Here is a 115,343-nt window from a genome sequence, read left to right on the forward strand (position 1 = left end):
TTTTCTACATCGCTAAGAATCTTCGAAAGTCCTCTTGTCACCTGTTCTTTTTTAGTTTTACAACTCAATTTTGTGATAAAATAGTATTCTATTAAACTAATAATTAAAAGGAAATGAGCTATCATGATTAGACGTATAAAATTACCTGGTTGGATTGTTATTATCTTGCTGCTTGCTGGAATTATTTTTGGAATAAATCAAGTCGTTGCCAAGGTTTTGGCGGAATCACCTGAACCAAATGAACCGAATGAAAAAATTGTAGATTCCAGTGTTTATCCAGGTTTGAACATCAAAACGAAGACCAAAGAAACAGACCTTTATACATTATCAGTAAGTCAGCCTTATACAGATAATGAACAGATTAATAAATCCATTAATGAATGGGTAGATAAACAGAAAAAAGAATTTACATCAAGTATAAAAGAATCGAAAAACATGCTTGAGGAAAATGATTTTCGTGCGCACTTAAATATACAAGCAGAAACGGAAAAAATAGCCGATAAAATCTATACGCTCGAATTCGAGGCATATCAAATAACAGGCGGGGCTAACGGGATGACAAAAATGAAATCATTTGTCATTGATTTGAATCAAAACAAACTGTTACAACTTGATGATGTTTTTCAGTTGAATGAAGAGTCGATAAAAAACATTCAAAAGCTTATTATGAAGGAACTACACAGCAATCAGAAAATCAGCTTCTATATCTTTGATGATTTGGCCAAGGAAGCTTTAAAAGATCCTGATAAATGGAAGTGGTCTGTCGGCCGAGATAAAGTGACATTTTACTTTGATGAATATGAAATATCAGCAGGTGCGGCGGGTGCGATAAAAGCGAAAATTCCAATGGAGAAAATCAAACCGTATCTGAATGAAAAATTTGCAAAAAAAATAGATGTGAAGATCCCTGAAAAAGAAAACAGTAAGGAAGAAGAACAGCATTCAGAGGACAAGGTGAAACTTGATCCGGATGGAAAATATGTCGCGTTGACCTTTGATGATGGTCCACATCCTGATGTGACGCTACGAATTTTGGAAACACTGAAAAAGCATGATGCCAAAGCAACATTCTTCATGCTTGGAAGTCAGGTGGAGTATTACCCTTCCCTTGCCAATAAGGTGGAAGAGGCAGGCCATGAAATTGGGAACCATACGACGAACCACCAGGATTTATCCATTTTAGGGTTAAATAAAATTAAAGGAGAAGTGCAAAAGTCCAGCCGTATTATTGAGAAAGCTACTGGACAAAAACCAACATTACTGCGTCCGCCGTACGGTGCGTGGAACGATAGTGTGAAGCAGGTTGCCAAGCAGATGGGCGTACCAATGGTTATGTGGTCTGTTGACTCACTTGATTGGAAAAGTCGAAATGCGGCAGCTGTTAATGAAAAAGTGATGTCCAACGTTGCACCAGGGTCGATTGTGTTATTGCATGATATTCATCCTTCAACCGCTGATGCATTGCCGCAACTGTTGACCTCACTGGAGAAGCAGGGTTATCAGATGGTAACCGTTTCACAACTGCTTGAACTGTGGGATGGAAAAGGGGCCGGGCCATTTTATGGTAAAATAGGTTAGGAAGGAGCGTCCAGCAGTAATAGAGGAAAAAGTACTATTTCATTCTTAGTTCTGTACTGATTATAATCTGTATTGGAGTTGCCATAATTCCTTGGATTTCACATAAAAAACGATGAAAAACCGCAGAATTAAATTAATTTGATATATTATACACTCTTCAATTAACGGGCGCATTTCTGGATTAAGGAACTGCGCCTTTTTCATGATAAGGGCAATTATGGAATAAAAATTGTTATCCGTTTCACATATGGATGCTACTAAGGGGAACACTTTATCAAAAATTACACAGATAAATAAAGTAGATTCATATACAATAATATTGTTTATAATTTTAGAATTAGAAAGGTGAATTTTATGATAAAAGGTGAAAATATACATTTACGGATATTTAATAACGATGACGCCCAAGCTATGCTGAATTTACAAAAAGAAAACCGTGATTTCTTCGAGGAATTTGCAATGACTCGTAGTAGTAACTTCTATACAATCGAAGGGCAACTAGAAAGGATAAAAAAGGCTACCGAAAATATTAAACAAGATGAGGACTATTATCTTGGGATTTTTGAAAATGGTGAGAACAAGCTAGTAGGTACTATCAATCTTTTTCATATTCTCCGTGAATCATCCCAAAGTGCTGTTATCGGCTACTTCTTAGATAAAAAATATAATGGTAAAGGTTTTATGACTGAAGCCACAAGGTTGATTGTAAAATTTGCTTTTGATGAATTGAAACTACATCGTATAGAAGCTGGGGTACAACCTCACAATATAGGCTCTATACGGGTTTTGGAGAAATCAGGATTTCATCAAGAAGGCATTGCTAAAAAAAACACAAAGATAAACGGAAAGTGGGAAGATCATCAGGTTTTAGCCATCATTAATCCTAATGATTAACTTACACAGACACTTTGTATAATGCCGTAAACTCGGTAATTTAGAAGCAATTCCTTTATTCACCAAACGGGCGCGAATCTCTAATAAGAGTAATTTAAATGAAGGAACAAAATCAACTTGGCAAAAGAATCTAATTAGACCTAGGCAAACAAAGAGAGAAGGTTTTATATGAAATCTATATTAATAATCGGACAATCGAATATGGCTGGAAGAGGGTTTATTAAGGATGTACCGCCGATTTATAATGAGCACATAAATATGTTGAGAAATGGTAGATGGCAAATGATGGCGGAACCGCTTAATTTTGATCGTCATGTATCTGGTATTGGACCAGCAGCTTCCTTTGCTCAGGTCTGGACAGAAGATCACCAAGGTCAGTCCATTGGAATAATACCATGTGCCGAGGGAGGAAGCTCGATTGATGAGTGGGCAATTGATGGACTATTAACAAGACATGCGATTTCTGAAGCAAAATTTGCTATGGAGACGAGTAAAATAATAGGAATCTTGTGGCATCAGGGAGAAAGCGACAGTTACGGAGAACGTTATAGGACGTATGAAGATAAATTGCTTTCATTATTTAATCACTTGAGAGAAGAATTGAATGCACCGGATATTCCGATTATTATTGGCGAATTAGGACATTATCTTGGAGAGGCAGGATTTGGGAAAAACGCTGTAGAATACAATCAAATAAACAAGATTTTATCTAAAGTTGCTCATAACGAAAAAAACTGCTATTTTGTAACATCAAAAGGCTTAACAGCTAATCCGGATGGCATTCATATTGATGCTATCTCCCAAAGGAAGTTTGGATTAAGGTACTATGAGGCTTTTTCAAAACAAAAACATGTTTTAAATGTTATGGACACAGAGCAAGAATGGATTGAAAAGGAAGCAAAACGCGAACTAACTAAAAATGAAACTATTTATGTTCAAAGTATGAAGTTTGCCTTAGGACAATTGAGTTTTGAGGAGTTTTCCATTAATGTCTCCAAAATAAATGAAAATAAGCCGTAATTTTCTCATTAATAATTGTCAAAAGTTCATATCCATATGAATGGTAATGATAAGTTATAATCAAATATAGGAAGGGTGTATGAAATATGTCTATCAGTATTATTACTTTAGCATCCGTAATTATATGGATTGCAGCGTATTATGAGCTAATTAAACCTTCAAAAGAGCAAAATAACAGAAAAGTCATCACTCTAACATCTTTCGGTACTTTATCAACAGCAGTTATCACTATTTCTCTTTTTCAAAACTTTCTCCTATAAAAATAGAGGAACTATGTTAGAAATTTATAATCTGCAAACGGGGGCGTTTGTTGAATATCTCGTGGAGAAATAATCCGTATTATTTCCTAATATCCCTCGAATTGTTTTTATTGGACCAAAGAAGGGTGATAAACCTATTTTCGCAAAAGTTTTTCTCGCTTTAATACGGATTTCAAATTTTTCTACCCATACTTATATATATGAAATTTCAGCTTATACGCTTTAGGTACAGTAGCTAAGTTTGTTAAAATGATAACCTTGACTAAAAAGTACAAAACTATCTTAACAAAACGAAGATTAACCTGTTATTTTTGGTATAATAGAGTAACAATAGATTAATTTTCACATGAGGGTTAGGCGCACTTTCACTTTTTAGGATACTTCCTGAAAAGGAGGTGTTGCTTATGGATATTGATAAAGTATTAACGCTGATGATTTCATTCGGCATGTTAATTACGTTTATCATGTCCGATAAAAACCATAAAAAATAATCCCTCATGTGATTTGGATGTCAGTTGAGGGATTACTCTCTGTGCCGCGCCTTCCCCTCTTGATGGGGATAGTCTATTGTACCGTTCCATGTTGGTCGCATGGGGCGGTTTTTTTATTGTATGATTTTCTATTTATAGTATACCTTATCTTGACTATATGTTAAACATTTTTATTCTTATAATTATTCGACAAAAAATCTGGCATTCTAAAAGCCTAACAAGTAATTTTGGGTGTTCAACCTTTGTAGAGTAGTGATAAAAAATATCTTATCTTGCAGCCAAATATCGATAGAAAGTAGACCTACTAATATCTGTTGCATTTAGAATTTCTGTAATGCTATTATATTCTTCACTATCATACATCCGAAAAGCCATATTTAGCCTAGACTGGTCTTTCTTTGGTCTGCCACCATTTCATTTCTTCCTCTGGCTTTTGCAGCCACCAGACCAGACTTCGTTCGCTCAGATATAATATCCCGTTCAAACTGCGCCAGTCCACAAAAGATTGTAACAACTAATTTTCCCATCGCTGTGGTGGTATCAATATTTTCATTAATCGATACAAAGTTAATATCTTTTTCCTCGAATTCACTAATGAGATCCACTAGATGTTTCGTACTTCTTCCAATCCGATCTAATTTGTACACGACAACTGTATCGCCTTCACGTAAAGGGCCAGTTTGTGGAAGAAAGTAAAGAATTTCTTGCGGGATTTAATTAGGGTTAAACAATAAAGAAAATAAAATATATGAGTTGATTAGCTAGGGTGTAGTGTAAAAGCAACACCATAAAAGGTGTTTTTTTATTCACCTATAATGTAATGTTGACATTACATTATAGGTGGTTTATTATAATGGTAAATGTAACGTATACATTACAATTTTTAGAGGAGTAAACCTGATGAAACAAGGCGTCAAAAATTGCGTAAAGGATTTCCGGAAGCGTAAAGGAATTACACAAGATCAACTGGCCGAAGCGATACAGGTAACACGACAAACAATTATAGCTATAGAAAAACAACGATATGAGCCTAACATTGGTACGGCAATTAAATTAGCTAAAACGCTGGATTGTGAAATGAAAGACTTATTTTGGATAGAAGGGGATTTTTAGTATGGGGAATGTTAAATATCGGACAGATTTTATTTTCAAATGTTTAATTAATATTGGGCTTTTCATTTACTTTTTGATATTTTCACGTGATCCAATATTGCTGTTACTAGTCATATTGAATGCGATTTACGTAATTTCTATTGGGATTAAAATCCATAAAGAAAAAGGTTGGAATCGTGTGTACAGAAAGCATGATCAACGGACAAAATCTAATACTCATTTTGCAGGGTATATTTCTATGTGGATTATGTTGGTAGCTTTAATTGTAGGTGGTCTATCAATAAAATATAATTTATTACCTATAGACAGTTTAAAATTGATTTCTGGAGTTTTCTTGGCGGGACTTCTTGTCTGGTTGGTTATCCGTGATTATTTAAATGTTGATGAGATTTGATAATGTATAAAAGCGTTTATTAATCTCACTAAAATTCTAATGGTTTCAATAGGATTCCAAAAGGGGGAATGAAAATGATTTATATATTGAGACGTGAATTTGTTGATGCATTTAAAAGTGTTCGTTCGGTATTAATCATTTTGTTTTTAACACTCATTGCTTATTTTTCTGCCAGGTTTTTAAAAAATCACCAAGATTTGATTAATGAGATTGTCACAAGCGGCGAAAGTATAAGTGTTGATGCAGTATATACTGGTGCTGTTTCAGCCGTCATTTTAGTATTTGGCTATTTATTTGTATTTGCAATATCCCATGACATAATTAATAGTGAAATTGAAATGAAAACCATAAGACTGCTCGTGACAAAAGCATCGAGATTTCAAATTATGCTTGGTAAATTATTGGGTGCTTTTTTATTCTGGATTGCGACAATATCAGTTACATATGGTGTGATTTTCATTATTTCAGGATCTTGGTCTTTAAAAGATTACATACAGACCATCTGTTTTTTGTTCTATATAGTTACGTTCGTGCATCTTATTTCGACAATTATTCCAAAGACTAAATTGTCCATGTTTCTCGGTATTTTGCTTGCAATTGTATTGCCAATCGTTAATCTAATTTCACTTTTGGTAGATAGGTGGTATTTTATACCGTTTAAGTTTACTTTGCCATTTTACTATCTAAATAATTCCTATATTTTTATGATCTTTCCATTAATGATCGGAGCTGCTTTCTTTGTTGTTTCAATTTTAATTATGGAAAGAAGGGACTTATAAATGACAAAAAAGGTTATTGTAGCGGAAAATTTGATGAAAAGTTATGGTGAATCAAAAGTACTAAAAGGCATTAGTTTATCCGTGTACAAAGGGGAAGTCTTCGGATTTGTAGGACACAATGGTGCAGGAAAATCAACGTTGATTCATACACTAACTGGTATTATTAACAAAACTTCGGGAACTTTTCATATATTGGGTACATCAGGAGATCAACTGAATAAGGTAAAAAAAAGAATTGGTGTAATGCCAGATATTACTAATCTGTATCACGATATGAGGGGAATTAACTTTTTGAAATATATGGGAAGTATCGTTGGAGATAAGTGTACAAGAGATGAATATAAAAACCTTTTACATAGTGTGGGGCTAGAAGATGCAGGTATGAAAAAAATTAAAAACTATTCTTTCGGCATGAAAAAGAAAATCAGTATTGCACAGGCATTGTTAGGAGACCCGGAAATTATATTTCTTGATGAACCTACTTCAGGACTCGATCCTGAATCAGCCATTCATATTCGCGAAATGATAACAAAGCTGCAAAAAAGCGGGAAAACCATTTTTCTTACGTCTCATAATCTGGATGAAATTGAAAGAATAAGTGACAGGGTAGGAATTATTAGTGATGGAGTGATTAAGAAATTAGGGACACCACGTGAGTTGAAAACAGAAACAGCTAAAGGGATTGGGATATCCGTCCGAACAAAACCTATTCTAACAGCTTCCAAAACTTTTGAGCTTTCGAATGATCTGGGTATGAATTTGACTTTTGTTGATACAAAAAAAGACTATGCATTATTGAATGTTACTTCTGATGAAGAAATTCCTAAACTTTCCAAAGGATTAATTGAGTCTGGAGTCCAATTGTATGAATTAAAAGTAGTGGAATCGACTTTGGAAGAAGTGTTCATAAATGCCTGAAATTTAAGGAGTTACTATTTATTCCTTAAACGGGCGCCTATCTGGAATAAGGATGGGGGTCCTGACTTGCGGATATGGGCCAGTTTTGTAGAATCAAGGGAGCTGTTTTATAAAATTAATAACAACTTAAGGTGAGGGGAGAAAGCAAATGAACCTAGAACTGATGGATATTTTCCGCATGGAATATGACTTTAGTTGGGATACTGAGACCTGGTTTTTGCCTTTAGAATCTGCTCTTAAGGGTTTAAATTCCAAAGATGCAAGCTGGCAACCTCCTGGAGGAGGGAATACAATTTGGCAAACTGTGAACCATTTAAACTATTACAACACTCTGCTTGTTAGACAAATCAATGGCATAACGCCTAGGAAAAAGGCATCTAATAGCAAGGATACATATGGAGATATAGGGGAACCAGAGTCTGAAGAATGGAAGGAAATCTTGGCAGAAGATACATTTGGAAATGTCGGGGATCCAGCAGACTCTGAAAAATGGAAGGCAGCCTTAGCAGAAACTCGCCTAATTTGTGGGGATTTGCGTAAATCACTAGCACAAGTTAATGACAGTAGGCTGGAAGAGGAACATGTTGGGAGGATGGCTCGTCAGATTTTACATAACGTATACCATATAGGGCAAATAGTATTAATTCGCAAACAACAAGGATCCTGGCCGAAGGAGCGATAGCAATTTGTATATTCTCCAAACGGGCGCTTTTCCTAATAAGGAGAAGCGCCCATCTTGCGTATTAGGGCCAGATTGTTGAATAAAAAAATAACCACGATATTATTAATCGCGGCGTTTTACCTCTTCTACAAGTAGCGCAATAAAATCTTGGTTTAGATTTAATTTCTTAGCTTTATCGTTGGCCTCAAGAAGTAGTTCATAGGAAACGATATTCATTTTTCACCTAATTTCTTTGTCTAGTATGTTATTCACTTTCCCGATAATGCTCTTCAACTAACCAGGTAATAAATTCTTTTTTATCACTTGGTGGCTCTCGGTTCAGGCTTTCTTCAAATTCATTTTGATTTTGCAATTTTACTCATTTGATAAGATAGTACAAATATAATATACATAGCAACAAACGAGTAAAAATAATGCCAATCAATCATATAGAAAACACCTATTATTTTTAATAGTGGAAGTCCGATAAATGAAACGAATAAAGAAAGAATAACCCCTTTTAAATACACATTGAATTTGTAAAATAATTGGATTGTGAACATTATTAAGACAGGAATGATAAAAAAGTTCCATGGTATGTAATTCGAGGCTATAGGTAAAAATTCATAGTGATAATCATACATTCCAAAGAAAATAAATGTAGTATCCAGAAATACAGATAAAACTACTGAGGTCAGCCCTGCTAGTAATAATTTTACTGTCAAATTTTTATTATGATATTTTATCCATAAGGTAATAGGAATAATAGAAAATAAGACAGCAAACCACCAATGCCAGTCAAATAAAACATATTCTTTCCAAATGTCTAGCTTATATTGATGAACATTTAATAATTGATCTTCCAATTTCTTTGTTGAATCCAAATATCGATCCATAGTTATCATCCTTTCTGATACCTATTATTTGACTTAACAAATGTTTTATACGAGGGAAAGTTCAGAGTTGCATTTATACATACACCAGCGGTATCATTTTGGTTTTTGGTCGGATTGTTTCTTTCATAGATGGAAAATGATTATTAAGCAAAAGGGGCTCGAAAGCTGAATAAGCATGTGCCACTATCGGGCGCCATTCTTGAATAAGGATTGGTGTAAGTTTCGTATATAGGGCCAGATTGTTAAATAAGAGATTTTACTTTGTTTCAAAATGAAAAATAAAATTGTTGTAATGCATTAACTATGTAACTCCTGATAGTGTAAAATAAAATGCGAAATGTCAATCGTGTATGATGTGTAAGGTGGGGCTTAGAAAAGTAATTTGAAAAACTATGAGAAGAGGAGCGTGTTTTTGCGATGACAGCTAATTTTGAACCTATGGAGTTTGAGATGGAAACCGATCGACTGTCACTGAGTATGTGGAGGGAATCAGATGCATCCTGGTATAGGGAACTTGTTGCCGAACGTGGCCAGGATATGCCTACTCCCGATGTTGCTCGTAACAAAGTCATCAGTTTACGTAATAAAGCATTGGAAAATGGTATCGCTCCACTCACCATTCGTCGCCGAGATGAAGGAGATTATATTGGGTACTGCGGATTGATTATTGGTCGCTCTACGCTGGAAGAGCCGGAGATCGCCTACGAGCTGTTCCGTAGGGTACACGGTAATGGCTATGCAACTGAAGCAGCATCCGCAGTCTTGGATGGTGCAATAGCCACCGGGCGCCGCCGGCTCTGGTCAACAGTGGGATCCTGGAATGTTGCATCTTTTCGAGTGCTTGAAAAAATAGGATTTAAACGAGACCACAGCACGTGGGATGAACATGGTGAAATTGTTTGGAATGTTCGCGATCTCTAGATGGTTTAGGCAGCAATTTGTGCTTGCACAGACTGGCATAATCATTTCTGATGTATGGATTTTATTGCATACGCAAATACTGGGTTACGCTAAAGCTGCAAAACAATAGGGCGCGCTTGTCGAACAAGGCGTACGTCTGAATTGGGCCATTTAACGGAATTAGAAAAAGGATTATTCTTAAGTGAATCGAATTAATAGTAAGAGGTTATAACATTGAAAATGAAAGGAAAATTAATACATGAGAATGTTACAATCTATTCCGGCATTGCCAGTGAGGAATATTAAACAAAGCATGGGTTTTTATTGCGATAAACTTGGTTTTACCTTGGTCCACCATGAGGTCGGTTTCGCTATCCTTATGTGTAATGAGGTTCGGATTCATCTTTGGGAAGCAAGTGATGAAAGCTGGCGCGCTCGTGGTAATTCTTCACCAGTCTGTTCAGGTGCCGAGTCGTTTATTGCTGGTACTGCCAGTTGCCGCATTGAAGTGGAAGGGATTGATGAACTATATCAACGTATTAAGCCTTTGGGTATTTTGAACCCCAAAGCACCATTAAGAGATCAGTGGTGGGAAGAACGAGACTTTGCAGTAACTGATCCCGACAACAATCTGGTTAGCTTTTTTCAACAAGTCAAAAGCGATGATCATATTTAGCTGTTCCGCAAAAGGGCGCTTTTCAGGAATAAAGATTAGCGATCATTCATTTAAATGGCGAGATAATTGAATAACCAAACCTCTATATAATGTTCAATAATTTAAATCAGGAGATATAATGGAAACTGCTGAATAAAGGGGGATTCAAATGGATAGGCCAACGGAAGAGGTACTCGTTCATCCAGACGGAACAACAATTACTTTTTTAGATCGAGGCACTGATAAAAAAGGGGAATTTTTAATTGTTGAACATCTCGTATTGAAACGGGGTGCTATGAACGGCCCTCATTGGCATCCAATTCTGACGGAATCATTTACGGTTAAGGAAGGGAAGATGCGCTTTATAGTAGATGGCGAGGAGCAGCTTCTTGGACCTGGTCAACATATTAAGGTTCTTCCCAAACAGGTGCATCAATTCTGGAACGAGAGTAAAGATCGGTTGATAGCTATTCATGAAATCCGACCACCGGGAAATCATTGGAACATGTTCAGACTTATTCATAAATTAACCAAACAAAACAAATTAAATTCCAAAGGCATACCTTGGAATCCGTTATGGCTGGGGATGGCGTGGGAGTGTATAGACGGATATATAGTAGGACCTCCTATCTTCTTACAAAGGGTTGTATTCGGGGGATTGGCACGACTGGCACGTGCAATCGGATTTCAAATTTAAGCCTTGTACAATCATAGATGAGTTGCTCAATTATAGGGCGCCATTCTTGAATAAAGCTGCGTCCGATATTTCTTTAAAGGGCCATTTTGTAGAATAAAGCCTTACAGTCTGTTATATTTATGGCGAACGCATATTCTTGTAAATATCTAATTGAATTTGGGGGATAAAAAATGCCTTTCTGTAAAGTTAAAAACGCTAATATTTACTACGAAGACATTGGGACAGGAAAACCGATTATAATGATACATGGGTTTTCGCCCGACCAGAGACTGATGAGTGGTTGTATGGAGCCTATTTTTAAAGAAAGAGAAGGATGGAGACGTATTTACGTTGATCTACCAGGAATGGGTCAAACTAGTGATTATGAACAAATAAGTAATTCTGATGAAATGTTAGAGTCATTAATAAATTTTATTGAAACTTTAATACCAAATCAAACCTACCTAATTGCAGGTGAATCCTATGGTGGTTATCTATCGAGAGGAATCATCAAGATGCAGAAAGAACAGATATTGGGTGCTGCATTTATTTGTCCCATGATTTTACCTGAGAAAGACGATAGAACGCTTCCAGAACATACTATTGTATATTCAGATAATGAATTTTTGTCTAAATTAACAAAAGAGGAAGCAGATGATTTCAGCTCAAATCAAGTTGTTCTAGACGAATATAACTGGATGAGGTACATCAGTGAAGTTATGGCCGGTTGTAAGATAGCAGATGAGGAATTCTTAGCCAAAGTACAAAAAAGATATGGATTTTCTTTCAATTTGGACGGAGTCGGGTTTGTTAAACCCAGTGTATTCTTGCTTGGGAAACAGGATTCTATAGTTGGATATAAGGATGCATTTGAAGTTTTGAATCAATTCCCAAGGGGAACATTTTCTGTTTTGGATAGAGCTGGTCACAACTTGCAAATTGAGCAACCAGAATTGTTTAATTCACTTATTAACGAATGGCTAGATAGAGTAGTAGAGGAATTCAATGATTGAAGAATTTTTTAGGAAAAGTTCTTTAATTAAATTATAGGGCGCGATTGTTGAAGATCACGGCTATGAAACGATCAAACCTTTTTATGAAAAAAGTACACTAATTCACAATGGACAATAAAAGACAACTTGATTAGGTAGTCCAGCAATAACCTTTAAAAACATGTGACATATGATGATTTTATAAACTATATGCCATGAGAGGAATGAATAAATATGTATCGTTACCCATATCCTTACTACCCTTACCCGTATCCTTATTATGCTAATCCACCAATGCGTGACTGTTACAAGATTCCTGATTACCGGGGTATGTCAAATGAATCCGGTTATGCAAACCAATATTGGCCACATACAAACACTCAAAGCTATGCAGGCACCGTAATGAAAGATTATGGAAAAGAACCATTTGTCGTGAATATAAACCAAGCTGCTAAGCAAAACAATACATTTCGTACAGCTATATGGACAGGAAATTATATGCAAGTTACTTTGATGAGTATTAACGTTGGAGGAGATATAGGTTTAGAAGTTCATCCCACAGTTGATCAATTCTTACGTATTGAAGAAGGCGAAGGTATTGTTCAAATGGGGGAAACGAAAGATCATTTATACTTTCAAGAAAGAGTTTATGATGATTATGCGGTCATGGTACCTGCCGGTGTATGGCACAATATCATTAATACAGGTCATAAACCAATTAAACTTTACACAATCTATGCCCCGCCTGAACACCCATTTGGAACTGTTCATGAAACGGAATCAGATGCAATATCTGCCGAAGAAAACCATAAATACTAATTGGGGTGAAAAATGTTTACTGGTTTTTAGTCTTCAATTAAAGGGCGCATATCCTTAATAAGGAGAAGGACTCATCTTGCATATAAGGCCCAGTATAGAATAGGACAAAGTCCAATCAGGATACTTGCTACAAATTAGTAAACAGCATTATAGTAAATCATTGTTGTCGTTCTGGTTATAACGGGGAGCAACTAAAATGAGGGGTATCGCCAATTAAATATCACTAAATTCGCGTTAAGCCATTTCCTTATAAAACACACTTTAAAGATACCAGTAGAAGGAGAAACAGACCTATGCCAGAACATAATGAAGATTCATTTTATAATATGAATATAAAAGGTAAGACAGTAACAGTGGCCGGAATAGCGCTTCTCATTATCCTGGTGCTCGGCTTTGTCTTAGGTCTTTATTTCTTTGGATTGGTAGGGGCTTTTGAACTACTCGGCGTTCAATATAAATCTATCTGGTCATTGATTGTTTTTGTTGTCAGTTTCTTTATTCTCGGCGTCATTGTCGAATTATTTTCCAAAGCAATTTTCAAACTGTCCATCCAAAATATAACAGGAAAAATAAAGTCGTTTTTTGTCCGAATCAGTTTTGAAGGCACATCGAACTGGCTAGTACTGTATACAGTGGACGAGTTTATGAAAAGTATTACACTTTCCTTGAAAGCAGAGATCATTATTGCACTGCTGATTGCTGTATTAGAAATTGTTTTTGATGATAAGGATTAAGTTCCCAATATTGGTTTTTAGTGAGAGAGGTAAAATTTTTAGAGAAAAAGGATGAAAGTAAAATTATTCAATAATCGGGCGCATTTCCAGAGTAAGGATCTACGCCTATTAAGCAGAATGGAATAGGAAGTGCCCCTTTTCCTAAGCACAGATCAGACCGACATAATCATTCAGGTTGCATATATCTTTTTTGCAATTAGTTTATTAATTTTTAGATTTGTTTAGTCATTGTTGTATCCTGTTACACTGCCGCAAACGGGGCGCAAATCTCGAATGAGACTTGCGCTCTTTCTTTCTGAAGCGGAACAGATAGTGAAGTAATACTTTAATCACTAAAGTTAGTCTGATCATAGATGAAAAATTAATTTTTACTAACATACATTCTGTTTGTATGTTAAAATAATCTTAACTTATGATGAGGGAGTGAAGAAATTGAGACTTAGCAGTTTTTACCCAGTATTGATGACAAAGAAAGTAAAGGAAACAAGTGCATTCTACCAACAGTATTTTGGATTATCCATTGTTTTTGATGCGGATTGGTACATGAGTTTGAAGCAAGAAGAGACTGGTGATGAGTTGGCAATCCTTCAGGCTACTCATGAAACAGTGCCATCTTCTTTTGGAAAGTCTGTCCAGGGATTAATTCTTAATTTTGAAGTAGAAAATGTAGATGAAGTGTATCAACAATTGATTAAAGAAAAACAGCTTCCCTTACATCTTGATTTACGTGACGAGGCGTTTGGTCAAAGGCATTTTATTACTAGTGACCCTAATGGGGTATTAATTGATGTCATTACGGTTATTCCGCCTGATGAGTCCTTTCAAGATCAATATAAAGAAGAAGTGTGGAAGGACGAGTCATAATGAGTGAGTATGTACCTCTGAAATCTTACTTTGATGGGAGATTGGCAGTTCAATTAGCAGATTTAATTCATTCGCATTATCCTCGTTTTACCAAAAAGTCTTTTGTAAAGTCTGTAGCTAGCGAAGTAGAAAATAAAGAATTGAAGGCTCGCGTTGAGGTGATAGCGGACACATTAAAACAACATCTTCCAACTGATTATGAAGAAGCTTTAGCTATCTTATTAAAGATTTTAGGACCAGAAAATAAAACAGAAGAAGGCATGTTTACCAAAGGCTATTTTCTAATGCCAGTCGCCTACTTTGTCGAAAGGTATGGACTGGATCACTTTGATTTATCTCTAAATGCGATGTATGAAATTACAAAACGACATACATCAGAATATGCTATCCGTCCTTATTTAATAGCAGATACCGATTGCTGTATGGCTTATTTTCGAGATTGGATAAATGATCCTAATTCACATGTTAGGCGATTAGTAAGTGAAGGAACTCGACCAAGACTTCCATGGGCTAAAAAGATCCCTCCATTAAAGGATAATGTACAAAACAATTTGCGTTTGCTGGAGAATTTAATGCATGACAGTTCCCGCTATGTTCAAAAGTCTGTAGCCAACCATATTAATGATTTAACAAAAGAAAATCCCGAAGTAGTCCTCACTTGGATACATCAGTATATATCAGAAAATGATGATATGAACCCTAAAATCATTATAAATGGATTAAGAACTTTGGTAAAATTAAAGGATGAACATGCATTGGAGATAGTGCGTCAAGTGGAGTGAGGAGTGTAAGCAGCATGAAGAAAAATAAAACGGAAACAGAGCGAACGATACAAAGCTTAACAGAAATTGCACGACATCATTTTACAGCGTATGGATATGCGAACGTTGCCTTAGAAGAGATCGTAAAAGAAGCAGAATTAACGAGGGGTGCTTTATATCATCATTTTAAAAATAAAAAAGGGCTTTTTCTTGCCGTATTTGAAGCGGTTCAAAAAGAGGTAGGGGGGCATGTGGAAGCGGAGGCAGCAAAAAGTAATGATAGCTGGCAGCAATTAATCAACGGGTGCCGAGCTTTTCTGGAAGGGGCAGTACAATCGCATAATCAACGTATCCTTTTGATTGATGGACCGGCCGTATTAGGCTGGGATACCTTTCGAAAAATGGACGAAAAATATTCGATGAATTCACTGAAGGAACAATTACAGTTGATGCGGGAGCAGGATCTAATAAAGCCTATTTCCGTAGAGGCAATGACGCATTGTCTTTCTGGAGCAATGAATGAAGCAATATTATGGATTGCAGATCACCATGATCAGAAAGATGTAATAGAAGAAGCGATGATTGTTTTACAGAACTTGTTAGAAGGTTTGGGAAAATAAGCGAGTCTAAAATATTTGAGAGAACGATATCGAAGAATTTAAGAATAATCCACGATCGGGCGCAATTCTTGAAAATCGAAAGCCTAATTTCTCATTAAAAATACTGAGGAATTAGGCTTTTTTATCTTTCAAATTCCTTAACGTTGTAATATTAATTTCCTGACTCTACCCAATAACCTCTAATTAGAATGCGGTCCCTCTATCCGCGTGTATTTAACAAAAGATTCTTTGATGTGGGGGTTTGCCACAAAAAAGCTCAGAAGATTAGATATACAAACCGCTGTAGGCTTACTGATATGGTGCTCGATTCTTTCAACTTCTCTAAAAATCCACCGCTCTAACAAACCCTTTTTCTTCCATTAACAGGTGAATCTTTTCCAAGTAATCCTCCATCGTGGAGTTAGCAATCTGATCACCACCTTTTAATAAAATTATTTTTAACTATGATACCAAATGAAAACAAAGGATAATTTGGCATATAGAGCCAAATTGTGAATTTTTCCATGTGTAAATGTCCCCCATGTAGTTATAAAGAGTAAGTGTCCAAAAAGAGGTAAGTCACAACATTTCAATGATAGGGTAACACTTTCTCTATACTCCGCTGTCGGTATGTGGATATGGGGGCTTTGAATCAATTGCCGCTTTTTTTCTTGTAGACAATTCGCGATAACCATACACTACACTCATATAAAGCAATTAACGGGAGACTAACGAGAATATTGCTAATTATCTCCGGAGGGGTTACCATACCTGCAATTAATACAAGAATAAGATAGGCAACCTTTCGGAACTTTGTTAGATGTGCTGGCTTCAAAACACCTAAATAAGTGAAAAACAGGATGACGACCGGTAATTCAAAAAGAAGACCGATTGGAAACACAATATTAATTAGGAATCGAAAATATTGACGTATACCGTATGATTCCTGGGTTCCCAACTTTTCTGACATCATTGACATAAAGTCCACAAGGTACGGAAACACAAAATAGTAAGCAAAAAGAAGACCAATAACAAACAATCCTGCCGCTGCTGGAATAAATGATAAGGTTACTTTTCTTTCCTCTCGGCTTAATCCTGGACTAACATATTTCCAAAGCTGGAATAAGCAAAATGGAAATGTAAACACCATGGAAATAATAAATGCAAACTGTAAATAAACACTAAGGGCATCGGTTAATCCAAAAACGTTCCATGGAATATCTTGAGCTGCCGGATCGTTCTTTAAATGTTCAATTAAGGGGGTAGCCGTAAAAAAACCTATTACCAACGTAAAAATAAAAACAAAGATCACCCATATGATTTTAATGCGCAGTTCCTTGATATGTTCTTCTAATAACATTTCTTTATCCTTCATAGTCGTACACTCCTCCATTTCCAATCAAATATTAATCTCTTTGTTTTACTACTATTATGTATTTTAACAATAAAAGTTGCATTAGGTAAACTAATTTATACATATTCAATATATTTTACTTTACAACAACATTATGTGCGCATATAATTTAAATAACCTAGGTGAAATAATGTGTATCAATGAAAGAATGAGGGCATATGTATAAATTAGCTCAAAACATCTGATTAGGAGGGATTTATAATGACAGATCGACAATTTGAAGATGAAAAGGACCAAACAATTACCGGTAAGAAAAAGGCATACACACGCCGTTCAATTTTAAAAGTGGGAGGATTAGGAGCGTTAGCTTTTGCTGCCTCGAGTTATCTTCCTCAAAGTTTTCAATTTGAAGCTGCGGCAAAAGAACATAAGAAAAATGGTTCAACCCATGGTCAACACGGTTCGGATCGTAAAAACCCAGTCGTTATGAGACATGGATTTAATCCGATGAAGTTCTTAACCCATTTTGATTATGGAAAGAAAACAAGACTTTCGAACGGCCAAGTTCAAAGGGAATATGAAATAGTGGCAGAGGATAAAGAAATTGAAGTAGCCCCAGGCGTCTATTACCCGGCGTGGACGTATAACGGTGCTGTACCGGGTCCAACGATTCGTTGTACGGAAGGGGATCATTTAAAAATCAATTTTATTAATAAGAGCAGTCATCCGCATACGATTCATTTCCACGGCATTCATACTGGAAAAATGGACGGTGTATTCGAAATTGTTCCTCCGGGCTCATCTTTTCTCTATGAAATTGACGCGGCTCCTTTCGGGTTGCATGTGTATCATTGCCACACCTCACCCTTGAAGAAACACATTGAAAAGGGGTTGTACGGCACGTTTATAATCGATCCGAAACAGCCCAGGCCGAAAGCCAAAGAAATGGTAATGGTTATGAACGGATTTGACACGAATTTTGACGCTTCTAATGAATTTTATACGGTAAATGGTGTTTCTAACTACTATCGTGATCACCCGATTTCGTTGAAGGTTGGTGAATCGGTTCGCATTTATTTGTCTAATTTGACGGAATTTGATTTGATTAATTCGTTTCATTTACACGGGGACGTCTTCCGTTATTACCCAACAGGGACGAATCTAGAACAATATGAATTGACGGACACTGTTATGCAGTGCCAAGGCCAAAGAGGCATTTTGGAGTTTTCCTTTAACCACCCGGGACGGTTTATGTTCCACGCTCATCAATCGGAATTTGCTGAGTTAGGATGGATGGGTTTATTCGATGTCAAAGAATAGAATCATAGTTTTTAACAAGAAGGAGGAGATTGGATGGCGGAGTATTCGGATACTTCAATGAAGAAAAAGGACAGTAGGTCTAGACTTTGGTTCATGGGACTGATTCCTGTTATTTTACTTGCCGCAATAATCTATATCGTTGTCACTGTTGGGCTTCCCTTTTTTGGAGCAGGCGGTCCACCAGTAGAAGAGCTAACATTTAATAATATTAAATTGAATAAAGGGCAGATTACCGCCGAAGTTCGCAATACTGGTCAAGAGGATCTAACCATTGCCCAACTAGCGGTGAATGAGAAGTATGTAAGTTTTACTATGGAACCCGATCGTACGATTTCACGATTAGAATCAGCGACTATTACAATTCCCTATCATTGGGTAGAAGCAGAACCTGTAGAAATTATGGCTGTTTCATCAGTTGGAACGACATTTGTAGGAGGGGTTGATGTTGCTACTTTGAGCCCGGAATCTACTATTGGCACGTTCTGGATGTTTACAATAATTGGTTTGTTTGTCGGGGTTATACCAGTTTCACTAGGCTTATTGTGGAAACCGTTCCTTGCTAAAGTCAACGACCGCTTGTATAAATTCTTCCTGTGCCTGACAGTTGGCTTACTTGTTTTCCTAGTCGTTGATACATTGAAAGAAGCATTGGAAATTGCATTTGGGCTTTCGGGGGCACTGCAAGGTGTTGCATTGATTGCCATAGGGATTTTATCAAGTATGTATTTACTGGTTGGTATCAGCCGGAAATTAACGATTTCAACAAGTCATTCTAAGGAAAGTTCCAAAGGCTTGACGCTCGCATATATGATTGCCATTGGTATTGGATTGCATAATCTGGGTGAAGGGCTATCTATAGGTGCCGCATATAATCTCGGTGAAGTCTCTTTAGGGGCATTTTTAATCCTCGGATTTATGATTCACAACCTTACGGAGGGATTAGCAATTGTATCCCCCATTGCACGTAAAGGAAAAAGTCCTAAGAACTTGATTGTACATTTGCTCGTTCTTGGTTTAATAGCCGGTGGTCCAGCCATTTTCGGAATATGGATTGGTGGATTTGTATATTCCAATGTATGGGCGTTAGTGTTTCTGTCTGTTGGTATTGGAGCCATCTTGCAGGTGGTTTACGAAATCATCAAAATGGTGTCTGTGAAAGGTCAAACAACTTTTGGAGATTTACCTGGAGGACTTGGTATTATTTCCGGAATGTTGATTATGTATGTCACCGGTTTATTGGTGATAGGTTAAACGTTTTTCATTAATTTTAAGGAGAGGATTGCAATGTTTGGAACGTTAGGAATGCCCGGATTGATATTAATTCTTGTTTTGGCGTTGATTTTATTTGGGCCTAATAAATTACCGGAACTCGGTCGTGCTATTGGAACAACCTTGAAAGAATTCAAAAAGTCAACAAAGGAATTGACATCAGATGTGGACTTTGAAAGCGATCAATCGAGCAAAAAGAAAGTGAGTGCAAACAAAACAGAAAGGGAAGATATTTAATCAGTTTACTGTTGTGAAAAGACATGGTTGTCTATGAGATCATGTCTTTTCCTTTTTATTAACTAGGGGTACCGCCACATGCCAATTAAGCTAACGATTAAGAAAATGAGCCTACCGTAGGTTTTAATAACTTTCTGAAATAGTAGACAGTAAATAAGGAATTTGAGCGTACTTCTCTTAGGTTAAATAACTTTTGTTATTTTTACACTTTTTTATATTTCATTGTTTAACAGCACCAAGATTTTGTGTATCATTGTAAGCAACGCCCAGGATGTCAAACACGGTTTTCTCTAGATCCAGCCTAGGGAGGGAAGAGATCCATGATCTTTACTTGGAAAAACAAAAAACACCCCCCCATCCGCCACCGGTCTTACTCAATCGGGTGCGTTAATTGAATAACATAAACAAAAATGATCAAACTTTTTTACAAAAATTCCTAATTGGATTTGGTTCCTTGTTGATTACCTTAATTGCGTTGGTCATAACTTTAATCAATGAAAAATAGACCTCCCTATTTACCCGGAAAAGTTTTGTGGGAGGTCTATCCGCTTAGAGTAGTCGGACTCCTTTGGAGAACCGCTTATCTCTAAACCATTGTTAATATGGTGGTCTTACATATATAGTCAGGTAGTATGTCATTTATATCACTTATTAAAAATGAAATACTATTGTCGGTACGAAGTGGTAAGATTAAAAGTATAAGCAACAAGGGAACCTGAGCAAACAGTTTCAAGTCTAAACTGAGAAGTCCCAGATTCCTTTTAAACATTAACAGAGTATGTGTTTTAAGGTAATAGTTTCTATACAGATGAAATCCAGTATTTGGTGTTTAGATATAATTGAATTAAAGTAATAACTTCAATTATTTAGTGAGTCTTACCGAAGGGCGTAATTATTGAAGATCATAATTAGAAAATGATTAAACCTTTTTTAAAAACCAAATATGCTGAAAAAATCCATTTTGATCAATCTTTTTTTCAAAATGGATTCTTTTATTTGCCATAAAATACGGTTTCGGTGATATTTTTGATCAAAGTATATTCCAAGGCAACAGCAATAAATGGACTTATACAATCAAATAATCTTTTTGCATATACTTTCCTTAAAGCTTGCCAATTCATTGGATAAAGATTTTATTAAACTAAGTTTTCCTTCGCGATACAATTATTTCCAATCCTCACCTACTGGTTAGACACAATGTTTTTCTTCTTTCTATTGGAGTAACCCTCTGCCTAAAGCATTAATTCAAACACGATTCCTTTTGGACACTTATTCTAATATTGTTTTTAAACGAGTGTTCTCACTGTATATATATATTTATGAAAACAAACCATAAGGACACGATAAAGGTGATATGAATGAAATCATGAAATAGATGAAAAATACAGCCAAATGAGTCTCTTAAATGGGCAACTGTATTTTGGGATAGTTAAACGGAAAATTCGAATAATCAAGGACTAAAAAGTTGTTCATTTTGGCTTATAGCAAGACGGTTGAAAAGGGAGCTGAATTGATCCATGGAAAGCGTTATATTGTGGGCATTTTTCATTATCGGTATTGCTTTACTGTGTTATAGCTTAAAAAAGCTACCGTTCAAAGAATGGATTTTAGTATATTTATTGACTTCTTATTTTTCAATCGTTATTGGAGTCCTTGTTGTAGAGGAAAATATGCTTTATTATCCTGTGAAATTTTTGAATGAACATTTCGAATCTAACCTACTTTTTGAGTACCTTTGGTTTCCGATAATTACTATTTATTTTTATCGAACCACTTATCATTCCAGATATTTTGGTATTCTACTGCAAGGAGTATTATATATTTCTGTTTTAACATTCTTTGAAATGCTATTTGAGAAATATACCGATATCATTGAATATCACACATGGACATGGATGCACACGTTTGCAAGCGCCCTTTTTCTGATAATATTTATTCGAACCTTTGTGAAACTATATAGTCATCTGAATTCGTAACCCGAATAGATGTAATTTGTAAATCGTTGAGGAGATACTCCCACAAACCGAACTCCTGACAAGAAATTAAATAGATAAGTAGTGAGATAATATGAAAAATAACTAACTGTCGGAGTGTGAAATTATGGAATATATTCTTAGTTCAATCTTTCTTCAAGTGGTTCAGCCTATAATTTTCATTATAGTAGCCTTTTTCTGGAGTGACTGGAAAAATTGGAAGCTTTACTATCCAACCATATTATTTATGATCTGTTTGAACCTTTTTAGTAGCATTCTAATGTACAACTATTCACTTTGGAGGTTCGAGGAATCGTTTGTATTACCAAATCATACATTGACTGAGTTTTTAATTGTTTTTTTCATGTTTCCACCTATTATATTGATTTTTCTTTCCAATTACCCAAAAAGGTGGGTGGTGCAAATAGCTTACATAACATTTTGGGTCTTCATGTTTAGTTGGACTGAATATATTGCCATTCGATTTGGTTTGACGACTTATCATAATGATTGGGATTTCTATTGGTCCCTTCTGTTTAACTGTGTCATGTTCCCTATATTACGTCTTCACCACAGTCGGCCATTGTGGGCATGGTTGTTAGGTATTCCGATTACAGCCTTTATTTTGGTATATTTTAATTTCTCATTAGAAAATATGAAGTAATGTCTTGGTTAACCTGATCCCATAACAACAAAGAGTAGGCTAAGCGTATTAAAGTAAATTTCTACAAGCATAACTCCGACTCCTTTAACAAAAGTCTGTAATAGTTATCAGTAATATACATGTGATTTATCTAACCATTTGTTATCTATGGTGAAAAGTATTTTTGAAACTCTTAGCCGATAATACCTTTTTAAACAATCGATTTTATTAATGATTTTGAAACTGAACCTTCATGTGATGCTCATTAATAAAACTTTTAAGCCGGGGTATGTTAGAGATGACAACTACTTAAATTTAGGGGGTAAATAAAAACATGAAAAGTGAACATGACCATATATCTGCATCCGAATTAGGGAATTTGTGGCAGGCGTACATGGAAAAAACAATGATACTGCGAGTACTAGAATATTTCCTTGAACAAAGAAATGATGATGAGGGCAGGGCTGTTTTACAAAACCAATACAACAAAGAAACCCTGAATGTCGATGCCATTAAAAACGTTTTTGATATGGAAGGTGCTGTAATTCCTGAGGGATATACTGAAAAAGACGTAAACAAAAAAGCCCCTCGATTATATGACGGTGATTTTGATTTATTGTACATACGCCTGTTGACCGAGGTGTTGATGCCACTGTATACGTTGCACCTAGGTATGTCTTACCGGAAAGATATACGAGAATTATATAATCATTTTATCGATGATATGCAAGATATCTCCAATCAGGTTACGGAACTGCTTTTAAGTAAAGGGGTTCTGGTACACCCTCCAATTGTTCCTCTACCTAAAGAAATTGAGTATGTAAACGAAGTTAGCTACATGGGTGGGATGAATATTATAAAGCCAAATCGGGTTCTGAATACGGTAGAAATTGGTTTGTTATATCAATCCCTTGAAATTAACACAATTGGAATACAGTTGATGACAAGCTTTGCACAAGTTGCCGAGAATGATGAAGTAAAAAAATACTTTATTAAAGGGAAGGAACTTGCAAAGGAGGTCGCGGATACTATGCACAAACTATTAGTAGACAGCGATATTCAACCACCTTCTATTTGGGCGGGGGAGACAACAGAATCGACCCTTTCGCCATTTTCCGACAAGTTGATGATGTATAGCTCAAATATGCTATCTGTTTTTGGTCTTAGTGGCAATACTTTCGGTACTTCTTTTAGCTTGCGGAATGACTTATCTTTAAAAATAGGTCAAATCCTGACAAAAACCTTCAATTTTGCTAAGGATGGTGGGAAGATCATAATAAAGCACGGGTGGATGGAGGAACCCCCTAAAGCAGCGGATAGGAAAATGTTATCAAAAGAATAGGTGAAAAACAGGAGTATTGCTTTCTCAAAATTAAATTAGAATAATTCAAGTATAGAATAATCTGAATGAACATATTTCGATTAAATGGATGGGTCATATGAATAGAAATAATAAGTACGAAAAATTATTGTGGTGCATTGCTTTACCTGGGTTTGGTCAATTATTGAATGAAAAATATATCAAGGGAATTGTATTCATTTTGTTAGAGTTTTTGATCAATGTACAGGGGAATTTAAACGAAGTCATTATTTTAAGTTTTTACGGAAAAATACAAGAAGCAGTAGACGCAACGAATTACCAATGGCTTATGTTTTACCCTTGTTTGTACATGTTTGCAATGTGGGATGCTTATAAGGATGCAGGAGGCGGGGAAAGACCATTCTCATTTATGCCATTTGTTTTTTCCGCATATTTCGTAACTGTTGGACTAATCTATTCTCCAGATTTAAGAATAATGGGGACGTTATTAGGTCCTGTTTGGTTACCCATATTGTCCGTGATACCCGGGGTAGTAATCGGTTTGTTATTAAAAAGGCTCATAAACCAAAGATCTCGCCAATCTAATTTTTAACAATTTGCTTCATAAATCCGAATATCCGGAAAATCAATAACTTTTAGTAACTAACTTTATCTCGGGAGCAAATACTGGTTTTATGGCATAGAGGTGCTTTAATAACTAGGTAAAATTGCCGTTTCATAATTGAATAGATGGAATATGCTATAGTAGCGGGGCCATGTGCATAACCTGTAGTTCCCCCCCCCAATTATAATTTAGTATAAGCGCTAAATCCTTTTCTTCTTAATAACTAACGCGATTTCTATTTAGTCAATGGGTAGGCGCATATAGGGGAAATTCCGTTATCGCGTTAGTTATTTGGGAGAACCCTGATAAAAAACAGCTAGCATTTTTGGAATCAGCTAATAGATTTAAAAAGATATTTGACATTATCAGATAATTCGCTGATTACTGCCAAGGAAGTAACTTTCCGAGGTATTGGTTCCTTTCAAAAAATGGATAAAGGAATTGTTGGAGCATGAGTAACGCAACTAAACTTCAAAACGTTACATTACAATCGGAACAGGATGCCGTTCAACTTGCAAATGAAACCAATCGTTTGGATGCTGCCTTAAAGCAGATGAAAGAGGAATTGAAATCCTATGTGAATGAACATGGCGGCTGTGGATACGGGAGAAGAAGTGTGGAACTTCTTTGAATCTGTTTCATGGAAATTTGATAGTAAGCATTTAAAAAAACTAGAGACCTCAAATTTTTTCGGGGTCTATTTTTAATACCATTAAAATAATCTAAAAAGGTAAAGATTATTTTGTTATTTTTGGTATAATAGAAGCAACAATAGGTTAGTTTCGCATGAGGGGTTAGGCGCACTTTTTTACCTTTTAGGATACTCCTAAAAAGGGGGTGTTGCTTATGGATATGGAAAATGTATTAACGCTGATGATTTCATTCGGCATGTTGATTGCGTTTATCATGTCCAACAAGAACGATAAAAAATAACCCCTCATGTGATTTGGCAGTCAGTTGAGGGATTATTTATCTCTACTTGCGCCTTCCCCCTCTTGATGGGGTTAGCTTATTGTACCGTTCCATGTATCTAGCATGGGACGGTTTTTTATAATATATGTCTTTCTATTTGTAGTATACCTCATTTCATCGATACGGTAAACATTTTATCGTTTTTTAACCAGTACGTTTTGCCTTAGAAAGTTTGGGAAATCGAGGCATTTGATACCTAATGTTTAAAATCCTTCATAATTTTTGCCTCCGTCATTTCATTGCTATCCATTAGCTCATTCTTAAGTTCATTTTCTAGAATAATATTTTCTACTTTTTCGCGCAGCTATAGTGACAGCTATCGTAAAAATAACTGTCTGGATAATTCCTGTTGTCTTGTTAGTTATTAAGTACGAAAAAAGAGATCCAATTTTGTATTTGGGATTGAAGTCCAACTTAAAAAAAGGCTTGAAATGGGCAATATGGATAACACTTGCAATGGCGTTATACTTTATCATTTCAGGTATAGCAATGGATTTAGAGTTTAATTAAGTTTAGGATTGGATTTTTGGCTATACTTTTATTTTTGTTGGACTGACTGAGGAGATTGTCTTTAGGGGATACATACTTAAAAAGTTAATGACAGGGTGTAAGTTTTGAAAAGCAAATGCGGTTACATCTTTACTATTTGTATCTATACATTTTCCTATTTGGATTTATTTATAAAAAAACAGACTCCCTTTGGTCAGTAATTATTATACATTCGATGTATGATTTGTTAGTATCCATGTTCAATTAACGGGCGCAAGAATCGAACAACGATAGACTGTTTCGGCTAGTTTAAGGGAAGTAAAAGTAATAAAAATAAAGCCTATAAAGCTTACGTAAAGTCCTTTTTACGCCCCCTAGTGAATATATATGTAAAAATAATTTTATATGGGGGATGTATGGAGATACAAAAGAAGGCAAATTTAAGTGTTGGTTGGGTAACTTTGTTTCTAATGGGTACTGACTTATTTGTGGTGTCGCCGTTATTACCGTTCATTTCGGAAGCATATAAGGTTAGTCCAGAGAAGACTGGATGGATGGTAACTGTTTTTGCGGTTACCTATGCTTTTTCGGCTCCATTCTTTGGTTGGCTCTCAGATAAAAAGGGACGGAGAACAATTATTACGTTTGGTTTATTAGTGTTCGCTATCTCTAACGTACTAACTGCTTTTGCTCCTACATTTATATGGCTAATTGTTAGCCGTATTATAGCTGGTTTGTCCGTTGCTTCAATCACTCCGTTGATATACGCAATCATTGGAGATATTGCGCCACCAAATCGAAGAGGAACATGGCTTTCGATTGTTGTTTCGGGACACTTAACGGCTCTTTGGGCAGGAGCACCTTTCGGTATGGTATTAGAGTATTTTCTTGGTTGGCGTTCAGTATTTGTTGTAATGGCGATTATAGGAACCATATTGGCGGCAGTGAATTTCAAAACATGGGAATCTATTCCTAAAAGTGATTTAACAAAAAATCTATTAGAAGGAAATCTGCTAAGAATACTTGGTTCCGTAAGTGTTACCACCATTTGGGCAATTTCTATGTATGCCCTTTATGTTTATTTAGGTGCAGCTCTTTACTCCGAAAATAGATTCTCATCATCAGAAATCGCATTAGCTGTTACTTTTTATGGTGTCGGTGCTGTTTTAGGAAGTCTTACAAGTGGGAAATTAACAGATAAGTTCGGAGAAAGGAAGGTTTCGAAGGTTACTCTAATTTTCTTAACTTTAATACTCGTTTGTTTAGGAATATTTTTTTCATCTGGTGATTGGGTTTATTTTCTTCTGTTTATATGGGCTTTGGTTGGGTACGCAGGATTTACATCATACCAAGCACGATTAGTGGTGGAATATCCAAAAGAGCGAGGGATTGTTATGGCCTGGAATAATACGGCTCTGTATATTGGCATCACCATTGGTTCAATGATTGGAGGCTATGTCATATCTAATTGGGGATATTCTTTACTCCCATATTTTTGTAGTATTGCAGCAGTTGCTAGCTTTGTGTTTAGTACTCAAAAGGTGAAGAATCAAAAAAAGAATCAGCTTTTTCAGTAGATAATTGACCTCAGAACAAGATTTTTTGTTTTGTATCAGGTGCTGCTTTAATGGAAGATCCCTTTTAGATTTTAAACAATCGTTTCCTAATATCGATTCAAGAAAAGTGCGCGCTTCTCTAATAAAGAATTGCGCTGATATCGCATATTAGGGCCAGATAATTGAACAACACCTTTTGTATTTCGCAATTGAAATTTGAGCCATTTCGCAATTATTTTTAACCACCTTAAAATTAGAGGGATTCACAAACTTGGAGAATAAATTTTTTATTACTGCGTAGGATTGTCATGGAGCTTCTATGCTATATTGATTTATATGTGAAGGCATAAATAAAAATACAAATCTACAGGACGAAAAGAGGCGATAATTACTGTATTAACCATCTTCGTTACTTTTTTCAATTATCCTGAACATACGAATGTTTCTCTCATATAATATAAAAAATTATTTTTGACATTTTCTACGAGAGGATAAATTATGTTCCCTTATAAAGAAAAGGAAACCTACACAGTTTACCATGGAACCAATTTATTTGCCGCAAAAGTCATTCAATATCATAGTATAAGACTCGATGTACAAAGACAGCTTACCGATTTTGGTAAGGGTTTTTATGTTACATTCAATCTTTCACAGGCAAAAAGCTGGGGACAGGTCAGAGCGCGACATTCACAGGTTTCCGTGAAGATTTTGCAGAAATTAGGAATCAGTAAAGCTCAGTACTTTCATCATCCGGATACAAGAACACCGGCTTATATAGCATTTCACCTTAACTTAAAAAAATTAAAATATTTGCATGGAATGCTATTTCCTTTACCCCATGAGCCTGAATGGCATCATTATGAACGGTTATGGAAAGAGTTTGTTCAATCATGCCGCAATGGAAAAAAGCATTCATACGATTATGTTTACGGTGCCGTTGGTAGCGGTCATATAACGAATCCCAATCTAATAAAATTCTCTTCCATGAAAGAACAATTGTCGTTGAATACGCCAAAAGCAATTGACTGCTTAATGGATACACAAGTTATGACTTTTAAACCCGGGAACAAAGTATTAACCAACCCCTTTCATGAGCCAATAAATAATGTATGGCGCACGAACAAAGAGACATTATTTTTGTCCGAAATACGCGAAAAAGTCATGACCATTGGTCGTTTAAGTCGAAAAGAAGCGGATCAAATAGTTAATAGATCCCATTTTATCCCCAGCTTTACCCCCATTATGATGCATGAACCGCCTTCCTATTGGGCATTTTCCATTTTGTATGGTTCAAGTGAGTTATGGCACGAGAATTATGAATTAAACCGAGGGCGTATATGAGGATGTTCAAAATCATTTTATTCCGCCCTTTTTTAAAAACTCATCATATAGTTTGGCGTGCACGTAATCATTGGAAGCAATAAGTTTTAACTTGGTTTCGTTATTGTATACGTGATAACTATCAGCTGAATCCTTTATCGCTAAAAACGTTCTTGGCACAAGTTTATGGGTGTTCTCAATGATGTGGGCAGGAATTGTTCTCCCCGTATGTTTCGCCCGTTTTTTGGTGCGTTTTTTGGCCTCTTTTAAAGGAACATCTACAACATGGACGTGAACCTCATAATCGTACCGATGTAGTTTGTCGATGATTTTCTTACACTTATGGGTTTTTGCCAACGTCGATTCATAAATTAAGTCTTTCTGTTCTTTAATCAATCGTTTCAACAACAAATCACTAATATCACGGGATTCTTTATGAACCAAGGCGGCAGCATAAGTGGGATGAGTATTTTTCAGTGAGTCATATTCTGGAATGTATTCCTTGATATGATCAGGATCAACTGTTACCGCAAAAATGCTCTTTATAACGAGTTCTTTTTCAACGATGTTTTCTCGTAACATTGTTTTTCCTGTGCCACTTCCCCCTCCAATTAAAATGGCTGTCGGCTCCATTTTGCTCATTGAGTTTTTGTTTTTTTTAATGATATCGTTAAGGATTTCCATATGCAATTGCTGACGTTCCTTGGTGTATTGATCCCCTAAGGAATAGATACTCTTTGTCTCCTCTAGCTTTTTCCTTTTTTTCTTTCCTGCCGATCGTCTTTTCCAACCAATGATCGATTTTTTACTATGCCAGATCTCTTTTTTGAAAAGTTTCCCCACAACGATCACCACCTTGTGATAACATATGCTGAATTTTCAAATTACGTTGCCGTGGTTACAGTGAAAGAGTGGCTGGAAGGTGTACCTAAACTTGAAATACCCCGACAGTCTTGGGTTGTGTTTAATGCAACTGAAGAAATGTCAGATGTATTTAACTACATGTGAGCGAGTTGAACTGCACCCCAAAAGAATTAGTGTATTGAAGTTAATAATATCACTTTTTTGTTATTAAACTAAAAACACGTTATCTTAAGAACCTTGATTTGACTATGCAGTAATCGGGCGCGATCCTTGAATAAGGATGGGCGTCATTTCTTATGAAACGGGCCATTTAATTGAATAACTCATTTAAAAATAAATGGATATTTATGTTAAAATAGATGTAGATTGTGAAGGAATATACCTGTGTATTAAGGGTTATATCAGTAGAGGGATTTTTAAACAAAAAAATCGAAGTAATTAGCTTGGGGGATTTATCAATGAGAAAGAGTAGACGGTATATAGTACCTTTCATATTTTTAGGTTCCATATTTGTTTCTGGTGGAATGTTATTAAAAGACGCTTTTGAATATTCACCAACCGTTGGATGGTTTGGAGGATTTGTTTTCTTTTTACTTGCTTCATATTTAGCTACAAAAGCTAACAGAGATAGTAAAGAGTCAACTTAATGCCTTTGATCAACTGTGGAGGACCTAATTTTATTTTTGAGGGGGAGATGCTGGTGAAAATACTTAGAATAACTTCGGCGATTGTTGTAGTAGCCTTATCCAGTTATGGTTTGATAACTGGTACAACTGGAATAATATTACCTTATGTTTTGTTGTTAATGGGGCTAATGCTTCTTGTTGTGGGAGGTACCGAGTTTCAAAAACGAAAACCAACTGCTTTTACAATATTTCTTGCTGCTGGATTTAGTCTTTTCGTTGGAATTTACACCTTATAAAGCAATCGGGCGCTTTCGCGGAATAAAGAAAGCGCCTACTATTGCTTTCTAAGGCCATATTGAGAATATTGCGTTGGCGATAAGAAAACAGAATGAGTAACGTTAGGAAATTAATGTTATTTACACTTTGCTACGGGGGTACTTATGAAAACTCACTATTATTTAGGCTGGTTTAGCAATTTTTTTCCAGAGAATCTGGGCAAGGTTTTACAGGAGGATATAACTGATAGAAAATCGCTTGTTATGATTAGCTCGAATCCATTTTTTTATGAAGATGATGGTGCTACTGAACGCTCGTGGCTTGACCAGGCCGGCATTATGTTTGATGAATATCATTTAATTAATTATCGCGTACAGAAGGAAGATGCCCAAACGTTAATTCAAAATGCTTCAGTCATTTTCCTGTTGGGTGGAAATATTCTTAAACAAAATGGTTTTTTGATGGAATATGAATTGTCGGATTTGATTAAAAAAAGCAGAGCCGTTGTGATGGGAGCAAGCGCTGGTGCGATCAATATGTCCGCTAAATGGTTATGCTCGAAAAACTTTGGAGATGAAGTTGAAATAAGCTCTGTTTACGACGGAATCGGCCTTGACGATTTTTCCGTCCTGTCTCATTTTGATCTTGAAAATAACATTGCGCTGGTTCAAAGCGAACTGTCTCCCTTATCGGAAGAAATGAATATTTATGCGTCGAACAAAGATTGCGCTGTACGCGTAAAGGGAGACAAAATCGACATTTTTGGCAATGTATATTTAATTTCCCACTCAAAGATTCAGAAATTGGATGAGACGCTCTAGTTGTGGTGAGTGGCTATGGCTTTAATACCTATAATCGGGTAAAGGTTGAAGATTGGTCTGCTCTTATTGACACCATGGGCGCTAAGGTGTTCATCACAGCATTTCTTCTCATCGTTACTATTACTCTAAATGTAATTACTCTCGCTGTGTATTGAAATAGAACGGTAAAGCAGGAAGATTGTGAAAGGCGGGCGCACTAATTTAATAAGAGGTCGTCCTCCTGAAAAGGGTCATTTTGTTTATGAATAGTATTAACCTTGGGAATGCCGATATAAAGAAGTTAGGAGCTGTTTTTGTGAGCACTTTAAATCAGACAGTAGAATTACAACAGTATAAACCAGAGTTCATAAAGATCTTAAAGGGATTCAAGTTGCCCGATGAAAAGGCACAATATACTGCTTTTCCAACCGATATACTAGAAAACTTAATTGACGGTCAATATCCAATTGTAATTTTAAGCAACAATGAACCAATTGGTTTTTTCTTATTACATTCAACTGACAGGGTAAAGGAATATACAGATAATCCGAACGCCTTGTTATTAACTGCACTGTCAATAAACCATTCTAAGCAAGGAAAGGGGCTTGCAAAAAAAGGAATGAGTCTACTTAATAATTTTGTTAATCAGGAATTCCCCGAATTTAACGAGATCATATTAGCAGTTAATCATAAAAATATCCCAGCTCAAAAGCTATATGAAAAAGTTGGATTCAGTGATACTGGTAGAAGGAAAACGGGTAAGATAGGAGAGCAATTAATTTTTAATACTTTTATCTAGTTTAACTGAATTGGCTGTGTTAGAAGATATTATAAAAAATATACCGCATCGGGCGCAAATCCAGAATAAAGGATAGCGCCCAAAGTCATATTATTGGACCAATTTGCTGTATAAGGGAGAGAACAATATGGAAGTAGTATATTTTGCAGGTGGATGTTTATGGGGAGTACAAGCTTTTATAAAAACTTTACCTGGGGTTAAGTTTACAGAAGCGGGAAGAGCTAATGGAACAAGTCATACACTTGAGGGTGATTATGATGGGTACACGGAATGTGTAAAAACAGGATTTGATACGACGGTTGTAACAATCAGGGAATTAATGGGATATTTATTTGAAATCATTGATCCACACAGTTTGAATAAACAAGGACAGGATGTTGGCGAGAAATACAGAACAGGAGTATATAGTGAAAAGCCAGAACACTTAAAAGAGGCGAAGGCATTTCTTGGTGAGAGAAATGATTATGACCTTATAGTTGTTGAAGTATTACCTCTTACAAACTATGTGAGAAGTGCAGAAGAACATCAAGATAGGTTAGATAGATGTCCGAATGATTATTGTCATATTCCAGAAGAAATATTAAGTAGATATAAGTAAGGAAGAATATTAAAAGATGGTTTATGGACTCTATAGTTTTTAGAAGTGCTTTACTATTATAATAAGGGGAACAGAATCGTTTAATCATTTTCAACAATCGGGCGCGCGCGACAAGTTCCGCTATAAACGCTTTGAAGCGTGAACATGCGGGGAATTTAACATAAATTCCAACTTTACAACGGAGGATGGGAATGAAGGAACCATGTTTCCTGAAACCATCCTGTCAACAAATCCTGCATGCGTCAAGGCTGACAGGCTTTGGGGTATGATGCACAGGTGATTCGGCAGAACAAAGGCTGGAGCCATTCCAAAGGAAAAGGTAACCAACGGATATGCCGCACGGCTGAAAAACTAGATATGGTGAGAATGTTCTCACGAAAGGGAACTGACAATACTTCCGAATGTACGGGTCTAAAGATTGAACATAGGGAAACTTATGGGTCATCCATAGGATATGACTTATTCAAAAAGGCATTTATCAAGTGATTAACTTGGTAAACGCCTTTTGAAATGTCCGGTGTCTTAGAAGAAAGAAATATCAAAAAGTAATGATGTGTTCCCTCTACCAACTAAAATTCAAACAAAGGAATTTTTAACAGGAAAATTGAATATGTAATAAGAGTAGCATTTCACAAGGCTTGTCCAGAAAAACTACTTCTAATATCTTATTTACCCGTTCCACCTTTGTCGAATGTATCATGGATAATGTCTATAACATCTTCTTTGTCATTATGATTAATCAATTTTATCATCCTTTCAACTATAACCATTTCCAAAAGTGAGGTAATTTATACATGAAAAAGATAACGATTGAACTAAGCGAAGAGGCATATGATCAACTAAAGGAAATAACAGATCTGGAAAATTTGATTAACCGACATCGGGATAAAAATAGACGTGATAATTATAAAATTGAGGAATTTGTAATTGGTTGTATTGTGGATAAAATAGAACAAATAAAACATTTTGAATTAGTTAACCCATTCATAGAAAATAATGCTCAACCTGTTATTAAGAATCGATTTAAAGAAATTGCTAAAGATAAAAATATTTATATAAAAGATATTGCTGATCAATTGAACATGCTGTCGCCAAATATAAGTAAAATATTTAACAATGCCTCCCAACCACGATTAGAGCTATTCATTAAAATCTGGATTGTGCTTGGCTGCCCACCATTACATAAATGTATTTACCTGGAAGAAGATGAAGGTTAGAAACTTTGTCTTCTTTTTTTTGCGTTTTTTTAAATAAATGTAATAGGACAAGTGTTCCCGCCCATATCATTAAATATAATAAACTTAATAAAAATGTATCAATAACATTATGAAGACTTTTTAACGGAATGATGACCCTTAGAAAGGGGGTGATCCGGGATGACAGTATTTGAAACGCTTGTTCTCATGATTTCATTTGGAACATTAATGGTTGCAGTATTGTCAGACCATAAAAAATAACCACCTGGCTCTGACAAGCAAGTAGGTGGTTATTTTTCAGTGACCTTGAATATTTAGCTGATCGTTGGTGTATCAGCACCAGCGGTCTCTTTTTAGTTTATGCAACGTGCTCTAGTTATATTATATACAAAAATTATGAGATTGAAACCAATTGATAAATTATTTCTAGTTTGTTTTGACATTCCGCCGTTTATTAAGTTTGCAAACTATTCCTATTCTGCTACCTCGAAATCTTTTTCGTTCTCATAATGGTGGGTGAGCCGATAGGTTTTGTGAAAATCAGCTTTTAGGTAAATGTTATTTTCTTGAGAAGCTTGCCGCACGGGTATACCACCTTATTGATTGAATTCAGCTTAAATAATAGGGACAGGGCGCCTGTCCCTAATGTCCCTTCAAAAGGCATCAGGTACAACGAATACAAGGAGAACTTTCAAAATGAAAGTTCTCCTTGTATATGCTAAAAGATTTTTTCAGTTTCCTTATAAAGGTTGATACTATCGAGGTATTTTTCAACCACAACATACTCATCGGGTTGATGGCTGAAACATTTATTTTGACATTATTCCATATTTTCAAAGAAGCGTTCATTATAAGCTATGGTCGAATCATTTGGAAGGTATTGTTTTGCTGAATCATTGTGCCTCTTAGCCTTATCTACACTCCCTATATTCCAATAGCAAATACACAATTGCATATGCGGATACCAGGTATGAAATCCTATTATGTTAAAGCCAATGTCATTAGCAATCCCGACTTCGATTGCTAATTCATACCAAAAGATTGCCTTGTTAACTTCTCCTTTTGACAGATATAAATCTCCAATACGGCAGCATGTCTCGGGTCTAGGTACATCATGAGCAAATGTCTTTACTAATGCATCCATCTCCTTCTCCGGTTCTGACAAAAGTCGGTAGCAATCAGCCATATAGATGTATGCACGAATAATATCCTCTATCCAGCCTTTATTTGTTTGCAAAAACGTTTTATAATTCGTAATAGCATCTTTGTAATTGTTATGATCTTTTAATTCGTTGGCATAATAGAATAAATCCCTTGGTGAAAGTTCTTCCCCTTTTCTCAACCTATTTTGGTATATTTGTAAATTCCGGTCACTTACAGTATTATCTATCGTTTTCTTATCCTTCCGATGTTCAACTGCAATATCAGCATAGGAAATATTTCCGTGTACATCTAAATATTCGTGAACAGGTCCAATCCATTGAAACTGCCTATTTCTATTAATAAGACGATTTCTTCTAAATGAAAAGGAAGGATTACCATATTCATCAAAATCAATATGATATAGCATGGATACAGCATCAATATCTAATTTTAGTTCCTTTTTTAATGTTGCAAGTTTAACTTGATTTTCCTTTGACAGTACATCATCGGCATCTAGCCATAAAATGAAATCCTTTGTAGCCTTTTCAAAGGAGAAATTCCTTGCTGCGGAAAAGTCATCGACCCATTTGAAATGATAAATGTTATTAGTAAATTGTTTTATTATATCTATTGTTCCATCCGTTGATCCTGTATCAACAATAATAATTTCATCACAAAGATAAGCAATACTGCTTAAACATCGTCTAAGTACTTCTTCTTCATCTTTGACGATCATACATAAACTTATTTGCATCATTTTTTCAACTCCCTCAAACGTGAGATTTATACTAGTGTATGTTTATTGGAATAACTTGCAACGGATGATAGTCCCATGGAAAATCATACGTTTCTTCCGTTTTATCCCATCCATATGGATAAATACAAAAAAAGAAGGCTCCCAATATTGTGAGAGTCTTCTCAAAAAATAGTTGTAGGTGTCCCATATAATAAGGAGAAAGCTACAACGACATCTTATTTATTATGCATCTGTTATTTTATGAATAGACCAGACGGTTCCGGACGGATCAGTTCCGCCAATGTTTAAATCAATTGTTAGCCCATCGGATAAATATAACAGACCAACTTGATCACCTGCATTTAATTCTACATCACCAACTAACGTGACTGTTCCATTACCTAATATTACCCTAAGCTGTAGTAGTGCCAATATATCCACATTTAGGACCGGGAATAAACCAGAGATTAAATCAGTTCCCGATGATAAATTACGTACGACAAATGATGGATCTATCCCCTCACCAATTGCAGCTGTAAGCGCAGCAGTAGTAGTATAACTAATTACCGTTTTTATTGCATACCTTCCACTTGATGGAACAGTATAGGTCCCAGTTATCGGATCAAATCCAGTGCCAGTATAGTATGGATCTGTCACTGTCCAGTTGTCTAATTGTTGGTCGGCAGAAAGAGTTGTAGCTGCCCTTGAAGCGGAAAATCCTACATCCGCAACAACAGGTCCGGTTGGCCCAGTTGGTCCAGTTGGCCCTAGTGGCCCCTGTGGCCCCAGTGGTCCCCGTAGTCCCCTTGGTCCAGGTGGTCCAGTTGGTCCTCTTGGTCCTGGTGGACTAACACATGTGCAGTTGAAATTGCAATTACATGCCATAAAAATACACCTCCCTTCACTTTAAGATAGTTTATCTTACGCGGGTATTTGGATTGAATGTAGTGCATGTACCATGCTATTGCAGCAAATGTGCGCGAATACCAGGGGAAGAAACCAAGGTACTAATTCTTTTGTTTTCAGATTTAGCTTGTTCAATTATAGGATTGGGCACGATTGTATAATTGAACAAGGCGTCCTTCTGAATCGGGGCAGTTTGTTGAATAAAGAAATTTAGCAATTAAGAAGAAATTATTGACGGTTATGTGTGCTAGACTTGACTCTGATAATAACGTTAATAATTCCATCTAAAGGAGGATTAAACATGTATTTAGAAATTTATCTTTATCCAGTACTGGAAGAAAACAAAGAACAATTTTTAAAAATTAATCGAGAAGCTGAACGTATTTACAAAGAGTATGGTGCGATCGAGAGCGAAACATTTACTGCTGCATCTATTCAGCCGGAATATGGTTGTTCTGGAATGGTATCGGCAGTTGAACTACAAGAAAGCGAGATACTTATGTTAGAAATTAACCGCTATCATAATAAGGATCACCATAGTCAGGTTTTGGAGAAAGTTGATAACGATGAACAGATTGAAAAGTTATATAATCAAATGACAAAGGTAATCGATGTGAGTCGAACTGTCCGTGGTGAATTCGAATAGCCATAACAAAGAAAAGGAATTGCCGTAATAGGGCGCTTTTCTGGAATAAAGATCAGCGCTCATTTTTCATTTACGAAGGGCCATTTTGTTGATACTGAGTAAGGTAAAAGTTTTGATACCATTTAATTTTTTAAAAAGGATTCTAAGAATGAATGTTGAATTTATATTAGGATAGAAAAACATTAGGAGGGATAGCTTTGTTAGACTTTAAAACTACTGATTTATGCGACGACCATTCAGATTCACTACAAATTAGCAATCTTGCATTCCGTTCTTTTGGAAAAAAGACACGTTTTTCAGGGAAAATTGAAACTGTAAATGTGTATGAGGATAACGTGCTCATCGTGGAAGCACTTGAAAATGTACCAGAAGGCACCGTCATCGTTGTAAACGGTGGTGGTTCTAATCGATGCGCACTTCTTGGTGATCGTTTAGCAGGCATCGCGCAATCAAGAAAGCTATCAGGTATTATTATAAACGGTTATGTTAGAGACTCTGTTGATCTTGCTAAAATAGATGTTGGCATTCTTGCATTGGGAACACATCCGCTAAAAAGTAAAAAAAATGGCACTGGCGAACGTGATAGCATTCTTCACTTCGGAGGAGTCGACTGGAGGCCAGAAGAATATGTTTACGCGGATGAAGACGGGGTTATTATTTCTAAACAACCTCTTTTAACGGATAATTCATAGGACTAAACGGGGAAAATGATTTTGGTATTAAATCGGTAACAATCTTAGAATTTTCGGATTGTGAATGTATTTTGCACTGTCTTTGATCGAAGGGTTTGATGTCAATTTGTAAGTTCTCATTCAACTAATGTGCGCGAATCTTTAATAAAAGGTTCGCAAATTTCTTATTGAAGTAAAAAGGCAGAATAATTCAGCCATTTAACAGAACAAGGATTTTTATTTTTTATCAAGAAATATAATAATGAGATGGAAATAGATGTGTTTAAAAGGTATTCAAGGATATTGTGAATTAAACGATTAGAAATGTTGGATTTCTAAAATTAAAGGAAGGGGGTGTTTTTAACATGAGTGATCTGAAATTGATTGAAACTTATAATAAATTTTTACACGATTATTCATTGGAGCAACTAAAGCGTATACCTGAGCATGGGGTTTGGTCAATCGGTCAAATGTATGACCATCTAATTGTCGTAGCTCATGAGTATCTTGATAGTGTTGAATCTTGTGCAAAAACTGGTGGAGAGCAAAAGCTCGGAAAGACGGAGTTTGGAGAATATTTATTTAATATTGGTGGATTCCCGCCAATTAAAATTAAAATTCCGGACGATACCCCTCCCGACAATTCAAAAAGTAAAGATGACATTATGCTTGAGCTCAATCATCTGATAAAAAGAATGAGAGAATTGGAAATGAAAGTAGATGATATAAACCCAAATTACAAAGTTAAACATGGGGGTTTTGGATTGCTGAATGCACAGGAGTGGTTTTCTCTTGTCGGGATGCATTTTCGTCATCATCTGCGTCAAAAGTATGAACTGGATCAAAAACTTGGGATTAAACAAATATTTAGTTAGGGATCTTGTAGTTAAAAAATGGAAGTTATATAGAGTCGAAGTAAGTAGGTCGACTTTAACTCATATATATTCTAAGGAAGAAATAATTTGAAGCTTTCACATGTACGATTAACAGTACTAAATATTCGAGAATGTTTTTTATTTTACCGGGAAGCGCTTGAAGTTCTATATGGAAAAGTGAACCCTATGACTCTAAAGCAATCGGGCGAAATTCCGGAATAAAGGACAGTGTACGAATTGCCATAGTAGGGCCATTTAATTGAATAAGAAGGAATTTATGAAAGATTGTCGAAGGAGTAATAAGGTGCGAATTGATTCCCATAATATTTAAAAAGGGGAGGTGTATGTATGTGTCATTCAAAAGATGTTTTGTCCGATCAATTGTCAGCCAATGCTAATGAGAAAAGTTGGTATGTACCATTTTCGCTATCAGTTAAAAATTTGACAGAGGAAGAAGCTTTTTGGAAGGCAAATGAAGAGAATAATAGTATTGCCGAAATTGTACAGCATTTGATTTACTGGAATAAAACATGGCAAACAAGGTATAAAGAATCGAGAGTTCATGCTGTTCCGACAGTAAGAAATAATGATAGTACGTTTATGATATCAAAAAATAATACATTTGATGAATTACATAAACAACTCTTAGAAATACTTTTATATTGGCAGGAATTATTACAGGAAATACAACTAGAAAGTGATGTTCAAGGTATCCCCGATAGCAAATGGTGGGAAATATTAGCGAGTGTAACGACACATAACGCTTATCATATTGGCCAAATTATTTATATTAGGAAGATGCAAAAGAGCTGGAATCACAATTATTAAATATAATAGATTTAACTAAAATTGGAGGGAATAGAAAATGGAGGTAAAGACACTTTTGTTACAACAATGGGCAAGCTGCTTAGATGAAGAAGACTGGTTTCCACCACTTGAAAAAGTGCTAGAGGATATTACTTTTGAACAGGCAATTTGGAAACCAGCTGATGGGGCAATGAATTCCATTTGGGAATTAGTTTGTCATTTACGTTTCTATGAAAAGAGATTTCTGATGCGATTTCTTGGTGAAACAGCGAATGAACCACAGGCAGAAAATAATGACTCTACATTTCGATTACCAACTGAGACGTTAGAAAATTGGAAGGAAACAAAAAAAGAATACTTTTATGTTCATCGTGAACTTGGAAAAATACTAGCAAAATCAGAACATGAAGATTTGTATAGACAGATCCCAGGAGAAGATAATTCATTAGTGCTTGAACTGAAGAGTTTAGCATTGCATGACGCATATCATATTGGGCAAATTGTATTCCTAAGTAAAATGCAAGGAGCTTGGCCAGAGAAACGCAGCTTTTAAAAAAGCTTCATTGGCTTTAAAGTTATTCCATTATAGGGGGCTTATCTGCAATAAAGCCGATGCAAATCAGTCTAAGAACGATTGGGCGCTTTTCCGGAATAGGATACGCGCTTTTTTTTATGAAAAGGGCCAGTTAATTAAATAACTCCTTGTGCAAGTAACAGAGATTTGAAATAATTGTTCTTAAGATAAAGCACAAATTAATAAAATAAGGGTATTTATTATCAGAGGAGAATTTGTATAAAGGTATTATTTGTATGAAATTAATTGGGGGAGAATGTTATGCAGGAAAACGAATTGGAAATGGAAGATAATAACGAGACCGGGGGTTGGAAGTCAAAACTTAAAACTGCTTTCTCAGTAGCTTGTGTTTTGGGTTTTATTTTTGGATGGATTGGAATTATAAGGCACATTATGAAGACTATACACACTGACGAGAGTGTTGTCTATTTTAGTCTTCCAGTAGGTGGAGCAATGACTGTTATATTTGTTTCAATGGGATTAGGGATTCTTACACTGATATTTTTCATTTTACTTAAAAATACACTTTTAAGAAAGTATTCATTTGCTGAAATAAAAAAATATTCATTTGAATTATTAATAGGTTTTATAGCTTATGTAATTGTTTCATCCCCATTTTTGTTTTTTGCAATCGACAATTATATTTACGTTACAAAAGACGAGGTTGGATACTCCGGATTTTGGGCGATAGGTGATGGTAAATATAGTTGGGATGAAGGTGTTAAAAACATTACTTTAGATTATAGTTATGCTGATATGGGTGATACTTCTGACAACTTTAGTGGTAAGTATACTTTTCATTTATCTGATGATAAACATGTTGAAATCTGGGAAAATTCATTGGACGGCAATTTTGAAAGTATAGAAAAAATCAATGATATAGCTTTAATGCATGATGTAACTTATAACGTGATTTCTGCACCTTCTGATGAGAATATTGAAAAATGGATTCCGGAAAAACATCAGGAATTTGTAAAAGAGTTGTTTTCCAAATAAAGAATATGGAAGGTTTGGGAATGTACCTAATGTAGCAATGGGACCAAATCTCGCAACAAGCAATAGCGGGCAGTAGAAGACCCGTACTTTTTAAAAGCACTAGGTCTTCTACTGCCAATGAGTTATATCTGGTTCGTATATTAATCGATGTTGCGAAGTGAATGAAAAAGTTCCCAAACGAGGTCTAATTTCCTTTTCTATTGATTAACCTTTTTAAAATTAAGTAAATCGGAACGTAGATTACCAAGAAAATACTGAAATCAGCTAATAGCAATAGTAAATCAAATTTATCTGTAAACCAGTTATAATCAAGACCAACAAGAGAATGTATCCAATCAGAAACAATTTCAGATATAAAGAGACTAATAAAAATTATTATGAGTTCCTTCAAAGAACATCACCACCTTGTAAAAGTTAGCTTCAATTCTTCATTCATTATAATTTTATCAGAAAATTCACAGTTTGCAAATATATTTATTTTTTAAATGAGATGAATCTGAGTAACTGATTCTATGCGATCTACGGTGGAATAACAAGTTATTCTAATGGGGGTGTATCATTCTGTGAATTTAAATATGCGAGGGGGATTATACGGATTGAAAAAAAACAGTGAATGAGATATCTATTTGAGACAAAATAGTACAATTTGTCTTATGAGAAGGAGACTTTTTATGAAAGAATGGTTTGGAGCATCAGGTATCTGTATAAATGAAAACAATGAATTGTTAATGGTGTTACAAGGTAAGCCTGAAGAAGAAAAAACATGGTCTATCCCCTCAGGAGGGCAAGAAAAAATGAAACCTATGCCGAATGCTGTTTAAGAGAAATTGAAGAAGAATTAGGCTATGTTGTAAAATAGTTGATGAGGTAAAAGTGAAAAAAGGGAAACATGAAGAACTTAATATATCTTTTGAAGATCATTATTTTTTAGTTAGGCTTGTAGTAGGTGAAAGAAAAATCCAAGATCCCGATAATTTAATTTATGATATAGCTTGGAAATCAGCGAGTCAATTAAAGGATTTAGATTTAACATATCCAGAAGATAGGGAATTCTTAACACAATACACTAAAGAATTTGGGAGTGAATTTAACTAACAGAATACCTGCTAATACAAGTTCCGCGATATGCCATAATACGAACGGGCACATTCCTGAAATAAAGACCAGCGCTCATTTTTACGAAGGGCCATTTAATGGAGTAAGGTTACTTGCGCTCAATATTAAATTTACTGCCATCTTTTGTTTACTTGTGGTATAATTAGATTAGTTAATAAGGGGAGTAGCTTTTACAGTATTGTCGTCATTACAGAGTGTGCAGGTCACTCTCGGCATTACTGGCAACTTACGGTGTTGTTAGCAAGACCTTTACCATAAATGGTAAAGGTCTGATTTTATTTATAGAGACTTTTACCATAATTGGTAAAGGTCTCTTTTTTTATACGTAGGTAAAGTATAAATGTTATGAGCAAATGCCAGTATAAGAAAGGCTATGCAACTTGTTATCAAGGGAAGGCAACTGGCAAGTTTACCAGATGTCAAATGAGAGGGGTAATAATTATGGAATCAATTTGGCTCGAATACGGATGGACTTTAATAATATTAATAGGTCTTGAAGGGATATTGTCTGCTGATAATGCACTTGTTCTTGCCGTAATGGCAAAACATTTACCTGAAAAACAAAAAAAGAAGGCGATCAACTATGGTATTTTAATGGCGTTTTTCTTTCGGTTTGTTTCTATTTTTCTTATATCTTTTTTGGCAGGTGTATGGCAGGTACAAGCAATTGGTGCAGCCTATCTTATCTACTTGAGTTTGAAATACGTTTACAGTAACTTTATTAGTAAGAAAAACGAAAATGATGAAGAGAAGGCCAAAAAGGCTGGTTCAGGATTTTGGCCAACCGTAGGAAAGATTGGAATTGCGGATGTTGCCTTTGCAGTTGATTCCGTACTTGCAGCTTTTGCACTTGCGATAACACTTCCGAAAACACCACTTCCTCAATTTGGTGGTATGGATGGTGGTCAGTTTGCTGTAATCGTCGCTGGAACGATTGCTGGTTTAGTTTTAATAAAGTTTGCTGCTTCTTGGTTTGTAAAGCTTTTGGACAAACGACCTGGTCTTGAAACAGTGGCTTATTTAATTGTCGGGTGGGTCGGTGTTAAGCTTTCTGTCATTACACTTGCTCACAAAGATGTTGGTGTACTACCTCAGGACTTCTCGCACTCTACTGGTTGGACGATTGTTTTCTGGGGTGTATTAATTGCACTTGCTGTAGGTGGATGGTTCCTTTCTGGTAGAAATGCTAAGAAAAGCTCAAAATAAAAGCAATCCAATTAGTGAAAATAGACTATATAACAAAAGGGTTCTGGAATAAAGACCAGCGCTCATTTTCCATTTAATACGAAGGGCCATATTCTAGAATAAGGAAGGAAATTAAATGGTGCTTCTTGAATTGTAAGTTAAGCCAGAAAAAGGGGAGGATTATTTAAGAAAGATAACATAGTTTTAATTATTAACTTATAATATTAAATTGTAATGGATGGAGGGAGGGATTTAAATGGATTTGTATTACGAAATTAATGGTAATGGTCATCCTGTGGTTCTCCTCACTGGTGGTGCTGATGTACGGAACTGGACATTTGTCGCATCTCTTTTAGCGGAACACTACAAGGTTGTTGCTTTTGACGGACGTGGGACGGGTAAATCACCATCCCCATTAGAAGATATCGACCATGTTGAAGATTTGCTGTCGCTGCTTGATCATCTAGATATTAAACAGGCGACACTCATTGGTCACTCAATGGGTGGCCAAATTGCCACTGAATTCGCTCTGAATTATCCTGAAAGGGTTTCAAAACTTGTTTTGCTTGCGCCTGGATTATCTGGGTTTAGCTATTCAAAGGAATTTGAAGAGAATATGAAGAGGATTCATGAAGCCGCCCCCGATATCGATAAAATGGTTGAGCTTTTGCTCAGTGATCCATCGTATCGTGTTGTAACGGCTAGTCTCCACCGTGATTTAATGGTTCAAATGCTCCGGCACCATATGAACCGAATGTTTGAATGGCCTTCAATTGAAATGATTTGGCCGCAACCGCCGGCCATCGAAAGATTAGGAGAATTGAAGGCCAAAACATTATTGATAATCGGTAAGGAGGATTCACCCGATAACCTTCGTGTTGCCAATTACTTTCAAAAGCACTCAGATGCTCGAATCATAGAAATTCCAGGTGCTGACCATATGGTCAATCTTACCCATCCAGAGAAGTTGTATCGTCAAATTACTGAGTTTTTGAAGGAATAAAATTTATTATACCATGGATTCGGGTAAGTCATTCGTCAGTTTGTAACTTATCTAACTTATAAAACGGGCTCACGTTCATGATTACACTTTGCAATATAAGGTTCCACGATGAAAGTTTAAATGAATAGTAATTCAATATAAGGGCGCATTTCCTGATAAGGATTTGCGTCATTTTTTATGGGTTATGGTTCATTTTGAAATAAGTCTATACCACCAACAACAATATTAAAATGCGGTAAATATGGTAATTATCGTGTTGACTATTCAGACTATCCTATACAAAACCTTTGAGCTCGCAGTTAAAGTGATCAATTGTTAGTGAAACTTCAATCAGAAATTAGATTGAATTATGAGCTATCCAATGTGATAAAAGCGCCTATGAACCCCATAATAACGTGCTTTTTGAAGAAAAAATTTATGCTTGACAAGTGACGCTACTCTGCGTTACTATATACCGGTAGTTAGTAACACTTAATACATGTTATACAGAGTACTGAAAAAATATAATGAAATACAAATGGGTGATCAATTTGGAAAATATCACAGAAATGCTCAAAGGGGTACTCGAGGGTTGTGTGCTTGAAATCATCAGTCGTGGCGAAACTTACGGCTATGAAATCACACAGCAGCTGCGAGAACTTGGTTTCACTGATGTGGTTGAAGGCACAGTTTATACGATTACCATCCGGCTTGAGAAAAACAATCTGGTGGACATAGAGAAAAAGCGATCCACTGTGGGGCCGCCGAGAAAATTTTACAAACTAAACGCAGCAGGTCAAAAGCAACTTGAAACTTTTTGGGGAAAATGGGATTTCATCTCAAGTAAAATGAACGAACTCAAAACTAAAGAAATCAAAAGGAGAATGTAAAATGAGTTTAATTGAAAAAATTATCGGAAGTCTGGATGACAAGCGGGAATGGAAGGCGATGGAGGTGCGTGCGAAGGCACTTCCAAGTGAGTACCATAACGCTTACAAAGCTATCCAAAAATATATGTGGACTGCTGGTGGCCTCACTGACTGGAAGGACATGAGCCGTATTTTTGGCGGCATTCTCGACCTTTTTGAGGAGGGTGCAGCGGAAGACAAGAAAGTCACTGACCTTATGGGTGAGGACGTGGCCTCTTTCTGCGAAGAACTAGTGAAGGACGCGAAGACTTGGAAGGACAAATATCGCGAGAAGTTGAACGATACGATTGGTCGTGACTAATGGCGAACTTTTTGCTGGGTATTATGAGTAATAGAATTAGGGTATCTTATATCAATTGAAAGAAAGAAGTAAATTCAATAGATCATTCCGACTGAATAGCTGGCTACAAATGAGAATTGTCATTTTCACTATTCAGTTCAATTTTAATTTAGTAGTAAGTAATACAGAGTATCAGTCAGACTAAGTAGATGGATATAGACAATTTAGATGCACAAGAAGTTCGACCAGATCATGACTACGCTTTGTTTGAAGGCAAACAACTCGCTCACTTATCAGACAAAGCACCTAATTTCCGGATCTAGCAAGTGTCCTTGCTACGCTTATTATAAGGAGGAAAAAGTATGAGCAATACAGCGATTTCTGTAAAAGGGTTAAAGAAATCCTTTAAAGACAAGGAAGTTTTAATGGGGTTGGATTTTGAGGTGCAGCGTGGCGAAATTTTCGCACTTCTGGGCTCAAACGGAGCAGGCAAGACCACGGCGGTCAACATCCTTTCGACGCTGATGAAGCCAGATGGTGGGGAAGTAAGTATTTGCGGTCTTGACGTTCAGCGTCAACCGGAATATGTTCGCCAAAGCATTAGCCTGACAGGACAGTTTGCAGCTTTAGATGGCATGCAAACAGGGCGGGAAAATCTGATGATGATTGCCAAGCTGCGGGGAGTTTCTAATCCCGTTCAAGCCACCGACAATCTGCTTGCAAGATTCAACTTTTTGACCGATGCGGCCAACCGCCGTGCTGATAAGTATTCTGGCGGGATGAAGCGCAGGCTTGACATCGCCATGAGTCTGATCGGAACTCCAGCAGTCATTTTTCTCGACGAACCCACCACAGGGCTTGACCCTGAAGCACGGATTGAAGTCTGGGATACCGTCAAGGAGCTTTCCGAGGGTGGCACGAGCATATTGCTTACGACCCAGTACCTGGAGGAAGCCGAACAACTTGCGGACCGTATTGCCATCCTGCATGGCGGAAAAATCATAACAACCGGCACCCTTACCGAACTCAAGGAGATGTTCCCGCCAACGAAAGTGGAATACATCGAGAAGCAGCCGACATTGGAGGAAATTTTCCTCGCGATCATCGGCAAAAAGGAGGAGAAGTAAATGAAAAGTAAAACAGGGGTGTTACTAGGGCGTTTAATGCGCAATATCATGCGCAGTCCGGATACGATAATAACGGTGGCGATTACGCCGATTATGATGATGTTGCTTTTTGTCTACGTATTTGGTGGCGCTATAGAAACCGGAACGGACAATTACGTCAATTATTTATTACCGGGAATTCTGCTGATCACTATCGCATCCGGCGTTGCATACACTTCCTTGCGGCTATTTACGGATGTAAAGAGCGGGCTGATGGCGCGTTTCATTACCATGCCCATCAAGCGCTCGTCGGTATTGTGGGCTCACGTGTTGACCTCGCTTGTTTCCAATGCGCTTACTGTCGTTGTGGTTATCCTCGTCGCGCTCTTGATGGGATTCCGATCTAACGCTAATATCCTGGATTGGCTCGCGGTAGTTGGGATACTCGGGCTGTTTACGCTGGCGCTGACATGGCTGGCGGTCATTCCCGGATTGACAGCAGGGTCTATGGAAGGGGCGACAGCATACTCGTATCCGCTGATTTTCCTGCCGTTTATCAGTTCGGCCTTTGTCCCCACCGAAACCATGCCTAAAATTGTTCGTGTGTTCGCTGAGAACCAGCCCGTGACTTCAATCGTGAATTCGATTCGTGCCCTCTTGTATGAAGGGACTGTCGGCAATGGTATCTGGACCGCGCTCGCCTGGTGTGTGGGGATTATGGTCATCGCTTACTTGATCGCCACTAAAGCATTTAAACGCCAGTTAGGGTAAGAATACCAGAGAATGTGGAAATTGTTTAAAGCTAAACATAAAGACATGTACCTGTTAATAAAGAGGAATTTACTATGTTTTTTGGTAAGAACCGATATTTTCTTGCCCGACCTTCATCATGCATAGCCGATATGATGGATCGGTTCCTTTGGGAACATGCCCATTATGCCCACCAACAAATCCCAAGTTCCGAATTATATTTACTTGATTCATGGGGCTGATGATGTAAATGGAAGGTTTATAGAATTTCTTACACATTTTTCATAAAGCAAAACGTTTGTTAATGATGGATGTGTAACTGTCCGCAATACGAACGGACGCTTTCTGGAATAAAGATCAGCGCTCATTTAAAGGGCCTTTTTGTTGAAGACCCTTCTCAAAGGCAGTTGGTTATTTATGTTAAAATAGATACAGAAGACGCAGTAGAGTTGAAATGTCCTTGTTAAGCTTATAGGGGAGGAGTGAATGAAATGTTAATCGGTCATATGAAGGAAATTGTTCGTCATCCAGTAAAATCTTTTTCCGGAGAAAGTGTGCAAAAATCTAAAATAATGGGATATGGTTTATATGGAGACCGCAGCCACGCTTATTTAGATGAATCAAAAAAAGAAGATTTCTTAACAATAACAAAATTCCCAGAAATGGTTCGATATAAAGCAAGATTTGTAGGAGAAGAATTGATGGAGGAATATCCGAAAGTGGAAGTCATGACTCCTGAGGGGAAGGTTTTTGGTTGGGAAGACGCGGAATTAATTAAAGAAATGGAAAACAAATCGAACCGAAAAATTGCTACTATTGAATATACCCCTTCACACGTGCCTATTGGACCAATTGCAGTAGAACACATTCAACTTGTAACAGATGCTTCAGTAGATAATTTGGAAGAAATGTGGGGGAAAGACGAGGTTGATTTTCGGCGTTTTCGCCCTAATTTATTTATTTCATTAAAAGAAAAAATACCGTTTATTGAAGAAGAATGGATTGGCAGACGAATAAAAATAGGAAGTGAAGTAGAAATTCAATTAGTAGGACATTGTAAAAGGTGTATGATTATTACTGTAAATCCTGATAATGCTGAACGAGATTCAAGTTTGCATAAAACGGTTATAAAAGAAAGAAAAAATAATTTTGGCGTTTATGCTTCTGTGATAAATACAGGTGATATTCATGTAGATGATGAAGTTCATCTTGTTGATTAATTTTAGTTAAAAGGAACATTATTTATTTAAAGCAAACAATGAATTTTGGACATAGCATATCGTTTAGTATAACTATTAAGTTTGCTTACTCTGCCTACCGTAAATAACCATAATTTTATTCAACTAAGACACTCCTTTATCCATTTCAGTAAATGAATTTAAAACAAGTTCAACAAATGCTTCAACGGCTGGAGACAACCATCTTTTCTTTTTGATTAGCATATGGGAATAAATTGGGTCAAATTTTTCAGAATGACTTAGGATTTTCAGCTTGCCACTATCAACTTCTTCTTTCACTGTAATATAAGGTAATACAGCAAATCCAAGTCCACTCATCACCGTTTGTTTGATTGCTTCTATACTCCATAACTCCATGGTTTGAAAGTTGTGAATGCTATGCTTTAAGAGGTACCTTTCAAACATTAATCGGTAACTACATCCTTCTTCGTTTGTTATAAAAAAGTATTGAAGATTATCTTTTTTATATTCATCAAAATGATCCGGACCATCATTACTGCTCACAAGGACGATTTTCTCCTCACCTAAGGAATAATGAATGCACTTTTCGAGATTTAATTCTGGATATACCATTAAAGCAATGTCTACCCGTCCGCTTACTAAGTCAGCTTGATTTTGTCCACAGGTACCATTGGTTAGCGTGAGCTTCACTTGAGGGTATCTTAAGGAATATTCCCTAATGATTGGGCCTAATCGAGAGATGGTTAAAGATTCTGGCGCAGCCACCCTTAATCCTCCCTTAACTTCGGGGCCGCTTTGCATGTCCTTTATCTGATCATGGGTAGAAAGTAAATCCTCCGCTAAAGGTATTAATTCTCTACTTAAATGAGTTAGCTGTAATTTCCTATTTTCAAAAGTGAAAAGCTCGCCACCAATGTCGTGTTCAAGTGCTTGAATGTGAGAGGTTATGGTAGATTGAGTGTAACCCAACTTCGAAGCAGCCCCTGTATAACTTCCTACTTCCACAATGGTTTGAAACGTTATCAGGTGTCTAATTTCCATATTAATTCTCCTTAATTAAAAGATGTATCGAAAAAAATGATAATGATTTTATAAATTTCAATTTTATTTATAGATAACATTATCATACAATAAAAGCAGTCCATTAACAAATTAGTAATGAAGGTGAACAAATGAGTATAATAGCATTTCTTTCATATGTAATAATTACATCAATTACGCCTGGTCCAAGTAACATCTTAATGATGAATGAAGCACGAAAATGTGGCATTGTAGGGGCATGGCAGTTTAGCAGCGGAATCTTGGTAGGATTTGCTGTACTTGGAATTATGAGTGGGGTACTCACAACAAGTCTATACAATTTAATTCCTATTGTAGAGCCATATTTTAAATTCGCTGGTTCAGCATATCTACTGTACTTGGCTTGGCAAATTGGTTTTCCAAAAGGTTCAAAGAAAGGGGATAAGAATAAGCAATCCTCCTTTTTATCAGGTTTTATCTTTCAGGTTATTAACATAAAAAGTATTTTGTTCTTTTTAACAGTGATGAGCGCTTTTATTCTGCCATTTCATCATTCTATTAAACCCATCGTATTTTATTTAACTTTAGCCATTTTTCTAGGGTGGTTAGCACTGCTCGTATGGTCAGGATTTGGTTCTATCTTTAAAAATTTATTCATAAAATATGACAAGTCCTTTCGAGTTATTATGTGTATGTTGTTGATGTATTCTGCGGTAACTATTTATCTTTAAACTAAACAGATGAGCAGTCCATGCTTCTTGTGCTCGTACTTATATTTAAGATATATTGAACCGAAATATTAAGCTCAAGGTTGATGATTATTCTAAAGCAAACGGACGCACTTCCTGAGTAAGGAACTGCGCCTTTTTTGCATGAAAGGGTTATTTTCTTGGTGATTCTGAGCTAAAGAATGAAAATAAGCGCCCCTTGAGATACCAGCTCATAAAGGGCGCTTATATCTATTCCTCTTCTAAAATGGCATCAAATGCCTCGGATACTTTGTTAAATTCCTCATCAGACTCAATAGCTGATAAGTCACGTTCACCGTCGATTTTGAGGAAAAAGATATCAATATCATCTTCACTTTCTTCTTGTAAATCTTGTGAAAAGCTGACAGCAACATAGTCAGTTCCCCCTAATGTAACCTTTGCCAACACTTCAACTGGTTGTTCATCTTCCGTTTCATCACTAATTGTAAAAACTTCGCCAACTTCGATTTCTGCCATATTAATTTTCCCTCCTCTTACTTGTCCATATCTATTTTTTCCCTTTAAGTGTGAAATTAATGCAATCTAATTAGACTTTGTTGTTTCTTTTTACCATTATTAAAAAAATATTGTTTAAATAGTCAAAATAATGTATAATGTAAATAATCATATAATACGGTGCTCGCTACACCATTTCAGCTAAGTGTCAAGCCCTTTAAAGAGGGGCTTTCATATTAGAGGATAAAGTAAAGTAACTACCCTAATTACTTACCAGGGTGGTTACTTTACTTTTAAGATTATGTTCATATCCTTAGTTTCATTAAAATAAAAAAAAATTACTTTGATTAAGATTTTAAATTTATTTAAAGGGGCGGAATACGATATATGAATACTACTTTAGAAATGAGTAAACAAACTGAACTTCAAACTGCTAAGAATTATGTGGAGCAGGTTTATCGGACTATTAAGAAACGTGATCCACATGAAGTGGAATTCCATCAAGCAGTTAAAGAAATCTTTGATTCTCTTGTTCTTGTTTTTGCAAAACATCCAGAATTCATTGGTAAGGGATTACTCGAAAGATTGGTGGAACCTGAAAGGGTTATTACGTTTAGAGTATCCTGGGTAGATGATCAGGGGAAAACACAAGTTAATCGCGGTTTCCGTGTTCAATTTAACAGTGCAATCGGGCCATATAAGGGCGGCTTACGATTCCATCCCTCTGTAAATACCAGCGTCACTAAGTTTTTAGGCTTCGAACAAATCTTCAAGAACTCGCTGACTGGCCAGCAAATTGGTGGAGGAAAAGGTGGCTCTGACTTTGATCCCAAAGGTAAATCAGACGGGGAAGTTATGCGTTTTACTCAAAGTTTCATGACTGAACTTAGCAAACACATTGGTTCTGACGTAGATGTACCGGCGGGTGATATAGGAGTTGGTTCGAGAGAAATCGGCTATTTATTTGGTCAATATAAAAGAATGCGTGGCAACTTCGAACCTGGCGTATTAACAGGAAAGGGCCTCGAATATGGCGGCAGTTTAGCGCGAACACAAGCAACTGGCTATGGTGCAATCTATTTTGTGAAAGAAATGCTGAAAAACAAAGGCCTTAGCTTAGAAGGGCAAACAGTTGTCGTATCTGGTTCTGGAAATGTTTCTATCTATGCTATCGAAAAAGCTACTGAGCTAGGTGTGAAGGTCGTTGCCTGTAGTGACTCTGACGGATACATTTATGACGAAAGTGGCATAAATCTTGATACTGTTAGACGATTGAAAGAAATAGAAAGAGCCAGAATTAGTGAGTATGTGATCGAACATCCTACTGCACAATATATAGAAGGGTGTTCTGGCATTTGGACCCTCCCATGCGACATTGCTTTACCGTGCGCAACTCAAAATGAAATTAACGAAGAAGCAGCGAAAAGGCTTGTTCTAGGTGGGGTCAAAGCTGTCGGTGAAGGAGCCAATATGCCATCCTCACTGGAAGCGATTGAGGTATTTTTAGAAAATGGTGTCCTTTTCGGTCCTGGGAAAGCTGTCAATGCAGGTGGTGTAGCTGTTTCATCTTTAGAAATGGCTCAAAACCAAAGTGGCGTATCATGGTCGTTTGAAAAAGTGGATAGAAAGTTACACAAAATCATGGAAGACATCTTCCAAAGGAGCTTAAGAGCTTCTGAAGAATATGGTCATCCAGGGAATCTTGTTATAGGAGCTAATATCGCAGGGTTTAATAAAGTTGCTAAGGCTATGTTGGCACAAGGAGTCATTTAATTTTATAAACGTATTGGGTGGGTGCTGATCCTTGTTAAAGGAAGTGCCCATTTTTTTAAAAGGAAAGAAAGTAAAAAACTTTGGCGTTAATCTGTCTAGCTCCAGCGCCTAGCCCGCCTGAGGTTTTAAGTCAAATCTCTTTGTGATAAAAATCATCACTAAGAGATTCGCCTTAAACTTGTCGGGGCTGACCAAGGCGCTTGCGCTTTTCTTAATTGTTTTGAAAAGCTTGTCTTTTATCACTTCAATTATCATAAGATAATGATGAGGTGAAGCGACGATGAATCAACTGACTTCTATATTAATTTTAGCTGCAACATATGTTGGAACAGTTGTCGGTGCTGGTTTTTCAACGGGGAAAGAAATCGTTACATTTTTTAGTTTGAATGGGGCTTTAGGAACAATTGGTATTGCTATTACTGGGTTTTTGTTTATTGTGGTCGGGTCGAAGATTATGATCATTTCAGCTCGTATTCAAGCTTATTCTTTTCAAGAGTTTAACGTATATATATTCGGCATTAAGGTTGGTAAAATTGTTAATATCCTCATTTTTATCGTCGTTGTTTGCGTCACTTCTGTTATGTTGTCGGGTGCAGGAGCAGTTTTTCATGAACAACTTGGTCTTCCTTATCAAATGGGAATTATCACAACGCTTTTTCTCTGTTATATCGTAATATTGAAAGGTTTAAAAGGAATTTTTGCAATCAACTCATACACTGTTCCATTGATGATTATTTTCAGTCTGTTTGTTGCGGTTGCGATATTTGGCAAGCAACCTCATCTGCTTTTGGAACAAGTGATTCCAGACCAGCTATCGGCTGACTTATCATGGGCTGTTTCTCCTTTTACATATGCTGCGTTTAATTTAATGACTGCACAAGTCGTGCTTGTACCACTTGGAAATGAAATTCGTGATGAGCGTATCCTTAGATGGGGAGGATTTTGGGGTGGACTAGTTCTATTTTTTATATTATTAACGAATCACTTCTCATTGTCTGTCTTTCCAGAAACGTTTTCACACGAGATACCGATGGCTGATATAGTAAAACGTTTCGGAACCTTCATTCATGTCTTATTTTTATTCGTTATTTATGGAGAAATCTTCAATTCTGTCGTCGGAAACATTTTCGGGGTAACGCGTCAATTAAAGTCAACATTTGGTCTTCGTTATCATCATGCCGTTTTGCTTATTATGCTCGTGATATTTCTGATCAGTCAGGCGGGGTATGGGAAGTTAGTTTCGGTATTGTATCCGCTTTTTGGTTACATGAGTTTGTTTGCTCTAGTAGTTTTGTTAATTAAAAAAATACCTGAGAGATAAAAAGAATGAACATTAATTTGTACATCAAAATGGGCTGTTTTTTTTCGATTTGAATTAAATGAGAATTGGTACTTTTATGGTAAATTATATAAGAGTCTGTACAGTAGTAATAAATGTTGCATTAGAAATTGAAAGACAAAACATAAATAATGGAGGCGTGACAAATGAGTGATGTTCGAACGAAGCTAGTGTTCTACGGAGCAGTAAGTGTGGATGGCTATATTGCACGAAATAATCATTCATTAGATTGGCTGTTGGGGACTGAGGGAGAAGAAGAAATTGGGTATGAGGATTTCTACGCTACCATTGATATCATTTTGATGGGCAGAAAAACCTATGATCAAATCTTGAACGATGTACCTGGAGAATTCCCCTATAAGGGCAAGCAATGCTATGTTTTTTCTCGTACAATAACTGGATCAAATAATTTAGTGGATTTCATCAATGAAGATATTGTGGAGTTCACGAAATCGTTGGAAAAACTTTCTGAGAAACGGATTTGGGTTGTTGGAGGTGGAGAAGTGTTATATCCACTTCTTCAAGAGGAACTCATAGACGAATTTATTATTCAAATCGCTCCTTCAGTCATTGGTCGTGGAATTCCGTTGTTTATTCCAGGAGAACAAGAAAACCAGTTGAAACTTCTAAATGTAAAGCGAAACAAACAATTGGCGGAATTGCATTACGAATTAAAGCGAGACATTTAAACAATCGGGCGCACTTCTTAAATAAGTAGGCGCCCTTCTTTAAAGGGTTATATTGTTGAGGATGTAGTGAGATTAAATCCTTATATGAAACATTTGGTGAACTGAAAAAGGAAACGAATATTTCAACTCCAAATTGGGACGACCTTAAAAAACAATCAAGTGTTAAGTATAGAGATGAGATTATTTGTTAGAGAAGTGATTCTCGTATATGTATAACCAAATTGCTTTTACAAATTCAATTTAACATGCAAGATGGGCGCTTTTCCTTAATAAGGAGAAGCGCCATCTTGCATATCAGGGACAGTTTGTAGAATAACCAGGATTTCTATTTTAGAATATTTGAATCAGGGGCAATAATTAAAGAATATCGTCGCATACATATTGGAAATTCTTTTTTCTAAATTAAATGACCCCAATGTTAAAATTAAATGTTACAGTTAGAAAGAATATTTTAAAAGAGAGTAGGCGAACAACATGATTGAGGTAAAAACATCTTCACTAAGTGATGGAGTATTCAACAGAGGGGTATTTGCTACAAGTGATATAAAAAAAGGAGAGCTTGTACATGAAGCACCTGTCATTTCTTATCCAAACGACCAGCACCAACACATAGAGCAAACCATACTCGGTGATTACGCTTTTGAGTATGGGATAAATCATTCTGCTATCCTTCTTGGTTTTGGAATGTTGTATAACCATTCTTATGCACCTAATGCGATTTATGAGATTAATTTTGGAAATCACACATTTGACTTCTATGCTTTCACAGATATAAAAGCAGGAGATGAGATTCTAATCAATTACAATGGCGATGTTGATGACAAAGATCCACTGTGGTTTAATCAGGACTAAAAAAAATGTATGCTATTAAGAAGAAGTGAAACTTATAAAGTTGATCAGCAATCGGGCGCATTTCCTGGATAAGGATTTGCGTCATTTCTTATGAAACGGACCTTATTGTATAAAAGGCCATTATGTTGAGAGTATATGTTAAAATCGAAGTGTTATTGGATACTAAATCAGACAACTATCGCTATGTAGTATCAAATCCAAATTTAAAAGAAGAGGTGAGGAAAGTTTCAATATTGCGTTCAATTCGAAAAGTTTATCAGTTTTTTGTAGATATACCTATTAAAGAAGGGACGGTTTTGAACGATCGCTATGAGGTTTTGAATGTTTTAGGAACTGGAAGCTATGGCATTGTTTATCTCTGCAAGGATTTGAAGTCACAAGAGAATAGAGTGGTCAAACAGCTTCGTCCAAGTAAACGTCGTAACAAAAAAGGGGTTGAGCTGTTTAAAAGTGAAACCTCTATTTTGCGTACACTGAACCACAAAAATATGCCAATTTTTTATGAAACTTTTAATGACGAATATTCTTATTATGTAATGAGTTTCATTGAAGGGGAAAATTTGGAGGACCAAATTTTTTACAGTAAGAAAAATTTTAACGAGAAAGAGTCTTTACTAATTTTGGATCAACTGCTCGAATTAGTCCATTATCTTCACAAAAAAGACATTTACCATCAGGATTTACGTATTCCAAACATGTTACTTAAAAATAATGAGCTCTTTTTAATCGATTTTGGTTTGTCTCAGCAGAGAGGATTGGTTGACCCAATCCAAGTACCATCTAGTTCTTTGCATAACCAACAAGAAGGTATCTTAGAAATGAAACAACAGGACTACTATGATTTAGGAGAAATACTTTTATATTTGCTTTATACGACTTATTCTTCCAAAAATAAAAAAGCTCTTCCTTGGACAGAAGAACTTTCTTTAGAAAAGGGAACCGTTCATTTGCTGAAAAGACTATTAGGAATCAAAGAACCTTATTCAACTATTAGTGAAATATCAGTCGATCTTCATACTGTACTTAAATCGAAAGAAAAAGAACATTAACCGCAGAAAGGAAGATTAGCTGCTGCTCCGTCCCTTCCGTTTGTAGTGTTTACTTCCACTCAGTGGAGATCGTTTATATCTTCCGTTGCTGCTACTACTGCCTCGGCGATAACCACCATGTCTTCGCTCGCTGCTGCCTTGGGATAGTTGCTTGATTTGCTTTAATACTTTTTTTAACATTTTTTACCTCTTTTCATCTTTTTTAGAGCATGATGTTCTAGTTTAGTCTAGCATAGATTAAGGACAAAACTATAAATCCTGAGCTAGACCTCTTTTTCTGGTTTGAAATTTTCCTCTATTTCATTATTCCCATCATAGTTTTCACCAAAAATCTTCTTCATTCGCTCATGTGCGTTTTGTTTTATTGAATCATCTATATGAGCTTTTATTTTATATAATGCATAAACGATCACCATTGTATCATCTGCAAATCCTACCAGCGGAATGAAGTCTGGTACAATATCTATAGGTAGAATAAGGTATCCTAGTGCACCCGCTATAGTCAATTTAGTCGACTTAGGGGTATTGGGACTTTTAAATGCATAGAATAAAAGCAGACTATAAAAGGAAATTTTGACTCCCATTTTCCTAGCATATTTAAGAAGTTTACTAACATATTTGTTTTCAGAAAAATGTTTTTCCTTTCCTTTAATTGCTTCAGTAGAATCAAAGTTCTCTAATTTTTTATCGTAATCTTTATCTTGTGACACGTTATCTTCTCCTTAATTATTCCTGAATTTATTTACTTTTAGTATAAACCTTTTAATTTCCATTACCCCCTTATAATAAAGAAAGAAGTTGGAATGAATATGTTATAAATGTGGCAAAAATGAGTAATAAATCGGGGGAGTTGGTAATTACAGAACGATGCTAACCCATTATGTTACCAGCCCTATTCAAAAGGGCGCTATCCTTGAATAAGGATCCGCGCTCGTTTTTCATTAAGGGGTTTCCGGGGATAATTGGGTATTTATGGTAAGCTATATTGAAGAAGGTACTTAGACGAAGTAGATGAGCTGAAAAGGGGAATATGAAATGAGAAATATTTATGCGTTTGAAAGTCAAGGGGATTATATAAAATATCAGGATATTATTGAAAGGTTTGGTGCGAAAATAGAAAAGTATCAAAGAATAATGGTAGAGGATTTTGAACTCATTGACCCTCCAAAAGGAATAGTATGGACAACTGAGGAATTAGCAACTACTGTTTTCTCTGATATACCTATACCAGCCTACACCAATAAAGATGTTATTTATATTTCTCCGGATTTATCAACTTGGAGAAAATTATTCATTAAACAATTAGATGGACATAGAAATCCTAAAGTTGAGAAATTCTATGAAAATATGTCTGAGAATCAGTTATTTACCATAGTTGCACATGAATTAACGCACCATTCGGACTTGTTTTTAGATGAATTCGATGATGAGAGAGAAGATAGTATTTGGTTTGAAGAAGGTATGTGCGACTATTTATCAAGAAAAATGACATTAGATGAATCCGAATTTAAAGAAATAACAGAGGTAGAGTTAGAATTAGTAGAAATGTTTAAAGGAGAGTATGGGAAACATTCGTTAGATGAGTTTGGAAGTGGTTCTTATCAAGGTAATTTAACCAGTATAATGATTGATTATTGGCGTAGTTATCTTTCCATAAAATATTTAATAGAAGTTCATGCTAATAATGACATCAAACAAATTTTTAGTGAATATCACAACTGGGATAAAGAAGGTAGGAAAGTTCCGCTAACTGAGTATTTCGAACTGAATACGGTATTAAAATAACTGGTGCATTACTTTAACAAGAGTTACTCAACTAATGGTAAAGGGGGAATCAAAACTTGAAGAAAGAACAGACTATAAAGCTTGTAAATTGGTTTGTTTTTTTCGTCTTCCTTGTTTTAGGCATTGTTACGGCTATTATGACGTTTTCCGATTTAGTTCATGCGAGTTATGCGGAGAGGATGCAGTCTCAATCTCAGATAGAGGTTGAATGGAATGAGACGAGACGAAATTTAGGAATTACTCTGCTAATCCTTTCTGTTCTGTTAATAGTATTTTGGAAGCGGTTATTTCCGTTTAATGTTCCTTTTGCAATAATTATAATGGGACTAATCTATGAATTATTTTATCTGACCTATTTCTCTGGTTGGGTGGGTGTTCAAGGGGTTGTTGGATTAGTGGTTGCCGTTCTGACAGGGATTGTAATGATAATAATATACGCCATTTTAAGGAGTAAGAGAAAGTAGAACCTGAATAAAAGGGTATCTTTAACCCGTTCGGAAAAGTTTAGGTACCCTACACTTATCTATTGTTTCCAAAACTTCCACCACTTTTTTTGTTTAGTTGCAGCAAGTTGTTTTTGTGTTTCTAAACTCTGACTCATAGCAATCATTAAGTTTTGATCTCGTTCTTCTAATCTAGTATCAATATAGCCCTGTTGTTTCTTAAGTTGTTCTAAGAGTTCTTGGTTAAAAGCATGTTGTTGTTTCTGGAAGGTTTTAAATTCATCCAATAAGTTGCTATATTCCGTGCTATATTGTTTTTTGCCTATAGCAACCCCCGAGACATCATCTCCATTTTTCCAAGCTATGACTGACTTTGTCGCCTTTTCTAACGCCATAGTGCCTTTGAAGTCAATCAATTTTCTTAAAACAATTACATCATCATCAAAAAACCCTCTGTGTCCATACTCGTTTTTATGAAATTGATACCCTTCTTTTTCTAGAAAATCACAATACTTTCTAACGGTGCTAGCATGGATCTGAAACAATTCAGCTATATTTTTAGTATCATAAATAGTTTGTTGTTCGCTCATTTTATTCACCGCCTTACAAATTATATTCGATAAAAATAAACGCTTTTCCTTCTTTTTTATCTATAAATTTTGACGGCATAAAACTTCTGAAAAAAATGCAGTAATTTAAAGAGATATTTAAGGGAAAAATACTAGCAAAATCAGAACATGAAGATTTGTATAGACAGATCCCAGGAGAAGATAATTCATTGGTGCTTGAACTGAAGAGTTTAGCAATGCACGACGCATATCATATTGGGCAAATTGTATTCCTTAGTAAAATGCAAGGAGCTTGGCCAGGGAAATGCAGCTTTTAAAAAAGCTACATTAGCTTTACAATTATTCCATTATAGGGCTCAGTAACTGAATAAGAGAGTGTATTCTTGAATCGGGCCAGATTGTAGTATATTGTTAATTCAAAAAAAAGAAAGTTAAATGTAAGCGGTCCCATTGACGCAACTTCTTATTCTATGTAAGATAATTTTAAAGATACGAACTGAAATAGGTGTTTTATAAGGAAAGTGATGGAAAAAATGCTTTATATATGGAACATTGAGCGGATAATTAAAGCAATATTGAAGGAACTCAATCTAGATATTAACTGTGAGTTTAACAATGATTTAGCTGTACCAATGAGTTATAACGTATCAACAAAGACGATAAAATTTAATTATCTCCAAGTAAATGGGTTTATCAGTAAATTATTTAAACTAAAAGAGACGGATGAAAACATTGTTAAACTAATCCTTTATCATGAACTTGGTTATTATTTGGATTTTAAGCAAAACAAACGTGATTTAAAGATACTAATGTATGGGGAAGATGATGAAAAAGAAGAGCTTCAATCGGAAATAGAAGCGAATGCTTGGGAATATGGCAGGACATTGGTACCTGAACAATTAGTAAAGTCCTATGATAAAATACGTGAATTCGAAAAGATGCGTATACAGGGAGTTACTAGTAAGCCATTTTCTTGAATTCGTTCATTAATTACCATTACTTGAAGGGCGATTGATGTGGATTTGAAATAAAGTTTAACCGTTTATAAAAAAGTTGCACCGTTTTACCCCTTTGGATATGATTTGTCCAAAGGGTATTATTATGGAAAAATAACATATTATATTCCGTAATCGGGCTTTTCCTAAATAAGGAGAGGGTAGTTATCTGTTAGAAGTCATATTATTAAAATAGTTTTATCAGACGGATAATTTCACTTTCCAGTTATTGACTTTTTAAATGACTACTATATACTATAGTTAAATTGAATATAAATAACTAGGGGAGCCCAATGAGTTGGGCTGAGAAGGAAACGCGTTGAAGTTTCTTGACTCTTTGGACCTGATCTGGATCATACCAGCGTAGGAAAGTTAGAATTATCAACACTACCTTTACATACAGATTTGCCGGGTCCATTCATTTAATATGGACCCGGCATTTTTATGTACTTCGATACACTTTTCTACTTGGTGTGCTCAGTATCTCGTCCTAATCATTAGAAAAGGGAGAGATTTATTTGACACCGTCCTCATAAAACGAAAAAACATTTCCATCATGCATGTCTAATTTTTTAGGTAGTAAAAAAAGTAATGGATTATTCGAAATTCACCGGTACGAAGGAGGCTATTGAGAAAGGGATGCAGGAGAAAGCTGAAGAATTCAAGAAATCTGGTGGGTCTATTTATCAGTAACTTTCCATGGGGGGAGTTGAGAAGCTTAAATGAAATTATCAAGTGAATCGTATGTAAAAGAGCAATTGATGACACCAGAATTGAATGTGATATCAACTGGCCGCCAACCACTGGATACATTGGTACGGAGAGCTGAAAAAATTCATCCATATATTGATGCTATTCATATTAGAGAAAAAACGTGGACAGCAAATGAAATGGTTATTGCGATTGAAATGTTACGTTCAAAAGGCGTTCCAAGAAAAAAAATAGTCGTAAATGATCGGGTGGATGTTGCACACGTAATGAACATTCGAGGCGTTCAACTAGCACACCACAGCATAGCCGTCGAGCGTGTGAGAAATGCCTATAATCATTTGGAAATCGGCTGTTCTGTGCATGATTCGCGTGGTGCGATTGCGGCAGAAAAAAATGGCGCAGATAGATTGATTTTTGGACATGTTTTTGATACTCATTCAAAACCGGGGTTGCCCCCAAAGGGAATGGAGTGTATGAAAGAGATTGTCTCCAATGTTTCCATTCCGGTCATCGCTATTGGTGGGATAACACCTGACAATGCAGCGGATGTCATTGCTGCTGGTGCAAGTGGGATAGCCGTGTTATCGGGGGTAATGTTGGCAGACGATGAAGTAAAAGCGGTTACTAACTATAGAGACGCTATACAAAGAAAGAAGGGAGATTATGACGGAAAGATTTGATGTCATTATTGTTGGTGGTGGAGTGATTGGCAGTTCCATCGCTTTTCAGTTAAGTAAACGCAACTATAAAGTGTTGATTGTTGAAAAAGATAAATTAGCTGGGAGGGCATCCAGTGCAGCGGCAGGGATGTTGGGTGCGCAATCAGAGTTAGAAAATAATAGTCCGCTTTTTGAGGTTGCCCGTCAAAGTAGAGCGATGTTTCCTGCACTTGCCGACGAATTGAAGGAACTAACCGGTATAGATATTGAACTTATGCAAAACGGTATTTTGAAAGTGGCAATGACCAATGAGGAGTGTACACATATAAAATCCATTTCTGCCTTTCAACAAGCTGTGGGCGAAAAAGCGGAATGGTTATCTTCAGAACAGGTGAAAGAAAAAGAACCATCCATTTCTGATTCTGTTTTAGGTGGTATGTTCATGCCAAACGATGGGCAAGTATCTGCACCAAAACTCTCGATTGCATTTGCACAAGCTGCAACTGTTTTGGGTGCTCAAATTTTCGAATATACAGAAGTGTGTAACTTCCTGATCGAAAAAGGTCATGTCATTGGGGTGGAAACGGTAAACGGCAAACTTTATGCCGATGAAACCATTGTGGCTGGTGGTGCATGGAGTACCCAAATCATGAAGCATACCGGAATGAAACTGGATGTATATCCTGTAAAGGGAGAATGTTTTTCTGTTCGTTTTAAAGGGAGATTACTCAAATCTAGCATTTTTTCATCCATGGGTTATATCGTGCCGAAAGCGGGAGGGAGACTGATCATCGGAGCAACGCAAAAGCCGTACACGTTTGATGAAGCTGTCCATCTTGGGAGTGTGTCTCACTTGGTGAATAATGCAAAAAAAATCATTTCCTCATTAAAGGATGCAGAATGGGATAAAGTATGGGCGGGAATCCGACCTCAAACAGAAGATGGAATGCCATATTTAGATAAACATCCTCATGTAAACGGACTCTCTATTGCAACCGGTCATTACCGAAACGGGATTTTACTTTCCGCCTATACAGGACTGCATATGGCAGACTTGCTAGAGGGAAAGGAAGTAAACACCAACTTTTGTTTGGATCGCAAAACGATCAAGGGGGTACACGCATGAACTTAAGAATTAATGGAAAGGTTGTTCAAGTGCCGGAAGAGGTGACAACCATTTCCAACTTAATTATGCATTTTAATATCAATCATTCGGTTGTTATTGCCGAACTTAATGGAAAAATTTTGGACAAAGAAAACCATCCACTATCAGTGGTTGAGGATGGTGACAAAGTCGAGTTAGTACAATTTGTAGGAGGCGGTTGAGATGTTGACGATTGGTAGAAAGCAATTTAATTCAAGATTATTGCTAGGTACGGGAAAATATCCGAATTTTGACGTGCAAAGAGAGGCTGTTTCCGTTTCTGATGCGGAGATATTGACGTTTTCGGTACGCAGGATGAATATTTTTAAACCAAGCCAACCTAATTTTCTAGAAAAATTGGATTTGGAAAACTATAGCTTGTTACCCAATACTGCAGGTGCAAAAACGGCTGAGGAAGCGGTTCGAATTGCAAAGCTTGCCAAAGCATCAGGCCTATGTGACATGATCAAAGTTGAAGTGATCGGTTGTGACAAAACATTGTTACCTGATCCAGTTGAAACATTAAAAGCCACAGAAATGTTGCTTGAGGAAGGATTTATCGTGTTGCCGTACACTTCCGATGATGTTGTCTTGGCGAAGAAACTTGAAGAATTGGGAGCACATGCCATCATGCCAGGCGCATCCCCAATCGGGTCAGGACAAGGTATTATCAATCCATTAAACTTGAGTTTTATTATCGAACAGTCCAATGTGCCAGTTATTGTTGATGCTGGAATTGGTTCACCGAAAGATGCTGTCATGGCAATGGAGATGGGGGCAGATGCCGTTCTGTTAAACACGGCTGTTTCAGCAGCAAAGGACCCAGTTAAAATGGCAGAAGCTATGAAACTAGCTATTGCGGCGGGGAGACTCAGTTACGAGGCTGGTAGAATTCAGATAAAACGCTGTGCCACAGCTAGTAGTCCAATAGAGGGACTTAGCGTGTGATGCTAGAACGTTATTCCAGGCAACTATTATTTCCGAACATCGGAGAAGATGGACAGGTACGCTTAAAAAGCAAGCACGTATTAATCGTAGGTGTAGGAGCACTCGGAACTGGAAACGCTGAAATTTTGACCCGATCTGGTATTGGAAAACTCACGATTATTGATCGAGATTATGTGGAGTGGAGTAATTTACAGCGCCAGCAGTTGTTTACAGAATATGATGCCGAAAATCGAGTGCCAAAAGCTATTGCAGCAAAACGTCAATTAGAAAAAATCAATAGTGACGTGACGATTGATGCACACATTATGGATGTAACACCTGTTGATCTGGAACACCTTCTTGAAGATGTCGATTTGATCATGGATGGAACAGATAACTTTGATATTCGGTTGATTATAAATGATGTTTCTCAAAAACAAAACAAACCTTGGATTTATGGATCGTGCGTTGGCAGCTATGGGATCAGTTATACGATCATACCAGGTGAAACACCTTGTTTGCATTGTTTAATGAAGCAGGTTCCGTTTGGTGGTCTCACTTGTGATACGGGAGGAATTATAAGCCCTGTCGTTGGAATGGTAGTTGCACATCAAACCGTAGAAGCATTGAAAATTTTAACCGGAAATTGGACTGATTTAAGAAGAAATTTAATTTCTTTTGATTTATGGAACAATCAACAATCTGCCATAAATGTTGACCAAATCAAAAATCAGGATTGCCCATCATGTGGGAAAGCACCATCATTCCCATTTTTGGATTATGAAAATCAGATGAAAGCTGCTGTCCTCTGTGGAAGAGAAACCGTTCAAATTCGACCTGTAACAAAAGGAAAACGAAATATAGAAATAATTGCTAACAATCTCTCCAAAGTAGGACCAGTGAAACATAATTCATTCTTACTTTCCTTTACAGTGGAGAATTATCGTCTCGTGATGTTTCAAGATGGACGCGTGTTAGTTCATGGAATAAATGATGTCGAAAAAGCAAAGACACTGTATCATCGGTATTTTGCCTAACGGTAACTATTTTGGCAGGTAAGAAAGTATAAAACTTTAGCGTTTATCTGTCTAGCTCCAGCGCCTAGCCCGCCTGAGGTTTTAAGTCAAATCTCTTTGTGATAAAAATCATCACTAAGAGATTCGTCTTAAACTTGTCGGGGCTGACCAAAGCGCTTGCGCTTTTGTTCTGTGGAATAATATAGCTCTATATCTCATTTAAACAGAGGAGGTAATGATGGAAGTTCTTCACTGGTTTGTTGATTTGGGAGCAAGTGTTATGCTCCCAATACTTATTTTCATATTTGCCTTAATACTGGGTACAAAGCCAAAAAAGGCATTTTATTCGGGGCTTACGGTAGGAATAGGATTTGTTGGATTGAACCTCGTGATTGCGTTATTAACAACAAGTCTAGGGCAAGCAGCAAAAGCAATGGTAGATAACTTTGGCTTTGATTTACATACGCTTGACGTAGGGTGGCCAGCAGCGGCAGCGATATCGTATGGTACCGTTTTGGGTAGTCTTGCTATACCTATTGGGCTTGGATTGAATAGTGTGCTGTTGGCATTAGGGTTGACTAAAACGTTAAATATCGATATCTGGAACTATTGGCATTGTGCATTTACTGGTGCACTTGTATATGCATTAACGAATGATTTTGCCTTGGGCTTATTTACGATTGCCGTTCATGTCCTCGTTATTTTTTTGTTGGGAGATCTTATGGCCTCTGACATGGAATCGTATTTTGGTTTTAAAAAAATGACATTTCCGCATGCAGCCTCCGCACCGTCGTATTTATTTGCTAAACCGTTAAATTGGCTATTTGATAAAATTCCAGGCTTTAATAAGTTAGAGGCTAATCCAGATACCATTCAAAAACGGTTTGGTCTGTTTGGTGATTCAACGGTAATAGGTGTGATGCTTGGCATAGTAATTGGCGTCTTAGCCGGTTATGATGTCAAAGAAACATTACAATTAGCAATGAAAACTGGTGCAGTTATGCTGTTAATGCCAAAAATGGTCGCTTTGTTAATGGAAGGTTTGAATCCCATTTCTGAAGCTGCCGGACAGATGATTAAGAAAAGGTTTCCAAAACGAAACGTATATATAGGGATGGACAGTGCATTGTGTGTTGGACATCCAGCGGTTTTGTCTGCCTCATTGCTACTAATTCCTATCACATTATTTTTGGCAGTTATATTACCTGGAAATAAGGTTTTACCCTTCGGAGATTTGGCGGCGATTCCATTTTTAGTTTGTTTAATGGTTCCAGTGTTCAAAGGAAATATTGTCCGGACAGTGGTTGCAGGAACAATCTATTTGGCGGTTGGATTATATATTGCTACATGGATCGCTCCGTTATTTACCGAAACAGCAATTAAGTCAGGTTTCGATATGGGTAATAACATAAGTATTTCCGCTCTAATTGATGGTGCCTTATGGACGACAGCTTTATTTGTTGGACTGGGTAAAATTGCTAGTTGGTATGGAATAGGAATGATTGGAATAATTGCTAGTGGTGGTTTGGTGTACATGAATAAAATTAAAAAGAACTAGTTAGGGGATTAGGGTATGAAAAATATATTAGTCGTCTGTGGAACTGGTATTGCAACTTCAACTATTGTCATTGCAAAATTGAAAGAATGGTTAACCAAAACTGATCTAAGTTATAAAGTGCAACTTCATCAAGCTGAAATCGGCAAGGCAGTCAATAGATTTGAAGAATATGACATCGTTATTTCAACAACCCTCGTTCCAGACTCAATGAAAGATAAAGTTATTGATGGTGTTCCACTATTAAGTGGGTTTGGATCTGAAGCGGTTTGTCGTCAGTTGGAAGAAGAAATTAAAAGGTAACTTTCTTAGGAGGTAGCTAGGATGAAGGCCCAAGAGATTGTCAAAGTTGTAAGTATCATTTTAAAGATGAGTACAATTATAGAAAATGTTGGAAGTGTAATAAGAAAGAATCTGTATATTACTAACGCTAAAATGAACTGTCCCAAACATGGGACAGTTCATTTTCCCTTCAATCTTAAACAATAGGAGCGATTGATGCATAAATTGATCGTCATTCTTATCCGGAAGATTATCTTGAAATCAAGTCTTCATGAAAAGTGCGCTTTTCTTTAATAAGTATTAGTGTTCGTTTTTCATCTAAAGGGCCAGATATTGGTAAGCAAAAGAAATATATCAATTGAAAACTTTATCCTGATTTCTCGCTAAAAATACTGAGGAATTAGGCTTTTTATCTCAAAATCCATAATGTTGTAAATCTGCATTTGCGGTAATACGTTAATTCAAATGGAAAGTAAAGAACATCCACTTGATGATTATTCGTTAATGTGTCAGAATGACCAATAATCTTCATCCATGATCATGAACATTAAATCAACTAAATGAAAATACCAATAAACAGCTTCCAACGAGAAGTCGATGGGGTTATTGTATACTTTAATATCACTCTTACGTTATATTTGACGACTTTCTTACAGTTAAGTGTGATAAAATACTTTATCGAATATTAATGCTATTATTGCAACTGTACCGTAAGAATATGTAATTGTTGTACTTGATAAATTTATATTGAAAGGAAGGTTATATTTTATTAGAAATTCTTATTTTCTATTAATCGCATTATTGCTGTTTAGCATACTCGCAATTAATGAAGCCAATGCACATTCTGTTTTAGAAGAAGCAAAACCGAAAGCTGGGGAGCAACTGACGGAAACCATAAACAGTATTGAATTAACTTTCAGTACAAAAATTGAAAATGGTAGTACCCTTTACCTGGTAGATGATAAAGGGAAAGAAATTGAACCAACATCTGTTGAATTAACGGATGATGTGTTAGAAGCAAATTTTCAGGATTCACTTGAGCCGGGATCATATCGGGTAAATTGGAAAGTAGTTGGAGCGGATGGTCACCTTATTGAAAACCAATATTCCTTTTCAATCGCAGTATCCGAAAATAAAGGGCCTGAAGACAATACTACTCAAACAGAAGATGACGAAATAGAAACTGAACAGCGTAACAAAGATGCTGAACAACAGAAATCATCTAATAAGCAGACAAAAATTGACAATGAGCGAACTTCTTTAGTAAGTGGAATTATTATATTTCTAATTATTGCCGGTTTAGTATTGCTATGTTGGATGTTGTTTAGCAAACGACAAAAATAGGGGGTGAATTACGATGCTTTTAATCTCATTAACTGAGTTTATACTATACATTTGTTTCTCAGTGCTTATCGGTTCCTTGATTTTATTTATGGTACCTGAAGATAAAAAACCTTCCATGTACATACCCAAAAAGGTACTTTATTTAGTTGCTGTGCTGATACCACTAGCAGCTTTTCTGCCAGTTTTCCAAGTCGCAAATATATTGGCAGGCGATAGGGACCTTTGGTTCATTCTAAAAAACGTAGTACTTACTTTCGAAATTGGGAAAGCTTGGTTATTTATTAGTTTTGTATCAGTTATTCTCATATGCGTATTATTGGCTAAGAATCTAAAGTCAAAAATACATTTAAAAACATGGGCTCTTTTTCTAACATTGTTAATGCTTTTTGGCTATACAAAATCAAGCCATGCAGCAACTATTACAGAATGGCAAGGTTTCATTTTTCATACTCTTCATTTCCTATCGGTTACAATATGGATAGGTATCCTTTTTGTAGTTAGTTGGTTTTCCAAAAATAAATCGAATTGGTTAACCTTTTTAAAATGGTTCACTCCTGTTGCTCTAACATGCCTAATTATCACCATTACAGCAGGCTATTTTACAATGGAAATTGATATTAATTCTTATGATGACCCTAAAGCTTCAATTTTTCAGGAATACCAAAATAGTCTAATCGTTAATTATGGACAAGCATTAGTGCTAAAGCATATATTTATTATTTCATTAATAGTATTCGCTTTTCTCAATGGGTTACTATTTAGGAGTAAAAATAATCAGGATTCATTTAATCCGTTAAAATGGGCAAGGCTGGAAAGTGTTTATGCTCTAATTGTGTTTGGGTTAACAGCATTTATGGGTCAATCGTGGCCACCCCATCAAATTTATAGCTTAATAATGACCGAGGGTGCTTCTCCATTGTTTGAAGCATTATATGATGGAGATTTTATAAATACAATCCAAAATGCTGATAGTACAGGCGTCTTTAACGTTACGATGTCCTTTGGTATGGAAAGTTATTTATTGTTTGGATTAGGTTTGTTGTTTATGGTGTCAACAATTTTCGCAGCTGCAAAGAAAAGGTCCGTTTTCGTTTCTACATTTTCCTCATTATTAATGGTTCTATCTGTGTATTTCGGAATAATGATGGGAATTCAGTAGCTTTGATTAAGGTGAATTAAGTTAAATAAAGAGGTGCAATTTCGTCTAACCGAATTGCACCTCTTTTATTACTAATTGTTTTTTGGTTTCCTTATAATTATCATGAATATGATAATTAAGGTGAATGCGACCATTGCTAAAAATGGTATTGTAATAAACCCAAGCCAATTAATATATTCAGCACTACATGGAACACCATTGGCACACGGTTTAATTGCTGCAAATCCCGGGACCTTTTGCTCTAAATAGTGAAAGAGCGAAATGGACCAGCCAATTACTGCAATTGGTAATACATATTTTTTAACAGACCGATCATTTTGAAATGTTGCTATTCCAAGTATCAAAGATAATGGATACATCAAAATACGCTGATACCAACAAAGTTCACATGGAACAAAACCGCGTATTTCACTAAAGTAAAGACTTCCAAGTGTTGCAACAACCGAAATTAGCCAAGCCATATAAAGTGATAACTGTGAAATATCTACTTTCTTCATATCCTAATTTTCCTCTAATGCATTTTCGATAGCATTTTTTATTGCTTCATAATCAAAAGGATCCTCTATCATTGTTTCATTTACCATAATAGTTGGTGTAAGTTGGACATCAAATTTGGTTACCAATTCTTTGTCTTTATTAACTTCGCTTATTTCAGAATTGCTTTCAATATCAGACTTTAACATATCTGTATCAATGCCCGACACTCCACTCGCTACTTCAAGAATCTTCTCCGTTGTAACCCAACTACTATCATGATTCGCACTTGGTTGTTTTTTAAAAAGCCCTTTATGAAACTCCCAATACGCATCAGGATTTTGTTTATACACAGATTCAGCAGCTAATGACGCTAATTTAGATTCTTCACCGTGAAATAAGACATTAATAAATGAGAATTTAACCTTTCCTGTATCAACATAATCACTTACTAATTTTGGGTAAATATTTTCTCCCCATGCTTTACATGATGGACACTTAAAATCACCAAATTCTACTACAGTTACAGGGGCATCTGAATCACCTAAAGTGGGTTGTCCATCAATTGGTGGTTGTTTGTCCAATGTTGTTCCTTCGTTTGATTCAGAATTATTGTTGTTGATAACGACCAAAGCAATTATTAATGCAACAATAACTAATGTGATAATCACAACAAATTTAAATGGAGAACTATTATTTTTCATCAAAACACCTACCTTCTAATGTGAATTTCATTTTACCATCAAACCTTTATTTATATGGATTAATCATGTATTGTTCAAACACTTTTCACAAATATAAGTTTGACACACATATTAGTCATTGCTAATATGATAATAACAAAACATATTAGTCGTGTCTAATATAAGGAGGATAATGCATGTTAAAAGTTGATATTGATACAAAGATGAAGTTCTTGCATGGCTTTTCACATAAAACGAGAATTCAAATAATCGAAAGTATAAAAGAAGAGGAAAAAACAGTTTCTCAAATTGTTAGTGATATAAATGGCAATCAATCAAACATTTCACAGCATTTGGCGTGCTTAAAAGGTTGTGGGCTTATTGTCGGAAGACAAGATGGAAAATATGTATACTACCGTGTACGTAATCAACTAGTACGTGATTTATTAACCATGTTTGATGTTGTACTTGAAGATGTTCAAAATGATGTTACTTGTTGTAAAAATCATATAGATTAATGGGGGGTGGAGTGAATGGCAGATAAGTGCTGCGGTCCAAAAGAAGAATTGATAACTATTGAAGATAATAAAGGCTGTTGTAATAGTAATGCCGAAAAGGCGGCTACAAAAGAAGAGGACAGCTGTTGCAGCAGTCAAAATACATTTCAGGGAATAGCAATTACTGCAACTAATTCATCTTGTTGTAGTAATCAATTTGAGAATGAAAATGATAAATCTACCGATGTTTGTTGTAGCCAAGAATCAAAGGAAGATTTAGAGATTAGGTCTTGTTGCAGTAGCAAAGAAGACGATAACACCTTAGAGACATCAAATTGTTGTAACAATGTTGAGGAAATAGCTAGCATTAACGCAACTCCTGTTAAGGGGGAGAAGGTCGAATATCGAATACATGGAATGGATTGTCCTTCTTGTGCATTAACGTTAGAAAAAGGGTTAAGTCGGTTAAATGACATTCAAGAGGCAAAGGTAAATTACAATACTGCGAAATTGCAGATTATCGGAAGCAACGCATTGTCTCTTGATAGTATAGAAAGTGAAGTCCAAAAGCTCGGCTATACTGCTGAACCAATAATACAAAACAGAAATGTAAGAACTTACGATGTTGTAGGAATGGACTGTAGTAGTTGCGCTAAAAGTGTTGAAAATCATTTAAATAAGATTCCAACAGTTAATACAGTTACTGTCAATTTTCCAACTGGAAAAATGAAAGTGGAGCATGAAAATAGCGTCGATGATATTGTTTCAGAAGTATCTAAACTTGGGTATAATGCTTCACTTATTACAAATAACAATAAATCTACAGATACTCCCAAAAACAAAGAGGGGTACGGCTTAATTACCCTTTCTGGTATTTTAATTGCACTTGGGTTTATTGGTTCTTATAATGATGTATCTCCATTAATGACCACCATTCTATATGCTGTTGCTATCGTTATAAGTGGTTATAAACCAGTAAAAAGTGCCTATTATGCTATAAAAAGTCATTCGCTTGATATGAATGTTCTAATGTCCGCAGCAGCAATTGGAGCTGCCTTAATTGGAGAATGGTTTGAAGGTGCAACCGTAGTATGGTTATTTGCATTAGGGAATGCCCTACAAAATAGATCCATTGAGCAAACTAGAAAATCTATCCGCAATCTAATGGATTTAGCACCATCAGAGGCATGGATTAAAGTAAGCTCAGAATTGGTTAAAAAGCCTGTAGAAGAAGTTTCAGTTGGTCAGATTGTTGTTATTAAACCCGGTGATCGAATTCCGTTAGATGGTGAAATTATCCAAGGTGAGACTAGTGTGAATCAGGCACCTATCACTGGTGAGTCAATCCCGGTCGATAAATTAATCGGAGATACTGTATATGCAGGAACCATAAATGAAAGTGGTTCTATTGAAATCAAAGTCACCAAGTTAGTCGAAGATACGACAATTTCGAAAATCATTCATTTGGTTGAAGAAGCACAAGAACAAAAGGCTCCTACCCAAGCATTTATAGATAAGTTTGCTAGTATCTATACACCTATTGTTTTCGTTCTAGCAATAGTTGTAATTGTTCTACCTCCACTTTTAGGCCTTGGTACTTGGGGAGAGTGGGTTTATAAAGGACTTGCATTATTAGTCGTTGCCTGTCCTTGTGCATTGGTTATATCTACTCCTGTTGCCATTGTTTCTGCTATCGGAAACGCTGCAAAGAATGGTGTTTTAATAAAGGGTGGAACATTTCTGGAAAAAGCAGGTGCTATTAATGCGATAGCGTTTGATAAAACAGGGACATTAACAGAAGGAAAACCAACAGTTTCTGATGTCGAAGCGTTAACTACTTCAGCCGATGAATTAATATCACTAGCATTAACATTAGAAGACTACTCCACACACCCAATAGCAAAAACGATTGTTGAATATGCGAAAGATAATGGAGTTCAGGTTAAAAAAGGAGAGTTATTTAAAAATATAGTTGGTAAGGGTGTTCAAGCAACAATCAATGGAGAAGTTCATTACGCTGGTAATCTAAAACTGTTTGAAGATCTGGAAATATCTTTAGATGATGTCAGGTCTAAAGTAGAAAGGATACAAAGTCAGGGGAAAACAGTAGTGATTATCGGTACAAAACAAGAAGTAATGGGGATTATCTCTGTTTCCGATACTATTCGATCAACTACTGTCAAAGCATTAAATGGATTGAAACAAGTTGGTGTAAATCAACTAGTCATGTTAACTGGTGATAATGAAGGTACTGCTAAGATGATTTCAGGGGAAACCAATGTCAATCGCTATTTTGCGGAACTATTGCCAGAAGATAAAGTGGACGCGATTAAACAACTACAAAAAGAAGGTCACAAAGTCGCTATGGTGGGTGACGGCATAAACGATGCACCAGCACTTGCTACTGCAGATTTAGGGATTGCAATGGGTGGAGCAGGAACCGATACAGCAATGGAGACTGCTGATATTGTTTTAATGGCAGATAATCTAGAAAAATTGCCACATACTGTTAAGTTAAGTAGAAAAGCATTAACGATTATTAAACAAAATATTTGGTTTTCGTTAATTGTAAAATTTATAGCATTGGTTCTTATATTTCCGGGGTGGCTTACCCTTTGGATGGCTGTGTTAAGCGATACAGGTGCAGCTATCATCGTAATTTTAAATGCCCTACGACTTTTAAAAGTTAAAGGATAAAGTATAGGTAAGCTGTTCAATTAGGAGTTGAACAGCTTACCTATTTAATATTAGGCCTATAATTTACCAATAGGATGTGAAGAAATGTACAATACGATCGTTATCGGTGCTGGACAAGCAGGTCTTGCAATAGGTTATTATTTAAAGCAGTCTGAGAAAAATTTTATACTCATTGATAAGGGAAGTGCGGTCGGAGAAAGTTGGAAAGTAAGATACGACTCTTTAATTTTATTTACCCCTAGGATTTATAGCTCTTTACCTGGTATGCCCCTTGAAGGAAAGAAGCAAGGATTTCCAACCAAAGAGGAGATTGTTTCTTATCTAAAAAAGTATGTAGTTAAATTTAAAATCCCTATTCAATTTAATGAAGAAGTTGTAAATGTCTCCAAGATAAACAGTAATTTCTTAATAAAAACAAAAAAAGATGAATATCAAGCAAAAAATGTTGTCATTGCAACTGGGCCTTTTCAAACACCAAGCATTCCTCCATTCTCAATGGGGTTATCAAATAACATCAAACAACTTCACTCATTGCAATATAAAAATCCTAACCAGTTGGTAGATGGAAATGTTCTCGTAATAGGTGGAGGCAATAGTGGTGCTCAAATTGCTGTCGAATTATCAGAAGAAAGGGAAACATATCTAGCTTGCAGCAGGAAACTAAAATACTTACCTTTGTCGTTGGGAAGAAAAAGCATCTTCTGGTGGTTTGACAAATTAGGAATTTTGAAGGCAAATGATACATCGCTACTGGGAAAGGTGCTTCAACAAAAAGGAGATCCTATTTTTGGATTCGAATTAAAAAAAGCAATAAATAATAATAAAGTGATTATAAAAAAGAGAGTAACTAGTGGCAAACAAAATCAAGTAATATTTGAAGATACATCAACCCTAGAAGTTAGCAATATCATATGGGCTACGGGATTTAAAGCTACCTTTCCTTGGTTAAAGATAGATGGGGTGTTGAATGAAGAAGGAAAAGTAGTACATTATCGAGGTGGCTCTAATATTAAAGGACTGTTTTTTATTGGTTTACCTTGGCAGTATCGACGTGGTTCTGCCTTACTACAAGGCGTTGGTTATGATGCAGAATATATCGAAAGACAAATAGTTAACACTTCTAATTAAATTATAGGATATGATTTTTAATTTGATTAATATTGTTTTGAACTATCGCGTTAGTTCAATATCCCGTTGGTAAATTCGGTGACAACAAGTGGTAATCCTTGGGAAATTGCTGGTGAAATACATGACAGAAGTGGTACATTCATATGGCTGTAATCAATTGCTACGATTTTCAGCAATCGCGCCCTTATGTCAGATGGTAAATGAAGTTAGAAAAATGACTGCCCCTCATGATATAGTTAATGAAAATATTAATGATATTTTGAAGTAGGAATTAAACGAGGAGTAGATATACTTGACAACAATTGAATCACAAGATTTTTTATTAGATGAACTAAAAAAGATTGAGGATTGGGAGGAAGACCAAAAGGGTTTGTGGTTTTGGGAAAAACTTGGAAGATTGCCTTTTGCATTGCTTGATAAGGTAACACCAAAGTTTGTTCAAGAAAAGGTAGGAACAATAATTGATGAATTAGGGAATTACATTCATACAGGTGGCGACTATTTAGTTAAAGAAGAAACAGTTTTGAAGAAGTTTAAACATAAAGAGACTGAAAAAGGACAATTAAGCCTATATGATGTTCAACATTTTCCTCTAAACGAAATGGACGATGTTGCAAACGGGATTAGAACTTCTAAAACCAAATTAGCAACAGTTCAAGGTGCTACAACTGGGATTGGTGGTATTTTTACACTTTCCATAGATATTCCATTCCTAATAGGTATATCACTTAAGGTACTTCAAGAAATTGCTATAAGTTATGGATACGATCCAAATGATAAAACCGAAAGAGTCTTTATCGTTAAGTGTCTTCAATTCACATCCTCCGACATTGTTGGAAAAAAAGCCATTCTTGAAGATCTTTCAGCTTATCAGACAGAAAAACAGAACAAACAAATGGCATCTCAACTGCAAGGTTGGCGCGAAGTTATTTATACATATCGGGACAATTTTGGGTGGAAAAAGTTGTTTCAAATGATTCCGATTGCCGGCATCATTTTCGGTGCTTTCTTAAACAGATCGACTGTAGGAGATGTAGCTGAGACAGGAATGATGTTATATCGTAAACGTCGAATCTTAGAACGAATGAATCAAAAGGATACGATTACGAATTAGTTTAAGGCAAACAGGAAAGGTATTTATTGTTGCGAAGACTGTGGTCATAAAATACGTATTGAGGCTATAAAAAATTTTTTTAGGTAGTTTTATTTAAGAGTTGTTGAACTAAAGTGATTGGATTAATTATATTCCTTAATATGAACGGGCGCTTTAATAGAAAACGAAAAAAAGCCCAATTTCTTAATGCTAATGCTAAGAAATTGGGCTTTTTAATATTGGAATTTCTTTAACGTGGTAAATCCGATAAATTCATTGATAAAAAAGAAAAACTATGGTAAATTTATATAGTTATACACCGTTAAGGTAAATTTGTATAATTATCCCTATTTTAATTATACATCATAAAACCCTTTTCAGTCAACCACTATTTTTATCTTTAATATGAACATGGAAATTCGCCAGAAGCAGGACCGAGTAGACAGTGTAAATGGTTGATCAGATGAACAAATTTTGTAATAGGATTCTTCTTGGTTTTGAGCGATAAATAGGAGGGGAAAAAATGAAACCATATGTACTAGAGTTTCAAGAGATCGATAAAACGCCACTTTTGCTCGTCGGAGGAAAAGGGTTAAATTTAGGGGAACTATCTAAGATTCATGGAATACAAGTGCCAGAAGGATTTTGTGTTACAACAGAAGCTTATCAAAAAGCCCTCGAACAAAACGAAGCCTTCCACGCATTGTTGGATCAACTAACACTGCTAGAAGTAGAGGATAGAGGTCAAATCGGTGAAATCAGCAGGAAGATTCGGAATACCATTATGGAAGTAGAGATTCCTTCCGATGTTGTGAAAGCTGTTGCGCACTATCTCTCTCGGTTTGGTGATGAACATGCTTATGCAGTGCGTTCCAGTGCAACTGCTGAAGATTTACCACATGCCTCTTTTGCCGGTCAACAAGACACTTATTTAAATATTATAGGCGAAGAAGCAATCATGCAGCATATCAGAAAATGTTGGGCTTCCCTATTTACGGATCGAGCCGTGATTTACCGTATGCAAAATGGATTTGATCACAGTCAAGTTTATTTATCCGTTATCGTTCAAAGGATGGCTTTCCCACAGGCTTCAGGGATTTTATTTACTGCCGATCCGATTACCTCCAATCGGAAGGTGCTGTCGATCGATGCTAGCTTTGGACTTGGAGAAGCACTGGTCTCTGGTTTGGTATCTGCCGATTGTTATAAAGTACAGGAAGAGGAAATCGTCGATAAGATGATAGCAACCAAGAAATTGGCTATCTATGGACTAAAAGAAGGCGGAACAGAGACCCAGCAGATCGATCCTGATCAGCAAAAGGCTCAAACTCTTACCGAACAGCAAATATTACAACTGGCACGCATCGGAAGACAGATTGAAGCATATTTTAGTTATCCACAAGATATCGAATGGTGTTTGGTTGATGATACATTTTATATCGTCCAAAGTCGGTCCATCACGACTTTATACCCGATCCCTGAAGCGAATGATCAAGAAAATCACGTTTATGTATCTGTCGGTCATCAACAAATGATGACCGACCCCATGAAACCATTGGGATTATCTTTTTGGCTGTTAACGACTCCTGCACCCATGCGTAAAGCTGGTGGAAGGTTGTTTGTTGATGTAACAACTCAATTGTCTTCACCCGAAAGTAGAGAATTTTTATTAAATGCCATGGGACAACACGATCCACTCATAAAAGACGCAATTACGACCATCGTAGAGCGAGAAGGTTTTATAAAACTGTTACAAGATGATACAAAAATAGCGAGTCCAAGTAAAAGCAATACAGATATGCCACCACAAATCGAAAACGATCCAACAATCGTTTCTGATTTGATTAAAAGCAGTCAAACATCGATAGAAGCGTTAAAACAAAATATCCAAATGAAATCAGGACCAGATTTATTTGATTTTATTCTAGAAGATATCCAACAATTAAAGAAGATCTTATTTGATCCACAGAGTTCGGGTGTGATTAATGCTGCTATGGATGCTTCATCATGGATCAATGAAAAAATGAACAAGTGGTTGGGTGAAAAAAACGTAGCAGATACGCTTTCTCAATCTGTACCAAACAATATTACTTCGGAAATGGGTCTGGCGCTAATGGATGTCGCAGATGTGATTCGTCTTTATCCGAAAGTAATTGCTTATTTACAACATGTAAAAGATGATAACTTTTTGGATGAACTGGTTAAGTTTGATGGTGGGCAGGAAAGCCAAGACGCTATCTATGATTATCTTAGCAAATACGGAATGCGATGTACCGGAGAAATCGATATTACGAAAACCCGTTGGAGCGAAAAACCAATTACACTTGTCCCTATGATTCTCAGTAATATCAAAAACCTTGAGCCTAATGACAGCAATCGGAAATTTGAACAAGGGCGACGTGTTGCTTTGAAAAAAGAACAAGAGTTATTGGGTCGATTGAAGCAATTACCGGATGGTGAACAAAAAGCCAAAGAAACTAAACGAATGATCGACCTAATCCGGAATTTCAGCGGGTTTAGGGAATATCCAAAATACGGCATGATTAATCGCTACTTCGTTTATAAGCAGGCTTTATTGGAAGAAACCGAACAACTCGTACAAGTGGGCGTATTTCATGAAAAAGAAGATATATACTATCTTACTTTTGAAGAACTTCGCGAAGTCGTACGCACAAATAAACTAGATTACCAGATCATCAGCAAACGAAAAGAAGCGTACAAATTATATGAAAAACTAACTCCCCCACGCGTTATCACGTCTGATGGTGAAATCATTGTAGGTGAGTACAAAAGAGAAAATCTCCCAGCTGAAGCTATTGTAGGTCTACCGGTTTCTTCCGGAGTTATAGAGGGCAGAGCACGCGTCATATTAAACCTGGAAGATGCTGAGCTAGAAGATGGAGATATATTAGTCACCGCCTTTACTGATCCTAGCTGGACACCGTTGTTTGTATCCATAAAAGGTCTTGTCACCGAAGTTGGTGGACTGATGACCCATGGAGCGGTTATTGCACGTGAATATGGTTTACCAGCAGTTGTCGGGGTGGAAAATGCTACGAAGCTGATCAAGGATGGACAAAGAATTAGGGTGAATGGAGCAGAAGGGTATATAGAAATATTATAGTTCATACAAATCATAAAAGAAGAGGATTCGAGTTAGTAGAATCATTGACATCATGGTGCTTTGCGATCTATGCTAATCGAGTCTTCTCAATAGTTTAATAAGTAGACTGACGTTAAAGTCGGTCTTTTCTTTTGTCTTTTAGTTTAGAAATTTTGGCATACTAATTAATATATAATGTTAACATTATATATATAGATTTGAACTAACGGAATAGTAGTATAAGATTATGGTAAAATTGAAAAGTATATAAGACTTGAAAAAGAAAATAAATTAGTTTATTTCAATTAAGTGGGTATTAATACTAAGGGAGGAAGTACAAAACTATGGATTTCGAAACAGTTATGCAAGAGCTTGAAGCCTTGGGCAAGGAACGAATGAAAAAAATGTACATATCCAATGGTGCACACGAGCCGCTTTTTGGCACGGCTACAGGTGCTATGAAACCAATCGCAAAGAAAATAAAAGTAAATCAACCTTTAGCTGAAGAGCTTTATGCTACAGGTAACTATGATGCAATGTACTTTGCAGGTATTATTGCAGATCCGAAAGCCATGACAGAGTCGGATTTTGACGCTTGGATGGATGCAGCATATTTTTATATGCTGTCCGATTATGTGGTAGCAGTAACATTATCTGAGTCAGATATTGCACAAGAGGTTGCCGATAAATGGATTGCAAGCGGTCAGGAGCTGAGAATGTCAGCGGGCTGGAGTTGTTACTGTTGGCTTTTAGGGAATCGCCCAGACAATGAATTTTCTGAAAGCAAGATTTCCAATATGCTTGATATCGTGAAAAATGAGATTCATGATTCGCCAGAACGAACGAAGTCTGCTATGAATAATTTTCTATACACCGTGGGGATTTCATATTTACCACTAAATGAAAAGGCAATTGAGACCGCAACGGAAGTAGGTACAGTAGAAGTTAAACGGGAAAAGAAAAAAACCAGTTTCCTAAACGCTTACGAAAGTATTCAAAAACAAATGGATAAAGGAAAGCTAGGTTTTAAACGCAAGTATGTAAGATGTTAAAATTAGCTTCGCATAGGGGTGTTGATCCAAGGAGGATTGACGCTCTTTTTCTTTTGAGTTAACTATCCGAAAATTAACGGTACTTGAACCGATTAAATGGGATTTTATGTTAATACAACCTATATCTGCTATGATCATAAACTCTTCAAGCAGCAGTTTACTTTAAGAAGGGGCAATAACTAATATGGCAAAAACGTCAGGCTGTTTTACTATTGTTATCAATGAAGAAGTTAGAATATTGTTAGCGAAACCAAAGGATTATCCACTCTGGGACTTACCAGGTGGAGCAGTGGAGATGGAAGAACCATTAGAAAATTGTGCTATAAGAGAAACAGAAGAGGAAACAGGGTATATTGTTTCAATCAGACGAAAAATCGGTGAATATTATCAACCTCAATACGATGATATACAATATTTATTCTTAGGGGAATTAAAAGGTGGATCACCAATTAAGTATGGTCCTGAAACAGAAAAGGTGGAGTGGTTTAGTCCTAATAAACTACCTTTACTTATAATTCCAAATAGAAGAAAACAAATTAAAAATCACTTGAAACATAGAAGTATAGTAGTAAAAGATTCAATAACAGTTTCTCATTTTAAAATCCTTTTATATAAAGGGTTTTTAAGGGTATTAAGCAAAATGTTATAAGTTAGTCAGCAGGAATAATTAATTTACTTATTTAAGTAACTGTATCTTTTCTGACAGATGCAGTCTTTTTACTCAAGCGAGCCAGAATGTTAAGTAAAATTAAACCTTTAAAGCACTGGAATAAAGGAAGGGGTGATTAAAATGAATAGAAAATTGAATGCAACACAGGGCTTGTTTACATCTGTTTTTGTTCGCAGTTAAGAAAGTATAAATCCTTTCTTACTGCATAAGTGTAACTAAGGCTTTCCCCATTAAGGCTTGGCGATAAGCCAAGTTTTCTAATATTTGCTTTGTCTATATACAGTTTTGTAATTCCTGAATTCGAATATAAATCTATATTATTTATACTCGCTGGTGGTGTAGCGGCCTATATTGGAGCAATTTTAGCAACATCGATTATGAAAGATAAGGATTAATTATATTCGTAAACGGTTAGGAAACTTAAAGAATAAGTAATACCACAGCCTTTTTACTTATTGTGCTAACATTGGAGTATCAAGTGGAAATTTTTGATACTTCTTTTTTGCATTTAATAGGTATTTTATCGCAGTTTGACAGGCAGTTGTAAAACCCTGTACATCAAAGCAAAGACTTTGACGTGTATAAATGATAAATGGAGTGCCTTTTTAAAAGACACTCCATTTATCATTTATAGTTTTATATTTTTTATTACAGATTAAGCCAGCTTTTTGTTTTTTGCAGTAGTTAAATCGGTTTGTTTCTTTTCCAAACGCAATTCAATTTGATTAATTCTTTTTTCGTCTTCTAGAAGTTCCTGTCTGTTTTGGTTGACAAGTTCTTCAAAGTTTAAATTCTTCGGACGCATATTTATACACTCCCTTTACCGTACTATTATTATTATAACCTATAATTGTAAGCATAAATCATAATTATTTGAACATTTTGTTACGATTTTATCTATGAGGGGTTAGAAGATTGGCAGAAGATGGATTGGTTATCTGTACTGCGTATTTTTGAACTACTTTTTTACTATATTCAATATGCAATTGCTCAAGTTGGTGTTCTAAATGACGTGAATGAACAAAAGCGCAAGCGCCCGTTTAGCGACGTATGGATTGGACTGAACCGTATGAGATAAAGGAAACATGCCCCTGCAAAAGGGGTATGCCGACGTTGGGCGGCAAGCCCGTTTTTAGTCGGCCTTCCCGAAAGCGAACCGATGTTGACTTATCGTAAGGAGGTAAAGGAAATCCAATAGTCGCTGGGCGCTGGAGCTGGACGTGGCTCTGCATAGTGACCAAAATATTCAATGTCACATTTTATACTTTCCTTACACATAAAAAAGGGCAATCCTGATAAAAATCAGATTGCCTTTTTCGGTATTGCTGACGGTATCCCAAAAGTATGTAAATCAAACATGAATGATATCATAAAATCATAATATTCCTGGTATATCAATCACTTGTTATCCTTAAGAAATTACTTTACAAGGAACCTACCTAAGTCCTATTTAAAACGAAGAATCAATCATTAGGTAAACTTATATCGCCGTCTCCTTGCTTCGCATTAAATTTCCACTTAAGATTGATAGAATCACCTTGATATTGATTTTGTGGTTCACCACTGTCAACAAATTCAAATTGAACGGCAAATAAGTTATCTTCGCCTGCTTTTAATCCGTCTCCTTGACCTTCAACCTCTGGATCAAGTACATTTGCTTCTACAAGACTAAGCGGGTTTTCTTTAAGTTCTGCTAATGTAGTCTCAAAGACAACTGTATAACCTTTCGAATCATTAATAAGGAAATTCAACTCAATTTGTTCGCCAAAGTCAGCTGTATTATCTCCATTTACATCAGTTACAGTATATTCCGTATTCAAGAGGATCTCGCTCATATCAAGGTTACCTATATTGCTTAGTTCAAACTCTCGAACAACTTTGTCGCCTGGCTTCATGCTATCCAAATTAATAATAGTTGCTTTGCTTGTGGAAAGATCCAAAGTCCCAGCCGCGAAGGTATTGTTGGTTACCTCCTGATCACTGAAGTATGCGTACGTTCCACCTCCTACTAACGATAAACCAAGCGTTGCTGATGCGATGCTTAAACCTAATTTCTTTTTAATGCCCATTGCTTTAAATTCCCCTTCCCCTACCTACTCTTGGAATAGGTATTATTTATTATTTTGAACCCCTCATGAGGATGTCAAGCGTCAGTTGATGATGCTTCTTCCTTTTTCTTACGCCCATCGATTTCTTTAAAGGCTTTCCAAATCGTGATGACAGAATAGATGATTAATAGAATTCCCGGTAGGACTATCAATAGTGCGGTGCCCTCTTGCGATTGAGCATAGTGCATAAAATAGCCAATAAACGGAACTGTAAATCCGGTATAAACGGCTTCAACATTCCCTGGGAGAACTGGTTCGGAATCATGACTGTCGTTGTTGTCGCCCTTTGTAATATATTTTGTTTGGCTATCAGCACCCTTGACTTCGTAGATACGGTGCGTGACGGTTGTTGTTTTGTCTATCTTATAAGTAATCACGTCACCTTTTTTTAATTTGGATGCATTTTTAACGGATTTAACCGCAATGATTGACCCAGTTTGAAAAGTCGGCTCCATCGAACCTGATAAAACTGTTTTAAATTGATAACCAAAAATGCTAGGTTCACCACCGGAAATCTTTGATGAAATAACAACAAAAACCATAAAAATTAATATGATAAATAAAAGAGTGGTCACTGCACTACTTAGCCATTTTTTAAGTGTACGGAATGTCATTTTTCACCCTCGCTTTTTTGCAACTGCTTTTTATCTTCAACTTTCTCTTCCGCAGATTGACTATTACTGTCTGGTTCATTATTAATAGACTCTTCCGCGTCACGGTCTTTTTTTATAGTTTCTTTTTCCGTGTCAGCTGTCTGATCCTTCGTTTCCACTGTTTTATCCTTATTTACTTCTTTTGTCTCTGTTTGTTCATTGTTCTCTGGCTTGTCCTCTTTATCAGTGGTTTTCTGTTTGTCTTCTTTATCAGCTGTATTTTGTTTATCCTCTTTGACTGGCTCCGTTTTCTCTTTCTCTATTTCCCATGTTCCCGCCGTAATGGTACCGGATGCCTTTTCTGTATCGGAGAAGAAGGCATTCGTTGGAGTAGTTAAATTTATGGAAGCGATCAGTGTAATAAAAAGGATAATGCCTAATTGCAGACAAAAGATGGAAGTCCAGTATTTATGTATAAAAGTTCTTACTCGCTTATTTTTAATGATGATTGATACCTCCTTTTATTGACGAAAATGGTGAATATTCGGTAATTTTTTGCCGGTATTGTTCAAATTATACGGTTAAAAGAAAAATTGCAGTATGTAATTAATTTTTATTTCTAACAAACTTTTAGTCTGTTATTTCTCGTCAAGTATTCCTATTCGTCGTTTTATTACAAATTCCTTTCTTTTATGATAAAACAGGTAAATAGTTGTGTTCTAAGGTGAGTAAATAGTAATGTTTTTTTGCGAAAAGGGGTCTTTTTTCAATTAAAGGACGCTTTAGTTGCATTAGAAATTGTGATTAGTTATACAAATTTTTATAGCACAATTCCAGTTTTGTTACCTTCATCTGCATGGTTTTGCAGAATAAGGTACAATGAGTGAGAAATCAATCTCTGTTATAAATATTATATAAAGTAACCTAGGAAAGGGGGAGCAGCATGTGGGCATATTGGATATGGCTTTTATTTAACGTTACTGCCTGGTCATTTGCGATGGTTTATTTCAACCAGAATATAGAAGAATTGACTGCACGATTGTTTGGAGTAGCCTTGTATTTTGTGATTTTCTTTATCATGCTACTTGTCGACCGAAAGCCGAAAATTCTAGTATTGCTCCTAAGTATTAATGCTGTTATCGCAACCCTTTCCTTATTTCCAGGGGAAACTGGGGCGTTTAATCCATACCTCATTCTCGTATTCTCCTTGCTAATTGGCTCAGGGTTTTATCACTTGTCATTTAGTCTTGGCATGATCACGGGGATAATCAGTGTAATAGGTTTAATAGTAGTCGTTATTAATACGAATCTTTTCCCTTTATTACAAATTTTTATCGCAATTTATATTAGCTTCCTTTTTGCAGCACTAGTACTTTATAAGAAAACGAAGGATCGTACAGAAGATCTTGATGCCAGATATGATGCACTCCTCAGTGAATATCGGGAAATAAGAAGACAACTTGTTTCAGAGGAAGAAATAACGAGACAGGAAGAGCGTATGCTAATAGGCCATGAAATCCATGATTCTGTGGGACATAAGCTTACCGCTCTTCTCATGCAGATAGAAGCATTTCGTTTAAAAACTTCCGAAAAAGACATGGAAAAGGTTCAATCCCTGAAAGAACTTGCGAGTGCAAGTTTGGAAGAAACCAGAAACGCAGTAAAGTCGCTGAAGACTGGTGAAACAGGTGGACTTCCTGGAATTTTGCGTTTAATACGTAAACTGGAAATGGAAAGCTTTATTCGTATCCATTTTTCTGTGAAACACGGTGCGTTTACAGCATTACTTACTGGCGAGCAGTCTTTCGTGATCTACCGTTCTGTACAGGAGGCATTGACAAATATCATGAAGCACAGCAATGCCAGGGAGGCTGAGATTATGTTTGAAGCACCCGGAGGGATTATTTTTCGTTTTGAAATCAGTAATCCAATAATAGATAATAGAAGGTATCAGGAAGGATTTGGGATCTCTTCCATGCGGGAGCGGTTAGAGAAATTTGGTGGCAATCTGGAAGTCTATAAAACAGAGGAGCAATTTATTGTCAGAGGCTCCATGAAAATCGTGGATACGGGGGGATGAAAATGATTCGGATACTACTGGCTGAAGACCAGGTGATGGTAAGACAAGGGTTAAAATTGATGATTGAGACAGATGAGGAATTGAAGGTTACAGGAGAAACGGATAATGGCAAGGAAGCCATTAATCTTTGTGAAAAACAGGCGTTTGATATTGTTATCCTGGACATTCGTATGCCTGTAATGGATGGACTCGAAGCAGCCAAAGTCATTCAATCCCGCTGGCCAAAAACTAAAATATTAATGTTAACAACGTTTGATGATAATCGATATGTGCTGGAGGCGTTGAAAATAGGGGTCAGTGGTTATATCCTGAAAAATGGAGATACAGATTCTTTACTCCGCTCCATTCGTAGCGCTTTTACTGGAGGATTGTCCATTGAAGACCAGGTTGCTGCTAAAGTTATGCCACTATTATTGGATCGTGGGGAAAATAAAGAACCTGATCCATCTTTAACACCAAGGGAGAGGGCAATTTTAAAGTGTATTGGAGAAGGTCTCAGCAATGACGAAATTGCAGAAAGACTTGCTTTATCCATAGGGACGGTAAAAAATAATACGAGTCAGATTTTGAATAAATTGGAATTAAGGGATAGGACACAGCTTGCTATCTATGCGATTCGCCATAATCTTGTATAAATGGAAGAAAAAATGATTAAAGTAATGGTTATAATGAAACATCGTGACTGAAGACAGTGGTGACACTGTCTCTTTTTTTGTATTCTAAATTTAATCTCATTATAAGGAGTGCGAAGTGATGCTTGAAACAATAAATCTTAGTAAAACGTTTAAAGAAAAAAAAGCTGTTGATGAAGTTGACATTTATTTAGATGAAGGTGAATCCGTTGGTTTACTAGGACCAAATGGTGCTGGTAAATCAACAACTATTTCAATGATATCTTCTTTGTTAAAACCTACATCTGGTGATGTGAAGTTAGATGGCAATAGTATGATAAAGAACCCAGCTGAAATTAGAAAAGTCCTAGGTGTTGTACCACAGGAAATAGCGTTATACGAAGAACTTTCCGCATATGAAAACCTGAAATTCTTCGGGGAAATCTATAAAGTCAAAAAGGATATGCTAGAGCAGCGCATTCAAGATATGCTTGAAATGGTAGGGTTGAAAGAACGACAAAAAGATCTTGTTAAAACATTCTCAGGCGGCATGAAAAGAAGAGTTAACATTGCAGCAGCATTGTTGCACCGACCTAAAATCCTCATTCTTGATGAACCAACTGTCGGAATTGACCCGCAATCGAGAAACCATATTTTGGAGACGGTTCGTAAATTAAATGAAGAACAAGAAACTACCATTCTTTACACGAGCCATTATATGGAAGAAGTTGAGCAATTATGTAATCGTGTCTACATTATGGATCATGGAAAAGTGATCGCTTCAGGCAGTAAATCGGAATTATTAAGTATTCTATCAAGTGAGGATACCATACAGGTACAGCTTAGTGAAACAAGTGATCAATTAATAGAAACAATTAAGTTGTTTGACAATGTACTTCAGGTGGATGAAACAAATAAAGGCATTCGTATTATTTCAAAAAAGGGTGGTAACATTCTGAGTAGATTAGTGCTTGCTGCGGAAAAAGAAGGTATTCAAGTAACACATTATCAAATGGAAACACCAAGTCTTGAAGATGTTTTCCTACACCTAACTGGTAAAACATTGAGAGATTAAGGAGGTAAAAAGATGGGCTCATTTTTTAAAAAAGATCTATTAGTATTTTGGAGAGATCGTAAAGAGATCCTTATGTCGTTGTTACTTCCTATTGTGATTATTTTTGTATTAAACATTGCTTTCTCTGGTTTATTTGATGAGGGAGCAGAATCTATGAATATAGATGTTGCAATTGTACAAGAAGATAACGAATCCATTGGGTTGGAAAAGTTTGAAGAGAAGGTAAATGATATGGATTTGCCTCCTGCTGAAAAAGAAGCACTACTTACCCAAGCAGCGCGTATTTCGCCAGCAGGTCTTATAAATGAATTCTTTAATGATCCAGAAATGAAGGAATGGGTCAGCGTGCAGGAATTAAGTAGAGAAAAAGCAACGGAATTAGTGAAAGAAGGTAAACTGGATGCGTTAATTAACATTCCAGAAGGATTCACTTACAGTGTGCTGTCCTCAATGTTGCTTGGGGAAAATATAGAAACAGCTCTATCGATAAACGTTAAAGAAGAATCAACGGAAGTTAATGCACTTCAAGATATGGTTACGAATTACGTTAACACACTTAATTTCCAGTTCGCACTCGGTAGCGCATCTGAGGCTGGAATGACCGAACCGGAATTGCCCCAAGGTGGGAGAGAAGTTGTAGAAGGGGTGGAGTCCTATACCATGGCACAGTATTTTACGTTTGCTATAGGAACCCTGTTTGCATTATTTATTGCTTCTACTGTTGCGATGAAAACAGTCACAGAAAAAAGGGAACGCGTATTTAATCGAATCATACTGACTAATAGTAAGCCATTTGACTATTTAATGGGAAAAATACTATCAACTTTTAGTATGACATGGATACAACTGTTGATCACATTGACGGTTACTCAATTGCTATTGGATGTCTTTTCAGGAATGTCATTCGAATTTTGGCTGGGAACCATTTTAGTAATAACTGCCTTTTCGATTGCTGTAGCGGGATTATCTGCCTTGTTTACACCAATCACTCTACGATTAGATGATCCGAATGCAGCGAACGGTCTTTTCCTAATGATTGTTATGGCAATGGGAGTTCTGGGAGGAAGCTTTTTTCCAATTGACTTTCTTCCTGAATGGGTTCAGAAAATTGGAGAATGGACACCTAATGGATTAACGCAGGCAACACTATTAGAGTGGATACAATATGGTTCTTCTGAGGATTTAATTGTACCGATTATTTTGCTGCTGAGCTTTTTTATCGTATGCCTCTTTATTGGTATGTTCCTATTTCCTAGAAGGGAGAGAGTATAATGTTCCCAGTGTTTAAAGCACAATTGAGAAAAGATATACGAAAACCATTTACCATCATTCTATTCATTGTTGCCAGCATCGTGGCATCACTTATATTTGGGGGTAGCACACAGCAAAGTGAGACATCTGTGGCCATTTTCAGTAGTGGACCTAATGCTGCGGAGGTAGAAGAGAAATGGGCAGGTTTACTGAATGATGGTGAGTCCGTTAACTTTGTTATTACAGATGAAGAGAAAGCACGTGAAGATGTTGTAAAAGGAAGACGTGATGTTGCCATTCATGTGATGGAAAATGATTATCGCCTGGTTACCTCTTCTTATATGCCCCAAGTACAAATGATTGAACAACAAGTTCATGAAGTGTTTACAAAAGAAGCACAGCTTGCGGCGGTAGCAGGTACACAGAATATGGATGAACTGCGAAATGAACTGGAGAGTTATATGGAAGATCCGCCATTACAAGTTCAAACCCAGTCCCTACAGGAAGAGGATCTTCAAAGACATGATATGGGCATTCAGTTATTGTTTGGTTTTACCCTTTTTATCGCCATGTTCACCATCGGATTTAAAGTCAATGGGATCACGGCGGATAAGGTGAATGGGGTATGGAATCGTATGATATTATCATCCGTTGGTAAAACAGGTATGTATTCGGGACATCTCATTTATAGTTTTTGTATTGGCTTTTTTCAGATGTTCGTTGTTTTTCTCGTATTTCAATATGTAATGGGTTATGATTTAGGGAATTTTAGCATGATATTGGCCATTGCAGGTGTTTATACGCTGAGTATGGTTAGCTTGGCTATGTTATTTACTGGAATACTCCGAACACCAGAACAATTTAATATGGTTTTCTCTTCCGTTATTCCAATGATTCCGATAGTCAGCGGTATATATATGCCACCAGGTACCATAAGTAATTCCATCTTGTTATTTATTGCAGATTTGTTCCCGTTGACCCATGGGGTTGAAGCTATGATGGATGTTGCTCTTTATGGTGCAAGCTGGATTGACATTGCTTTACCGATTGCCCTAATGCTTTTAATCGCTGTTGTATGTATGGGTGTAGGAGTTAACATGGTTGAGCGGAGGAAGGGATGAATTAATTTAAGCCATTAACAGATTTGAGATAGATGAAAAATTCAGTGGTAACAATATTACTCAAACGGGCGCATTTCCATAATAAGGATATGCGCTCTATTTGCATCTAAGGACCATTCTGTTGAAAATCCTTCTCAAGGATAGTTGGATATTTATGTTAGGCTCTTTTCGTACGCATTGTTGCTTTTTCAGCTTCATAGTTGATATAAACTGCGACATAACTTCTATCTAAGTTAGATCTGTAGTACTGATAATGGAAACAAGTTACTAAGGCAGCCGCAGCCCGTATACACTACGCTTTCCGCGGGTGGCTGGTGAGCCTCCTTGTGCTAACGCACTGCGTAGTCTCACCGATGCCTGTCCTCCCGCAGGAGTCTACGTGTATACGGGCTGCTGGTATAATAGTTGCCAATAACTAAAAGAAATGACAAAGAATGCTTACGTAAATAGCTTTACCAGTCCAGCATCGTTCCGGGCGGTGACTCCTGCGGGAACAGCACGTGTCCGAAGACCCCGCAGAGTGGTCAATGATGAGGGCCGACTAAAACCGTCCTTTGCGGACAACGTCGGCATACCCCTTGCCGGGGCAAGGAGGCTGAGGCCGTGCCCTAAGGTGCGCATCCGCCCGAAGCGATCCTGGACGGCAGCAATAGCACATGTCTTTGGAAATAAACCAGAAGTTACGTCGCAGTTTATATCTATTCTCTCGAAAGCAACAATATTTATGAAAATAGCCTTATGTTAAAATAGATGGAGATTGAATTTTCATATTTTTAATGGGATTAAGAAAGAAATTTATTATGATTAGCAAAGTAAATGTTCAGTATACTTACCATAATAATTTAAACAGTGGTTCTACCAGACTTTGGACTTGTTTACCACCGAAAACAACGAATCAATCTAAAGAGCTTATTCACTCCATACCCCCTTTTTGGCATATTAACGCTTTTTTTCTTATTAGCTTTATTATCAAGTTTAAGCAATTTGTTTTAACTATCAAAAGTCGTAATAACGAGGAGGATTTTAATGGGGGAGTCAATTTATTTTACAGATAACTTTTTTTCAGCAGGTAAAACGGAAATTTATAATGGGAATCAGGAAGAAATTGGTTCACTTGATTTGAAAAGTGCCTTTTCATCAGGTGTCGATATTTTGGATAGGGAAGGTAATATCGTAGTAAAAGGTTCTTTCCGCTTTTTATCAAGTAAGTGGAACGTAAAAGATCAAAATGAGCAGGAGATTGGGAAACTGAAAAAACGTTTATCCCTTTTTTCCAAAAAGTATGTCTATCATTCTTATCATCATGGAGATTATGAAATTAATTCAGAGGCATTTTCCAAGGAATATAACATTCTTGATCAGGATGGAAATACGGTTGCTACTTTTAAAAAGGTAAGTGGTTTCTTTCGTTCACCAGCATTTGAATTAAATAATCATTCATCTAAGCTATCCACAGAAGAGTTAGTAGCGGTTGTGATGGGAGTTAATATGATAATCAAACGTAATAATAATAATGCTGCTGGAGCAAGTGGTGGCGGTTCGTGACTTGAATTATCTACTGAAAGTAAGTATATGATGGCTGAAAATGCTTATCACAATGTGAATGCAGGTAATCCTGAAATCGTGGTAAAAGCAAAACTTTGATTGTATTTCAATCAAGGCTCTTTTCGTACGCATTGTTGCTTTTTTAGCTTCATAGTTGATATATATTGCGACGTAACTTTATGTTTATTTCCAAAGACATGTGCTATTGCTGCCGTTCAGGATCGCTTCGGGCGGATGCTTTCCGCGGGCACGGCCTCAGCCTCCTCGAGAAGACCACTCTGCGGGGTCTTCGGACACGTGCTGTTCCCGCAGGAGTCACCGCCCTCCTGGTAAAGCTATTTACGTAAGCATTCTTTGTCATTTCTTTTAACTAATGAATGCTGTTATTGGCAAATGTTATACTAGCAGCCCGTATACACGTAGACTTCTGCGGGAGGAAAGGCAGCGGTGAGACTACGCAGTACGTTAGCACAAGAAGGCTCACCAGCCGCCCGCGAAAAGCGAAGTGTATACGGGCTGCGGCTGCCTTAGTAACTTGTTTCCATTATCAGTACTACAAACAGATATCTTTTCTTTCCCGATGGAATTTGAAATAATACCTATTGCATCAAGGAAAGAGGAGGACATACATTGAGTAAAACAACTATATCTACAGAACCATTATTTCATACATTTACAAGTGATAAATTAATATTAGAGAATCGCACGGTGATGGCGCCAATGACGCGTGGTTTTTCACCAAATGGAGTACCGGGGGAAGATGTGGCAGCTTACTACCGTCGCCGGGCTGAAAATGGAGTAGGCTTAATTGTAACAGAAGGAACCGGCATTAATCATCCGGCTTCTGTTTCAGGTGCCAGTATCCCTTTATTTCATGGTGAAGAATCATTGAACGGATGGGCTGGAGTCGTAAAGGAAGTTCATCAAGCTGGCGGGAAAATTGTACCACAGCTTTGGCATGTGGGAATGACCCGTAAAGAAGGGGAGCTTCCAAATGAAGAAGCACTACCTGTTGGACCATCTGGCCTTAGCTTGTCAGGCAAAAAAATAACAGAGCCAATGACCGAAGAAGAAGTTGTAAATATGGTTGAGGCATATGCTCAAGCAGCAGCTGATGCTAAACGGATTGGTTTCGACGGAATCGAACTTCACGGAGCTCACGGTTATTTAATCGATCAATTCTTCTGGGAAAATACCAATAAGCGTACGGATCGTTATGGTGGAGATCTCGTCGATCGCACGCAATTTGCAGTCGAGATAATAGAAGCTTGCCGACGTGAAGTTGGGCCTGATTTTCCAGTTATCTTTCGTTTTTCTCAATGGAAAATGAATGACTACAAAGCTAAACTTGCTAAAACGCCGGACGAATTGGAACGTTTCCTAAAGCCACTTGTAGAAGCAGGCGTAGATATTTTCCATTGTTCTACACGTCGTTTCTGGGAACCGGAATTTGAAGGCTCTGATTTGAACTTGGCAGGATGGACCAAGAAATTAACGGGTAAACCAGTGATTTCTGTTGGGTCAGTTGGGCTTGATGGAGAATTCACGAGTTTTTCCGGTGCCAAAACAACGAGTCTCGATGGCCTGATGGAAAAGCTTCATGACGAAGAGTTTGACCTGGTAGCTATCGGACGTTCTCTCTTAATGGATCCAGAGTGGGTGAAGAAGGTTGAGGACGGCAGAGCAGATGACTTATTGCCATTTAAGAAAGAAGCACTTCAAACGTTGTATTAGATAAAAATAAAGCAGGTATTCCACGCGTTTAGTTTGTGGTATACCTGTTTTTTTAATGCCTGTATTTTCCTTGCTTTTTCAGTGTCACTTCTATTTTTTAAAAGTTAGGGTGTTTTCGTAATTCCTCCGCTAACATGGTGTCTGGAAGCAGTGCTATATAGCTCCTTTCACTATTTTGGCAGTTGATTGGAGCGAAGGACCGTTGACTCCTGCGGGAACAGCACGAGTCTGAAGACCCCGCAGCGGTGGTATTCCGCGAGGAGGCTGAAGCCGTGCCCGCGGAAAGCAACGGTCCGCAGCGGAAATCAACCAGCAGTTACGTCGCAATACATATCAACTATGAAGGTGACATAGCAAAAATGCGTACGAAAAGAGTCAAAAGTTATCACTGAATGAAAACGAACGATAAGGAAAAGATAAAATGAATCTTTCCCAGCGGGACGATTATTTTATGCAACATGTAGACGGATTAATTCCCGTAGTTCTTGGGTCAGCAGTGACAACAACACAGACAAAAGGAGGTGTAGGTAATTATGGAGACGTTAAAGAAAATCGCCTTAGCTTTAGTAATAATTGGTGCTATTAACTGGGGTTTAATTGGGTTATTCCAATTTGACTTAGTGGCAGCAATATTTGGTGGACAAGATGGAGGTTTGGCTCGCGTAATTTATACGCTTGTTGGTATTAGTGGCCTTTATTGCATAACCATGTTATTTGATCCTCTAACAGAAACTGATGAGGACCTGGACAAGGGTAAGGATCGAACCATCCGTACAAACAAGGTGAATTATGGTACAGAGTTTGGTGAAGAAAATGATGTAACAGGTATATACAATCCCACTGTACAGGATAGTGAAAAAGACCAAGATCCACTAAATAGAAAAGAATAACCAGAAACTAACTCCAAAGCCTTAATAGGGCTTTGGAGTAAATATTTACGAACAGAAGGGAAAGTGAAAGCATGGAACATCACGAAGTAACAAACAACCATTCAATTGATAAGCACTTGATTAACTACAAGGAAGGTCTTAATAAATTCACTGAGGGTATGCCTGAAGTTGTACAGACTTACAATGAATTTACGGAACATTGTTTCAGAGAAGGGGAAATTTCTCAAAAAAATAAGCAGCTTATTGCACTCGGAATAAGCGTTTATTCACAAGATGAATACTGTATGATTTATCATACGAAGGGGTGCATCGACCAGGGGTGTACGGATAAGGAAATCTTTGAGGCTATTGGTGTATCAACAGCAATTGGTGGAGGAGCAGCCATGAGTCAAGGCGTAACACTTGTACAAGAATGTATGGATCAATTTAAACAAAATAGACATTAAAAAAGATCGCCAGCCATTTTTTAATGCTGGTGATCTTTTTTACGCTAAATGGGCTCTTACGCTTTTGTTCAATTATAGATGTAGTATCTTTGGTGCTTCACCTTTTTTGTTCATTAAACTAATTTGCATTGGCTCAATTTCCAGTACGAAGTAATTCGAATCATTTGGACCATCAAAATATAGCTCCATATGCTCATTCCACAACTGCTTTTTCATCTCTTCTGAATCGTTTATGGAAACTTTTCCTTCATATTCCACATATTCATCGCCAAACCCTTCGCCTTCATATCCAAGAAGAATATGTGTGAATGGATTAGTATCTATTTCTTCCGTTTTATGGGTATTTTTGTTTGTGGCCGTATACAGTTTCAACCCATCGTTCCAAAAAGTCATATACCTTGAATGTGGTTTATTATTTTCAACTGTTGCCATCGGGCCAACATTACTGTCATTAAGTATTTTTTTTACACTCACTTCTATCTCTTTTTGACTCAACTGCATGCACTCCTTCATTATTTATAATTTTATTATTCCTCCAAGGAGCGATGTTAAACAAGATAATGATTGGACTAATTTTTTCCTAAATGGACAATCTATTTCTGACAGTAATCTAATCGTTAAAAGCCTAAAGTAGGAGAGTGCACGAAATGACTTTGGTACGTCTTGGTTATGTAGCAATGAGTGTGCATGTACAAAATGCTTCCCCGTCCAAAACGATGACATACACTAATTTTGCAAAGCATGAAGATAAGGATGCCGCTACACGAAAACTGGTAAAACTCGCTGAAACCAACCTGCATAATTGCCTTAGATTGCTACGGCATAATGTGGCACATGATATTGATTTTTTTCGACTATCGTCCAAACTTGTGCCGTTAGCTACGCATCCTGAACTCAAAGGTTGGAATTACATTCAATCCATACAACCATCGCTGGAGAAAATACGGGAGTTCCTTATAGAACACCCTGAAATCAGAGTAGACTTTCATCCTGATCATTTTGTATTGTTAAATTCGCCGGGCAAAGATGTTCTAAAGAATTCAATAAAAACACTACGCATGCATTTTGAACTTTTAGAAGGGATGGGTATTGACCATCGGCATCGCTGTGTGTTGCATGTTGGCGGGGGATATGGTGATAAGGAAAAAGCGCTTGAGCAATTTATTCAAAACTGGGCACTTGTTTCTTCTGATTTGCAGCGCATGATTATCCTTGAAAATGATGATAAGGTGTTCACCGTTTCGGAAACATTATACTTATGTGAAAAGTTAGCTATTCCCATGGTATTTGACTATCATCACCACCTCGCAAATCATGCGGAATCCGATAATTGGCATGAGGACTGGAAACGTGTGGTTAAAACTTGGAAATCGTCCAAGCTACCGGTAAAGATGCACATTTCAAGTCCCAAGTCAGAAAAACAATTTCGTGCCCATTCTGATTATGTGGATAGCGCAATGTTTATGGACTTTTTACAAAAAGTAAAAGGAAGTGTTCCACAAATAGACTGCATGATTGAAGCAAAACAAAAAGACGATGCACTATTTACGTTGATGAACGATCTACGCAAGTATCCCGAAATTGAAATAATGGATGGAGGCAGTTTTTTAATACGTTAAATTTTTTAGAGGACAAGACGGATGTCCCCTGCTGTTAATCTAATGTACCATTAATTGTTATTTTAATAGTACCTGCATTTACCATGCTAACTAGGGATAAGTAATAAGAGTAGGAAATGGATGTTTGGTTATGATGGTAAATGCTTTCATATACGATCACCCTATTTGTAGGCGTTCTACCAGATCTTCTGTATTCGTTTTTTAATGCAATCAAGTGGTCGAATGATGGCGTAACAACCATATCTATCATATAGGCATCTTGCTCACTTGATTCACCCAGGATGTTAAGCTGCCTGATCATTTCCTCCGCACTAAGGATACCTAACCCGTGACCATAATATAGATTGTCCCCTAGGAAAACGGCATTTTCCCCCTGCCACTGAGGTTTAAGATGATCAGGGTTATTAAAATAAACAATATCCCCTGGAATAGGCTCCTTTACTGTATCGTTTTTCAACCTTAGATCAGCATCTGTATTCCAACTATACAAATATAAATTTGTGAAATAGTTATTAAAGGTTTCTGTCCCCAGGTATTCAAGCGCTGCATAATAGTAAACCATAATCATTGCTGTAGCGCATTCAAATGCGTATTGATCCCCATTTTTATAAATATCACGAATCGCAGCGGAAGGTTTTACACCTTGCTTTAAACGAATTCCACCTTGTCCTGTGATTGACCAATATCGATCATTAGCCCTTGTTTCCCTAAAAACAGCAAAGCTTGCGTGGCTGTCGTTTAGCTTGCTTGCTGCTTCCATAATTAGCTCCCTAATATGGATGGTGCTCTCCAAGTCTTTAAACGATCGATAATGGTACATTTTTGAGCTGTTTTCTAGCTGCTTTAAAATATTTTTTCCTTTACCCGAAATCGAGACTTTCTCAATCAACTCATCCCAATGAAAAGCTGTACCTGAAATATTAATCATCTTGTTCACCTTTTCTATAAGAATCCTTATAGCAGTGTATACAGTTAGATTGAAACTGGTGATAGTAGTCTAGATGTAAAAAAAAGAAGCAGTGAAAGATTCCTGAGTTAAGATGGGGGGGTTGGAGGATGGGTTCTAATCTCTAAAAATACAAAATCAACAGCCGCACGTACAAGTGCGGCTGTTGATTTTACAACCAATATTATTGTTGCTAGATTATTTTTGAAATTGCTATAATTGTTCAGCGCGTTATTCATTTAGTTCTTCATTGACCATCTGGTTTAATGTGTGGTTGATACCTATTGTTTTTTCAACCTCTATAACAAAGGAAATACCTTTACCAGGTTGATTTAATTTAGCGTCTTCTTCAATGGTTTTTAATACATTGCTTGTTTTATCTCTACTGATTAATGTTAATACTACTTCTTTTTGGGGTTCAATTAGGATATTAAAAAGCTTTGCTTGTTCATGAATACCGGTGCCACGTCCATTTAGGATGGTTCCACCTTCTGCTCCTGCCTTTTTAGTAGCATCGATTACATTTTCGGAGTCACCCTTGTTTACGATTGTAATGATAATGTCATAAAGAACTTTTTCATCTTCCATTGTGATAGTAACACCATCCTTATCCATGTCTTCATTTGCCACATCTAATCCCATCATATGACAAATTCCTGTAACTTTTTTTGTATCTATAACAAAACCAATTCCTTGTCTGGGCTGGTTTAATTTAACTGAATCGACAATAGCATTCATAACGCTTGGGAAAATCTTATTTGATACAAGAGTCAATATTACTTCTCTTTCTCGATCTACTGGAATCCCTAGGACCCTCTTTTTTTCATTCAGCCTAAATCCCTTGCCAATTAATGTAGTACCACCATTTGCTCCTGCCTTTTTGGATGCATGGATGACTTTTTTGGCCTTTTCTTTCCTAACGATCGTGACTATTAGCTTTTGTCCCGGATTGATCTTCGACATTTTGACTCTTCTCCTTTCTACTGAATATAATTCCTAGCGTAAGTACAGATATTATTGGAGCCAATGCTACTAGTGCAACCATGCCAAAACCGTCGAGAAGAGGATCACGGCCTTCAATTTGCGTAGCGATTCCTACAAACATCGCTAAAATAAACGTAGCAGTCATCGGTCCGGTTGCAACTCCGCCTGAATCAAATGCAATAGATGTAAATGTTTTTGAAGAAAACTTCACCATAATCAATGCTATTATATAGCCTGGAACGATAAAATACCATAGTGAAATACCAAATATGATTCGTACCATCGATAGTGCTATAGATATTCCGACACCAATCGAAAGCGTATATAACAATACTTTTGGTTGAATATATCCACCAGATACCTTTTCAACTTGATGGATTAATACGCTAACAGCTGGTTCAGCGTATATTGCAACAAAGCCAAGGATAAACCCAATTGGTATTAACACCCACCGATACGGTAAGGCACCAAGACTTTTTCCCATTAATTCTCCAATAGGCAGGAACCCTATATGGACACCTTGTAAGAAAAAGGAGAGACCTAAAAATGTTAAAAGAAAACCAACACCAATATCTTTTAGTTTTCTAATCGGTAATTTTAAAAATATAAATTGGAATACTAAGAATAAGATTAAAAGTGGTAATAATGCCATAGCAACATCTGTCATTACCTGGTTAAACCCTTCAAATAAATGTATGTTCATCCGTAAATCACCCCTAACAGCAGTACTGATAAAATAGGTCCAATAGAAGCAAGTGCTACCAGGCCAAAGCTGTCACGTGACGATGATTTACCTCTCATAACAGAAGTTACCCCAACACCTAAGGCTAATATAAACGGTACAGTTAAGGGTCCAGTTGTTACGCCTCCTGAATCAAAGGAGATAGGAACAAAATGCGGAGGTGTAAAGGCAGCTAATAAAAAGATAACGCCATAACTAATTGCTAATATATAGACAATGTTAATGTTAAAAATAATACGTACCATTGCAAGTCCAACAAAAATACCAACCCCTAGCGCAACAGCAAGAATTAAAATACTCCTTGGAATCTCACCATTAGACACTTGATCTATTTGACGGGCAAGTACTTGGACATCAGGTTCTGCGATTGTGACCACAACACCTAATAAAAAGCCAAAAAACACAATGACCCATACTTTCTTAGTCTTTGATAATGCAGATCCAATCATTTCTCCAACAGGTAGCAATCCAACGTTAACGCCCAATAAAAAGAGTATCAGTCCGATTCCAACAAAGACAACACCGGCTAAAAATTGAAGAAAGGTTTCCATCGGTAGCCATACTAACGTGAACTGTAAAGCGGTTATAACTAACGTAATTGGTAAAATAGAATAAACAACTTCGAAAATCGTTTCTCTTATGTTATTCATGCAAACCACCTTAATTTTAGATTTTAGATTATTTTAATAAAGTGAAGGAGTGGTACTTTTATGAAAATTCAGAGTAAAAGTAATTCAAAATACTAAATGAGGATTTATTTATTCAACAAAAGCGCCGTTTTCAGAAAGAAAGATTCCATCACTTTCAGGCGTTAATGTGTTTATAGCAGTACTTGACGTGCGTACGATTGTTGAACAATTCATACTGAGGAAAATATGTGCTTTTTAGAAAGAAAAACACGCACAAGTAATTCAGAACACCTTCTTAGTTTAGAAGAAACGTAGTTTAATATATTACATCACTGTTTTTCCTCCTTTAATTGCTTGTAGTAATGGATTAAGGTTACTTAATTTCATAGGTTTACATCAATTTCTGTTCTAATTTTTTCATCTTTAGAAATTCCAAGGTATTTACGCGTTTCAGAAGGAGTTGAATGATTAAAGTGTTTCTGAAGAAGTGAGATGGCAACACCTCGTTTATAGGCATGTAGCCCAAAAGTTTTGCGCATAGAGTTAGTCCCAATGTTTCCCTCTATGTTAACGGCTTTAGCGGCATGATGAATAATACGGTAAGCTTGTTGGCGAGTGATTGGTTTTTGGCTATTAGAGGACTGAAATAAATAGTCTTCGCTGTTCAAATGACTGGATTGGATGTAGTGTAAAATGGCTTTTTTTACTTTTTGATTGAGATACACTTCCTTATTAGATTCTTTATAAGGAAGCAAGCAGAAATCCTTTATTTGGTCTTCTTTTTCCAAAACATCTCCAACCATTAAATCCAACATTTCCGTGATCTTTAAGCCAGTATTTATACCAAAGACAAAGAGGACATAGTCTCGTTCTGAACGTTTTTTTAAATATCTTTTCATAGAATTGATTTGTTTTACATCTTTTAAAGCCACTACATATTCCATATGATTGTTCTCCTTAATCTATGTTACTTAATACTATTCTAAAACCTTATTGTGTAACATGCAAATTTTTTGCTTGGATTACTGTGTATAACATTATGGTCTAGAAAATTATGATTAACCGGGAACTCATTTTTTTAGTAGTACCCAGTTTTGGAGTAATTAACTAAACCATTTGTACATCAACCCCACTTGGAGAAAATAAGTAGCTATAAATTTCATTTTTGTATTATAATAAAAAAGTAACGGAAATAGTAGAGGAGACAACTTTAATGTCTAACGAAAAGAAATTAAGTATGCAAGAGAAGATCCAGCAGCATCTGGAAAAGAAAAAACAAGCGCAAAGTAATAACAAAAATAAAACCAACATGAGTGGTTCCATGCCACACATGAAAAGTCAACAAACGAAGAAGCCTAGTAATAATCGTCGGAAAATGGGTAGCTAATCTTGGTTAATATTTTGATTCCCCAAAAAAATAACCACCCATATGCCTAACAGGCAATTGAGGTGATTATTTTTTCATTCTTTATTTTGAGTCGCCCTCTTGAAGGGCTATTGTACTCAGGCTGAATGGTGTTAGTGCACCGTTCAGTCTTTATTAATGTATTTTTGGGAATTGTTAAACATTTAGCTTAACTTTTATATTATATGTATCCGAGGATACATAGTTTACTTGTATGGGCAGAAAATAACAATGAGATAGAGAAGGTTTGTCTTGAGGTGATGGAAGACAATAAAGGGGCAATCAAGTTATATAAAGACAATGGATTTACAGAAGAAGGAAGAAAAGTAAAAGGTGTTAAGTTGAAAAATGGTTATCAGGATTTGGTTCTGATGGCTAAATTTTTTTAATTAAATAGTGTACACTTCCTCACTATTATAATCGAAATCAGACAAGCATTTGGTGGCATTTAATCCATTGTTTTTTCCAAAATTACTCCCATCATACGACACCAAACTGCCATAAAGTTACGATTTTAAAAGTAAAGAGGATTCATCAAGATTTAATTCTTCATTCATTTATAGTAAACTGTAAATTACCCAATTTACATATGCTTGGGATAGGTTGTAAGCAAAGGAGAACTAGTCATGGAAATAGGAATTGATAAAATAGGTTTCTACATACCTCATATATATGTTGATATGAATAAATTAGCAGAGAGCAGAAATATTGATCCTGAAAAATTTACAATCGGTATTGGACAGGAGAAAATGGCAGTACCTCCAATCACGCAGGATCCGGTTACGCTGGCAGCAAATGCGGCGCTTGAAATTTTAGACGAAAAAGATAAAAAGGAAATTGACTTTGTTATATTCGGAACAGAGACAGGCATCGATAGCTCCAAATCGGCAGCAGTTTACGTTCATGATTTGTTGGGGTTAAACCCATATGCTAGAGCTATTGAAGTAAAGCAGGCATGTTATGGAGCGACTGCTGGTATTCAAATGGCAAAAGGGCATGTTGCATTAAACCCGGAAAGCAAGGTATTGGTTCTGGGGTCCGATATTGCGAGATATGGCTTGAATACTTCAGGGGAAGCAACGCAAGGCGCAGGCGCGGTTGCGATTGTGATTAGTGCAGATCCTAGCATCATGGTATTGGAAGACGAAAGTGTTTATTTCACCACTGACATTATGGATTTCTGGCGTCCGGTGTATTCTGACAAAGCGTTTGTGGACGGAAAATTATCAAATGAACAATACATTGCATTCTTTTCAAAAGTCTGGGAGCAGTACAAAACGAAGACAGGTTTAGAGTTGAAAGATTTTGAAGCAATCTGCTACCACTTGCCATATACAAAGATGGGACTTAAAGCATTACGTACGGTTCTGGAAGAAGGAACGGAAGATGTGAAGGACCGGCTACAGAAAAACTATAAAATCAGTGCAAGATACAATAGAAATGTTGGGAATATTTATACCGGGTCGTTGTATTTAAGTTTCCTATCTCTACTTGCACGTAAAGAGGATATGGATGCAGGTTCACGAATTGGACTATTCAGCTATGGTTCTGGGGCAGTAGGGGAGTTCTTTACTGGTTTACTACAACCAGATTATCGGGAACATTTACACGTTGAAAATCATATCAAACTATTTTCTGCACGAAAGGAAATTACTGTTGCTGAGTATGAACAGATTTTCCAGGAAACACTTCCAACTGATGGCTCAACAGTGGAATTGGATATAGATCGTGATCCTGCAACGATTTGTTTAGCGGGTATGGCAGATAATAAACGGCAGTATGTGAATAAAGCGGAAAATATGTAGCACTTGTGAAAGGCATTGTTGATTTACTAAGTACTTCACTTATGGTAGAGAAAATATAAAATCACATTATATTTAGCGTACTAAATCGCACAAGATTTAGTACGCTATTTTTTATTGACACACCAGCTTTTAAATGAATAATTATCATTTGAAATAACACCATAAATAGCAAAATGACAATATTTATTGTCAATGCCATAAAAGTAGTGCTAAAACGATTTATAATTACTATGCCAAAATACCTGCTGATATAAAAGTCGATTTACAGTTTGTTGTACAGATAAAAGTATATTTTGAAAGAAATACAGTCTTAAATAATAACCCTTAATTAACTGGGTATTTTGAATATTTATGTTAAAATATACAGAGATTGTGAACGATTACAGATTACATTTAAACTAATGTAGCAGGATTGTGGAAGAAGGGAGGAAGATTCTTTGAAAGTATTACGAAAATTAAATTTAATTATTGCGATAGGAGTATTGAGTACAAGTTTTTACCATTTTTTTATTGATAGTATCGACTTTTCGATGAATATAATCTCTTCGTTTCTAGCTTTAATGTATTTACTATTCGGGATAGAAAAGGTTAAAGAAAAAGACGGTGACAAGAAACTCGGCTATGCCTACTTAATTGTTGCATTGGTCTTTTTTACGGGACTGATATTGGTTTTCTTCAGCTAACTTGGTGCAAAAGTTGTGGAAGAACATTGTACGAAACATCTTTTTCTTATTGTACTATCGCAGCAGGATAGTTGAATAAGGGTTGTATTAAAAGGGGGTTGGACTAGCGAAAACAATACCTAATATCATCGATAGTACCGCCGACGGAATATTTTAAAAAGGGAAATTTTGTGAAAATATGAAATATGTATGAATATTATATTTTTTTAAAACTTATTAACGTAATTCATCGTATTACTTAAAAAGGGGGATTTTATATGAAAAAACAAACGTATAAATTATTTGTAATCGCTTTATTCGCTTCACTTCTTTTATTGACATCTGGTTGCACAGGAAATCCAGAGCAGGAAACTCAGGATGAAAATATAGAGACAATTGAATCCGTATTACAGAAAGCTCTTACAGGACCAAATGATGAATTGAAGAAAATATTTAATAATGAGGAAGTGGAAGACTTAGTACAATATGATATAGACCATTTTGAAGAATATTTTGCAACTGAAACATCCTATGTGGAATTTGTAAGTCAAAATAATGGTTCTGGAATACTGATTCAAGCAATGAAATATGATTACAACTTTAAAGTAAAAAATATCGAATATGAGAAAACAGAATCTGAAGAGATAATTTATGATTTCACCGTAGAATTGCAGTACCAAAAAGAAGGAAGCGAAAAATCAGAAATTGAAACAGTAACTGGACAAGCAAATTTAAATGAAGAACATAAAATAGAAGTTATGGAAATACGTATAGGTGAATTTTTGGCTTCCTTAGTTAATTAAATGGTGCAAGAGTTGAACAAGGCGATAATCAATTTGATCGTCTTTATTAAAAATTGTTCGGAATATTATGTTAAATTAAATTAAAAGGATCTTGAGCTAACACAGCAGGTTTCTTTAAGAAGAAAAGTAGTAGGTGAATAAAATGGAAATGTGAAAGGTGTTGTGACTAAATATGAACGATAATGTAATATGTCCTGAATGCAGCAATGAGCTGAAGCAGGGGTATATTTTTTCTCCTCGCAGAATTTGTTGGTCAGAGTCGGCTGATTCAATCTTCGCTGATTTTGGAAGTGAAGAGGTATTAATAAATGATGCTTTTTTAAAAATAAGTAAAACCCCAGCTTTTAGATGTGAAAAATGTAATTTAGTTATTTTTAAACACAAATAAGTTATTAATATAAACAAAGTAGTCTTATAAATACTCAACTATTTAGACAATCGGGCGCTTTTCTTTAATAAGAAGGCTTCTTTTGGTATGAGTCAGATTCTAGAAAAATACATTTATGGGATTGGATTAAGTTAAAGTGTAAAAGAGATTGTGAAGGTTCTACTTAAACTATATGGTGCTATAGTTCAACAAGCATTCTCTAGTTTAAAGTTAACAATATTAACGTGATGTAGCGTTTATTAATGATTTAATCCCATAATTTTTTAATTTGTTATTTACGGTCTTGAAGTGTTGTAATGTGTTATTTTGTTTTAGTACTTCAAAACTGACTCTGTTAAAGTTTGATCCAGGCGTTTTATTTATACCAATATTTTTAGATAAGCACTTTTTTATTTGAATCCTTTTCCTAAACTCTTAAGAGTTAGCTTCACTATCTTGAATATTAATTTCATCTTGTGTAATTCTAAGTTGTATAAAATACAGTATAACCATTCAGTAGGATATGGTATAAAGGGAATATGATTGTGAGGATGATAACAATATGAAGCAAAACCCAAAGTCGCTAAAACCTGTAATTCTGCTGAACATTGACTCATTGATGCCCGAACCATTGGAAGTAGCTATCCAAACCGGACAAGCTCCTGCTTTACAATATTTGATGGAAAATGGCAATTATATTCCAAATATGGTGACTTCATTTCCGACAATGTCCGTAACGATTGACAGCAGTCTTTTGACAGGTTCATATGCGGACAAACACCATATACCTGGTTTAAACTGGTTTGATGATTCCCGAAAAGAAATTATTAACTACGGGACGGGTTTCCGGGAAACGTTTAGGTTGGGGATGCGGCGTTCTATCCATAACATGATCTACCGACTGAATAATGAACATATGAGCAGTGAAGTCACTACAATCTATGAAGAATTAGCTGACAGAGGGATAGCCTCAGCGTCCATTAATTCCTTCGTCTATCGCGGAAACACACCGCAACGTTTACGTGTACCACGGTTATTCACTACACTGACCCGATTTAAAAATGGTGAGTGGACAACTGAAGCAACAAATATTTTCTCTTTGGGGACTTTTTCCAAATTAAGACCATGGGGAGTCGCAACGCAAATAGCTGCCGGAAATTATAAATTTACAGCTCGGGAGCTCAGGTATTTAATTCGTAAGAACAAACTTCCGGGTTTTACTTTTTGTGTATTTCAGGATTTGGATGCCCGAATTCACTTAAAAGGACCGATGGATATCAAAGGGATCACCAAGATTGACAAGGAAATTCAAAAAGTATTGAACTTGTACCCTAGCTGGGAGGAGGCACTCAATCGAAATGTATGGCTGGTGATGGGTGATAACGGTCACTCACCAACAGGAAAAAGGTACCGTGACTTTACCATTGATTTACGCAAAACATTGAAAAAATATCGTATCTCCCGATTAGAACGTTCTGTATCTAAGAAAGATCAGCTCGTCCTTTGTGTAAACCAGCGTATGGCATATATTTATGTATTGGATGAACAGCTTCCACTGTCTGCAGTTGTCGAAAAGCTCAAAAATGATCAACGGATCGATATCATAGCCTGGAAGAACGGAGACCTTATTCATGTTGAATCCGGTATGAGAAAAGGTTCATTGCACTATCGTCCAGGCGGGGAATATAAGGATGTGTATGATCAAACATGGAGTATGGAAGGGAATCCAGAGCTTCTGGATTTGAACCTGACAAATGAAAAAGTGTTGTCCTATGGTGATTACCCTGATGCATTAATTCGGTTACATAGTGTTTTGCACTCTCACTCGGGGCGTTTCATTGTCGTTAATGCTAAACCAGGTTGTGAATTTAAAGCGCAAGCTACACCATCCCACCTTTCTGGTGCAGCACACGGTTCCTTACACAAACAAGAATCTTTTGTACCACTGATGATTGCTGGAACCTCCGAGAAACCAATATTTACACGTGTTGTGGATTTGAAAGAGTTTATAATTCGGTTGATTCAATATCAAGGGTGATTTGCGTATAAACATGCCTGGCCCAGTTTATGTAGGGATGACAATAATAAATAACGGATCTGTCGGGTCTATGTGCTGTTGTATTTGATATTTGATTGTAGAATGGTTGAGTAGCCCCATCTATCTTTAATAATGGCTGTTTTCGTAAAGATTGTTGCTTATGGAAGAATAGATATAGACTGTGACGTAACTAAGGTTTATTTCCAATGACATGTGCTACTGCTGCCGTCCAGGATCGCTCCGGGTGGATGCTTTCCACGGGCACGGCCCTCATCATCTTCCACTCTGCGGGGTCTTCGGACACGTGCTGTTCCCGCAGGAGTCACCGCCCGGAACGATGCTGGACTGGTAAAGCTATTTACGTATGAATTCTTTGTCATTTCTTCCAACTAATGCATTCTATTATTGGCAAAAATTATACCAGCAGCCCGTATACACGTAGACTCCTGCGGGAGGAAAGGCATCGGTGAGACTACGTAGTGCGATAGCACAAGGAGGCTCACCAGCCGCCCGCGGAAAGCGAAGTGTATACGGGCTGCGGCTGCCTATGTAACTTGTTTCCGTTACCAGTAATACAGAGAAGTTACGTCACAGTTTATATCAACTATGAAGATGAAAAAGCAACAATGCGTATGAAGATGAAAAAGCAACAATGCGTACGAAAAGGGCCTTAATAATTGAAAAAGGAATGCTTTTCTTTTTCTTTACAAATTGGGTGATACAAATGAAGGCAAACGAAAATGATTATAAAAAATATAGTGATGCCATTGATCAGATACAGCAGGGAAACGATGCAATGATCGATTTATTTAATGAAATGGAAGGCGATCGTGAGCTTATTAGTTTCGACGATAAAGTAGTTGATCAGATAGAAAAAGCTAAAGTTAAATTTGGTAATGATGCAGTCAATGAGAAAATCAATACGGTTGTTCGCGAAATGCTTTCCTGGCTTGATTTGGAAGATGTTGATTGATTAAAGACAATGAAAAGAAGGATATCTAAAAATTAGGCTATCAAAAATTGATAGCCTATTATTATCTAACTTTTATAGTGTCCTTTTTCGAATATTTGTCCATCCTCTATGTGCAAAACTCGGTCACATACGTCGAGCATTCTTTCATCGTGTGTCACCATAATGGCTGCTTTATTCCTTGATTTCACTTCATAGGATATCATTTCGACAACCTTTCTCCCGCGTTCGGAATCCAAACTGGCGGTAGGTTCATCAGCCAATATTAATGAGGGATCATTCATAAAGGCCCTGCCGATAGCGGCTCTCTGTTTTTCACCGCCAGAGAGACTTTGCGGATACTTGTCTAACCGATGACTTATGCCCAGATCATTTATTAATTCTTTCGCCTTTTTCAAGTTCTTTTTCTTGCTCTCTTTTCTAATATTTCCAATTAGCATTAACTGATCTATTATAGTTAAATACGGAATTAAATGCGCTGATTGAAATATAAACCCGATTTCTTCTAATCTTTTGGAAGTTAATTTTGCAGATTTAAACGCTGTGATATCCTCTTCATTCAAGAACACCTTACCGTTTGTAGGTGTCAATAAAGCTCCGATAATGGAAAGGAGTGTACTTTTACCTGAACCAGAGGGGCCAACTACGGCCATTAATTCTCCCTTATTTAAGTTAAATGATATGTCTTTCAATACTTTTACCGAGGTATCCCCATCTCCAAATACTTTAGTGACCTTATCCAACTTTAAAATTTCTTTAGCCATAGTTATTCCACCTTTCCAATTGCTTCCAACGCATCGATTTTGGTGACTTTAAATACAGATAATAGCGATCCTGCTAGATTTAAACCTAAAAATAATGCTCCTGTACTTAAAATCAGTGCGGCAGAGGTTTTAAATGGCATACCTTCCGGCAATACTTGCACCATTCCAGTTATGGCCAGTACACTGAATACCAGACTTATTACGGTAAGCAAAACCACTTGAATCATAATGCTCTTAGCAATATACTTTGTATTCGCTCCAACAGCTTTCAACACACCAAATTGACTTGTTTTTTGAATGGTAATGACATAGAAAAATACTGTGGAAACAAAGCCAGAGATAATAAACATAAATAACTTCATTACCATAAATGATCCCTGTGTTTCCGTATAACCTGGCATGGATTTAACCAATTCTTCTTTTGTCATGGTGTCATATTCTTCAATTGTCACTTTAGATCCTGTATACACTATCGCATTATAAGAAGGTTTGTCTGTAAATATTTTATGCATTCCTAATTCAAAATCAGCATAGATAACTGGCAGGAATGTATATGTCTGTTTTTCTATAAAACCTGCAATAGTCATTGTCTTTCCAGATGTTTTATCCTCAATCTTGTCTCCTAATTCGTATCCGTCTTTCTTTAAACTTTCACTTACAATAACTTCGTTTCCTGATAACTCACTAATATCTTTTCCTTCTAAAACGCCCATATTGGGATATTTCTCTGTATTCACAGAGAAGTAAACAACGCCTATCTTATCATCTTGCTCTCCAACCAATTCAGACATGGTAATTGCTAAGGGTGAAGATTTATCATCAAGTTTTTTCTGTATTGTATCTGCCTGTTCTGGTGCCAGTTCCGAATTAATAATTGCACCGTCAGATTCTTCATCTATAATGGCATATTCTGTTGCTAAGTTTTCTAATGAAGAACTATCAGCATAGGATAAACCATTTGCTAAACCAGTAATGAAGAATAACAGGAATAAAATGGCTACCATAATTAAGCCGAGTAATGTGTACCTTAGTTTGGATCGTTTTAATTCCTTAAAAGCTAAAAACATATTATCTCTCCCTTATTCTTTTTAGTTTTACTGCCCCACTGCCTAATAAATGACCGCCAATCCACCCCAATATAACGAACATCATTGTTCTCACTTACCCATTTCACCTCGTTCCTGTACTTGCATATTTTGTCTATGTCATTATCATAAGGATGAAAAATTAATAGTATCTTTCTAAAGTCTTAAATAATTCTTAAATGTAACAAGCCATAAGAAAAGCGCAAGCGCCTTGGTCAGCCCCGACAAGTTTAAGACGAATCTCTTAGTGATGATTTTTATCACAAAGAGATTTGACTTAAAACCTCAGGCGGGCTAGGGTGCTTGCGCTAGACAGATTAACGCCAAAGTTTCTTTCCTTTTAAAAAATAAAACGCCAATCCCTCATAAAATAGAAGGGTCAGCGTTTTGAATAAGAATGCCTATATTTTATTTTATTTTAATTTTATCTGCTGTTTAATAATAACTTAGGTAGGGTAAGGACAGCATGTACATGTATGAATTATTAATGGAACCGAAAAACATTATAGTTATCCGACTATAGGTCGACCATATCTATTTGTCCCTTGAAAAATCCGCATTCTACAATAGCTACTTGATCCCAACACCCTGTTAATAAGAAGACAAACGAGCAAATGATAAGCGAATAGATTTTTCATTTTCCAATCCGTTTCCCCTTTAGTTTAGAAACAACAAACAGTGCTAACGCAATAAAAAGGGTATAAATAAATGCCGTATTACTGACAATTGTTCCAAGTAAAGATACCTCAATTAAGTTTTGTGGAAACATACTGATGCCATATACAATCGGTGCTAATATGAACACTATTTTCACTTTTTTTGTATGCTTAAAGATAGAGTTGAGTGAAAGTACAGCGATATCCAACGCCATTGTAGTTGTATTAAAGATGGCCATAATCCAGATAATAAAAAAGACAGACTCAAACCGTTCAAAAAATCCTCCTGGTATTTCTACGGTCTTAGCTAACTCTATAGTTGGGTATAATAGGTTAGACGTTACCGCATTACCAAATACGCCAATACATATAATAAAAAGCATCATGTACAAAACTATAGGTATACACATTCCCATTGCAGCCATTTTAGGAGTTTTCTTTGGATTGTCCACTAATCCTATATAAAATAAAATAATGACAAATCCTGCATAAGAGCCCACTCCTGTATGTAATCCCTTTAGATAACCCTGCATGTCTGTTTCAAACATTGGTAACAATAGGTTCGGTTCAAACCATTTTAAATTAAATGCAAAAACTGTTAGGGCAATAAAAAGAATAATCGGTAAGAACAGCATATTTAATCGAAATAACCCTGCTCTAGAGCCCGAAACAGCGTAAACAACTACAAGAAGAAAACAAAGTGCGGTCACCTCGACAGGCGTGTGGTAAAGCAAATACAGATTGGAAACATCTGCAATACTACGGACCTGATGTGCCGCAACACTTAACCATATTACAGCAAATAATATCGAGATAATGATTGCCACAGGTGTTGACAGGATGTTAGATGTAAACGTGAAAAAGGATTGATTTGGAAATCTAATCGCCAGTTTAGCTAATAACCATGTAATTAGTACTGCAAGTGCTCCACCAACAAGGATAGCTATCCAACCATCTGAAGCGACAGATGTAGTTGCCAGATTCCTTGGTAATGAAAGAATTCCTACACTAATCACAATGGAGGGTACAGCAATCATAATTTCTCTATCGCTTATTTTTTCATCACCATATTCAAAGCTTTTCATTACTTTCTCCATTCTAGGTTTTTATCTTTTTTTGTTTTCCGTTTTTTAGCCCGTTCCATTTCATCCCTTCTTTTGCCCGTAGCCTCGGACTTTTATACAAAACTAGGTTAGATGTGTAAGGACACTCATTATAATTTTAATCTGCGAAGGATGTATATGAACAGTATAGGCTTTCCTTAAGCTCTTTCAATATTTTTTTCAACTCCGTAACTGCCAATGTAATATTTTCGTTCATATATGCAATCCATATTAGATTCGTATTTTGATCGAATGTTTTATAATTGATTGTTCTTTGTAGCGGTACTATGTTTCCTGAAAAATTCTTGTCAACGGTTTTGCTCAATAGAAATAACAAAAAGTCTTATTCATCTTATGAATAAAGGGAAAATAGGCTTTGTTCATGTAAGACCATATAAAATCTGAAAAAATGAGGTTTAATCTGTTTTAATATAAATATATTTAATCAGGCGATATTCATGTGAAAATGAATTCATCTTGATTCAAGGTTATTTACTTCAAATGAAACACGTATTCCCGATTCAATTGCCCCTTGAATCCACCCATGAGTTAAGGCTGTATGTTCACCTGCAAAATGTACTCTATGTTCCGGGGTGGCGAGATACGGAAAAAGTTCGGTCTCCTGTTCGGGTTTAAATAAGGTGAATGCACCTGCTGCATAAGGATCTAATACCCAGTTATAACTGGTTCCTGTTACAAAATCATTTCGAATGGCTTGACCGTGTATTTCTGCCAATTCATTAAGTGCTTGTGCTATACGCTCTTTGTCTGATTTACTTACCCAAACCAGTGCATCATCCTCCCATGTGTAACTCCCTAGAAGAACGCCACTTTTCTGATTAAATGCATGACTTGGATAATGTGCTAAACGGATGCGCAGGTCTGTGATTGTTTTTCCTCCAAACAACCCTTGTTTTTCCCAAAACCGATTATTAAACTGAATTCCTACTTTAGTAGAAGGAACATAGTGAAGTTCACGGATGGCTTTCCATTTGTGATAGGAGAAGGAATCTCTAGGTTGAATGTCTATAAATTGAAGTACTGTAAATGGAAGCGTTACAATTGCCAAATCCCCAGTAATTTGACTTAATTTGCCCGTTCTTGTATCCATACAAGTAAATGTTACCTGATTTTCTCCCTGTTCAATTTTGGTGATTTCTTGATTGAAATGAATGTTTTCATTCATTTCAGGTAGAAACGCTTTAGGTAGTTGATCTAAACCACCGGTAATTTCAAAGAATTGAATTTCTTTATTAAATAAAATCATGAATTCTCGAAGTAACTCGACAAAAGATAGTTCTGGTAATCCTGTTACATCTGATAATACTTTAATCATTTCGATTGCACCGTCTGATAATGTTTTGCCGGTTGGATTATATCGAAAAAAGGTGGAGAGCGAATATCTTTCAAAATGTTGAACAACGATAGGCCAGTTTTTCAGGGGGTTTTGATTGATAAAATCTATAATCGGCTGGATTGCAAATTGAATAAGTTCATTAGCTGTTTTTCCTTTTTCATTAGGAGCGACTGGATAATTCAGAATGGCAGGGTTTTGCTTGTATAAATAGTATCTTATTTTAACCCCATTTGCGTACATAAGATCGTTTGGGGATGAATTAATAAATGGATTGACGTTCAAACCAAATTTTTTTATATACTCCATTACTAAATAGTGGGTATTAGGTATTCGCATCGCACCGGCTTCCATATAATGCCCTTTTGTAAAGGGGGTGCGAATCGTATAAATACGACCTCCAACACGCTCCCTCGCCTCGATGATCTTTACGTTATGCCCTGCTTGCTTTAAGAGAGAACCTGCTACTAATCCTGACATACCAGCCCCAGCAATGATAATATCCTTTGGAGCATTTGTTTTTGGTAACCCCTTTTGAATAGCGTGAATCATTTGAGATGGTGAGTAATGAGGAGGTAAATAATTCATCAACATATTAATTAAATACTCCTTTCATCTTCTTTATCAAGTTGGTTTTAGCAAAATGGGCTTTATATCCAAACTATTCATGAGGGCTTAATCCATATGTCTAATAAAGGTAAAATAAATCTTTAACATAACCATATTTTTGGTGTTTTATAGTTTAGATGCTGAATTGGAAAAGTATAGAATGGAAGATATCGGTTATATATCGAACAAATTGGGATTCAGACAGTAAAATGCAGTAACCCATGGCACGTTTGTTGAGGAAATACAAAGGATCATCCATGTTAGTCAGGACTAAAATGGATGATCCTCTATCTTTACGCATATGCTTAGCATTTTAATTGGAATGAAAAGTGTAAGAGTATTGAACCGAAAGTGTAATAATTGGAGTCGAAAATGCGATAGTAGTGTAAAAAGGCTACCTTATAGATTTAATTAGATGGTTCATCTTGAAATTGTAAGTTATGCCAGAACAACACGACTGCAAATGAATTATGACCAAAGGGATTATCTATTAAAGCGATTAAATTGGGGGGAATAGAAAATGGATGTAAAGACACTTTTGTTACAACAATGGGCAAGCTGCTTAGATGAAGAAGACTGGTTTCCACCACTTGAAAAAGTGCTAGAGGATATTACTTTTGAACGGGCAATTTGGAAACCAGCTGATGGGGCAATGAATTCCATTTGGAAATAGTTTGTCATTTGCGTTTCTATGAAAAGAGATTTCTGATGCGATTTCTTGGTGAAACTGCATCAAGTGCTTCGATTTCTTTTACAGTTTTATTTTCATTGAGAGCATAGGATAAATCTTTCTCTGAGAGGGGTTTTCTTGTGAACGTAAGAAAACTAACCCACTCATTTTTAAAAAATGTAAAAAAAGTTTGACATTAATTTCGGTTTAGCATACACTAAATATGTAAAATGTATTTGACGTTTAGTTGGTGAAAAGTATTGAAAAATCTAATTAAAAAGTTACGTAAAAATAAGAAAATGTCACAAGAAGACTTGGCCCAAAGGTGCAAGGTATCTAGACAGACTATTAATGCGATTGAAAACAATAAATATGATCCTAGTCTCGTTCTGGCATTCTCTTTAGCCACCATAATGGATGTCACTGTAGATGAATTATTTTTGTATGAAATGGATGGTGAGTAAAATGACAAAAAAAAGTTTTGTTCTAATTATATGTTTCTCACTAATTTTATTCATTGTTTTAACGTGGTCAGATCTCATGAATGGGGATTTTTTGTCTAAGGGGAATATGCTAATGTTCGTAATTTTGCTGGGTGGAAGCTTTCAGCTCTTTACATGGCGAAATGATGAAAGAGCGAAAAAGGATGAAATGGGTAGACAAATTGTAAGTCGGAGTTCTGTAATTAGCTATCGGATTCTGACAGCCGCACTTTTCGTGTTGTGGCTGGTTGACCGGAAACTTTATCATCCAAATAATGAGTTCGGCAATGAATTTTTATTTATCGGGTTATGTCTTTCGCTTGTCCTCCTACCCGTATCGCAGTTTATAGCATCCAGGAAGTATCGATAATTACGTGAAAGTCGCGTAATTGAAAACCAGTCGAATGATTGATCATTTTGGGATCTTCTATGATGTAACCCTGATTCCCCATGATAATCTATGATGTTTCATGATAGTTGGTGAAACCGTTAAAACGAGGGTTGCGTGACTCCCTCCTTTACTTACAAGCAATAATAGGGGGTTAAAATGATGTATCAAAGGAAGTCTGAGTTCTTGTATCAACTGACTTTTAAACAATTCATTTTTCAAGTAAATTGTTTTTTGTCAGAAGAAGAGGATGAATTGACTTTGATTGATGCGGCGAACCCGGGAAACGCTGAGCGGATTTTGGATGTTGCCAAACAAATTGGAAAACCGATTACGAAGCTCGTCTTCACACATGCCCATGGAGATCATATCGGATCATTGGATCTTTTGAAGGAAGCATTGCCAGATGCCTGTGTGATGATTCCCGAGCGGGAAATGAAAATATTTTATGGGAACACTGAACCTCAACCCGGGGAGCCGAAATCGCCGATTCGTCAAATCACCTATCCCAAATCTCTGAAAACAAAGCCCGATGTACTTCTTCAAAATGATGACCGGGTAAACTCGCTTTTGGCCATCACCTCCCCCGGGCATTCACCGGGTTCCATGTCTTTTTTTGATACACGTGACAGCGCATTGATTGTCGGAGATGCATTTCAAACTCTGGGTGGTGTTGCTGTGTCTGGAAAGTTCAAACCACTATACCCATTCCCAGCTTTAGCAACATGGAACAAACAAGTTTCGTTGTCCAGTGCCCGTAAATTAAGAGAACT

Annotated in this window: 128 protein-coding genes, 2 pseudogenes and 1 riboswitch (1 of these 131 only partly in view); of the genes and pseudogenes, 100 read left to right on the top strand and 30 right to left on the bottom strand. The window is 36.4% G+C overall.

Annotated features, from left to right (window positions below; genetic code table 11):
* Nucleotides 1-123: 123 nt before the first annotated feature.
* The 3 genes from LG329_RS16780 (at nt 124) to LG329_RS16790 (ending at nt 3,492) form a co-directional block, all read left to right on the top strand.
* Nucleotides 124-1,578, top strand: a complete 1,455-nt coding sequence (locus LG329_RS16780; RefSeq protein ID WP_404451978.1) for a polysaccharide deacetylase family protein — start codon at nt 124-126, stop codon at nt 1,576-1,578.
* 354 nt (nt 1,579-1,932) lie between these two features.
* A complete protein-coding gene (locus LG329_RS16785; RefSeq protein ID WP_404451979.1) occupies nt 1,933-2,472 on the top strand; it encodes a GNAT family N-acetyltransferase in 540 nt (179 codons plus the stop codon).
* 168 nt (nt 2,473-2,640) lie between these two features.
* Nucleotides 2,641-3,492 (top strand): sialate O-acetylesterase, encoded by an 852-nt coding sequence (locus LG329_RS16790; RefSeq protein ID WP_404451980.1) that lies wholly within the window; start codon nt 2,641-2,643, stop codon nt 3,490-3,492.
* 1,018 nt (nt 3,493-4,510) lie between these two features.
* Here the strand turns inward: LG329_RS16790 and LG329_RS16795 are convergent.
* Both LG329_RS16795 and LG329_RS16800 read right to left on the bottom strand, forming a co-directional pair.
* Nucleotides 4,511-4,618 (bottom strand): helix-turn-helix domain-containing protein, encoded by a 108-nt coding sequence (locus LG329_RS16795; RefSeq protein ID WP_404451981.1) that lies wholly within the window; start codon nt 4,616-4,618, stop codon nt 4,511-4,513.
* Nucleotides 4,619-4,620: 2 nt separating this feature from the next.
* Entirely contained in the window at nt 4,621-4,890 is a 270-nt protein-coding gene (locus LG329_RS16800; protein ID WP_404451983.1) for a recombinase family protein, read from the bottom strand.
* A gap of 253 nt (nt 4,891-5,143) precedes the next feature.
* Between LG329_RS16800 and LG329_RS16805 the strand changes: the two genes are divergently transcribed.
* The 5 genes from LG329_RS16805 to LG329_RS16825 all read left to right on the top strand — a co-directional run bounded on the left by LG329_RS16805 (nt 5,144) and on the right by LG329_RS16825 (nt 8,129).
* Entirely contained in the window at nt 5,144-5,356 is a 213-nt protein-coding gene (locus LG329_RS16805) for a helix-turn-helix transcriptional regulator (RefSeq protein ID WP_404451984.1), read from the top strand.
* A gap of 1 nt (nt 5,357) precedes the next feature.
* Nucleotides 5,358-5,750 carry a hypothetical protein gene (locus LG329_RS16810; protein ID WP_404451985.1) on the top strand — a complete coding sequence of 131 codons (393 nt, stop codon included), beginning with the start codon at nt 5,358-5,360 and terminating at the stop codon, nt 5,748-5,750.
* A gap of 74 nt (nt 5,751-5,824) precedes the next feature.
* Nucleotides 5,825-6,529: an ABC transporter permease gene (locus LG329_RS16815; RefSeq protein WP_404451986.1), complete on the top strand. Its 705-nt coding sequence runs from the start codon at nt 5,825-5,827 to the stop codon at nt 6,527-6,529.
* Nucleotides 6,530-7,447 (top strand): ABC transporter ATP-binding protein, encoded by a 918-nt coding sequence (locus LG329_RS16820; protein WP_404451987.1) that lies wholly within the window; start codon nt 6,530-6,532, stop codon nt 7,445-7,447.
* Nucleotides 7,448-7,595: 148 nt separating this feature from the next.
* Nucleotides 7,596-8,129, top strand: a complete 534-nt coding sequence (locus LG329_RS16825) for a DinB family protein (protein WP_404451988.1) — start codon at nt 7,596-7,598, stop codon at nt 8,127-8,129.
* A gap of 102 nt (nt 8,130-8,231) precedes the next feature.
* Here the strand turns inward: LG329_RS16825 and sda are convergent, their stop codons facing one another.
* Nucleotides 8,232-8,345: a sporulation histidine kinase inhibitor Sda gene (gene sda / locus LG329_RS16830; RefSeq protein ID WP_404451989.1), complete on the bottom strand. Its 114-nt coding sequence runs from the start codon at nt 8,343-8,345 to the stop codon at nt 8,232-8,234.
* Between the two features lie 119 nt (nt 8,346-8,464).
* The gene (locus LG329_RS16835; protein WP_404451990.1) at nt 8,465-9,004 is read right to left on the bottom strand and encodes a CBO0543 family protein; all 540 of its coding nucleotides are present in this window, start codon (nt 9,002-9,004) and stop codon (nt 8,465-8,467) included.
* 417 nt (nt 9,005-9,421) lie between these two features.
* On the opposite strand from LG329_RS16835, the gene LG329_RS16840 reads away from it, so the two are divergent.
* The 9 genes from LG329_RS16840 to LG329_RS16880 all read left to right on the top strand — a co-directional run bounded on the left by LG329_RS16840 (nt 9,422) and on the right by LG329_RS16880 (nt 16,025).
* Nucleotides 9,422-9,925 (top strand): GNAT family N-acetyltransferase, encoded by a 504-nt coding sequence (locus LG329_RS16840; protein ID WP_404451991.1) that lies wholly within the window; start codon nt 9,422-9,424, stop codon nt 9,923-9,925.
* 238 nt (nt 9,926-10,163) lie between these two features.
* A complete protein-coding gene (locus LG329_RS16845) occupies nt 10,164-10,580 on the top strand; it encodes a bleomycin resistance protein (protein ID WP_404451992.1) in 417 nt (138 codons plus the stop codon).
* Nucleotides 10,581-10,728: 148 nt separating this feature from the next.
* Nucleotides 10,729-11,256: a cupin domain-containing protein gene (locus tag LG329_RS16850; RefSeq protein ID WP_404451993.1), complete on the top strand. Its 528-nt coding sequence runs from the start codon at nt 10,729-10,731 to the stop codon at nt 11,254-11,256.
* Nucleotides 11,257-11,426: 170 nt separating this feature from the next.
* Entirely contained in the window at nt 11,427-12,248 is an 822-nt protein-coding gene (locus LG329_RS16855) for an alpha/beta fold hydrolase (RefSeq protein WP_404451994.1), read from the top strand.
* A 213-nt stretch (nt 12,249-12,461) separates the two neighbouring features.
* Nucleotides 12,462-13,046: a cupin domain-containing protein gene (locus tag LG329_RS16860; RefSeq protein ID WP_404451995.1), complete on the top strand. Its 585-nt coding sequence runs from the start codon at nt 12,462-12,464 to the stop codon at nt 13,044-13,046.
* A gap of 293 nt (nt 13,047-13,339) precedes the next feature.
* Entirely contained in the window at nt 13,340-13,780 is a 441-nt protein-coding gene (locus LG329_RS16865; protein WP_404451996.1) for a regulatory YrvL family protein, read from the top strand.
* A gap of 432 nt (nt 13,781-14,212) precedes the next feature.
* Complete coding sequence (locus LG329_RS16870; protein ID WP_404451997.1) at nt 14,213-14,644, top strand: VOC family protein; 432 nt, start codon at nt 14,213-14,215, stop codon at nt 14,642-14,644.
* Nucleotides 14,644-15,426, top strand: coding sequence for a DNA alkylation repair protein (locus LG329_RS16875; RefSeq protein WP_404451998.1), 783 nt, complete (start codon nt 14,644-14,646; stop codon nt 15,424-15,426). Before LG329_RS16870 ends, LG329_RS16875 begins: the two co-directional genes overlap by 1 nt.
* A 14-nt stretch (nt 15,427-15,440) precedes the next feature.
* Nucleotides 15,441-16,025, top strand: coding sequence for a TetR/AcrR family transcriptional regulator (locus tag LG329_RS16880; RefSeq protein WP_404451999.1), 585 nt, complete (start codon nt 15,441-15,443; stop codon nt 16,023-16,025).
* A 631-nt stretch (nt 16,026-16,656) separates the two neighbouring features.
* Here LG329_RS16880 and tatC read toward each other — a convergent pair.
* Complete coding sequence (tatC, locus tag LG329_RS16885) at nt 16,657-17,379, bottom strand: twin-arginine translocase subunit TatC (RefSeq protein ID WP_404452000.1); 723 nt, start codon at nt 17,377-17,379, stop codon at nt 16,657-16,659.
* Nucleotides 17,380-17,619: 240 nt separating this feature from the next.
* Between tatC and LG329_RS16890 the strand changes: the two genes are divergently transcribed.
* The 13 genes from LG329_RS16890 (at nt 17,620) to LG329_RS16950 (ending at nt 29,083) form a co-directional block, all read left to right on the top strand.
* Nucleotides 17,620-18,678, top strand: coding sequence for a multicopper oxidase domain-containing protein (locus tag LG329_RS16890; protein ID WP_404452002.1), 1,059 nt, complete (start codon nt 17,620-17,622; stop codon nt 18,676-18,678).
* A 33-nt stretch (nt 18,679-18,711) separates the two neighbouring features.
* Nucleotides 18,712-19,929 carry a ZIP family metal transporter gene (locus LG329_RS16895; RefSeq protein WP_404452003.1) on the top strand — a complete coding sequence of 406 codons (1,218 nt, stop codon included), beginning with the start codon at nt 18,712-18,714 and terminating at the stop codon, nt 19,927-19,929.
* A gap of 33 nt (nt 19,930-19,962) precedes the next feature.
* Nucleotides 19,963-20,184, top strand: a complete 222-nt coding sequence (gene tatA / locus LG329_RS16900) for a twin-arginine translocase TatA/TatE family subunit (RefSeq protein WP_404452004.1) — start codon at nt 19,963-19,965, stop codon at nt 20,182-20,184.
* Between the two features lie 457 nt (nt 20,185-20,641).
* Nucleotides 20,642-20,689 (top strand): hypothetical protein, encoded by a 48-nt coding sequence (locus tag LG329_RS16905; protein WP_404456733.1) that lies wholly within the window; start codon nt 20,642-20,644, stop codon nt 20,687-20,689.
* Between the two features lie 1,012 nt (nt 20,690-21,701).
* Nucleotides 21,702-22,160 carry a CBO0543 family protein gene (locus tag LG329_RS16910; protein ID WP_404452005.1) on the top strand — a complete coding sequence of 153 codons (459 nt, stop codon included), beginning with the start codon at nt 21,702-21,704 and terminating at the stop codon, nt 22,158-22,160.
* 244 nt (nt 22,161-22,404) lie between these two features.
* The gene (locus tag LG329_RS16915; protein WP_404456736.1) at nt 22,405-22,821 is read left to right on the top strand and encodes a CBO0543 family protein; all 417 of its coding nucleotides are present in this window, start codon (nt 22,405-22,407) and stop codon (nt 22,819-22,821) included.
* A gap of 313 nt (nt 22,822-23,134) precedes the next feature.
* The gene (locus LG329_RS16920; RefSeq protein WP_404452006.1) at nt 23,135-24,142 is read left to right on the top strand and encodes a DUF3231 family protein; all 1,008 of its coding nucleotides are present in this window, start codon (nt 23,135-23,137) and stop codon (nt 24,140-24,142) included.
* Nucleotides 24,143-24,239: 97 nt separating this feature from the next.
* Entirely contained in the window at nt 24,240-24,713 is a 474-nt protein-coding gene (locus LG329_RS16925) for a hypothetical protein (protein WP_404452007.1), read from the top strand.
* 463 nt (nt 24,714-25,176) lie between these two features.
* On the top strand, nt 25,177-25,356 hold the full coding sequence (locus tag LG329_RS16930) for a hypothetical protein (protein WP_404452008.1): 180 nt from the start codon (nt 25,177-25,179) through the stop codon (nt 25,354-25,356).
* A gap of 893 nt (nt 25,357-26,249) precedes the next feature.
* Nucleotides 26,250-26,315 carry a hypothetical protein gene (locus tag LG329_RS16935; RefSeq protein WP_404456739.1) on the top strand — a complete coding sequence of 22 codons (66 nt, stop codon included), beginning with the start codon at nt 26,250-26,252 and terminating at the stop codon, nt 26,313-26,315.
* Nucleotides 26,316-26,322: 7 nt separating this feature from the next.
* Complete coding sequence (locus LG329_RS16940) at nt 26,323-26,454, top strand: type II CAAX prenyl endopeptidase Rce1 family protein (protein WP_404452009.1); 132 nt, start codon at nt 26,323-26,325, stop codon at nt 26,452-26,454.
* A 148-nt stretch (nt 26,455-26,602) separates the two neighbouring features.
* The gene (locus LG329_RS16945) at nt 26,603-27,763 is read left to right on the top strand and encodes an MFS transporter (protein ID WP_404452010.1); all 1,161 of its coding nucleotides are present in this window, start codon (nt 26,603-26,605) and stop codon (nt 27,761-27,763) included.
* 477 nt (nt 27,764-28,240) lie between these two features.
* The gene (locus LG329_RS16950) at nt 28,241-29,083 is read left to right on the top strand and encodes a DUF3990 domain-containing protein (protein WP_404452011.1); all 843 of its coding nucleotides are present in this window, start codon (nt 28,241-28,243) and stop codon (nt 29,081-29,083) included.
* A gap of 12 nt (nt 29,084-29,095) precedes the next feature.
* Here LG329_RS16950 and LG329_RS16955 read toward each other — a convergent pair whose 3' ends face one another.
* Nucleotides 29,096-29,905, bottom strand: a complete 810-nt coding sequence (locus LG329_RS16955; protein ID WP_404452012.1) for a zeta toxin family protein — start codon at nt 29,903-29,905, stop codon at nt 29,096-29,098.
* 479 nt (nt 29,906-30,384) lie between these two features.
* On the opposite strand from LG329_RS16955, the gene LG329_RS16960 reads away from it, so the two are divergent.
* From LG329_RS16960 to LG329_RS16990, 7 genes are all read left to right on the top strand, one after another.
* Complete coding sequence (locus LG329_RS16960; RefSeq protein WP_404452013.1) at nt 30,385-30,573, top strand: hypothetical protein; 189 nt, start codon at nt 30,385-30,387, stop codon at nt 30,571-30,573.
* A 53-nt stretch (nt 30,574-30,626) separates the two neighbouring features.
* Nucleotides 30,627-30,848 carry a DUF3953 domain-containing protein gene (locus LG329_RS16965; RefSeq protein ID WP_404452014.1) on the top strand — a complete coding sequence of 74 codons (222 nt, stop codon included), beginning with the start codon at nt 30,627-30,629 and terminating at the stop codon, nt 30,846-30,848.
* Nucleotides 30,849-30,992: 144 nt separating this feature from the next.
* Entirely contained in the window at nt 30,993-31,649 is a 657-nt protein-coding gene (locus LG329_RS16970) for a Type 1 glutamine amidotransferase-like domain-containing protein (RefSeq protein ID WP_404452015.1), read from the top strand.
* Nucleotides 31,650-31,944: 295 nt separating this feature from the next.
* Entirely contained in the window at nt 31,945-32,427 is a 483-nt protein-coding gene (locus LG329_RS16975; RefSeq protein ID WP_404452016.1) for a GNAT family N-acetyltransferase, read from the top strand.
* 127 nt (nt 32,428-32,554) lie between these two features.
* The gene (locus tag LG329_RS16980; RefSeq protein WP_404452017.1) at nt 32,555-33,025 is read left to right on the top strand and encodes a peptide-methionine (S)-S-oxide reductase; all 471 of its coding nucleotides are present in this window, start codon (nt 32,555-32,557) and stop codon (nt 33,023-33,025) included.
* A 794-nt stretch (nt 33,026-33,819) separates the two neighbouring features.
* Nucleotides 33,820-34,242, top strand: a complete 423-nt coding sequence (locus LG329_RS16985; protein ID WP_404452018.1) for a helix-turn-helix domain-containing protein — start codon at nt 33,820-33,822, stop codon at nt 34,240-34,242.
* 186 nt (nt 34,243-34,428) lie between these two features.
* The gene (locus tag LG329_RS16990) at nt 34,429-34,482 is read left to right on the top strand and encodes a hypothetical protein (RefSeq protein ID WP_404456742.1); all 54 of its coding nucleotides are present in this window, start codon (nt 34,429-34,431) and stop codon (nt 34,480-34,482) included.
* A gap of 559 nt (nt 34,483-35,041) precedes the next feature.
* On the opposite strand, the gene LG329_RS16995 is transcribed toward LG329_RS16990, so the two are convergent.
* Nucleotides 35,042-36,121: a glycosyltransferase gene (locus LG329_RS16995; RefSeq protein WP_404452019.1), complete on the bottom strand. Its 1,080-nt coding sequence runs from the start codon at nt 36,119-36,121 to the stop codon at nt 35,042-35,044.
* A 222-nt stretch (nt 36,122-36,343) separates the two neighbouring features.
* Entirely contained in the window at nt 36,344-36,985 is a 642-nt protein-coding gene (locus LG329_RS17000) for a hypothetical protein (protein ID WP_404452020.1), read from the bottom strand.
* 322 nt (nt 36,986-37,307) lie between these two features.
* On the opposite strand from LG329_RS17000, the gene LG329_RS17005 reads away from it, so the two are divergent.
* The 6 genes from LG329_RS17005 (at nt 37,308) to LG329_RS17030 (ending at nt 41,575) form a co-directional block, all read left to right on the top strand.
* Nucleotides 37,308-37,652 carry a DUF1428 family protein gene (locus tag LG329_RS17005; protein WP_404452021.1) on the top strand — a complete coding sequence of 115 codons (345 nt, stop codon included), beginning with the start codon at nt 37,308-37,310 and terminating at the stop codon, nt 37,650-37,652.
* Nucleotides 37,653-37,849: 197 nt separating this feature from the next.
* Nucleotides 37,850-38,344, top strand: a complete 495-nt coding sequence (rraA, locus tag LG329_RS17010) for a ribonuclease E activity regulator RraA (RefSeq protein ID WP_404452022.1) — start codon at nt 37,850-37,852, stop codon at nt 38,342-38,344.
* 344 nt (nt 38,345-38,688) lie between these two features.
* Complete coding sequence (locus LG329_RS17015) at nt 38,689-39,198, top strand: DinB family protein (RefSeq protein WP_404452023.1); 510 nt, start codon at nt 38,689-38,691, stop codon at nt 39,196-39,198.
* Between the two features lie 348 nt (nt 39,199-39,546).
* A complete protein-coding gene (locus LG329_RS17020; protein WP_404452024.1) occupies nt 39,547-40,026 on the top strand; it encodes a DinB family protein in 480 nt (159 codons plus the stop codon).
* Between the two features lie 37 nt (nt 40,027-40,063).
* On the top strand, nt 40,064-40,558 hold the full coding sequence (locus LG329_RS17025; RefSeq protein ID WP_404452025.1) for a DinB family protein: 495 nt from the start codon (nt 40,064-40,066) through the stop codon (nt 40,556-40,558).
* Nucleotides 40,559-40,840: 282 nt separating this feature from the next.
* On the top strand, nt 40,841-41,575 hold the full coding sequence (locus LG329_RS17030) for a hypothetical protein (RefSeq protein WP_404452026.1): 735 nt from the start codon (nt 40,841-40,843) through the stop codon (nt 41,573-41,575).
* 184 nt (nt 41,576-41,759) lie between these two features.
* Here LG329_RS17030 and LG329_RS17035 read toward each other — a convergent pair whose 3' ends face one another.
* Nucleotides 41,760-41,966, bottom strand: a complete 207-nt coding sequence (locus LG329_RS17035) for a hypothetical protein (RefSeq protein ID WP_404452027.1) — start codon at nt 41,964-41,966, stop codon at nt 41,760-41,762.
* A 372-nt stretch (nt 41,967-42,338) separates the two neighbouring features.
* On the opposite strand from LG329_RS17035, the gene LG329_RS17040 reads away from it, so the two are divergent.
* From LG329_RS17040 to LG329_RS17080, 9 genes are all read left to right on the top strand, one after another.
* On the top strand, nt 42,339-42,434 hold the full coding sequence (locus LG329_RS17040; protein ID WP_404452028.1) for an NUDIX hydrolase: 96 nt from the start codon (nt 42,339-42,341) through the stop codon (nt 42,432-42,434).
* A gap of 14 nt (nt 42,435-42,448) precedes the next feature.
* Nucleotides 42,449-42,670, top strand: a complete 222-nt coding sequence (locus tag LG329_RS17045) for a hypothetical protein (RefSeq protein WP_404452029.1) — start codon at nt 42,449-42,451, stop codon at nt 42,668-42,670.
* 462 nt (nt 42,671-43,132) lie between these two features.
* On the top strand, nt 43,133-43,897 hold the full coding sequence (locus tag LG329_RS17050) for a TerC family protein (protein WP_404452030.1): 765 nt from the start codon (nt 43,133-43,135) through the stop codon (nt 43,895-43,897).
* A 235-nt stretch (nt 43,898-44,132) separates the two neighbouring features.
* Nucleotides 44,133-44,879: an alpha/beta fold hydrolase gene (locus LG329_RS17055; protein WP_404452031.1), complete on the top strand. Its 747-nt coding sequence runs from the start codon at nt 44,133-44,135 to the stop codon at nt 44,877-44,879.
* Between the two features lie 530 nt (nt 44,880-45,409).
* Nucleotides 45,410-45,748 carry a PadR family transcriptional regulator gene (locus LG329_RS17060; RefSeq protein WP_404452032.1) on the top strand — a complete coding sequence of 113 codons (339 nt, stop codon included), beginning with the start codon at nt 45,410-45,412 and terminating at the stop codon, nt 45,746-45,748.
* Between the two features lies 1 nt (nt 45,749).
* On the top strand, nt 45,750-46,088 hold the full coding sequence (locus tag LG329_RS17065; protein ID WP_404452033.1) for a DUF1048 domain-containing protein: 339 nt from the start codon (nt 45,750-45,752) through the stop codon (nt 46,086-46,088).
* Between the two features lie 341 nt (nt 46,089-46,429).
* Nucleotides 46,430-47,194: an ABC transporter ATP-binding protein gene (locus LG329_RS17070; RefSeq protein WP_404452034.1), complete on the top strand. Its 765-nt coding sequence runs from the start codon at nt 46,430-46,432 to the stop codon at nt 47,192-47,194.
* A complete protein-coding gene (locus LG329_RS17075; protein WP_404452035.1) occupies nt 47,195-47,944 on the top strand; it encodes an ABC transporter permease in 750 nt (249 codons plus the stop codon).
* Nucleotides 47,945-48,414: 470 nt separating this feature from the next.
* Nucleotides 48,415-49,143, top strand: a complete 729-nt coding sequence (locus LG329_RS17080) for an MOSC domain-containing protein (protein ID WP_404452036.1) — start codon at nt 48,415-48,417, stop codon at nt 49,141-49,143.
* A gap of 123 nt (nt 49,144-49,266) precedes the next feature.
* Here LG329_RS17080 and LG329_RS17085 read toward each other — a convergent pair whose 3' ends face one another.
* Nucleotides 49,267-50,163: a LysR family transcriptional regulator gene (locus tag LG329_RS17085; protein ID WP_404452037.1), complete on the bottom strand. Its 897-nt coding sequence runs from the start codon at nt 50,161-50,163 to the stop codon at nt 49,267-49,269.
* Between the two features lie 131 nt (nt 50,164-50,294).
* Here LG329_RS17085 and LG329_RS17090 point away from each other — a divergent pair, with 131 nt between their 5' ends.
* The gene (locus tag LG329_RS17090) at nt 50,295-50,873 is read left to right on the top strand and encodes a LysE family transporter (protein WP_404452038.1); all 579 of its coding nucleotides are present in this window, start codon (nt 50,295-50,297) and stop codon (nt 50,871-50,873) included.
* Nucleotides 50,874-51,101: 228 nt separating this feature from the next.
* On the opposite strand, the gene LG329_RS17095 is transcribed toward LG329_RS17090, so the two are convergent.
* Entirely contained in the window at nt 51,102-51,374 is a 273-nt protein-coding gene (locus LG329_RS17095) for a DUF1292 domain-containing protein (RefSeq protein WP_404456745.1), read from the bottom strand.
* A 360-nt stretch (nt 51,375-51,734) separates the two neighbouring features.
* Between LG329_RS17095 and gdhA the strand changes: the two genes are divergently transcribed.
* The 5 genes from gdhA (at nt 51,735) to LG329_RS17120 (ending at nt 57,049) form a co-directional block, all read left to right on the top strand.
* The gene (gdhA, locus tag LG329_RS17100; RefSeq protein WP_404452039.1) at nt 51,735-53,120 is read left to right on the top strand and encodes an NADP-specific glutamate dehydrogenase; all 1,386 of its coding nucleotides are present in this window, start codon (nt 51,735-51,737) and stop codon (nt 53,118-53,120) included.
* 280 nt (nt 53,121-53,400) lie between these two features.
* The gene (locus tag LG329_RS17105; protein WP_404452040.1) at nt 53,401-54,441 is read left to right on the top strand and encodes a hypothetical protein; all 1,041 of its coding nucleotides are present in this window, start codon (nt 53,401-53,403) and stop codon (nt 54,439-54,441) included.
* Nucleotides 54,442-54,605: 164 nt separating this feature from the next.
* A complete protein-coding gene (locus LG329_RS17110) occupies nt 54,606-55,148 on the top strand; it encodes a dihydrofolate reductase family protein (RefSeq protein WP_404452041.1) in 543 nt (180 codons plus the stop codon).
* 474 nt (nt 55,149-55,622) lie between these two features.
* Nucleotides 55,623-56,000, top strand: coding sequence for an SET domain-containing protein (locus LG329_RS17115; RefSeq protein ID WP_404452042.1), 378 nt, complete (start codon nt 55,623-55,625; stop codon nt 55,998-56,000).
* 125 nt (nt 56,001-56,125) lie between these two features.
* The gene (locus LG329_RS17120) at nt 56,126-57,049 is read left to right on the top strand and encodes a protein kinase (RefSeq protein WP_404452043.1); all 924 of its coding nucleotides are present in this window, start codon (nt 56,126-56,128) and stop codon (nt 57,047-57,049) included.
* 263 nt (nt 57,050-57,312) lie between these two features.
* Here LG329_RS17120 and LG329_RS17125 read toward each other — a convergent pair whose 3' ends face one another.
* A complete protein-coding gene (locus LG329_RS17125; RefSeq protein ID WP_404452044.1) occupies nt 57,313-57,759 on the bottom strand; it encodes a YkvA family protein in 447 nt (148 codons plus the stop codon).
* Nucleotides 57,760-58,084: 325 nt separating this feature from the next.
* On the opposite strand from LG329_RS17125, the gene LG329_RS17130 reads away from it, so the two are divergent.
* Both LG329_RS17130 and LG329_RS17135 read left to right on the top strand, forming a co-directional pair.
* Nucleotides 58,085-58,834, top strand: a complete 750-nt coding sequence (locus LG329_RS17130; protein ID WP_404452045.1) for a hypothetical protein — start codon at nt 58,085-58,087, stop codon at nt 58,832-58,834.
* Between the two features lie 56 nt (nt 58,835-58,890).
* Complete coding sequence (locus LG329_RS17135; protein ID WP_404452046.1) at nt 58,891-59,298, top strand: hypothetical protein; 408 nt, start codon at nt 58,891-58,893, stop codon at nt 59,296-59,298.
* A gap of 59 nt (nt 59,299-59,357) precedes the next feature.
* Here the strand turns inward: LG329_RS17135 and LG329_RS17140 are convergent, their stop codons facing one another.
* The gene (locus tag LG329_RS17140) at nt 59,358-59,867 is read right to left on the bottom strand and encodes a DUF3967 domain-containing protein (protein ID WP_404452047.1); all 510 of its coding nucleotides are present in this window, start codon (nt 59,865-59,867) and stop codon (nt 59,358-59,360) included.
* A 512-nt stretch (nt 59,868-60,379) separates the two neighbouring features.
* Between LG329_RS17140 and LG329_RS17145 the strand changes: the two genes are divergently transcribed.
* The 10 genes from LG329_RS17145 (at nt 60,380) to LG329_RS17190 (ending at nt 69,638) form a co-directional block, all read left to right on the top strand.
* Entirely contained in the window at nt 60,380-60,823 is a 444-nt protein-coding gene (locus LG329_RS17145) for a hypothetical protein (protein ID WP_404452048.1), read from the top strand.
* A gap of 290 nt (nt 60,824-61,113) precedes the next feature.
* Nucleotides 61,114-61,228: riboswitch (TPP riboswitch) on the top strand.
* Between the two features lie 335 nt (nt 61,229-61,563).
* Nucleotides 61,564-62,232: a thiazole tautomerase TenI gene (tenI, locus tag LG329_RS17150; protein ID WP_404452049.1), complete on the top strand. Its 669-nt coding sequence runs from the start codon at nt 61,564-61,566 to the stop codon at nt 62,230-62,232.
* Nucleotides 62,216-63,337, top strand: coding sequence for a glycine oxidase ThiO (thiO, locus tag LG329_RS17155; protein WP_404452050.1), 1,122 nt, complete (start codon nt 62,216-62,218; stop codon nt 63,335-63,337). The genes tenI and thiO overlap by 17 nt, the downstream gene beginning before the upstream one ends.
* Nucleotides 63,334-63,537: a sulfur carrier protein ThiS gene (gene thiS, locus LG329_RS17160; protein WP_404452051.1), complete on the top strand. Its 204-nt coding sequence runs from the start codon at nt 63,334-63,336 to the stop codon at nt 63,535-63,537. Before thiO ends, thiS begins: the two co-directional genes overlap by 4 nt.
* 1 nt (nt 63,538) lies before the next feature.
* A complete protein-coding gene (locus LG329_RS17165; protein ID WP_404452052.1) occupies nt 63,539-64,303 on the top strand; it encodes a thiazole synthase in 765 nt (254 codons plus the stop codon).
* Complete coding sequence (locus LG329_RS17170) at nt 64,303-65,319, top strand: MoeB/ThiF family adenylyltransferase (protein WP_404456748.1); 1,017 nt, start codon at nt 64,303-64,305, stop codon at nt 65,317-65,319. The genes LG329_RS17165 and LG329_RS17170 overlap by 1 nt, the downstream gene beginning before the upstream one ends.
* A gap of 217 nt (nt 65,320-65,536) precedes the next feature.
* On the top strand, nt 65,537-66,856 hold the full coding sequence (locus LG329_RS17175; protein WP_404452053.1) for a PTS galactitol transporter subunit IIC: 1,320 nt from the start codon (nt 65,537-65,539) through the stop codon (nt 66,854-66,856).
* A 15-nt stretch (nt 66,857-66,871) separates the two neighbouring features.
* A complete protein-coding gene (locus LG329_RS17180) occupies nt 66,872-67,156 on the top strand; it encodes a PTS sugar transporter subunit IIB (protein WP_404452054.1) in 285 nt (94 codons plus the stop codon).
* Nucleotides 67,157-67,882: 726 nt separating this feature from the next.
* A complete protein-coding gene (locus LG329_RS17185; RefSeq protein ID WP_404452055.1) occupies nt 67,883-68,479 on the top strand; it encodes a copper resistance protein CopC in 597 nt (198 codons plus the stop codon).
* Nucleotides 68,480-68,492: 13 nt separating this feature from the next.
* On the top strand, nt 68,493-69,638 hold the full coding sequence (locus LG329_RS17190; RefSeq protein WP_404452056.1) for a copper resistance D family protein: 1,146 nt from the start codon (nt 68,493-68,495) through the stop codon (nt 69,636-69,638).
* 71 nt (nt 69,639-69,709) lie between these two features.
* Here the strand turns inward: LG329_RS17190 and LG329_RS17195 are convergent, their stop codons facing one another.
* A complete protein-coding gene (locus tag LG329_RS17195; protein ID WP_404456750.1) occupies nt 69,710-70,099 on the bottom strand; it encodes a disulfide oxidoreductase in 390 nt (129 codons plus the stop codon).
* 39 nt (nt 70,100-70,138) lie between these two features.
* The gene (locus tag LG329_RS17200) at nt 70,139-70,819 is read right to left on the bottom strand and encodes a DsbA family protein (RefSeq protein WP_404452057.1); all 681 of its coding nucleotides are present in this window, start codon (nt 70,817-70,819) and stop codon (nt 70,139-70,141) included.
* 173 nt (nt 70,820-70,992) lie between these two features.
* On the opposite strand from LG329_RS17200, the gene LG329_RS17205 reads away from it, so the two are divergent.
* The 7 genes from LG329_RS17205 (at nt 70,993) to LG329_RS17235 (ending at nt 81,014) form a co-directional block, all read left to right on the top strand.
* On the top strand, nt 70,993-71,313 hold the full coding sequence (locus LG329_RS17205; RefSeq protein WP_404452058.1) for an ArsR/SmtB family transcription factor: 321 nt from the start codon (nt 70,993-70,995) through the stop codon (nt 71,311-71,313).
* A gap of 15 nt (nt 71,314-71,328) precedes the next feature.
* The gene (locus tag LG329_RS17210; protein ID WP_404452059.1) at nt 71,329-73,989 is read left to right on the top strand and encodes a heavy metal translocating P-type ATPase; all 2,661 of its coding nucleotides are present in this window, start codon (nt 71,329-71,331) and stop codon (nt 73,987-73,989) included.
* Between the two features lie 84 nt (nt 73,990-74,073).
* On the top strand, nt 74,074-75,117 hold the full coding sequence (locus LG329_RS17215) for a flavin-containing monooxygenase (RefSeq protein ID WP_404452060.1): 1,044 nt from the start codon (nt 74,074-74,076) through the stop codon (nt 75,115-75,117).
* Between the two features lie 292 nt (nt 75,118-75,409).
* Nucleotides 75,410-76,231: an EcsC family protein gene (locus tag LG329_RS17220; RefSeq protein WP_404452061.1), complete on the top strand. Its 822-nt coding sequence runs from the start codon at nt 75,410-75,412 to the stop codon at nt 76,229-76,231.
* 502 nt (nt 76,232-76,733) lie between these two features.
* Nucleotides 76,734-79,334, top strand: coding sequence for a phosphoenolpyruvate synthase (gene ppsA / locus LG329_RS17225; protein ID WP_404452062.1), 2,601 nt, complete (start codon nt 76,734-76,736; stop codon nt 79,332-79,334).
* Between the two features lie 323 nt (nt 79,335-79,657).
* Entirely contained in the window at nt 79,658-80,365 is a 708-nt protein-coding gene (locus LG329_RS17230; protein ID WP_404452063.1) for a DNA alkylation repair protein, read from the top strand.
* Nucleotides 80,366-80,549: 184 nt separating this feature from the next.
* Entirely contained in the window at nt 80,550-81,014 is a 465-nt protein-coding gene (locus tag LG329_RS17235) for an NUDIX hydrolase (RefSeq protein ID WP_404452064.1), read from the top strand.
* Nucleotides 81,015-81,690: 676 nt separating this feature from the next.
* Here LG329_RS17235 and LG329_RS17240 read toward each other — a convergent pair.
* Nucleotides 81,691-81,840: an FbpB family small basic protein gene (locus LG329_RS17240; RefSeq protein ID WP_404452065.1), complete on the bottom strand. Its 150-nt coding sequence runs from the start codon at nt 81,838-81,840 to the stop codon at nt 81,691-81,693.
* A 120-nt stretch (nt 81,841-81,960) separates the two neighbouring features.
* Here LG329_RS17240 and LG329_RS17245 point away from each other — a divergent pair, with 120 nt between their 5' ends.
* Nucleotides 81,961-82,113: a hypothetical protein gene (locus LG329_RS17245; RefSeq protein WP_404452066.1), complete on the top strand. Its 153-nt coding sequence runs from the start codon at nt 81,961-81,963 to the stop codon at nt 82,111-82,113.
* A 385-nt stretch (nt 82,114-82,498) separates the two neighbouring features.
* Here the strand turns inward: LG329_RS17245 and LG329_RS17250 are convergent, their stop codons facing one another.
* From LG329_RS17250 to LG329_RS17265, 4 genes and pseudogenes are all read right to left on the bottom strand, one after another.
* Nucleotides 82,499-83,104 carry a TasA family protein gene (locus LG329_RS17250; RefSeq protein ID WP_404452067.1) on the bottom strand — a complete coding sequence of 202 codons (606 nt, stop codon included), beginning with the start codon at nt 83,102-83,104 and terminating at the stop codon, nt 82,499-82,501.
* 74 nt (nt 83,105-83,178) lie between these two features.
* On the bottom strand, nt 83,179-83,757 hold the full coding sequence (sipW, locus tag LG329_RS17255; protein WP_404452069.1) for a signal peptidase I SipW: 579 nt from the start codon (nt 83,755-83,757) through the stop codon (nt 83,179-83,181).
* Nucleotides 83,754-83,915, bottom strand: a complete 162-nt coding sequence (locus LG329_RS17260) for a hypothetical protein (RefSeq protein ID WP_404452070.1) — start codon at nt 83,913-83,915, stop codon at nt 83,754-83,756. The genes sipW and LG329_RS17260 overlap by 4 nt, the downstream gene beginning before the upstream one ends.
* A gap of 180 nt (nt 83,916-84,095) precedes the next feature.
* Nucleotides 84,096-84,245: pseudogene (locus LG329_RS17265) on the bottom strand (hypothetical protein); the annotation flags it as partial.
* A 434-nt stretch (nt 84,246-84,679) separates the two neighbouring features.
* Between LG329_RS17265 and LG329_RS17270 the strand changes: the two are divergent.
* From LG329_RS17270 to LG329_RS17310, 9 genes are all read left to right on the top strand, one after another.
* Nucleotides 84,680-85,816: a histidine kinase gene (locus LG329_RS17270; RefSeq protein WP_404452071.1), complete on the top strand. Its 1,137-nt coding sequence runs from the start codon at nt 84,680-84,682 to the stop codon at nt 85,814-85,816.
* A gap of 2 nt (nt 85,817-85,818) precedes the next feature.
* The gene (locus LG329_RS17275) at nt 85,819-86,451 is read left to right on the top strand and encodes a response regulator (protein ID WP_404452072.1); all 633 of its coding nucleotides are present in this window, start codon (nt 85,819-85,821) and stop codon (nt 86,449-86,451) included.
* A 118-nt stretch (nt 86,452-86,569) separates the two neighbouring features.
* Entirely contained in the window at nt 86,570-87,502 is a 933-nt protein-coding gene (locus LG329_RS17280; protein WP_404452073.1) for an ATP-binding cassette domain-containing protein, read from the top strand.
* A gap of 12 nt (nt 87,503-87,514) precedes the next feature.
* Nucleotides 87,515-88,774: an ABC transporter permease gene (locus LG329_RS17285; RefSeq protein ID WP_404452074.1), complete on the top strand. Its 1,260-nt coding sequence runs from the start codon at nt 87,515-87,517 to the stop codon at nt 88,772-88,774.
* On the top strand, nt 88,774-89,874 hold the full coding sequence (locus LG329_RS17290; protein WP_404452075.1) for an ABC transporter permease: 1,101 nt from the start codon (nt 88,774-88,776) through the stop codon (nt 89,872-89,874). The genes LG329_RS17285 and LG329_RS17290 overlap by 1 nt, the downstream gene beginning before the upstream one ends.
* Before the next feature lie 1,026 nt (nt 89,875-90,900).
* Nucleotides 90,901-91,419 (top strand): hypothetical protein, encoded by a 519-nt coding sequence (locus LG329_RS17295; protein ID WP_404452076.1) that lies wholly within the window; start codon nt 90,901-90,903, stop codon nt 91,417-91,419.
* A 630-nt stretch (nt 91,420-92,049) separates the two neighbouring features.
* Nucleotides 92,050-93,153 carry an NADH:flavin oxidoreductase gene (locus LG329_RS17300; protein WP_404452078.1) on the top strand — a complete coding sequence of 368 codons (1,104 nt, stop codon included), beginning with the start codon at nt 92,050-92,052 and terminating at the stop codon, nt 93,151-93,153.
* Nucleotides 93,154-93,686: 533 nt separating this feature from the next.
* The gene (locus LG329_RS17305) at nt 93,687-94,043 is read left to right on the top strand and encodes a DUF378 domain-containing protein (RefSeq protein ID WP_404452079.1); all 357 of its coding nucleotides are present in this window, start codon (nt 93,687-93,689) and stop codon (nt 94,041-94,043) included.
* Nucleotides 94,044-94,114: 71 nt separating this feature from the next.
* Nucleotides 94,115-94,489 carry a carboxymuconolactone decarboxylase family protein gene (locus LG329_RS17310; RefSeq protein WP_404452080.1) on the top strand — a complete coding sequence of 125 codons (375 nt, stop codon included), beginning with the start codon at nt 94,115-94,117 and terminating at the stop codon, nt 94,487-94,489.
* Nucleotides 94,490-94,561: 72 nt separating this feature from the next.
* Here the strand turns inward: LG329_RS17310 and LG329_RS17315 are convergent, their stop codons facing one another.
* Nucleotides 94,562-94,984 (bottom strand): pyridoxamine 5'-phosphate oxidase family protein, encoded by a 423-nt coding sequence (locus LG329_RS17315; RefSeq protein WP_404452081.1) that lies wholly within the window; start codon nt 94,982-94,984, stop codon nt 94,562-94,564.
* 152 nt (nt 94,985-95,136) lie between these two features.
* Between LG329_RS17315 and uvsE the strand changes: the two genes are divergently transcribed.
* The gene (uvsE, locus tag LG329_RS17320) at nt 95,137-96,108 is read left to right on the top strand and encodes a UV DNA damage repair endonuclease UvsE (protein ID WP_404452082.1); all 972 of its coding nucleotides are present in this window, start codon (nt 95,137-95,139) and stop codon (nt 96,106-96,108) included.
* 34 nt (nt 96,109-96,142) lie between these two features.
* On the opposite strand, the gene LG329_RS17325 is transcribed toward uvsE, so the two are convergent.
* The 5 genes from LG329_RS17325 to LG329_RS17345 all read right to left on the bottom strand — a co-directional run bounded on the left by LG329_RS17325 (nt 96,143) and on the right by LG329_RS17345 (nt 100,353).
* The gene (locus tag LG329_RS17325; RefSeq protein ID WP_404452083.1) at nt 96,143-97,036 is read right to left on the bottom strand and encodes a protein-glutamine gamma-glutamyltransferase; all 894 of its coding nucleotides are present in this window, start codon (nt 97,034-97,036) and stop codon (nt 96,143-96,145) included.
* Between the two features lie 249 nt (nt 97,037-97,285).
* A complete protein-coding gene (locus LG329_RS17330; protein ID WP_404452084.1) occupies nt 97,286-98,017 on the bottom strand; it encodes a P-II family nitrogen regulator in 732 nt (243 codons plus the stop codon).
* Nucleotides 97,971-98,741: a DUF1538 domain-containing protein gene (locus LG329_RS17335; RefSeq protein ID WP_404452085.1), complete on the bottom strand. Its 771-nt coding sequence runs from the start codon at nt 98,739-98,741 to the stop codon at nt 97,971-97,973. The genes LG329_RS17330 and LG329_RS17335 overlap by 47 nt, the downstream gene beginning before the upstream one ends.
* Nucleotides 98,738-99,430 carry a DUF1538 domain-containing protein gene (locus LG329_RS17340; protein WP_404452086.1) on the bottom strand — a complete coding sequence of 231 codons (693 nt, stop codon included), beginning with the start codon at nt 99,428-99,430 and terminating at the stop codon, nt 98,738-98,740. Before LG329_RS17340 ends, LG329_RS17335 begins: the two co-directional genes overlap by 4 nt.
* A 362-nt stretch (nt 99,431-99,792) precedes the next feature.
* Nucleotides 99,793-100,353: a tyrosine-type recombinase/integrase gene (locus LG329_RS17345; protein WP_404452087.1), complete on the bottom strand. Its 561-nt coding sequence runs from the start codon at nt 100,351-100,353 to the stop codon at nt 99,793-99,795.
* A 269-nt stretch (nt 100,354-100,622) separates the two neighbouring features.
* Between LG329_RS17345 and LG329_RS17350 the strand changes: the two genes are divergently transcribed.
* The 8 genes and pseudogenes from LG329_RS17350 (at nt 100,623) to LG329_RS17385 (ending at nt 107,462) form a co-directional block, all read left to right on the top strand.
* Nucleotides 100,623-100,796, top strand: coding sequence for a hypothetical protein (locus LG329_RS17350; RefSeq protein ID WP_404452088.1), 174 nt, complete (start codon nt 100,623-100,625; stop codon nt 100,794-100,796).
* A gap of 224 nt (nt 100,797-101,020) precedes the next feature.
* Nucleotides 101,021-101,203: pseudogene (locus tag LG329_RS17355) on the top strand (GNAT family N-acetyltransferase); the annotation flags it as partial.
* A 237-nt stretch (nt 101,204-101,440) separates the two neighbouring features.
* The gene (locus LG329_RS17360) at nt 101,441-102,619 is read left to right on the top strand and encodes a hydroxymethylglutaryl-CoA synthase (RefSeq protein ID WP_404452089.1); all 1,179 of its coding nucleotides are present in this window, start codon (nt 101,441-101,443) and stop codon (nt 102,617-102,619) included.
* A gap of 437 nt (nt 102,620-103,056) precedes the next feature.
* Nucleotides 103,057-103,302: a hypothetical protein gene (locus tag LG329_RS17365; RefSeq protein WP_404452090.1), complete on the top strand. Its 246-nt coding sequence runs from the start codon at nt 103,057-103,059 to the stop codon at nt 103,300-103,302.
* Nucleotides 103,303-103,559: 257 nt separating this feature from the next.
* A complete protein-coding gene (locus LG329_RS17370) occupies nt 103,560-104,084 on the top strand; it encodes a hypothetical protein (protein ID WP_404452091.1) in 525 nt (174 codons plus the stop codon).
* A gap of 172 nt (nt 104,085-104,256) precedes the next feature.
* Complete coding sequence (locus tag LG329_RS17375; RefSeq protein WP_404452092.1) at nt 104,257-104,472, top strand: PF20097 family protein; 216 nt, start codon at nt 104,257-104,259, stop codon at nt 104,470-104,472.
* A 541-nt stretch (nt 104,473-105,013) separates the two neighbouring features.
* The gene (locus LG329_RS17380; protein WP_404452093.1) at nt 105,014-106,489 is read left to right on the top strand and encodes an alkaline phosphatase family protein; all 1,476 of its coding nucleotides are present in this window, start codon (nt 105,014-105,016) and stop codon (nt 106,487-106,489) included.
* A 652-nt stretch (nt 106,490-107,141) separates the two neighbouring features.
* A complete protein-coding gene (locus LG329_RS17385; protein WP_404452094.1) occupies nt 107,142-107,462 on the top strand; it encodes an atypical membrane-integrating protein (Mistic protein) in 321 nt (106 codons plus the stop codon).
* Nucleotides 107,463-107,527: 65 nt separating this feature from the next.
* On the opposite strand, the gene LG329_RS17390 is transcribed toward LG329_RS17385, so the two are convergent.
* The 4 genes from LG329_RS17390 to LG329_RS17405 form a co-directional block, all read right to left on the bottom strand.
* Complete coding sequence (locus LG329_RS17390; RefSeq protein ID WP_404452095.1) at nt 107,528-108,223, bottom strand: ABC transporter ATP-binding protein; 696 nt, start codon at nt 108,221-108,223, stop codon at nt 107,528-107,530.
* Between the two features lie 2 nt (nt 108,224-108,225).
* The gene (locus tag LG329_RS17395) at nt 108,226-109,290 is read right to left on the bottom strand and encodes an ABC transporter permease (RefSeq protein WP_404452096.1); all 1,065 of its coding nucleotides are present in this window, start codon (nt 109,288-109,290) and stop codon (nt 108,226-108,228) included.
* A gap of 652 nt (nt 109,291-109,942) precedes the next feature.
* The gene (locus LG329_RS17400; RefSeq protein ID WP_404452097.1) at nt 109,943-111,049 is read right to left on the bottom strand and encodes an endospore germination permease; all 1,107 of its coding nucleotides are present in this window, start codon (nt 111,047-111,049) and stop codon (nt 109,943-109,945) included.
* A gap of 490 nt (nt 111,050-111,539) precedes the next feature.
* The gene (locus LG329_RS17405; RefSeq protein WP_404452098.1) at nt 111,540-113,015 is read right to left on the bottom strand and encodes a flavin monoamine oxidase family protein; all 1,476 of its coding nucleotides are present in this window, start codon (nt 113,013-113,015) and stop codon (nt 111,540-111,542) included.
* Between the two features lie 535 nt (nt 113,016-113,550).
* Here LG329_RS17405 and LG329_RS17410 point away from each other — a divergent pair.
* The 4 genes from LG329_RS17410 to LG329_RS17425 form a co-directional block, all read left to right on the top strand.
* On the top strand, nt 113,551-113,703 hold the full coding sequence (locus tag LG329_RS17410; protein ID WP_404452099.1) for a hypothetical protein: 153 nt from the start codon (nt 113,551-113,553) through the stop codon (nt 113,701-113,703).
* Between the two features lie 296 nt (nt 113,704-113,999).
* The gene (locus LG329_RS17415; RefSeq protein ID WP_404456752.1) at nt 114,000-114,164 is read left to right on the top strand and encodes a helix-turn-helix transcriptional regulator; all 165 of its coding nucleotides are present in this window, start codon (nt 114,000-114,002) and stop codon (nt 114,162-114,164) included.
* Between the two features lie 112 nt (nt 114,165-114,276).
* Nucleotides 114,277-114,552, top strand: a complete 276-nt coding sequence (locus tag LG329_RS17420) for a hypothetical protein (RefSeq protein ID WP_404452100.1) — start codon at nt 114,277-114,279, stop codon at nt 114,550-114,552.
* Nucleotides 114,553-114,732: 180 nt separating this feature from the next.
* Nucleotides 114,733-115,343 carry the 5' portion of an MBL fold metallo-hydrolase gene (locus tag LG329_RS17425; RefSeq protein ID WP_404452102.1) on the top strand. 91 nt of this gene lie beyond the right edge of the window, so the window shows 611 of its 702 coding nt (coding positions 1-611); it begins with the start codon at nt 114,733-114,735; its stop codon lies beyond the right edge, outside the window.

This window comes from Virgibacillus necropolis, assembly GCF_044793635.1.
In the GTDB taxonomy this organism is placed as follows: domain Bacteria; phylum Bacillota; class Bacilli; order Bacillales; family Amphibacillaceae; genus Virgibacillus_F; species Virgibacillus_F necropolis_A.

Excerpts from the sequence above, each read along its gene's own strand:
- LG329_RS17090 (WP_404452038.1), top strand. The coding sequence starts at position 50,295 with ATGAGTATAATAGCATTTCTTTCATATGTAATAATTACATCAATTACG.
- LG329_RS16985 (WP_404452018.1), top strand. The coding sequence starts at position 33,820 with ATGAAAAAGATAACGATTGAACTAAGCGAAGAGGCATATGATCAACTA.
- LG329_RS17340 (WP_404452086.1), bottom strand. The coding sequence starts at position 99,430 with ATGAATAACATAAGAGAAACGATTTTCGAAGTTGTTTATTCTATTTTA.
- LG329_RS16890 (WP_404452002.1), top strand. The coding sequence starts at position 17,620 with ATGACAGATCGACAATTTGAAGATGAAAAGGACCAAACAATTACCGGT.
- LG329_RS17335 (WP_404452085.1), bottom strand. The coding sequence starts at position 98,741 with ATGAACATACATTTATTTGAAGGGTTTAACCAGGTAATGACAGATGTT.
- LG329_RS16945 (WP_404452010.1), top strand. The coding sequence starts at position 26,603 with ATGGAGATACAAAAGAAGGCAAATTTAAGTGTTGGTTGGGTAACTTTG.
- LG329_RS16940 (WP_404452009.1), top strand. The coding sequence starts at position 26,323 with ATGCGGTTACATCTTTACTATTTGTATCTATACATTTTCCTATTTGGA.
- LG329_RS17075 (WP_404452035.1), top strand. The coding sequence starts at position 47,195 with ATGAAAAGTAAAACAGGGGTGTTACTAGGGCGTTTAATGCGCAATATC.
- LG329_RS16910 (WP_404452005.1), top strand. The coding sequence starts at position 21,702 with ATGGAAAGCGTTATATTGTGGGCATTTTTCATTATCGGTATTGCTTTA.
- LG329_RS17000 (WP_404452020.1), bottom strand. The coding sequence starts at position 36,985 with ATGGCATGTAATTGCAATTTCAACTGCACATGTGTTAGTCCACCAGGA.
- LG329_RS16865 (WP_404451996.1), top strand. The coding sequence starts at position 13,340 with ATGCCAGAACATAATGAAGATTCATTTTATAATATGAATATAAAAGGT.
- LG329_RS17410 (WP_404452099.1), top strand. The coding sequence starts at position 113,551 with ATGGATGTAAAGACACTTTTGTTACAACAATGGGCAAGCTGCTTAGAT.
- LG329_RS17170 (WP_404456748.1), top strand. The coding sequence starts at position 64,303 with ATGCTAGAACGTTATTCCAGGCAACTATTATTTCCGAACATCGGAGAA.
- LG329_RS16875 (WP_404451998.1), top strand. The coding sequence starts at position 14,644 with ATGAGTGAGTATGTACCTCTGAAATCTTACTTTGATGGGAGATTGGCA.
- LG329_RS17240 (WP_404452065.1), bottom strand. The coding sequence starts at position 81,840 with ATGCGTCCGAAGAATTTAAACTTTGAAGAACTTGTCAACCAAAACAGA.
- ppsA (WP_404452062.1), top strand. The coding sequence starts at position 76,734 with ATGAAACCATATGTACTAGAGTTTCAAGAGATCGATAAAACGCCACTT.
- LG329_RS16820 (WP_404451987.1), top strand. The coding sequence starts at position 6,530 with ATGACAAAAAAGGTTATTGTAGCGGAAAATTTGATGAAAAGTTATGGT.
- LG329_RS17055 (WP_404452031.1), top strand. The coding sequence starts at position 44,133 with ATGGATTTGTATTACGAAATTAATGGTAATGGTCATCCTGTGGTTCTC.
- LG329_RS17195 (WP_404456750.1), bottom strand. The coding sequence starts at position 70,099 with ATGGCTTGGCTAATTTCGGTTGTTGCAACACTTGGAAGTCTTTACTTT.
- LG329_RS17250 (WP_404452067.1), bottom strand. The coding sequence starts at position 83,104 with ATGGGCATTAAAAAGAAATTAGGTTTAAGCATCGCATCAGCAACGCTT.
- thiO (WP_404452050.1), top strand. The coding sequence starts at position 62,216 with ATGACGGAAAGATTTGATGTCATTATTGTTGGTGGTGGAGTGATTGGC.
- LG329_RS17005 (WP_404452021.1), top strand. The coding sequence starts at position 37,308 with ATGTATTTAGAAATTTATCTTTATCCAGTACTGGAAGAAAACAAAGAA.
- LG329_RS17310 (WP_404452080.1), top strand. The coding sequence starts at position 94,115 with ATGGAACATCACGAAGTAACAAACAACCATTCAATTGATAAGCACTTG.
- LG329_RS16895 (WP_404452003.1), top strand. The coding sequence starts at position 18,712 with ATGGCGGAGTATTCGGATACTTCAATGAAGAAAAAGGACAGTAGGTCT.
- LG329_RS16845 (WP_404451992.1), top strand. The coding sequence starts at position 10,164 with ATGAGAATGTTACAATCTATTCCGGCATTGCCAGTGAGGAATATTAAA.
- LG329_RS17230 (WP_404452063.1), top strand. The coding sequence starts at position 79,658 with ATGGATTTCGAAACAGTTATGCAAGAGCTTGAAGCCTTGGGCAAGGAA.
- LG329_RS16920 (WP_404452006.1), top strand. The coding sequence starts at position 23,135 with ATGAAAAGTGAACATGACCATATATCTGCATCCGAATTAGGGAATTTG.
- LG329_RS17145 (WP_404452048.1), top strand. The coding sequence starts at position 60,380 with ATGCTTTATATATGGAACATTGAGCGGATAATTAAAGCAATATTGAAG.
- LG329_RS17295 (WP_404452076.1), top strand. The coding sequence starts at position 90,901 with ATGGGGGAGTCAATTTATTTTACAGATAACTTTTTTTCAGCAGGTAAA.
- LG329_RS17030 (WP_404452026.1), top strand. The coding sequence starts at position 40,841 with ATGCAGGAAAACGAATTGGAAATGGAAGATAATAACGAGACCGGGGGT.
- LG329_RS17390 (WP_404452095.1), bottom strand. The coding sequence starts at position 108,223 with ATGGCTAAAGAAATTTTAAAGTTGGATAAGGTCACTAAAGTATTTGGA.
- LG329_RS17140 (WP_404452047.1), bottom strand. The coding sequence starts at position 59,867 with ATGAGCGAACAACAAACTATTTATGATACTAAAAATATAGCTGAATTG.
- LG329_RS17395 (WP_404452096.1), bottom strand. The coding sequence starts at position 109,290 with ATGTTTTTAGCTTTTAAGGAATTAAAACGATCCAAACTAAGGTACACA.
- gdhA (WP_404452039.1), top strand. The coding sequence starts at position 51,735 with ATGAATACTACTTTAGAAATGAGTAAACAAACTGAACTTCAAACTGCT.
- LG329_RS17270 (WP_404452071.1), top strand. The coding sequence starts at position 84,680 with ATGTGGGCATATTGGATATGGCTTTTATTTAACGTTACTGCCTGGTCA.
- LG329_RS17065 (WP_404452033.1), top strand. The coding sequence starts at position 45,750 with ATGAGTTTAATTGAAAAAATTATCGGAAGTCTGGATGACAAGCGGGAA.
- LG329_RS17130 (WP_404452045.1), top strand. The coding sequence starts at position 58,085 with ATGAGAAATATTTATGCGTTTGAAAGTCAAGGGGATTATATAAAATAT.
- LG329_RS17345 (WP_404452087.1), bottom strand. The coding sequence starts at position 100,353 with ATGGAATATGTAGTGGCTTTAAAAGATGTAAAACAAATCAATTCTATG.
- LG329_RS16810 (WP_404451985.1), top strand. The coding sequence starts at position 5,358 with ATGGGGAATGTTAAATATCGGACAGATTTTATTTTCAAATGTTTAATT.
- LG329_RS16995 (WP_404452019.1), bottom strand. The coding sequence starts at position 36,121 with ATGATGCAAATAAGTTTATGTATGATCGTCAAAGATGAAGAAGAAGTA.
- LG329_RS16970 (WP_404452015.1), top strand. The coding sequence starts at position 30,993 with ATGAAAACTCACTATTATTTAGGCTGGTTTAGCAATTTTTTTCCAGAG.
- tatC (WP_404452000.1), bottom strand. The coding sequence starts at position 17,379 with ATGAAGGATAAAGAAATGTTATTAGAAGAACATATCAAGGAACTGCGC.
- LG329_RS16980 (WP_404452017.1), top strand. The coding sequence starts at position 32,555 with ATGGAAGTAGTATATTTTGCAGGTGGATGTTTATGGGGAGTACAAGCT.
- LG329_RS16815 (WP_404451986.1), top strand. The coding sequence starts at position 5,825 with ATGATTTATATATTGAGACGTGAATTTGTTGATGCATTTAAAAGTGTT.
- LG329_RS16840 (WP_404451991.1), top strand. The coding sequence starts at position 9,422 with ATGACAGCTAATTTTGAACCTATGGAGTTTGAGATGGAAACCGATCGA.
- LG329_RS16915 (WP_404456736.1), top strand. The coding sequence starts at position 22,405 with ATGATCTGTTTGAACCTTTTTAGTAGCATTCTAATGTACAACTATTCA.
- sda (WP_404451989.1), bottom strand. The coding sequence starts at position 8,345 with ATGAATATCGTTTCCTATGAACTACTTCTTGAGGCCAACGATAAAGCT.
- uvsE (WP_404452082.1), top strand. The coding sequence starts at position 95,137 with ATGACTTTGGTACGTCTTGGTTATGTAGCAATGAGTGTGCATGTACAA.
- LG329_RS16835 (WP_404451990.1), bottom strand. The coding sequence starts at position 9,004 with ATGGATCGATATTTGGATTCAACAAAGAAATTGGAAGATCAATTATTA.
- LG329_RS17285 (WP_404452074.1), top strand. The coding sequence starts at position 87,515 with ATGGGCTCATTTTTTAAAAAAGATCTATTAGTATTTTGGAGAGATCGT.
- LG329_RS17110 (WP_404452041.1), top strand. The coding sequence starts at position 54,606 with ATGAGTGATGTTCGAACGAAGCTAGTGTTCTACGGAGCAGTAAGTGTG.
- LG329_RS17025 (WP_404452025.1), top strand. The coding sequence starts at position 40,064 with ATGGAGGTAAAGACACTTTTGTTACAACAATGGGCAAGCTGCTTAGAT.
- LG329_RS17325 (WP_404452083.1), bottom strand. The coding sequence starts at position 97,036 with ATGATTAATATTTCAGGTACAGCTTTTCATTGGGATGAGTTGATTGAG.
- LG329_RS17070 (WP_404452034.1), top strand. The coding sequence starts at position 46,430 with ATGAGCAATACAGCGATTTCTGTAAAAGGGTTAAAGAAATCCTTTAAA.
- LG329_RS16785 (WP_404451979.1), top strand. The coding sequence starts at position 1,933 with ATGATAAAAGGTGAAAATATACATTTACGGATATTTAATAACGATGAC.
- LG329_RS17215 (WP_404452060.1), top strand. The coding sequence starts at position 74,074 with ATGTACAATACGATCGTTATCGGTGCTGGACAAGCAGGTCTTGCAATA.
- LG329_RS16780 (WP_404451978.1), top strand. The coding sequence starts at position 124 with ATGATTAGACGTATAAAATTACCTGGTTGGATTGTTATTATCTTGCTG.
- LG329_RS17050 (WP_404452030.1), top strand. The coding sequence starts at position 43,133 with ATGGAATCAATTTGGCTCGAATACGGATGGACTTTAATAATATTAATA.
- LG329_RS17180 (WP_404452054.1), top strand. The coding sequence starts at position 66,872 with ATGAAAAATATATTAGTCGTCTGTGGAACTGGTATTGCAACTTCAACT.
- LG329_RS17370 (WP_404452091.1), top strand. The coding sequence starts at position 103,560 with ATGAAAAAACAAACGTATAAATTATTTGTAATCGCTTTATTCGCTTCA.
- LG329_RS17040 (WP_404452028.1), top strand. The coding sequence starts at position 42,339 with ATGGTCTATCCCCTCAGGAGGGCAAGAAAAAATGAAACCTATGCCGAA.
- thiS (WP_404452051.1), top strand. The coding sequence starts at position 63,334 with ATGAACTTAAGAATTAATGGAAAGGTTGTTCAAGTGCCGGAAGAGGTG.
- LG329_RS17420 (WP_404452100.1), top strand. The coding sequence starts at position 114,277 with ATGTTCGTAATTTTGCTGGGTGGAAGCTTTCAGCTCTTTACATGGCGA.
- LG329_RS16825 (WP_404451988.1), top strand. The coding sequence starts at position 7,596 with ATGAACCTAGAACTGATGGATATTTTCCGCATGGAATATGACTTTAGT.
- LG329_RS17405 (WP_404452098.1), bottom strand. The coding sequence starts at position 113,015 with ATGTTGATGAATTATTTACCTCCTCATTACTCACCATCTCAAATGATT.
- LG329_RS17165 (WP_404452052.1), top strand. The coding sequence starts at position 63,539 with ATGTTGACGATTGGTAGAAAGCAATTTAATTCAAGATTATTGCTAGGT.
- LG329_RS17350 (WP_404452088.1), top strand. The coding sequence starts at position 100,623 with ATGTCTAACGAAAAGAAATTAAGTATGCAAGAGAAGATCCAGCAGCAT.
- LG329_RS17400 (WP_404452097.1), bottom strand. The coding sequence starts at position 111,049 with ATGAAAAGCTTTGAATATGGTGATGAAAAAATAAGCGATAGAGAAATT.
- LG329_RS16960 (WP_404452013.1), top strand. The coding sequence starts at position 30,385 with ATGAGAAAGAGTAGACGGTATATAGTACCTTTCATATTTTTAGGTTCC.
- LG329_RS17380 (WP_404452093.1), top strand. The coding sequence starts at position 105,014 with ATGAAGCAAAACCCAAAGTCGCTAAAACCTGTAATTCTGCTGAACATT.
- LG329_RS17210 (WP_404452059.1), top strand. The coding sequence starts at position 71,329 with ATGGCAGATAAGTGCTGCGGTCCAAAAGAAGAATTGATAACTATTGAA.
- LG329_RS16925 (WP_404452007.1), top strand. The coding sequence starts at position 24,240 with ATGAATAGAAATAATAAGTACGAAAAATTATTGTGGTGCATTGCTTTA.
- LG329_RS17375 (WP_404452092.1), top strand. The coding sequence starts at position 104,257 with ATGAACGATAATGTAATATGTCCTGAATGCAGCAATGAGCTGAAGCAG.
- LG329_RS17275 (WP_404452072.1), top strand. The coding sequence starts at position 85,819 with ATGATTCGGATACTACTGGCTGAAGACCAGGTGATGGTAAGACAAGGG.
- tatA (WP_404452004.1), top strand. The coding sequence starts at position 19,963 with ATGTTTGGAACGTTAGGAATGCCCGGATTGATATTAATTCTTGTTTTG.
- LG329_RS17015 (WP_404452023.1), top strand. The coding sequence starts at position 38,689 with ATGAGTGATCTGAAATTGATTGAAACTTATAATAAATTTTTACACGAT.
- LG329_RS16795 (WP_404451981.1), bottom strand. The coding sequence starts at position 4,618 with ATGGCTTTTCGGATGTATGATAGTGAAGAATATAATAGCATTACAGAA.
- tenI (WP_404452049.1), top strand. The coding sequence starts at position 61,564 with ATGAAATTATCAAGTGAATCGTATGTAAAAGAGCAATTGATGACACCA.
- LG329_RS16860 (WP_404451995.1), top strand. The coding sequence starts at position 12,462 with ATGTATCGTTACCCATATCCTTACTACCCTTACCCGTATCCTTATTAT.
- LG329_RS16790 (WP_404451980.1), top strand. The coding sequence starts at position 2,641 with ATGAAATCTATATTAATAATCGGACAATCGAATATGGCTGGAAGAGGG.
- LG329_RS17115 (WP_404452042.1), top strand. The coding sequence starts at position 55,623 with ATGATTGAGGTAAAAACATCTTCACTAAGTGATGGAGTATTCAACAGA.
- LG329_RS17360 (WP_404452089.1), top strand. The coding sequence starts at position 101,441 with ATGGAAATAGGAATTGATAAAATAGGTTTCTACATACCTCATATATAT.
- LG329_RS17080 (WP_404452036.1), top strand. The coding sequence starts at position 48,415 with ATGTTAATCGGTCATATGAAGGAAATTGTTCGTCATCCAGTAAAATCT.
- LG329_RS17385 (WP_404452094.1), top strand. The coding sequence starts at position 107,142 with ATGCGTACGAAAAGGGCCTTAATAATTGAAAAAGGAATGCTTTTCTTT.
- LG329_RS16850 (WP_404451993.1), top strand. The coding sequence starts at position 10,729 with ATGGATAGGCCAACGGAAGAGGTACTCGTTCATCCAGACGGAACAACA.
- LG329_RS17280 (WP_404452073.1), top strand. The coding sequence starts at position 86,570 with ATGCTTGAAACAATAAATCTTAGTAAAACGTTTAAAGAAAAAAAAGCT.
- LG329_RS17330 (WP_404452084.1), bottom strand. The coding sequence starts at position 98,017 with ATGTCGAAGATCAATCCGGGACAAAAGCTAATAGTCACGATCGTTAGG.
- LG329_RS17305 (WP_404452079.1), top strand. The coding sequence starts at position 93,687 with ATGGAGACGTTAAAGAAAATCGCCTTAGCTTTAGTAATAATTGGTGCT.
- LG329_RS17205 (WP_404452058.1), top strand. The coding sequence starts at position 70,993 with ATGTTAAAAGTTGATATTGATACAAAGATGAAGTTCTTGCATGGCTTT.
- LG329_RS17085 (WP_404452037.1), bottom strand. The coding sequence starts at position 50,163 with ATGGAAATTAGACACCTGATAACGTTTCAAACCATTGTGGAAGTAGGA.
- LG329_RS17190 (WP_404452056.1), top strand. The coding sequence starts at position 68,493 with ATGCTTTTAATCTCATTAACTGAGTTTATACTATACATTTGTTTCTCA.
- LG329_RS17290 (WP_404452075.1), top strand. The coding sequence starts at position 88,774 with ATGTTCCCAGTGTTTAAAGCACAATTGAGAAAAGATATACGAAAACCA.
- LG329_RS17235 (WP_404452064.1), top strand. The coding sequence starts at position 80,550 with ATGGCAAAAACGTCAGGCTGTTTTACTATTGTTATCAATGAAGAAGTT.
- LG329_RS16950 (WP_404452011.1), top strand. The coding sequence starts at position 28,241 with ATGTTCCCTTATAAAGAAAAGGAAACCTACACAGTTTACCATGGAACC.
- LG329_RS17245 (WP_404452066.1), top strand. The coding sequence starts at position 81,961 with ATGGATTGGTTATCTGTACTGCGTATTTTTGAACTACTTTTTTACTAT.
- LG329_RS16880 (WP_404451999.1), top strand. The coding sequence starts at position 15,441 with ATGAAGAAAAATAAAACGGAAACAGAGCGAACGATACAAAGCTTAACA.
- LG329_RS16855 (WP_404451994.1), top strand. The coding sequence starts at position 11,427 with ATGCCTTTCTGTAAAGTTAAAAACGCTAATATTTACTACGAAGACATT.
- LG329_RS16930 (WP_404452008.1), top strand. The coding sequence starts at position 25,177 with ATGAGTAACGCAACTAAACTTCAAAACGTTACATTACAATCGGAACAG.
- LG329_RS17175 (WP_404452053.1), top strand. The coding sequence starts at position 65,537 with ATGGAAGTTCTTCACTGGTTTGTTGATTTGGGAGCAAGTGTTATGCTC.
- sipW (WP_404452069.1), bottom strand. The coding sequence starts at position 83,757 with ATGACATTCCGTACACTTAAAAAATGGCTAAGTAGTGCAGTGACCACT.
- LG329_RS17105 (WP_404452040.1), top strand. The coding sequence starts at position 53,401 with ATGAATCAACTGACTTCTATATTAATTTTAGCTGCAACATATGTTGGA.
- LG329_RS17415 (WP_404456752.1), top strand. The coding sequence starts at position 114,000 with ATGTCACAAGAAGACTTGGCCCAAAGGTGCAAGGTATCTAGACAGACT.
- LG329_RS16805 (WP_404451984.1), top strand. The coding sequence starts at position 5,144 with ATGAAACAAGGCGTCAAAAATTGCGTAAAGGATTTCCGGAAGCGTAAA.
- LG329_RS17020 (WP_404452024.1), top strand. The coding sequence starts at position 39,547 with ATGTGTCATTCAAAAGATGTTTTGTCCGATCAATTGTCAGCCAATGCT.